Source organism: Kineobactrum sediminis, assembly GCF_002868715.1.
Classification (GTDB): domain Bacteria; phylum Pseudomonadota; class Gammaproteobacteria; order Pseudomonadales; family Halieaceae; genus Kineobactrum; species Kineobactrum sediminis.
Genome location: NZ_PKLZ01000009.1, coordinates 115,344 through 217,144 on the forward strand (window position 1 = coordinate 115,344; position 101,801 = coordinate 217,144).

92 protein-coding genes and 2 tRNA genes (1 of these 94 only partly in view) are annotated in these 101,801 nt (G+C 56.0%); 55 read left to right on the forward strand and 39 right to left on the reverse strand.

Features of this window, described 5'->3' with window-relative positions; genetic code table 11:
• The 15 genes from serC to CWI75_RS12905 form a co-directional block, all read left to right on the forward strand.
• Nucleotides 1–224 carry the final stretch of a 3-phosphoserine/phosphohydroxythreonine transaminase gene (gene serC / locus CWI75_RS12835; RefSeq protein WP_101521909.1) on the forward strand. Its footprint begins 856 nt before the window's first position, so only the last 224 of its 1,080 coding nucleotides appear in the window; the start codon falls outside the window, past its left edge; its stop codon occupies nucleotides 222–224.
• Nucleotides 225–238: 14 nt separating this feature from the next.
• The gene (gene pheA, locus CWI75_RS12840) at nucleotides 239–1,357 is read left to right on the forward strand and encodes a prephenate dehydratase (RefSeq protein ID WP_101521910.1); all 1,119 of its coding nucleotides are present in this window, start codon (nucleotides 239–241) and stop codon (nucleotides 1,355–1,357) included.
• A 2-nt stretch (nucleotides 1,358–1,359) separates the two neighbouring features.
• Complete coding sequence (locus CWI75_RS12845; protein WP_175580222.1) at nucleotides 1,360–2,277, forward strand: prephenate dehydrogenase/arogenate dehydrogenase family protein; 918 nt, start codon at nucleotides 1,360–1,362, stop codon at nucleotides 2,275–2,277.
• Between the two features lie 12 nt (nucleotides 2,278–2,289).
• Nucleotides 2,290–3,594: a 3-phosphoshikimate 1-carboxyvinyltransferase gene (aroA, locus tag CWI75_RS12850; RefSeq protein WP_101521911.1), complete on the forward strand. Its 1,305-nt coding sequence runs from the start codon at nucleotides 2,290–2,292 to the stop codon at nucleotides 3,592–3,594.
• Entirely contained in the window at nucleotides 3,594–4,280 is a 687-nt protein-coding gene (gene cmk / locus CWI75_RS12855) for a (d)CMP kinase (RefSeq protein ID WP_101521912.1), read from the forward strand. Before aroA ends, cmk begins: the two co-directional genes overlap by 1 nt.
• Nucleotides 4,281–4,445: 165 nt before the next feature.
• Complete coding sequence (gene rpsA / locus CWI75_RS12860; RefSeq protein WP_101521913.1) at nucleotides 4,446–6,119, forward strand: 30S ribosomal protein S1; 1,674 nt, start codon at nucleotides 4,446–4,448, stop codon at nucleotides 6,117–6,119.
• A 143-nt stretch (nucleotides 6,120–6,262) separates the two neighbouring features.
• Nucleotides 6,263–6,613 (forward strand): integration host factor subunit beta, encoded by a 351-nt coding sequence (gene ihfB, locus CWI75_RS12865; protein ID WP_162300074.1) that lies wholly within the window; start codon nucleotides 6,263–6,265, stop codon nucleotides 6,611–6,613.
• 95 nt (nucleotides 6,614–6,708) lie between these two features.
• Nucleotides 6,709–7,014, forward strand: coding sequence for a lipopolysaccharide assembly protein LapA domain-containing protein (locus CWI75_RS12870; RefSeq protein WP_101521915.1), 306 nt, complete (start codon nucleotides 6,709–6,711; stop codon nucleotides 7,012–7,014).
• A complete protein-coding gene (lapB, locus tag CWI75_RS12875) occupies nucleotides 7,007–8,209 on the forward strand; it encodes a lipopolysaccharide assembly protein LapB (protein ID WP_101521916.1) in 1,203 nt (400 codons plus the stop codon). The genes CWI75_RS12870 and lapB overlap by 8 nt, the downstream gene beginning before the upstream one ends.
• Nucleotides 8,210–8,245: 36 nt before the next feature.
• On the forward strand, nucleotides 8,246–8,947 hold the full coding sequence (pyrF, locus tag CWI75_RS12880; protein ID WP_101521917.1) for an orotidine-5'-phosphate decarboxylase: 702 nt from the start codon (nucleotides 8,246–8,248) through the stop codon (nucleotides 8,945–8,947).
• A 101-nt stretch (nucleotides 8,948–9,048) separates the two neighbouring features.
• Complete coding sequence (locus tag CWI75_RS18700) at nucleotides 9,049–9,438, forward strand: ComEA family DNA-binding protein (RefSeq protein WP_241521211.1); 390 nt, start codon at nucleotides 9,049–9,051, stop codon at nucleotides 9,436–9,438.
• Between the two features lie 119 nt (nucleotides 9,439–9,557).
• The gene (locus CWI75_RS12890) at nucleotides 9,558–10,499 is read left to right on the forward strand and encodes an NAD-dependent epimerase/dehydratase family protein (RefSeq protein ID WP_162300075.1); all 942 of its coding nucleotides are present in this window, start codon (nucleotides 9,558–9,560) and stop codon (nucleotides 10,497–10,499) included.
• Nucleotides 10,496–11,509: an MraY family glycosyltransferase gene (locus tag CWI75_RS12895; RefSeq protein WP_101521919.1), complete on the forward strand. Its 1,014-nt coding sequence runs from the start codon at nucleotides 10,496–10,498 to the stop codon at nucleotides 11,507–11,509. The genes CWI75_RS12890 and CWI75_RS12895 overlap by 4 nt, the downstream gene beginning before the upstream one ends.
• Before the next feature lie 175 nt (nucleotides 11,510–11,684).
• Nucleotides 11,685–13,739, forward strand: a complete 2,055-nt coding sequence (locus CWI75_RS12900) for a polysaccharide biosynthesis protein (protein ID WP_241521212.1) — start codon at nucleotides 11,685–11,687, stop codon at nucleotides 13,737–13,739.
• 26 nt (nucleotides 13,740–13,765) lie between these two features.
• Entirely contained in the window at nucleotides 13,766–14,722 is a 957-nt protein-coding gene (locus CWI75_RS12905) for an acetyltransferase (protein ID WP_101521920.1), read from the forward strand.
• Between the two features lie 48 nt (nucleotides 14,723–14,770).
• Here the strand turns inward: CWI75_RS12905 and CWI75_RS12910 are convergent, their stop codons facing one another.
• Nucleotides 14,771–15,373 (reverse strand): DUF502 domain-containing protein, encoded by a 603-nt coding sequence (locus tag CWI75_RS12910; protein ID WP_162300076.1) that lies wholly within the window; start codon nucleotides 15,371–15,373, stop codon nucleotides 14,771–14,773.
• A 462-nt stretch (nucleotides 15,374–15,835) separates the two neighbouring features.
• Here CWI75_RS12910 and CWI75_RS12915 point away from each other — a divergent pair, with 462 nt between their 5' ends.
• From CWI75_RS12915 to CWI75_RS18435, 7 genes are read left to right on the forward strand one after another with little or no spacing between them, the layout of a single operon-like run.
• On the forward strand, nucleotides 15,836–17,503 hold the full coding sequence (locus CWI75_RS12915; RefSeq protein ID WP_101521922.1) for a hypothetical protein: 1,668 nt from the start codon (nucleotides 15,836–15,838) through the stop codon (nucleotides 17,501–17,503).
• Between the two features lie 54 nt (nucleotides 17,504–17,557).
• Nucleotides 17,558–19,420 (forward strand): NAD-binding protein, encoded by a 1,863-nt coding sequence (locus CWI75_RS12920; protein ID WP_101521923.1) that lies wholly within the window; start codon nucleotides 17,558–17,560, stop codon nucleotides 19,418–19,420.
• 4 nt (nucleotides 19,421–19,424) lie between these two features.
• Nucleotides 19,425–21,647, forward strand: coding sequence for a toll/interleukin-1 receptor domain-containing protein (locus CWI75_RS12925; RefSeq protein ID WP_101521924.1), 2,223 nt, complete (start codon nucleotides 19,425–19,427; stop codon nucleotides 21,645–21,647).
• 42 nt (nucleotides 21,648–21,689) lie between these two features.
• Nucleotides 21,690–22,691, forward strand: coding sequence for a patatin-like phospholipase family protein (locus tag CWI75_RS12930; RefSeq protein WP_101521925.1), 1,002 nt, complete (start codon nucleotides 21,690–21,692; stop codon nucleotides 22,689–22,691).
• A gap of 54 nt (nucleotides 22,692–22,745) precedes the next feature.
• The gene (locus CWI75_RS12935) at nucleotides 22,746–23,531 is read left to right on the forward strand and encodes an efflux RND transporter periplasmic adaptor subunit (RefSeq protein WP_101521926.1); all 786 of its coding nucleotides are present in this window, start codon (nucleotides 22,746–22,748) and stop codon (nucleotides 23,529–23,531) included.
• The gene (gene devC, locus CWI75_RS12940) at nucleotides 23,531–24,688 is read left to right on the forward strand and encodes an ABC transporter permease DevC (protein WP_101521927.1); all 1,158 of its coding nucleotides are present in this window, start codon (nucleotides 23,531–23,533) and stop codon (nucleotides 24,686–24,688) included. Before CWI75_RS12935 ends, devC begins: the two co-directional genes overlap by 1 nt.
• Nucleotides 24,688–25,785, forward strand: coding sequence for an ATP-binding cassette domain-containing protein (locus tag CWI75_RS18435; RefSeq protein ID WP_162300077.1), 1,098 nt, complete (start codon nucleotides 24,688–24,690; stop codon nucleotides 25,783–25,785). The genes devC and CWI75_RS18435 overlap by 1 nt, the downstream gene beginning before the upstream one ends.
• A gap of 26 nt (nucleotides 25,786–25,811) precedes the next feature.
• Here the strand turns inward: CWI75_RS18435 and CWI75_RS12950 are convergent, their stop codons facing one another.
• The 9 genes from CWI75_RS12950 to CWI75_RS12990 all read right to left on the reverse strand — a co-directional run bounded on the left by CWI75_RS12950 (nucleotide 25,812) and on the right by CWI75_RS12990 (nucleotide 30,884).
• The gene (locus CWI75_RS12950; protein WP_101521928.1) at nucleotides 25,812–26,228 is read right to left on the reverse strand and encodes a DUF6524 family protein; all 417 of its coding nucleotides are present in this window, start codon (nucleotides 26,226–26,228) and stop codon (nucleotides 25,812–25,814) included.
• A 113-nt stretch (nucleotides 26,229–26,341) separates the two neighbouring features.
• Nucleotides 26,342–27,160 (reverse strand): class I SAM-dependent methyltransferase, encoded by an 819-nt coding sequence (locus CWI75_RS12955; protein WP_162300078.1) that lies wholly within the window; start codon nucleotides 27,158–27,160, stop codon nucleotides 26,342–26,344.
• A gap of 137 nt (nucleotides 27,161–27,297) precedes the next feature.
• Nucleotides 27,298–28,482, reverse strand: a complete 1,185-nt coding sequence (locus CWI75_RS12960; RefSeq protein ID WP_241521213.1) for an AI-2E family transporter — start codon at nucleotides 28,480–28,482, stop codon at nucleotides 27,298–27,300.
• On the reverse strand, nucleotides 28,479–28,766 hold the full coding sequence (locus CWI75_RS12965; RefSeq protein WP_101521930.1) for a hypothetical protein: 288 nt from the start codon (nucleotides 28,764–28,766) through the stop codon (nucleotides 28,479–28,481). The genes CWI75_RS12960 and CWI75_RS12965 overlap by 4 nt, the downstream gene beginning before the upstream one ends.
• Nucleotides 28,741–29,241, reverse strand: a complete 501-nt coding sequence (locus CWI75_RS12970; RefSeq protein WP_146003592.1) for a hypothetical protein — start codon at nucleotides 29,239–29,241, stop codon at nucleotides 28,741–28,743. The genes CWI75_RS12965 and CWI75_RS12970 overlap by 26 nt, the downstream gene beginning before the upstream one ends.
• Nucleotides 29,242–29,246: 5 nt before the next feature.
• Entirely contained in the window at nucleotides 29,247–29,516 is a 270-nt protein-coding gene (locus CWI75_RS12975; RefSeq protein WP_101521932.1) for a DUF883 C-terminal domain-containing protein, read from the reverse strand.
• A gap of 330 nt (nucleotides 29,517–29,846) precedes the next feature.
• Complete coding sequence (locus tag CWI75_RS12980; RefSeq protein ID WP_101521933.1) at nucleotides 29,847–30,068, reverse strand: hypothetical protein; 222 nt, start codon at nucleotides 30,066–30,068, stop codon at nucleotides 29,847–29,849.
• Between the two features lie 104 nt (nucleotides 30,069–30,172).
• Complete coding sequence (locus CWI75_RS12985; protein WP_101521934.1) at nucleotides 30,173–30,721, reverse strand: hypothetical protein; 549 nt, start codon at nucleotides 30,719–30,721, stop codon at nucleotides 30,173–30,175.
• Nucleotides 30,722–30,808: 87 nt separating this feature from the next.
• Nucleotides 30,809–30,884 (reverse strand) — tRNA-Asn (locus tag CWI75_RS12990).
• A 173-nt stretch (nucleotides 30,885–31,057) separates the two neighbouring features.
• On the opposite strand from CWI75_RS12990, the gene uvrB reads away from it, so the two are divergent.
• A complete protein-coding gene (uvrB, locus tag CWI75_RS12995; RefSeq protein ID WP_101521935.1) occupies nucleotides 31,058–33,076 on the forward strand; it encodes an excinuclease ABC subunit UvrB in 2,019 nt (672 codons plus the stop codon).
• Nucleotides 33,077–33,119: 43 nt separating this feature from the next.
• On the opposite strand, the gene CWI75_RS13000 is transcribed toward uvrB, so the two are convergent.
• Nucleotides 33,120–34,799: an EAL domain-containing protein gene (locus tag CWI75_RS13000; protein ID WP_101521936.1), complete on the reverse strand. Its 1,680-nt coding sequence runs from the start codon at nucleotides 34,797–34,799 to the stop codon at nucleotides 33,120–33,122.
• A 106-nt stretch (nucleotides 34,800–34,905) separates the two neighbouring features.
• Entirely contained in the window at nucleotides 34,906–35,355 is a 450-nt protein-coding gene (locus CWI75_RS13005; protein ID WP_162300079.1) for a host attachment protein, read from the reverse strand.
• A gap of 260 nt (nucleotides 35,356–35,615) precedes the next feature.
• Between CWI75_RS13005 and thrS the strand changes: the two genes are divergently transcribed.
• From thrS to CWI75_RS13050, 9 genes are all read left to right on the forward strand, one after another.
• Entirely contained in the window at nucleotides 35,616–37,547 is a 1,932-nt protein-coding gene (thrS, locus tag CWI75_RS13010; RefSeq protein ID WP_101521938.1) for a threonine--tRNA ligase, read from the forward strand.
• A 34-nt stretch (nucleotides 37,548–37,581) separates the two neighbouring features.
• Nucleotides 37,582–38,079 carry a translation initiation factor IF-3 gene (gene infC / locus CWI75_RS13015; protein ID WP_277621769.1) on the forward strand — a complete coding sequence of 166 codons (498 nt, stop codon included), beginning with the start codon at nucleotides 37,582–37,584 and terminating at the stop codon, nucleotides 38,077–38,079.
• 58 nt (nucleotides 38,080–38,137) lie between these two features.
• The gene (gene rpmI / locus CWI75_RS13020) at nucleotides 38,138–38,332 is read left to right on the forward strand and encodes a 50S ribosomal protein L35 (protein WP_101521939.1); all 195 of its coding nucleotides are present in this window, start codon (nucleotides 38,138–38,140) and stop codon (nucleotides 38,330–38,332) included.
• 31 nt (nucleotides 38,333–38,363) lie between these two features.
• Nucleotides 38,364–38,720 (forward strand): 50S ribosomal protein L20, encoded by a 357-nt coding sequence (gene rplT, locus CWI75_RS13025; protein WP_101521940.1) that lies wholly within the window; start codon nucleotides 38,364–38,366, stop codon nucleotides 38,718–38,720.
• A 509-nt stretch (nucleotides 38,721–39,229) separates the two neighbouring features.
• The gene (gene pheS, locus CWI75_RS13030; protein ID WP_101521941.1) at nucleotides 39,230–40,243 is read left to right on the forward strand and encodes a phenylalanine--tRNA ligase subunit alpha; all 1,014 of its coding nucleotides are present in this window, start codon (nucleotides 39,230–39,232) and stop codon (nucleotides 40,241–40,243) included.
• Nucleotides 40,244–40,264: 21 nt separating this feature from the next.
• On the forward strand, nucleotides 40,265–42,655 hold the full coding sequence (gene pheT, locus CWI75_RS13035; RefSeq protein WP_101521942.1) for a phenylalanine--tRNA ligase subunit beta: 2,391 nt from the start codon (nucleotides 40,265–40,267) through the stop codon (nucleotides 42,653–42,655).
• A 12-nt stretch (nucleotides 42,656–42,667) separates the two neighbouring features.
• Complete coding sequence (gene ihfA / locus CWI75_RS13040; protein WP_101521943.1) at nucleotides 42,668–42,973, forward strand: integration host factor subunit alpha; 306 nt, start codon at nucleotides 42,668–42,670, stop codon at nucleotides 42,971–42,973.
• Nucleotides 42,951–43,313, forward strand: coding sequence for a MerR family transcriptional regulator (locus tag CWI75_RS13045; protein WP_101521944.1), 363 nt, complete (start codon nucleotides 42,951–42,953; stop codon nucleotides 43,311–43,313). Before ihfA ends, CWI75_RS13045 begins: the two co-directional genes overlap by 23 nt.
• 55 nt (nucleotides 43,314–43,368) lie before the next feature.
• Nucleotides 43,369–43,445 (forward strand) — tRNA-Pro (locus CWI75_RS13050).
• Between the two features lie 146 nt (nucleotides 43,446–43,591).
• Here the strand turns inward: CWI75_RS13050 and CWI75_RS13055 are convergent.
• On the reverse strand, nucleotides 43,592–43,783 hold the full coding sequence (locus CWI75_RS13055; RefSeq protein WP_277621767.1) for a transposase: 192 nt from the start codon (nucleotides 43,781–43,783) through the stop codon (nucleotides 43,592–43,594).
• A gap of 92 nt (nucleotides 43,784–43,875) precedes the next feature.
• Here CWI75_RS13055 and CWI75_RS13060 point away from each other — a divergent pair, with 92 nt between their 5' ends.
• A complete protein-coding gene (locus CWI75_RS13060; RefSeq protein WP_101521945.1) occupies nucleotides 43,876–44,328 on the forward strand; it encodes a hypothetical protein in 453 nt (150 codons plus the stop codon).
• Complete coding sequence (locus tag CWI75_RS13065; RefSeq protein WP_101521946.1) at nucleotides 44,325–44,936, forward strand: ATPase; 612 nt, start codon at nucleotides 44,325–44,327, stop codon at nucleotides 44,934–44,936. The genes CWI75_RS13060 and CWI75_RS13065 overlap by 4 nt, the downstream gene beginning before the upstream one ends.
• A gap of 274 nt (nucleotides 44,937–45,210) precedes the next feature.
• Here the strand turns inward: CWI75_RS13065 and CWI75_RS13070 are convergent, their stop codons facing one another.
• Nucleotides 45,211–46,209 (reverse strand): DUF547 domain-containing protein, encoded by a 999-nt coding sequence (locus tag CWI75_RS13070; RefSeq protein ID WP_241521214.1) that lies wholly within the window; start codon nucleotides 46,207–46,209, stop codon nucleotides 45,211–45,213.
• A 30-nt stretch (nucleotides 46,210–46,239) separates the two neighbouring features.
• Nucleotides 46,240–47,457 (reverse strand): cation:proton antiporter, encoded by a 1,218-nt coding sequence (locus CWI75_RS13075; protein ID WP_101522014.1) that lies wholly within the window; start codon nucleotides 47,455–47,457, stop codon nucleotides 46,240–46,242.
• 388 nt (nucleotides 47,458–47,845) lie between these two features.
• Here CWI75_RS13075 and CWI75_RS13080 point away from each other — a divergent pair, with 388 nt between their 5' ends.
• Nucleotides 47,846–48,364 carry a peroxiredoxin-like family protein gene (locus tag CWI75_RS13080; RefSeq protein ID WP_101521947.1) on the forward strand — a complete coding sequence of 173 codons (519 nt, stop codon included), beginning with the start codon at nucleotides 47,846–47,848 and terminating at the stop codon, nucleotides 48,362–48,364.
• Nucleotides 48,365–48,385: 21 nt separating this feature from the next.
• Here CWI75_RS13080 and CWI75_RS13085 read toward each other — a convergent pair whose 3' ends face one another.
• From CWI75_RS13085 to CWI75_RS13120, 7 genes are all read right to left on the reverse strand, one after another.
• A complete protein-coding gene (locus CWI75_RS13085; protein ID WP_101521948.1) occupies nucleotides 48,386–49,132 on the reverse strand; it encodes a flavodoxin family protein in 747 nt (248 codons plus the stop codon).
• Between the two features lie 28 nt (nucleotides 49,133–49,160).
• On the reverse strand, nucleotides 49,161–49,583 hold the full coding sequence (locus CWI75_RS13090) for a hypothetical protein (RefSeq protein ID WP_101521949.1): 423 nt from the start codon (nucleotides 49,581–49,583) through the stop codon (nucleotides 49,161–49,163).
• 2 nt (nucleotides 49,584–49,585) lie between these two features.
• Nucleotides 49,586–49,834: a nitrate/nitrite transporter NrtS gene (nrtS, locus tag CWI75_RS13095; RefSeq protein WP_101521950.1), complete on the reverse strand. Its 249-nt coding sequence runs from the start codon at nucleotides 49,832–49,834 to the stop codon at nucleotides 49,586–49,588.
• Nucleotides 49,835–49,847: 13 nt separating this feature from the next.
• On the reverse strand, nucleotides 49,848–50,078 hold the full coding sequence (locus CWI75_RS13100; RefSeq protein ID WP_101521951.1) for a hypothetical protein: 231 nt from the start codon (nucleotides 50,076–50,078) through the stop codon (nucleotides 49,848–49,850).
• Nucleotides 50,079–50,424: 346 nt separating this feature from the next.
• Nucleotides 50,425–51,138 (reverse strand): MFS transporter, encoded by a 714-nt coding sequence (locus CWI75_RS13110; protein WP_206604725.1) that lies wholly within the window; start codon nucleotides 51,136–51,138, stop codon nucleotides 50,425–50,427.
• A gap of 170 nt (nucleotides 51,139–51,308) precedes the next feature.
• Entirely contained in the window at nucleotides 51,309–52,682 is a 1,374-nt protein-coding gene (gene trkA / locus CWI75_RS13115; RefSeq protein WP_101521953.1) for a Trk system potassium transporter TrkA, read from the reverse strand.
• 21 nt (nucleotides 52,683–52,703) lie between these two features.
• On the reverse strand, nucleotides 52,704–54,149 hold the full coding sequence (locus tag CWI75_RS13120) for a potassium transporter TrkG (protein WP_101521954.1): 1,446 nt from the start codon (nucleotides 54,147–54,149) through the stop codon (nucleotides 52,704–52,706).
• A gap of 231 nt (nucleotides 54,150–54,380) precedes the next feature.
• Between CWI75_RS13120 and CWI75_RS13125 the strand changes: the two genes are divergently transcribed.
• Both CWI75_RS13125 and CWI75_RS13130 read left to right on the forward strand, forming a co-directional pair.
• Complete coding sequence (locus CWI75_RS13125; RefSeq protein ID WP_146003594.1) at nucleotides 54,381–55,778, forward strand: sensor histidine kinase; 1,398 nt, start codon at nucleotides 54,381–54,383, stop codon at nucleotides 55,776–55,778.
• A 2-nt stretch (nucleotides 55,779–55,780) separates the two neighbouring features.
• Complete coding sequence (locus CWI75_RS13130; RefSeq protein ID WP_101521956.1) at nucleotides 55,781–56,476, forward strand: response regulator; 696 nt, start codon at nucleotides 55,781–55,783, stop codon at nucleotides 56,474–56,476.
• A gap of 364 nt (nucleotides 56,477–56,840) precedes the next feature.
• On the opposite strand, the gene CWI75_RS13135 is transcribed toward CWI75_RS13130, so the two are convergent.
• Complete coding sequence (locus CWI75_RS13135; RefSeq protein WP_101521957.1) at nucleotides 56,841–57,875, reverse strand: GGDEF domain-containing protein; 1,035 nt, start codon at nucleotides 57,873–57,875, stop codon at nucleotides 56,841–56,843.
• A gap of 423 nt (nucleotides 57,876–58,298) precedes the next feature.
• Between CWI75_RS13135 and CWI75_RS13140 the strand changes: the two genes are divergently transcribed.
• Both CWI75_RS13140 and CWI75_RS13150 read left to right on the forward strand, forming a co-directional pair.
• Nucleotides 58,299–60,479: a TonB-dependent receptor gene (locus tag CWI75_RS13140; protein WP_101521958.1), complete on the forward strand. Its 2,181-nt coding sequence runs from the start codon at nucleotides 58,299–58,301 to the stop codon at nucleotides 60,477–60,479.
• A gap of 264 nt (nucleotides 60,480–60,743) precedes the next feature.
• Complete coding sequence (locus tag CWI75_RS13150) at nucleotides 60,744–61,760, forward strand: hypothetical protein (RefSeq protein WP_146003595.1); 1,017 nt, start codon at nucleotides 60,744–60,746, stop codon at nucleotides 61,758–61,760.
• Between the two features lie 18 nt (nucleotides 61,761–61,778).
• On the opposite strand, the gene CWI75_RS13155 is transcribed toward CWI75_RS13150, so the two are convergent.
• From CWI75_RS13155 to ppsA, 6 genes are all read right to left on the reverse strand, one after another.
• Nucleotides 61,779–62,777 carry a ribose-phosphate diphosphokinase gene (locus CWI75_RS13155; protein WP_101521960.1) on the reverse strand — a complete coding sequence of 333 codons (999 nt, stop codon included), beginning with the start codon at nucleotides 62,775–62,777 and terminating at the stop codon, nucleotides 61,779–61,781.
• A gap of 142 nt (nucleotides 62,778–62,919) precedes the next feature.
• Entirely contained in the window at nucleotides 62,920–64,176 is a 1,257-nt protein-coding gene (locus CWI75_RS13160; protein WP_241521215.1) for a malonyl-CoA decarboxylase, read from the reverse strand.
• Between the two features lie 154 nt (nucleotides 64,177–64,330).
• Nucleotides 64,331–65,965: a class I adenylate-forming enzyme family protein gene (locus tag CWI75_RS13165; RefSeq protein ID WP_162300080.1), complete on the reverse strand. Its 1,635-nt coding sequence runs from the start codon at nucleotides 65,963–65,965 to the stop codon at nucleotides 64,331–64,333.
• A 10-nt stretch (nucleotides 65,966–65,975) separates the two neighbouring features.
• Complete coding sequence (locus CWI75_RS13170) at nucleotides 65,976–66,374, reverse strand: nuclear transport factor 2 family protein (protein ID WP_101521963.1); 399 nt, start codon at nucleotides 66,372–66,374, stop codon at nucleotides 65,976–65,978.
• A 26-nt stretch (nucleotides 66,375–66,400) separates the two neighbouring features.
• Complete coding sequence (locus CWI75_RS13175; protein WP_241521216.1) at nucleotides 66,401–67,558, reverse strand: acyl-CoA dehydrogenase family protein; 1,158 nt, start codon at nucleotides 67,556–67,558, stop codon at nucleotides 66,401–66,403.
• A 180-nt stretch (nucleotides 67,559–67,738) separates the two neighbouring features.
• Complete coding sequence (ppsA, locus tag CWI75_RS13180) at nucleotides 67,739–70,141, reverse strand: phosphoenolpyruvate synthase (protein ID WP_101521965.1); 2,403 nt, start codon at nucleotides 70,139–70,141, stop codon at nucleotides 67,739–67,741.
• A gap of 188 nt (nucleotides 70,142–70,329) precedes the next feature.
• On the opposite strand from ppsA, the gene purU reads away from it, so the two are divergent.
• The gene (gene purU, locus CWI75_RS13185; protein ID WP_101521966.1) at nucleotides 70,330–71,217 is read left to right on the forward strand and encodes a formyltetrahydrofolate deformylase; all 888 of its coding nucleotides are present in this window, start codon (nucleotides 70,330–70,332) and stop codon (nucleotides 71,215–71,217) included.
• Nucleotides 71,218–71,328: 111 nt separating this feature from the next.
• Entirely contained in the window at nucleotides 71,329–72,345 is a 1,017-nt protein-coding gene (locus CWI75_RS13190) for a CE1 family esterase (RefSeq protein ID WP_146003596.1), read from the forward strand.
• Between the two features lie 29 nt (nucleotides 72,346–72,374).
• On the opposite strand, the gene CWI75_RS13195 is transcribed toward CWI75_RS13190, so the two are convergent.
• Nucleotides 72,375–74,408, reverse strand: a complete 2,034-nt coding sequence (locus tag CWI75_RS13195) for a TonB-dependent receptor domain-containing protein (protein WP_162300081.1) — start codon at nucleotides 74,406–74,408, stop codon at nucleotides 72,375–72,377.
• Nucleotides 74,409–74,531: 123 nt separating this feature from the next.
• Between CWI75_RS13195 and CWI75_RS13200 the strand changes: the two genes are divergently transcribed.
• Nucleotides 74,532–75,395: an LLM class F420-dependent oxidoreductase gene (locus CWI75_RS13200; protein ID WP_101521969.1), complete on the forward strand. Its 864-nt coding sequence runs from the start codon at nucleotides 74,532–74,534 to the stop codon at nucleotides 75,393–75,395.
• Nucleotides 75,396–75,422: 27 nt separating this feature from the next.
• Here the strand turns inward: CWI75_RS13200 and CWI75_RS13205 are convergent, their stop codons facing one another.
• Nucleotides 75,423–76,727 carry an amidohydrolase gene (locus tag CWI75_RS13205; RefSeq protein WP_101521970.1) on the reverse strand — a complete coding sequence of 435 codons (1,305 nt, stop codon included), beginning with the start codon at nucleotides 76,725–76,727 and terminating at the stop codon, nucleotides 75,423–75,425.
• Nucleotides 76,728–76,802: 75 nt separating this feature from the next.
• Entirely contained in the window at nucleotides 76,803–77,222 is a 420-nt protein-coding gene (locus CWI75_RS13210; RefSeq protein WP_101521971.1) for a hypothetical protein, read from the reverse strand.
• 239 nt (nucleotides 77,223–77,461) lie between these two features.
• On the opposite strand from CWI75_RS13210, the gene CWI75_RS13215 reads away from it, so the two are divergent.
• From CWI75_RS13215 to CWI75_RS13240, 6 genes are read left to right on the forward strand one after another with little or no spacing between them, the layout of a single operon-like run.
• On the forward strand, nucleotides 77,462–77,725 hold the full coding sequence (locus CWI75_RS13215; protein WP_101521972.1) for a hypothetical protein: 264 nt from the start codon (nucleotides 77,462–77,464) through the stop codon (nucleotides 77,723–77,725).
• A 3-nt stretch (nucleotides 77,726–77,728) separates the two neighbouring features.
• Nucleotides 77,729–78,412: a response regulator transcription factor gene (locus CWI75_RS13220; protein WP_101521973.1), complete on the forward strand. Its 684-nt coding sequence runs from the start codon at nucleotides 77,729–77,731 to the stop codon at nucleotides 78,410–78,412.
• Nucleotides 78,409–79,743: an ATP-binding protein gene (locus CWI75_RS13225; RefSeq protein ID WP_101521974.1), complete on the forward strand. Its 1,335-nt coding sequence runs from the start codon at nucleotides 78,409–78,411 to the stop codon at nucleotides 79,741–79,743. The genes CWI75_RS13220 and CWI75_RS13225 overlap by 4 nt, the downstream gene beginning before the upstream one ends.
• A gap of 46 nt (nucleotides 79,744–79,789) precedes the next feature.
• Nucleotides 79,790–80,545, forward strand: a complete 756-nt coding sequence (locus CWI75_RS13230) for an SIMPL domain-containing protein (RefSeq protein WP_101521975.1) — start codon at nucleotides 79,790–79,792, stop codon at nucleotides 80,543–80,545.
• Between the two features lie 9 nt (nucleotides 80,546–80,554).
• On the forward strand, nucleotides 80,555–81,478 hold the full coding sequence (locus tag CWI75_RS13235; protein ID WP_101521976.1) for a heme-dependent oxidative N-demethylase family protein: 924 nt from the start codon (nucleotides 80,555–80,557) through the stop codon (nucleotides 81,476–81,478).
• Nucleotides 81,475–82,275: a sulfite exporter TauE/SafE family protein gene (locus tag CWI75_RS13240; protein WP_101521977.1), complete on the forward strand. Its 801-nt coding sequence runs from the start codon at nucleotides 81,475–81,477 to the stop codon at nucleotides 82,273–82,275. Before CWI75_RS13235 ends, CWI75_RS13240 begins: the two co-directional genes overlap by 4 nt.
• A gap of 24 nt (nucleotides 82,276–82,299) precedes the next feature.
• Here CWI75_RS13240 and CWI75_RS13245 read toward each other — a convergent pair whose 3' ends face one another.
• From CWI75_RS13245 to CWI75_RS13255, 3 genes are all read right to left on the reverse strand, one after another.
• The gene (locus CWI75_RS13245) at nucleotides 82,300–84,126 is read right to left on the reverse strand and encodes a DEAD/DEAH box helicase (RefSeq protein ID WP_101521978.1); all 1,827 of its coding nucleotides are present in this window, start codon (nucleotides 84,124–84,126) and stop codon (nucleotides 82,300–82,302) included.
• A gap of 103 nt (nucleotides 84,127–84,229) precedes the next feature.
• Nucleotides 84,230–86,578, reverse strand: coding sequence for a putative bifunctional diguanylate cyclase/phosphodiesterase (locus tag CWI75_RS13250; protein WP_162300082.1), 2,349 nt, complete (start codon nucleotides 86,576–86,578; stop codon nucleotides 84,230–84,232).
• 310 nt (nucleotides 86,579–86,888) lie between these two features.
• Nucleotides 86,889–88,142, reverse strand: a complete 1,254-nt coding sequence (locus tag CWI75_RS13255; protein ID WP_101521980.1) for a cyclic di-GMP phosphodiesterase — start codon at nucleotides 88,140–88,142, stop codon at nucleotides 86,889–86,891.
• Nucleotides 88,143–88,448: 306 nt separating this feature from the next.
• On the opposite strand from CWI75_RS13255, the gene CWI75_RS13260 reads away from it, so the two are divergent.
• Nucleotides 88,449–89,729: an HD-GYP domain-containing protein gene (locus CWI75_RS13260; RefSeq protein WP_101521981.1), complete on the forward strand. Its 1,281-nt coding sequence runs from the start codon at nucleotides 88,449–88,451 to the stop codon at nucleotides 89,727–89,729.
• A 41-nt stretch (nucleotides 89,730–89,770) separates the two neighbouring features.
• Here CWI75_RS13260 and CWI75_RS13265 read toward each other — a convergent pair whose 3' ends face one another.
• Nucleotides 89,771–91,369 carry a fatty acyl-CoA synthetase gene (locus CWI75_RS13265; RefSeq protein ID WP_101521982.1) on the reverse strand — a complete coding sequence of 533 codons (1,599 nt, stop codon included), beginning with the start codon at nucleotides 91,367–91,369 and terminating at the stop codon, nucleotides 89,771–89,773.
• A gap of 215 nt (nucleotides 91,370–91,584) precedes the next feature.
• Here CWI75_RS13265 and CWI75_RS13270 point away from each other — a divergent pair, with 215 nt between their 5' ends.
• From CWI75_RS13270 to tnpC, 4 genes are all read left to right on the forward strand, one after another.
• Nucleotides 91,585–91,944 carry a hypothetical protein gene (locus CWI75_RS13270; RefSeq protein ID WP_101521983.1) on the forward strand — a complete coding sequence of 120 codons (360 nt, stop codon included), beginning with the start codon at nucleotides 91,585–91,587 and terminating at the stop codon, nucleotides 91,942–91,944.
• A 156-nt stretch (nucleotides 91,945–92,100) separates the two neighbouring features.
• Nucleotides 92,101–92,466 (forward strand): transposase, encoded by a 366-nt coding sequence (locus tag CWI75_RS13275; RefSeq protein WP_101521984.1) that lies wholly within the window; start codon nucleotides 92,101–92,103, stop codon nucleotides 92,464–92,466.
• Nucleotides 92,442–92,822 carry an IS66 family insertion sequence element accessory protein TnpB gene (gene tnpB / locus CWI75_RS13280; RefSeq protein WP_101521985.1) on the forward strand — a complete coding sequence of 127 codons (381 nt, stop codon included), beginning with the start codon at nucleotides 92,442–92,444 and terminating at the stop codon, nucleotides 92,820–92,822. Before CWI75_RS13275 ends, tnpB begins: the two co-directional genes overlap by 25 nt.
• A gap of 89 nt (nucleotides 92,823–92,911) precedes the next feature.
• A complete protein-coding gene (gene tnpC, locus CWI75_RS13285) occupies nucleotides 92,912–94,492 on the forward strand; it encodes an IS66 family transposase (protein WP_101521986.1) in 1,581 nt (526 codons plus the stop codon).
• Nucleotides 94,493–94,853: 361 nt separating this feature from the next.
• On the opposite strand, the gene CWI75_RS18925 is transcribed toward tnpC, so the two are convergent.
• From CWI75_RS18925 to CWI75_RS13300, 3 genes are all read right to left on the reverse strand, one after another.
• A complete protein-coding gene (locus CWI75_RS18925; protein ID WP_101521987.1) occupies nucleotides 94,854–95,351 on the reverse strand; it encodes a TRAP transporter small permease in 498 nt (165 codons plus the stop codon).
• 5 nt (nucleotides 95,352–95,356) lie between these two features.
• Entirely contained in the window at nucleotides 95,357–96,661 is a 1,305-nt protein-coding gene (locus CWI75_RS13295; protein WP_101521988.1) for a TRAP transporter large permease, read from the reverse strand.
• Nucleotides 96,662–96,769: 108 nt separating this feature from the next.
• Nucleotides 96,770–97,909: a type 2 periplasmic-binding domain-containing protein gene (locus CWI75_RS13300; protein ID WP_101521989.1), complete on the reverse strand. Its 1,140-nt coding sequence runs from the start codon at nucleotides 97,907–97,909 to the stop codon at nucleotides 96,770–96,772.
• A 691-nt stretch (nucleotides 97,910–98,600) separates the two neighbouring features.
• On the opposite strand from CWI75_RS13300, the gene CWI75_RS13305 reads away from it, so the two are divergent.
• Nucleotides 98,601–99,548, forward strand: a complete 948-nt coding sequence (locus tag CWI75_RS13305) for a cyclase family protein (protein WP_101521990.1) — start codon at nucleotides 98,601–98,603, stop codon at nucleotides 99,546–99,548.
• Nucleotides 99,549–100,066: 518 nt separating this feature from the next.
• Entirely contained in the window at nucleotides 100,067–101,677 is a 1,611-nt protein-coding gene (locus tag CWI75_RS13310) for a class I adenylate-forming enzyme family protein (protein WP_101521991.1), read from the forward strand.
• The last annotated feature ends 124 nt before the right edge of the window (nucleotides 101,678–101,801 follow it).

Consider the following 101,801-nt stretch of genomic DNA (forward strand, 5'->3'; position numbering starts at 1 on the left):
CGGTGGAAGTACCCAGTCGCTCGTTGATGAACGTGCCCTTCACCCTGGCTGATTCGTCCCTGGACAAGCCGTTTCTGGAGGAAGCAGAGGCCCGCGGGTTACTTAACCTCAAAGGCCACCGTTCGGTAGGTGGCATGCGCGCGAGTATTTACAATGCCGTTCCCGAGGAGGCAGTGGACGCATTGATCGCGTTCATGCAGGATTTTGAGCAACGCAAGGGCTGAGGCGGCGGTTGGCGATGACAGATACCAGGGATCTCAATCAGGTCAGGGCGGATATAGACGCTATCGACCAGGATATCCAGGCGCTGATTAAACGCCGTGCCGAGTGCGCGCAGCGGGTGGCTGAAATCAAGCTGGCGGAAATCCTGGCCGCGGGTGAATCAGGGGAGCCCGCCGGCGAGGTTGTCTACTACCGGCCCGAGCGTGAAGCCCAGGTCCTGCAGCGCATTATTGATCGCAACCAGGGCCCGCTGGCGGGAGAGGCGGTTGCGCACATTTTTCGCGAAATCATGTCGGCTTGTCTGGCCCTGGAGCGGCCTTTGCAAGTCGCCTACCTGGGTCCTGAAGGTACGTTCACCCAGGCAGCGGCGCTCAAGCATTTTGGTCACGCCGCCATTTGTGTGGCCCAGAATACGATTGATACCGTGTTTGCGCAGGTGGCGTCCGGGGACTGCAATTACGGTGTGGTGCCGGTTGAAAATTCAACGGAAGGCATGGTCAGTCATACCCTTGATAATTTCATGGATTCGCCCCTGAAAATATCCGGCGAAGTGGAAATGCGAATCGTTCATCACCTGCTGGTGGCAAAGCATACCCCGGCGCAGGCCATTACCCGGATCTGTGCCCATCAGCAGGCCCTTGCCCAGTGTCGCAACTGGCTGGACCTGCACTGGCCGCTGGTGGAACGCGAAGCGGTCAGTAGCAACGGTGAGGCTGCGCGAATGGCCGCAACAATCCCGGGCGTGGCGGCAGTGGCGGGCGACATGGCCGCGGAGTTGTACCATCTGGATAAGCTCGCGGAGCATATAGAGGATTACCCTGACAATACCACCCGCTTTCTGGTGGTGGGCCGCGAAGAAGTGCCTCCCAGTGGCCGCGACAAGACCTCGCTGATTGTGTCCAGCCGCAACAAACCGGGTGCCCTGTTCACCTTGCTGGACCCGTTTCGACGAGCGGGGGTCAGCCTGACCCGTATCGATACCCGGCCCTCGCGTACGGAAAAATGGGCCTATGTGTTTTTTATCGAGTTTGAGGGCCACATGCAGGACGAGAACGTGCGCGGTATTGTTGGCGAGCTGGAGGAGCAGTCCATCCTGTTCAAGCCATTGGGTTCCTATCCGCGCGCGGTGTTGTAGCGTTGACTGACGCGACATCCCATTCCGGGCCGGTGCTGGTTATTCTTGGCCTCGGGCTCATTGGCGGCTCGCTGGCGCGGGCTCTGCGCGACAGCGGCTTCAGTAGCCGTTGTGTTGCCTGGGGTCACCGCGAAAGCTCGCTGCAACGCGGCGTTGAACTCGGTATTATCGACGACTACACGCTGGACCTGGACGCGGCGGTGGACGCCGCGGATATTCTGGTGATTGCGACCCCCACCCTGATTGCCGAACAGATGTTGGAGCGGATTTTGCCGCGGTTGAAGGAGCGACCTCAGCCCCCGGTAATTACTGATGTCGCCAGCGTCAAAGGCAATTTGCAGCGAGTGGCGGAGACCGTCTGGGGCGGTATGCCGCCACGATTGATCCTGGGTCATCCCATCGCCGGTTCCGAGCATAGCGGCGTCGAGGCATCTGACCCAAACCTGTTTGTTAATCACCGGGTTATACTGACTCCAGTCGAGGGTAACGACGCGGCGGCTCTGGCGCTGGTGCGCGCCATGTGGGCCAGTACCGGTGCCGAAGTGGTGGATATGGCCGTTGCGGAGCACGACCAGGTACTGGCGGCGACCAGCCATTTGCCGCACATGCTTGCCTACGCACTGGTTGATGCGTTGGCGGGCAGTGACGCCAGCGAGGATATATTCCGCTTTGCAGCCGGCGGCTTCCGTGATTTTACCCGTATTGCTTCAAGTGACCCCGTAATGTGGCGGGATATCGCCCTGGCCAACCGGGCTGCGCTGCTTGAGGCGATTGATCTTTTCAGTGGTCATCTCGCCGGCTTGCGGGAAGCGATCGCCGACCAGCAGGGTAATGAACTGCTGGCTACATTCACCCGCGCCAAGGGTGCCCGCGATGCCTTTGCGGCGTTGCTGGCTGCTCGTGGCCAGCCCCCAGCCTGAGAGAACCCGCTTATGGAATTCCAGTTATTACCCGGCGGTGTGATCAGTGGCGAGGTTCGCGTTCCCGGTGATAAGTCAATATCCCATCGCTCCATTATGCTGGGCGCCATTGCCGATGGTGTCACCCTGGTTAGCGGCTTCCTCGAAGGTGAGGATGCGTTGGCGACTGTTGCGGCCTTCCGTGCCATGGGTGTGACAATCGAAGGCCCCGACGCCGGTGAACTGGCCGTTCACGGGGTTGGCATGCATGGGTTGCAACCACCGTTATCACCCCTGGACATGGGTAATTCAGGTACCAGCATCCGCCTTCTCGCCGGTTTGCTGGCCGGCCAGTCTTTCTCCACCGAGCTCAGTGGTGATGCTTCCCTGTGCAAGCGCCCCATGGGCCGGGTGATAGACCCGCTGCGGCTGATGGGGGCGCGCATAGAAAGTGCCGGTGCCGGCACGCCCCCACTTCGAGTGCACGGCGGGCAACGCCTGCAGGGCATTCATTATGATTTGCCGATGGCGAGCGCCCAGGTCAAATCCTGTGTGCTGCTCGCGGGGCTTTACGCAGAAGGTAGAACCTCCGTAACCGAGCCGGCGCCTACCCGCGATCATACCGAACGTATGTTGCGCGGTTTTGGTTACCCGGTAGCATCGGAGAATGGCGTTATCAGTCTTGCAGGTGGCGGCCGCCTGAAGGCCACGGATATTGATGTGCCGGCTGATATTTCGTCGGCGGCCTTCTTCCTGGTGGCTGCCAGTATCGCACCGGACTCCGATTTGCTATTGACCCATGTCGGCATCAACCCCACCCGCACGGGCGTAATTACCATCCTCAAGTTGATGGGTGCTGATATCAGCCTGAAAAACCAGCGTGAGGTGGGCGGTGAGCCGGTGGCGGACATCCGTGTACGCTATGCTCCCCTGCGGGGTATCGAGATTCCTCTCGAACAGGTGCCACTGGCAATCGATGAGTTTCCGGCCCTTTTTATTGCTGCTGCCTGCGCCGACGGGCGCACGGTACTGCGCGGTGCCGAGGAACTGCGGGTCAAGGAGAGCGACCGTATTGCGGCGATGGCTGCGGGGCTCGCGACCCTGGGCGTAGAGTGCGAAGTGCTGGAGGATGGCATTATAATTGATGGAGGGCCTCTTGGGGGCGGTGTCATTGATACCTATCACGACCACCGTATTGCCATGTCATTTGCGATTGCGGCCCTGCGCGCAGAGAGTGTTATCAGGGTGCTCGACTGCGACCATGTCAGCACCTCCTTTCCGGGCTTTGATGCCCTGGCCCGTGGTTTGGGCCTGCAGATATCGACGCGGGTAGATTGATGGCTAGCGCAGATGTTCCGGTAATCACGGTAGATGGACCCAGTGGCGCCGGCAAGGGCACCCTGAGCCACCTGTTGGCAGACACCCTGCACTGGCATTTCCTCGACAGCGGGGCCTTGTATCGTGTTACCGGTCACGCGTGTCTGCTGGAGAAGGTCTCCTGGGATGACCATGCAGCGGTCGCGGAAGTGGCGCGGCACCTGCAGGTCGATTTTCGCACCGATGCGGCGGGTGAAGTGCGGGTTATCTATAAAGGTGTCGATGTCAGCCGTGATATTCGCACTGAGGAGGGGGGCCGCGGTGCCTCTACCGTAGCGGCTATTCCCGCGGTGCGCGATGCCCTGCTGCAGCGGCAGCGTGAATTCCGGCAAGCTCCGGGCCTGGTGGCCGACGGTCGCGATATGGGTACCGTGGTTTTCCCCGATGCCCCCCTCAAAATCTTCCTTACCGCCAGTGCCACAGAGCGCGCCGAGCGCCGTTATCGGCAGTTGCTCGCCAAAGGAGAAGATGTTAGTCTTCCGCGCCTTCTTGGGGACATCGAGGAGCGTGATGCGCGCGACAGCAGCCGGTCCGTTGCCCCGCTTGTTCCCGCTGAAGATGCCATTGTGATCGACAGTAGCAATCTGCCGATTACTGCGGTGTTCGCTGAAGTCATGCGAGCCGTGCGCCGGAAAGGGCTGGTCTGACATACCCTTTGCGCCGGTCAAACCGCACCACACAATGGTTTGGTAAGGTACCGTACCCAATGCCGGTTCCAGAGGTGGCATGGGTGGGGTTTAACTTGATAACCCGTATCAGCTGGAGATACGGCAAGGCGGATAACCGCCGTAATCACACACAGGTATTATGTAATGAGCGAATCCTTCGCCGAACTTTTTGAAGAAAGCTTGAAAACTGTCGATATGGAGCCCGGTAGCATTGTCACCGGTGTTGTTATCGACATAGATAACGAGTGGGTCACCGTCCACGCAGGCCTGAAGTCTGAAGGCGTGATCCCTCGTGCACAGTTCCTCGACGCTGCAGGTAATTGCTCCCTCAGCATCGGTGACGAAGTCCAGGTGGCCCTGGAAAGTGTGGAAGATGGCTCCGGTGAGACCAAGCTGTCCCGCGAGAAAGCCAAGCGCGCCGAGTCCTGGAAAGAACTCGAAGCTGCTCATGAAGCCGATGAAGTCGTCAAGGGCGTCATCAATGGCAAGGTCAAGGGTGGCTTTACCGTCGATATCAACACCATCCGCGCCTTCCTGCCCGGTTCGCTGGTCGATGTGCGCCCGGTTCGCGACACCGCGCACCTGGAGAACAAGGAACTCGAATTCAAGGTTATCAAGCTGGACCAGAAGCGCAACAACGTTGTCGTGTCCCGCCGTGCCGTGATGGAAGCCGCCAATAGCGTTGAACGCGAAGCCCTGCTGGAATCGTTGCAGGAAGGCATGTCTGTCAAGGGTATCGTGAAGAACCTGACCGACTACGGCGCGTTTGTCGACCTCGGTGGCGTCGACGGCTTGCTGCACATTACCGATATGGCCTGGAAGCGTATCAAGCATCCTTCCGAGATCGTGGAAGTCGGCCAGGAAATAGACGTCAAGATTCTCAAGTTTGATCGCGAGCGTAACCGCGTTTCCCTTGGTCTCAAGCAGCTGGGCGAAGATCCCTGGGTGGCAATTACCAACCGTTATCCCGAAGGCAGCCGCGTCAAGGCCCGTATTACCAACCTCACCGATTACGGCTGCTTTGCCGAACTCGAAGAGGGTGTGGAAGGCCTGGTACACGTTTCCGAAATGGATTGGACCAACAAGAATGTACACCCGTCCAAAATCGTCCAGCTGGGCGACGAAGTCGAGGTAATGGTCCTGGATATTGACGAGGAGCGTCGTCGTATCTCTCTCGGTATCAAGCAGTGCCAGCAGAATCCCTGGGATGCCTTTGCATCGCAGTACAGCAAGGGCGACAAGATTTCCGGCAGCATCAAGTCGATCACCGATTTCGGGATCTTCATTGGCCTGGAAGGCAATATCGACGGTCTGGTGCACCTGTCCGACATCAGCTGGAATGAAGCGGGTGAGGAAGCGGTACGCAACTACAAAAAAGGCGATGAAATCGAAACCGTCATCCTGTCCATTGATCCCGAGCGCGAGCGTATTTCCCTGGGTATCAAGCAGCTGGAAGACGATGCCTTCTCAAGTTATGTTGCCGAGAATGACCGTGGTTCCATCGTGACCGGTGAAGTGACCGAAGTGGACGCCAAGTCGGTGACAATCAAGCTGGCAGACGAAGTTGAAGGTGTGCTCAAGGCCTCCGACATCAGCCGTGAGAAGGTGGAAGATGCCCGCAGCCTGTACAAGGTTGGCGATCAGGTGGAAGCCAAGATCATCTCTGTGGATCGCAAGAACCGCACCCTGGCGCTGTCCATTAAAGCCAAGGACCACGACGATGAGCAGGATGCAGTCAAGTCCCATAAAGCCCAGGACGAAGTGGCGGCTCCCTCGACGATCGGTGACCTGATCAAGGCTCAGATGGCAGATAAATAACACGCCATGGCAACTGCCCGGCCTCCTGCGGGAACGGGTAGTGGCAGTGGTTTGTAAAGGATAAGGCCCACCTCGGTGGGCCTTTTTTCGTTAAAAAATAACAACTTGCGTAAATTGCCGAGCAGGGTCACAATAATGGCTGTATGGTGCGGGCGCCAGTAAAGGGCGTAAAAGCGCAGTTTGGCAGTGGAGGCACGATGACCAAGAGCGAACTGATTGATGCGATAGCAGCCAGCCAGGCCCAATTGTCGCTGAAAGATGTGGAGCTGGCAGTCAAGACTATCCTCGAGCACATGTCCGAGGCGCTCGCCAGTGGTGAACGTATCGAGATACGCGGTTTTGGCAGTTTCTCCCTGCACTATCGCGAGCCCCGGCGCGGCCGTAATCCCAAGACAGGCGATACGGTTGATCTCACCGGTAAATATGTACCGCATTTCAAACCGGGTAAGGAGCTGCGAGAGCGCGTTAACCTGGGCTTGCAAGCAGGTCGCTGAACGCGCCCGGGCAAATCCGGATAGGCGCTCGGTATACTCGCCACTCCCCCGGGACTGCAACACCGGTAATAGTGCAGCAAAAGGTAGAATGGGTTATGAAACTGTTGCGCAAGATTTTCTATGTCCTGGTCGGGCTGGCCATGTTGGTTGCCGGTATATTGTTCGCCTTGCAGAACCGGGACCCGATAGCACTTGACTTGCTGGTCTATCGTTTCGATCCCCGCAGCCTGGCCCTGTGGTTGCTCAGCGCACTCGGTATTGGCGGTTTACTGGGATTGTTGGCATCCGGCCTCATTATCCTGCGCCTGCGAGCCAGTCTGGCCACTACCAGGCGAAAGCTCGACAAATGTCGCCAGGAAGTGGACACGTTACGGATCGCCGGAACCCTAGAGCGTGAATGATCTGATCATTTTTGTCCTGTTGTTTGCAGCAACGGGTGCGGGCTGGTGGCTGGGTCGTCGTCGGGCGCAACCAGCCGCGCTGCCCATGCCCGGGCAATATTACAAGGGCCTCAACTATTTGCTCGACGACCGCCCCGACGGTGCCGTAGACGCTTTTATCAATGCCCTGGAAGTCAATACCGAGACGTTGGAGACCCACATTGCGTTGGGTAATCTTCTGCGCAGGCGTGGCGAGGTCGACCGCGCGATACGGATTCACCAAAACCTGTTGGCAAGACCAAGTTTGCCGCGACCGCATGTGCACCAGGCACACCTGGAACTGGCGCGCGACTATATCAGTGCGGGGCTTTTCGACCGTGCCGAGCGCTTATTGCTGGATCTGGTCAAGGATGCCCCCGAGCAGCGCCGTGCCGGCCAGCGACATTTGCTGGAGATTTTCCAGAGCCAGCGAGAGTGGTCAAGTGCTATCGAGGTTGCTACCGCGTTGTTGCCCCGCAGGTCACTACTGGGTTCCGTAAATACCGAAGTACTCAGTGAGAGTCGGCAGCCCATTGAAGTGGTGCTGGCTCATTATCACTGCGAACTGGCGGCGGAACTTTTGCAGGCGGGCGACATTGCTGAGGCTCGTGGCCAGTTGCAGTTGGCCCTGTCACGGGACCGCAACTGTGTGCGTGCCTCCATCATGCTGGGGCAGCTGGAATATCAGGCTGGAGATTATCGGCAGGCTCTCAAGGTGCTGCGCAAAGTGCGCCAGCAAGACGCTGATTATATTCCGGAAACACTGCCGACGTTGCGCGAGAGTTATCGCCAGCTCGATGATGGCCCGGCAATGCGCCGATATCTGGAAGACTGCCTGCAGGCTCATCCGTCCGCCCCCCTGGTGCTGGCTTTGGCCGACGATATTCGCGAACAGGCCGGCGACGATGCGGCCGCTGAGTTCCTGTCGGAACAGTTGAGCCATAACCCCTCCCTGAGTGGACTGGCGGGCCTGATAAGCCTGCAAATCGGGCATGTGGAGGGACGCGTAAAGGATAACCTTGCGGTGCTGGAAAGGCTGGTTCAGGGCTTGATCGCGGAGCGGCCAACCTATCGCTGCGGCCACTGTGGTTTTGCCGGTCGCCAGCTGCACTGGTTTTGCCCCGGGTGCAAACACTGGGGTACGGTAAAAGGCCTGTTCGGCAATCATGTTGGCTGAGTGCAACCGCGCCGCCGCTATCATTAAGGAGAAACCATGCAATCCCCTGTTCTGGTGGCACTGGACTACGCCGAAGAGGCTGCCGCACTGGCGCTCGCCGAAAAGTTATCCCCCGACCTCTGTCGTCTCAAGGTAGGTAAGGAATTATTTACCCGCTGTGGTCCGGGTCTGGTGCAGCGTCTGCAGGCAATGGGTTTTGAGATTTTTCTCGACCTCAAGTTTCACGATATTCCCACCACCGTTGCCGGTGCCGTGCGCGCAGCGGCGGACCTCGGGGTATGGATGGTCAATGTGCATGCCAGTGGTGGTCGGCGCATGATGGAAGCGGCTGTGGCAGCCCTGGAGGGCTATCCGGCTCCGCCGCTGCTGATTGCGGTAACGGTACTGACCAGTATGTCGGATGAGGACCTTGCGGAGCTGGGTTATCAGGAAAGTGCCTTGCAAAGAGTACAGCGCCTGGCGGCTCTCGCCGCGAACAGTGGTGTTGCCGGCGTTGTCTGCTCGGCGATGGAAGCGCCCGCACTCCGCCGGGAACGCGGTGAAGATTTTGTTCTGGTGACCCCCGGGATTCGCCTGGCCGGTGATGCCGCAGGAGACCAGCGAAGAGTAGTTACCCCGGCCGCCGCCCGCGAGCTTGGCGCCGACTACCTGGTAATCGGCCGTTCGATAACTGCTTCCAGTGACCCGCTCGCGGCACTGGAGCGAGTACATGAGGAATGGGCGAAAGGACGTCCATAACATCATATGTGGTCGCTGGGGGTGCCATTTTGCCCCGGCCTGCTAGAATCTCCCTTGGTACGGATGTGCACGGAAGCAGCATCGTAAATGGAGATTACATTATGAAACCAGCAGAGATTTTCACCTGTTCAATCTACGGGCTCGAATGTTCGGGCACACGATTGGCAAGACACGGAAGCAGGTCCCTGGCAGCGGCATTATTTTGCCTTTTTGTCGGGTTTGGCTCCGGTTTCGCAACCGCGAATACCGGGAATGAGGTAAATGAGGTTGGCGCAGTGGTTGCTGCGCAAAACCAGATGATTAATATCAATACTGCCGATGCCGCAACCCTGGCGGCGGGATTGCAGGGGGTGGGCGTGGCCCGTGCGGAGGAAATTATCCGTTATCGGGAGGCATACGGGGTATTCAGTTCGCCGGATGAACTGACTGATGTCAAGGGCATCGGGCAGGCAACACTGGACCGGAACAGGGCAGTTATAACACTGGAATAGGGCGGTGGCATCCGTATCATGGGGGCTGAGGCCCCTTTTTTTGTGGTGATTCCCGGTCTGGTGCCGGTGCGTGGAGAAACCTGTTTGGCAATGCGAACCCTGGTAGAGACGAGGCGATAGTGAGGACTCTGGTAACGGGCGCAACGGGCTTTATTGGTCGCGAGTTATGCCGGCAACTGGTCGCTCGCGGTGACGATCTGGTAGCCACGAGCCAAAATGGTGGTGTTCTCCCGGGTGGGCATTATGCGTCACCGCTCGATCTGCAGGGCAGCGTTCCCGAAGCGGCTGCTTTGCAAGGTGTAGACGTTGTCTACCATCTCGCCGGTGTCGCGCATCAATACGCTGAAGCAGTACGCTACGATGCTGTCAATTACCACGCTACCATGGCCATGGCGCGTGCCGCGCACCAGGCTGGTGTGGGTTATTTCGTGTATCTCAGCAGTGTCAAAGCCATGGGGCTCCAAGCGGATGGCAAGCCCCGCGCGGAAGGTGATACGGTCGAGCCAGGGGACGCCTATGGTGCCTCAAAATGGCGTGCTGAGTGTGACCTGCGTGCGGAATTTTCGGGGGGCGCAATGACAGTGATTATCCTTCGTCCCGCAGTGGTCTACGGTGCCGCTCTGAAAGGAAACCTGAAGCTGTTGTTACAGGCCGCGCGGCTCGGCCTGCCCGCACCCCCGGCGGGGGGCGCTCGTTCGATGGTCGGCGTCACCGATCTTGCAGCGCTCTTGTGTACGCTGCCATCCGGAGGGTTCAGTGGCCTGCATACATGGATTGTGACCGATGGGCAGGCTTATTCCACGCGGGAGATGTACGCCATTTTGCGAATGGCGCTACAACGCCCGGTACGTAACTGGCAGGCACCCCTGTGGCTTTGGCGTACTTTCGCGGCGCTGCTTGACCGCTGGCAGCGGCAGCCCAGCGGAACCAGCTTTGGTAAATTGTTCGACACTGAGGTCTACAGTAACTCAGCCCTTTTGGCCGCCACCAACTGGCGTCCACGGCAGAGCCTGGCGACCATGGCATCGGAGCTCGTGTCCGGGGAGAGGCTGGACAGATGATATTGCCATTGTTGCTGGCGCCGCTGTTGGCGGCCTTGCTTTGCGGACTGTACCTGAGGTTGGCGCAGCGCCGCCATTGGCTGGATCAACCCAATGCGCGCAGTTCCCATAGTAAGCCAACACCTCATGGAGGCGGCGTAGGGTTATTATCGGCATTTGTCCTGGCTTCAATCCTTGCCGCGTCCGAAGGTATGCTACGCGACCCATTCTGGTGGCAACTGTCGAGTCTTGCCCTGGTGTTGATGGTTATTGGCATCGTTGATGATCTGGTCAATCTTCCGGTGTGGCTGCGCCTCGTTGGTTACAGTATCTGTTGTAGCCTGTTGCTGGTGGTACTGGCGGGGGGAGACTGGTTGCCCCCGGGCATAAGTCCGTGGTTGCTTTGGCCGCTATTGTTATTCGGTTTGCTCTGGTTGCTCAATCTCTACAATTTCATGGATGGGATTGATGGCCTGGCTGCGATTCAGTGTTTTTTGGCCTGTAGTGGGGCGAGCTTACTCGGGTTCCTCGGCGGTGCTGCCGATTACGCTCTGTTCTGCCTGCTGTTGGCGCTGAGTCAGCTGGGTTTCCTGGTCTGGAACTGGCCGCCGGCACGACTGTTTATGGGCGATGCGGGTAGCATCCCCATCGGCTTTCTTCTGGGTGGGCTGGCACTTTATGGCGCCGGTAGTAGCGCCGTGCCTCTGGGTTGCTGGCTGGTATTGCTGGCCGCTTTCATTACCGATGCGACATGGACGTTGCTGGATCGATGGCGCCGGGGTGAATACCTGGCCGCGGCGCACAGGGACCATGCCTATCAGCGCCTGAGCCGGTACTGGCAGTCACACCTTGCGGTGGACCTGTTGTTGGTGGTTCTGAATGCCCTGTGGCTATTTCCCATAGCCCTGGCTGCATGGCGTTGGCCGCAGCATCAGGTTGCGCTGGTTATGCTGGCGTATGTGCCACTTTTAGTGGCTATGTACTCTATCCGTGCCGTTGAAGTGCCCTCCGTCAGTCGTGGCAATCGTTAGCGGGCTGTTGAAGCAGGTACCCGCGGCATACCTCGTATAACTATTTCAAGCTTGCAAAGGTATTTTTTGGTAATCCGACCTTTCCTGTTATCGCTGCTGGCATGGCGAGCCCCGAGGCTATAGCCTAGTATTGGCGGTGGATGGCTTGCACAAACAATTAACAGAGGGAAAGCGCTTGCACTATCGTTTTGACAGAATAGTACTGCGCGGGACGTTACAGGTTCTGGCGGTGTTTCGTAATGCGCTGGAAAAACTCATTGAATTACCACGTAATACCAAACAGACCCTGCTGCTCATCCTCGATATGGTCTTTATTCTGGCCGCGATGTGGTCTGCAGTGGCCGTGCGCTACGGTACTGCAGAGTTTCCGGTGGGTGCTACTGAAATATTCTGCGGTATTTTCACGGTTATCGTCAGTGCCGTTATCTTCCTGCGGCTGGGCCTCTACCGGGCGGTTATCCGGTTCATGGGACAGCAGGCCATCTGGGCGGTTATCACTGCAGTCACCTACTCCAGTCTGGTGCTCGCTGCGGCGTTGTTTTTTACCCAGGCTGATGTTCCGCGGGCCATGCCATTTATCTACTGGGGTATCGCGCTCCTGCTGATTGGCGGCAGCCGGCTCACGGTGCGGGCTTATTATCAAGCCAAGCTCCGCTCCCTGTCCTGCAATGTCATTATCTACGGGGCCGGTCAGTCCGGTCGCCAGTTGCTCACCGCCCTGCATCAGGGCGACCAGTATCGCGCCGTCGTCTTTGTAGATGACGACGCCCGCTTGCAGCGTTCCGTGATCAACGGGTTGCAGGTCGCGCGTCCTGAAGACCTCCGGCGCCTCATTGGCGAGCACAATATCACCCAGGTACTACTGGCCATACCTGCCGCTTCACCAGAGCGCCGTCGCGAGATCATTAACTCCCTGGTTGGCCTGCCGGTGCATGTACGCACAATCCCAAGGATTACCGAACTGGTGACGGGGCGCGCCAGTGTCAACCAGATTCAGGACATCGAGCTGGATGATTTGCTCGGTCGCGACCTGGTGCCTCCCCACCCCGAGCTGATTGATCGCTGTATCACCAGCAAGATAGTGATGGTTACCGGCGCGGGAGGCTCAATAGGTTCTGAATTGTGCCGCCAGATTCTTATGTCCGGTCCGAGAGAGTTACTTTTATTCGATAATTCGGAATATGCACTTTACAGGATCGAACGCGAATTACGGGAGCTTCGGCTAACGCTCGACGTTGATGTGGAAATTGTCGCCCTATTGGGCTCGGTGCAGGATCAGCGCCGGCTGGAGGCTGTGTTTCGTACATTTTCGGTGCAAACGGTCTACCACGCCGCTGCTTACAAGCATGTGCCAATGGTTGAGTACAATGTGGCTGAAGGTGTTGCCAATAACGTGTTCGGTACCTGGTATGCCGCGGAGGCCGCACGCAAGGTGGGCGTTGAAACCTTTGTCCTGGTATCTACGGACAAGGCAGTGCGACCCACCAACATTATGGGTGCCTCCAAGCGCTTTGCTGAGATGGTCTTGCAGGGGCTTGCCCAGCAGGCCCCTCGCACCCGTTTTTGCATGGTGCGTTTCGGTAACGTGCTGGGTTCCTCGGGTTCAGTGGTTCCGCTCTTCCGGGAGCAGATCAAGCGTGGTGGCCCGGTTACGGTCACCCATCCGGAAGTTTCCCGCTATTTCATGAGCATTCAGGAAGCGGCGCAACTGGTACTTCAGGCGGGGGCCATGGGAACCGGTGGCGATCTGTTTGTACTCAATATGGGTGAACCGGTGCGGATCATCGATCTCGCACGGCGCATGATTCGGCTCAGTGGCTATGAAACCCAGCTGGACAGTTACGTCCCGGATGCCGTGCAGATTGAGTTCACCGGCTTGCGGCCGGGAGAGAAACTGCATGAAGAGCTGCTGCTGGGAGGCAACGTGGCAGGAACCGGGCACCCGATGATTATGCGTGCCGAAGAAGAGTGTTTGTCCTACACCCGGATCCACGGTTTACTGACGGAATTGATTCGTTTCTGCGACACTATGGATTGCGACGGAATTACCTCAGTGTTGCATGCAGCCGTAAGCGGCTTTGGCAATCATGAGGTGCGATACGACCATGTCTGGCTCAGGCAGGGTAAGGGGCGCCTCGGGTTACTGTCCGGAACCAAGCCGAAGTCCAAGCCGGGTCCCGCCGTGGTGGCGCGCTCAAATGTACAGGAATTATTTCCGGACAAGTCCTGAAAATGACTGGTTAAGGTAGTTGATTAATGAATTATGATGTTTTCAACGGGGACGCAGACGGGCTCTGTGCCCTGGTGCAATTGCGTCAGGCTGAACCGCGGGATGCGGTACTTGTTACCGGCGTCAAGCGCGACATTGAGTTACTGGGGCAGGTTCGCGCAACTCCCGGAGACCAGGTAACGGTGCTTGATGTCTCCCTCGACAAGAATCGGAATGATCTCGAGCGAGTTCTCGCAGAAGGCGCCAGTGTATTTTATTGCGACCACCACTTTGCCGGTGAGATACCCCGGAACCCGCAGCTTCACACGCTTATTAATCCTGCGGCTGATGTCTGCACGAGTTTGTTGGTCAACAACTACTTGCAGGGCGCTTATAGGGCCTGGGCGGTAGTGGGTACCTTTGGCGACAATCTTCGCGATAGCGCCCACCGCATTGCCCGCCCCCTGGCGCTTGCCGAAGCAGATCTACAGCAGCTTGAAAACCTCGGTATTTACATCAACTACAACGGGTACGGGTCCAGACTGGAGGATCTTCACTTTACCCCCGAAGCACTCTATCGCCTGATCAGCCCGTTTTCGGATCCGTTTGCGTTCATGCAGGAGGGCGCCGAACATTTTGAGCGCCTTGAGACGGGTTATCACGAGGATATGACGGCTGCCGGTAAGCTGGCACCGGAATACCGCGACAGCGCTACGGCCGTTTACCTGTTGCCTGAAGCGGCATGGGCGCGGCGAGTGAGTGGCGTTTTCGGCAACGACCTTGCCAACGCCGAGCCGGAGCGAGCCCACGCCGTAGTCACCGGCAAGACCGATGGCAACTTTCTGGTCAGCGTGCGTGCTCCGCTGGCAAACAAGACCGGTGCCGACGTTTTATGCCGACAGTTTCCCAGCGGTGGTGGTCGTGCCGCCGCCGCCGGTATCAATGACCTGCCCGCAGATGAGTTGCCGGTATTCATTGACCGGTTTGCCGCCTTCTACGGCTGACAGTTTGGCATGAGTCATTGACCCGACTGCGGGCGGCAGGCAGTGCGGTTAACCGGCCTGCCTGCTGTTGCTCTGGATGCCGCCGGTAACGGCAATACGCATGGCTTCTTCCACGCTGATCTTTAAGGGCTGTACCTTGCTTGCAGGAAGGTAGACCGTGTAGCCACCCAACTGGTAGCTCATGGGTAGATAGACACCGATAATATCTTCACCGCTGTCGGTGTTCGGTATCAGCTTTTTTGCGGTATCGCGTGCGGTAACAAAGCCGATGAGACGCATATTGTCCTGTACCTCAACCAGGACTACGGAATCCGCGCCACTCTCTTTGGTAATACTGAAGGCGCGCAAAACATCCTGGATGGCACCGTGGACCGATTTCACCAGCGGAATCCGGCTTAGGAAAACATCCCCGAGTCGCAACAGGTGACGGATAACATAGGCGTCAACCAGGATGCCGGTAGCGATCAGTAACAGCACCGCGGAAACCAGCCCCATACCGGCAAAATACCACTCTTCCGGCAGTAGGGTGCGCAATACGGTGCCTGCCACTGATTCCATCGCGGCCAGCAGCCAGTAGACCAGGTAAATGGTTAGCGCAACCGGGAGTACGGCGACCAGGCCGCGCAAGGCAAGTGATGCCAGGCGTTTCATTGGAATTCCTTTTTGTCTTGGTAATGTACAGGTGAGCCATAAAATTGCGCTCATGTTGTGAGCGTTACAAGATATACCATAAATGGTCGAAGCGTGAGGTTACCGGGCCACCCAAACCAGGCAACCCCGGGAATGAAAAATGTCGGCTTTTTTTACAGTTATGATATGTTTGGGAGGCTATGTGTGGTTGTCCTCCGCTTGCTGAGTTCAACTGATTGAATTTGCTGGGGTTTTATTTTTCGCTCTTGGCTGGCTTGAAACTTGCTGCGTTTCGAACATTAAAAAAGGGGCATCAACAAAGCCCATTTTTTAAAGGACACGACTGAAACAGTACCAGGATATAACAGGAAAACACTCGGGTGATCGTGCAAAGCTGATTTCGGAACGTGTGAATGCCCGGAGAAAAATCAACAATAAAGATGCCGCTTCCCAAGAGATGCATCTTGTTACCGGAGGCACGTAATGAATAAGTTGACCAGTAAAGCCCTGTTAACCCTGGCGCTCGGATCCTGTCTGGCGTCGCTTGCGCAGGCGGGTCCGCCGTTGAGTCCGGCGCCTGATATTGACTATAAACCCATTCCGACGACGGGCACAGGGTTGCTGGATATTGATTTCCGCAACGAGGACTATCTCAAGCTCAATATCATCAAGGTCACCACCGAAGACGGTGAGCTGGTGACGGATATCGATTGCGACGATAATCCAAACGATGGTGATCCATCGCTCCTGGACGGCCTCGGGATCGGTTTTTCTGGCGACGGGAGTGACTGCGACGACGGTATTGACCGCGGCGAAAGTATCACCGTCACCGTCGACGCGGGGGACGCCGACGGCCAGGCCGCGTTCGACATCAACGGTATATGGCTGACCGACTTCACACCGGACAAGAAAGGTGACGCAGGTGAAATCGACCTGACGGGTGTCACCGCCTCTGACAACCGTGCCTACCGTTTTTCCGCGAAGGATATTGACAAGAGCCAGCTTGCGACTGTAAATCCCAACGGTGATCTTTTTGTCGGTTTCGGGGAAACCCTACGCATGACCGCCGCCGTGATATCCGGTAGCAGTGGCCGGTTTTCAGTTGCCGGTTTTGCGCAAACCCCTATTGACATAATCGACGGAGGGGCCTGCCCGAGCAACCCCGGTGGTAATACAGACGCGTGTAAGGCGGAACTCGCCAAGAATGTATTTCTTGACCTGGAAGCGTCAAAGGATAAGCCGGGCGATCGCGGCGTTGGCGGTACCATATTTAAGAATGGTGTCTATGTTATCCAAGATACACGCGGCCACTGTAAGCTTGAACCAAATGGCGAAGCTCCTAGGGAGCTTTCGATACACCTGAATGCGGACAACTACGCCGAACTCAAGATGCAGCCCCATCAATGTGGTTATCCCGAGAGCCCGGGTGGGATACCGGTTATTTACGTATTGGATATCGATGGCAGCCGGCTCGATGTGGCAGAGGACACCATTACCGCCCGGTTTGAAGATGACAGCAATGATGCCGGCACACCTGACATTTATTTCTGCGACGCCCCCGACCCGGCCTTTCGCCCAGCTTATGGGTGGCTACCCAAAAGCGCCATAAACCCAACAACCGGTCGCTTCGATGAAATCCCCGTGCTCGATGCCGCAGGCGAAGTGGTACGGGACCTTCAGGATGTTACTACCGGGCCCTGCGGCAGTGGTCGTGGCGATTTCTCGCGCTACTCGTATGTGGTCTATCACTGGGTGAACCGTGTAGAGGCTGCTGATACCACCTACGATGCAGTAATCAGCGACCGCATTCTGCAATTACAGGCCTATGTCGATGGCCTGTTTCCCTGTGTGCAGCAGGGTGTTAACCAGTCGACGCTGAGCAGTGATGTCGGTCGTATTCAAAAGAGCTTTGCCGGTGGGCGTTACGATCAGGCGCTGGGCTATGTCAGGGAGATGCGACAGGATGTTCTCGACCCCCGTCTTAATGACGAAATTGCGGCTGATGGCTGTTTCTTTGATTTGATGGGAGAGTCTTATTCTTATACGCCCGACTATGTTGTCAATCAGACTGTCCCCGCGAATGCTGTAGGCAACCTGCTGGTCCAGCTGAATCATCTGGAATGGATGATCCGGACCACGGTGCTCGAATAGGCACCGTGGTCCGGATCATCCATTCTTTGAAACGGCGTGTTTACCTAGTACTGTATGGGGGCTAAACCCGACGGCTTTGTACTACGACACGAGTGGACCCTGGTGGGTCTGCTCGCCGTTCTGGCCTATGTACTTGGTTTTACAGGCTTTGCCGAAGTAATGATGTTTGGCCCCGACGCCGACCAACACAGTTGGTGGGACGTCGGCTCCGCCACGCTGCAACTCTTTATTTTTGAAACCCCGGATGCTACGGCGCACTGGCCCCTGTACTTGCAGATTGCCCGTGCCCTGGCACCCATGGTGGTGTTGTATACCGCGGCGAGCGCTGTGTGGAAAGTCGTGAACCAGCAGGTGGCCCTGTATGGCCTGCTGTTTCGCAAGCGTCGTTTCGTTGTGGTTTGTGGTATAGGAGAGACCGGTTACCGGATTGCCAGGGATTACTGCCTGAACAGTGACAAGCGAGTGGTGGCTATTGATCTGGACCCACTGAATGCCCTGGCGGCCGAACTGGAAAGCTACGGTGCCATTGTCGTTCATGGTAATGCCATGGATCCGCTGGTGTTGATGAAGGCGGGCGTGATCTATGCCAAGGAACTGTTCCTGTGTACCAGCGATGACAAGGCCAATATTGCCATTGCCAAGAATGCCGAGCGATTGACCCGGCGTTTGGATACGCGGGATATAGAGCGGCTGGAGCAGGTTGCCAAACGCCACGAGCAGCCTGTCGCGGGCGAGCCCCCTCACCTCGGGCTGCGCTGTTTTCTCTGTGTGGATGCGCCCGATATCTATGAGGTCTTTGCCGCCCACAGCTTCTTTGAAACCAATACCGCCCGCTTTGCGATTCGTCTTTTCAATCGCCGCGAGACCATCGCCCGAAATATTTTCAATACCTGCGCACCAGACCTGTATTACCGCCCAAAATCGGTTAGTGATGAGCCGATGCATATATTGTTCATTGGTTTTGAGGCGCTGGTCCGGGAGATGATATTGCAAACGGCACTCACCGCCCACTACACGGATTTCAGGCTACCGCGTATTACGGTTCTGTGCCCGGCAGATCAGCAAACCCGGATCAACCGCTTTTTGCACCGCTATCCCCACCTCGATAAAACGGTCGAGATCAGCTTTGTCCACGATGACCCGATGACCATCACCGAGTCCACCTGGCGCAGGATACAGGAGGTGTCTCACTTCAGTGTCTGTTACGTCGGTCTCGAGAGTGATGTCGAAGGTATTTTATCGGCCCGCCGGCTTAATCGGCTGCGTCGCCTGAGTGCGATGCCGGCGTTGAATTTTGTGGTTTGCCTGAACCAGCAGAACTTTCTTGCGGAGATTATTGACGACGATTTCCTGCCCATCGGACTGGACAAGAGTCATCTTCCCGAGCACGAACCCATTGAGTATTTCGAAACTCTCGATCAGACGATTTCAATCGATATAGTGGTTAATGAGGCCCTGGATGTGTTGGCGAGAACCCTGCATAACGCCTATCTTCGCACCCAGACTTACCTGGGCACGAGCGCCGAGCAGAACGCCTCGGTTATAGTCTGGTCAGAATTGCCCGCTCACAAAAAAAAGGCCAACCAGCACGCGGCCGCACATATCGATATCAAACTGCGGCTTTGTAATTGTGTAGCGTATGGTGCCGACGCGGCTGCCCCCGAAGTCCCTTTTCCTCCGAGTGATGAGGCACTCGAACAACTGGCACAGCTGGAGCACCGCCGCTGGATGGCTGATAAATACCTGGCGGGTTACAGCTATGGTGAGCGACGCGACGAAGACCGTATGCTGCATCCGGACCTGATTCCCTGGGAGCAGCTTACAGAAGCAGACAAGGAGAAAGATCGCGACAATATCCGCCAGATCCCCAAGCTGTTAAAGCTGCAAAACCAGAAAGTCTGCCAGCTGGACCTGTAGGGATATGAGTACTCGTCAATTCAAGTATCGTGCCTTCATCAGCTACAGCCACGCTGACGAAAAATGGGCGCGATGGCTGCACCGATCCCTGGAAACCTATCGTATTCCCGCTCGCCTGGTTGGCCAGAGCACAGAGTTTGGCGCCGTACCTGCGAAGCTCGCACCTGTATTTCGTGATCGTGACGAACTTGCCAGTGCTACCGACCTCGGTGCGAAACTGACCGCGGCACTAGAAGGGGCGGCTACCCTTATCGTGATCTGTTCGCGCTCGTCGGCAAAATCCCACTGGGTTAATGAAGAGATCCTTGCTTACAAGCGTCTGGGCAGATCGAATCGGGTCTTCTCTTTAATAGTGGATGGAGAGCCCTATAGTTCCGGTATTCCCGGCCAGGAAGACGAGGAATGTTTTCCCCGGGCCTTGCGCTTTCAGCTTGGTAGTGACAACGAACTCACCAACATCCAGGCCGAACCCATCGCCGCGGATGCGCGGCCAGGCAAGGATGGTAAAGCCAGCGCCAGGGTCAAGCTTATAGCGGGTATTCTGGGGGTTGGCTTTGATGACCTGCGCCAGCGAGAACTGCAACGTCGCAACCGACGTCTTGCTGTCCTCACCTCATCCGCGGTCGCCGGCATGGTGTTTGCCATTGGTTTGGCAACCACCGCGATTATTGCCCGTAACGAGGCCGACGCACAACGTCTGCGCGCAGAAACCGAGGCTGAAACCGCTCGCCAGACTGCCTCTTTCATGATTGACCTGTTCTCGGTGACTGACCCGGGCGAAGCTCGCGGCAGGTCAATTACCGCCCGCGAGATCCTGGTCAAGGGTGCCGAGCGGATCTCCACTGAGCTCGATAATCAACCACATATCCAGACCTCACTGATGGATACAATTGGTAAAGTGTATACGGGTCTGGGGCTCTACGCCGATGCTAGCGAGATGCTTGAGGAAGCGGTGGTATTGCGCCGCGAATTATCCTCGATCTCGGGAGTTGAGCTGGGACGAAGCCTTTATAACCTCGCTAATGTCGTGTTGCTACTCGCTGACTATGACCGGGCTGCCATGCTGTATGCGGAGGCGCTGAGTGCTATTGGTAGTGATGGTGGTGAATTGCGGATCGATATCAATGCTGCGCTTGCCGAACTGTACTTCAGGACCGGGGATTATGTGCGTGCCGAGCCCGTATTGCAGCAGGTGTTGGCTGAGCGCCGCCAGTTGTTGGGCCGGGAAGATCCATCCGTAGCCAAGGCCATAGAGGAAATAGGCCTTAACCAGTTCGACCAGGGCAATCTGGCCAAGGCCGAAGCCCGCCTGCGAGAAGCACTGGAATTGCGCTGGCAAACACTGGGTCGGGAGCCGCACCCGCATATCGCAGAGAATCTCAATAATCTGGCCCTGGTGCTTATGACTGCCGGCAATTATGAACAGGCGGAAATCCTTTATCGGGAGGCGCTTGCCATGAACCGGCAGCTTTATGGTGATTCCCATCCTTCCGTCGCATTATCGCTCAGTACTTTGGGCAGCATGTACCGCAACCAGGGCAATCTCGAACTTGCGCGGTCAAATTATCTTGATGCACTTGATATGCAACGACAATTGCTCGGCACCGAACATCCTGAAGTTGCCAGGGTGATGAATAACCTGGCTTTTGTGTACCATGATGAAGGCAACCTCGATGATGCCATGGCGATGTCCTCTGCGGCCCTGGAAATTCAGCGTAAGGTACTGGGTGACGTCCATCCCAATGTGGGCAGCAGCCTTGCGGTACAGGGTCGCTGGCAGATGGAAGCGGGTGATGTTCCCGCAGCCAATGATTTGCTGCAAAAGGCCCTGGATATACAGTTGTCGTCATTAAAAAAGGATCACCCGGATCTCGCTATTACCCGGGTTGATCTTGCTGAGGCCTTACTGCTTTCGGGCCGCAATGAGGAGGCTCTGGAACAGGCCCGCCTGGGTGAAGCCTCGCTGATAAGAGCGTTATCACCTGACCACTGGATTACTGCGGTTGCGCGACATATTCATGGCGCCGCATTGCATGCACTCGGCGACACATCTGCGGCCGAACCGCTGGTCCGCAGCAGCTACGAACAACTGGCGCTGGACTCTGCAGCGCGTTGGGCGTATACAGATAAGTCTTTGCAGACGCTTATTATGATTTATACTGATCAGGAAAGAGTAGCGGACGTAAAAAAATATACCTCTCTACGAGCTGATACTGTAACGCAATAATAATAAACAGTGGTTTGCTATGAAAATACACGTGTACAACCAATGAGTACAAAAGGCCCCATCTTTATCCTGTCCATAGATGGTGGCGGTGTTCGCGGCACAATTCCCGTGAACATACTGTTCGCGATGGAGCAGGAGGCGGGAATCAATATTCGCGAGACTTTTGATTTTTTCGCGGGTGTCAGCACCGGCGCCCTGATCGCCGCCTACTGCGCGAGAGGCTTCGGTTCGATGGAGGTGCTGGCGAGAAACAGCTATTCCTCCGACAATATGGCGCGGATTTTCAACAAATCGATATGGGATCGATTACTGGGGCGGCTACAAAACCAGCCGAAGTACGATGGCATTAACAAGCGCGCGTATTTCGAGGAAATCATGTCCGATGCGCGTATCAATGACATCGTGGATAAGCACCTTCTCATCCTGGCATACGATTTTATCAACCGCGAACTGGTCACCTTCAAGAACCGGAGAGGTCACGACGCCAGTTATAACCCGACCCTGGTAGAGATTTGTGACGCCGCATCAGCAGCGCCGACAATGTATCCCCCTGTTCCGACCACCGATACTTACAGTCGTTGGCTGGTCGACGGTGCGCTGGCAATTAATGACCCCAGCTTGTGCGCTATCTCCGAATCCCTGGCGATGGGCTATGCTATTGAAGATGTCTGGGTGTTATCCATGGGTACGGGCCGGCCAGTGGATGATATGTCACAGAAGCAACAGGACCGCATTGGCAAGTCATCGCGCGACTGGGGAATTCTTGGCTGGGTAACGCACGGGCTGCTTGATCATATGTTAAGCGCCAGTTCCGCAGTCAGCGCCCACCAGTGTAAGCAGCTTCTCGGTGATCGTTACCTCCGTGTGGACGGTACGCTTCCACGCGCCCTGATGAAGCTCGATGAGACCAATCACGGTAATGTGAGGAATCTCAGGGCTCATGCCGAACAGTGGTATGCGAGGGAAATTTCAGAGATAAAGGCCCTGCTGGATAATTTTGAGAACCATAAAGCAACAGTAGATTATAGTCTCAGCAATATATGACGGCTTATTAAACGGGCACAAAAATTACGCTTTTGGACAAGGAAGGATTGACCCATGTTGCGATATTTCCTCACAGCAATTCTTACAACACTGCTATTCTCGTCGTCTGTCCCCGCAGCAGAGCGTGCAATTTCCAGTCTGGGAAGGCTTGAGCCGCTCAATGGTGTTATTCGTCTTTCCGGCCCTTCGGGCGTGGGCGGTTCCGGATCAGTAATCGAAAAACTGGTGGTGAACGAGGGCGATTGGGTCGAGCAGGACCAGATTGTCGCCTATCTCGATAGCTATAGCCTTAGAGGTGCCGAAGTCACTCGACTGGAGGCAATTCTCGATAACGCCCGGCGCGAAATGGCCCGCCAGCAGAATCTGGCCAAGACCTCCTCTACCAGCGCCATGAAGCTTGATGCAACCACCATGGAGCTGAATATAGCGAAGGCGGACCTCGCGGCGTCAAAGGCGCGGCTGGAGCTGTCCCTCGTACGTGCCCCCCTGCGCGCCCAGGTGCTGGAAGTTCACACCCGTCCCGGGGAAAGTGTGGGACTGGACGGTATCATGGAACTTGCGCAGACAGACCGGATGTATGCAGTGGCAGAAGTGTATGAAACCGATATTGCAGATATTGAAGTAGGTCAGAAGGCCATGGTGACAGGCCCTGCTTTGCAGTCCGGCACCTCTGGCACGGTGGAGCGTATCGCACTCAAGGTGGGACGGATGGACGTATTGGGAACCGATCCTATCGCCAAGACGGATGCCAGGGTGGTAGAGGTGTTCATACTGTTGGATAGCGGTGAAGCGGTTGCCGGTTATACGAATATGCAGGTTGAGGTGGAGATAGAAATCTGATGGCCGGTTTTCTCCCGCTCGGCTGGTTGCAACTCAAGCACCAGAAACTGCGCCTGTTTGCGGCGACTCTCGGTATTGCATTTGCAGTGATCCTGATGACAGTGCAGCTGGAGTTTCGCGAAGCGCTTTTTAAAAGTGCGGTTCGATACCATACGGCCATGGATTACGGCCTGGTCATGCTGAGTCCTAAAAGTACCTACCTGGTATCCACCAAACAGTTCCCTCGCACTCGTCTCTATCAGGTCAGGGGATTCGAAGGGGTGGAAGCGGTCACACCCGTTTATGCGCAGCAGGGTAGTTTGCGCAACCCGGTGAACCGTTCAAATGCACGAAATATATTTGTAGTAGGCTTTAATCCATCGGAGCGGGGCTTCGATAATCTGTTGACCCCTGAACAGCACGAGCAGATAAAGCTGACCGATCGGATTATTTTTGATCGCCGCGGCCGGCCTGAATATGGTCCCATTGCGGAACTCTTTGCTGCCAACGGGTCGTTTGAACTTGATCTTAATGATCGGGTTCCGACAGTGGCTTCACTATATGCTCTTGGTACGTCATTTGGCCTCGATGGCGGTGTTATCACCTCTGACCTGAATTTCAGGCGTGCATTTCCAAAGCGCGACAAGTCAGCGATCGATATCGGCTTAATACACCTGGAGCCCGGCGCCGACCCGGTGGAGGTGCAGCGGCATATCCTTGCTGCCATACCCGGTGATGTGCTGGTACTGACCCGAGGCGAGTTCCAGGCTATTGAAGTCAATCACTGGAACAAGACCACGCCTATCGGCTACATCTTCGCCTTTGGTGCAATTATGGGCCTGGTGGTAGGTTTTATTATTGTTTACCAGATTTTGTTTGCTGACGTTCAGGACCACCTGAAGGAGTACGCCACGCTAAAGGCAATGGGCTATACCCATGGCTACTTGCGCGGGGTGGTGCTACAGCAATCATTGGTACTTGCCATCCTGGGATTCCTTCCGGGTATCGGGATTTCGATATTTGTATTTTCCAAGGCAGCTGGCGTTACCGGTTTGCCATTGGCGATGGATCCGGAAGCGGCCCTGTTCCTGTTCGGGCTCACGGTTTTCATGTGTGCGGGCTCGGGAATGCTGGCGTTGCGCAAACTGCGCTCGGTTGATCCCGCAGAGGTATTCTGATGACGGATGAAATCCCCATTGTTCTGGACAATGTTTCCTATCTTTATGGTAAAGGTAACCTGAAGAAACAGATTCTTTTCGATATCAGTAATAACATTAAGGCGGGCGAGGTAGTGATCCTGACCGGGCCGTCCGGGTCCGGCAAGACGACACTGCTGACGCTGATCGGGGCACTCCGTTCGGCCCAGCAGGGGAGCGTCAAGGTACTTGGCCATGAATTGAACAATGCCAAAGAGCGTACACTGATTAAGGTGCGGCGCCAGATTGGCTATGTTTTCCAGTCGCATAATTTGATGGATAGCCTGACCATCAGCCAGAACGTGCAAATGGGACTGAAGCTCGGAAGCGCCGGGAAACGGGAGAGCCGTGAACGTATAGCATCCGTCCTCAAGCGTGTGGGGCTTGAGGATCACCTGAACAAATATCCCAGCGCCCTGTCCGGCGGACAAAAGCAGCGCGCCGGCATTGCCCGGGCACTGGTTAACAGGCCACGGGTAATACTGGCGGACGAGCCCACCGCCTCCCTGGACAAGCAATCCGGACGAGACGTTGTTGAACTCATCCAGGAGCTGGCCAGGGAAGACGGTGCAGCGGTGGTACTGGTTACGCACGACAATCGGATACTGGATATTGCAGACCGGATACTACATCTCGAAGACGGTCACATGAAGTCGATGACCGAAGCGGTATCGGAAGGCGCGAGCCGCATGCTGAACTTGCTGGGCAAACATGAGCCGGCCAACGCAAGTTATCTGGCGGCATTTTCATTCGCCCTGGCGCGGGTTGCCTATGCGGACAATGTGGTCACAGATGATGAGCGCACGGAAATGCGCCGTATTCTGCATGACGTGGCTCAGCTGCAACCCGCCGAAGTCGAGTTCATCATGGAGCTTTCAATGATGCAGAATCGCGCGCTGAGTACCACCGATACCCGTGCCGAACACGGCGCACTGATTGCCGATCGCACTGCTCATTTTATCGACTCGCTCTACGCGATTGCCCAGGCCGATGGCATTGTTGGAAGTGATGAAGTCAGTGAAATCAAGGCGATTGCAGCGGAATTCGGTATAGATTACGCGCCACCACCTGGCGCGTGATCAGGGTTACCTGTGCATTGGCGCTACTACTCTTCCACGTGATCCACATCCAGCTGCCCCGTAAGGCGGCGGCGGATATGCGACCACGAAATGCCCACTGCCAGCAGGATAGACAGTAGTACCAGCCCCAGCCAACTGATCGTTCCGCTGGCCTCCAGGGTGAGCCAGCCCAGATCCACAAATAACCAGATAATCGAGCCAAACAGGGCCGTTCCCAGGATAACCCCAAGCCAGCCCATGGACAGAAAGGTGGCGCGCAGATAGATGATCCAGCCAATCAGCAGCAGGATGCCCGCCATCAAAATGAGAGGCTGCAGGTTAAAGCCATTATTCGCAATCCAGTTGGCATACGAGTAGCCGGTCGGGTTCCAGGTGCCCGCCACCAGCAACACTGCAAATAACAGGCGCAGCATGAAGCTGCCAAAATCAAAGGATTGATACATGTACTTTCCCCAGGAATTATTTATCAGGTGAATCTAATGCATGAGCTGCGTGTGGGCAACTCCATTACGCTCTCATGGACTATCAGCCAGTATTGACACCATGATGGGATTACTTACGTGGTGACTTTTTGCGCAGTGACCACGAGCAGCCAGACCACACCTTCTGCTTTAGCCCTTGCCACTTCTGGTGCCGGATAACTGACAATCTCAACGGGCCAATCCCTGAACTCGGTCGGGGAGGGGGTATAGCGCTCCAGGGGGGTTGAATCTTCCCGCCAGCGCTCTATGTTAACGTTGGTCCAGACCGCCGGGTCAAACAGTGAGCGGAGTTTTTCGGTATCGCCCATGATGAACATTTCATTGCCGTGAAAATGCACCGGCGCATCAAAGTAGATGCTGCCGCCGGGTTTTAGAACCCGCGCGATCTCCTGAAAACAGTCCGAATAAGAAGATGGGGTTCTGACACCCCCGGCCCGCTGGCCCCAGTGTTCAATGGACTGAACGCCAAAGACCCGGTCGAAGGTGGCGTCGGCAAAAGGCAGTTCGCTGGCATGGCCATAGCCGCCCGAGCCGAGCTGTAGTTTCCGGGAAGTATCCTGCTGGGGGTCTACCCCTGTCCACCTGCCGCCGCTGCGCACAATAAGGTTGCGCGCCAGCTTGAATCGGCCGAAACCAATTTCCAGGACTTCCTCGCCTTTACAATTATGGAAGTGTGCCTCAATACTTGAGACGACGCATTTTCTCAGGGGAGTACCGAAGTTGATTGAGCATCGGGTGTTGGCGGGATCAAAGCTTCTGCAGCTGGCGCAGGAGACGACCCGATCCTCGTCCTGATCTTCCCAGTATTGTCCCTGCCATTTGCTGGCGCAGGTTTTGGGTGAGATCGTAGCGCTGTGCCATCGCTTCAGCAGGGAACCTTTTTTGGAGTGCATGATTTTTCCGTCCACGAGTGGCGCATTTTGCAAAACCGGCATTGCTCTTGCCGGACTCGCTGTTCATCACTATGGTATCAGGATTTCCAAAACGCGGGGCTGGTGCGAAAACCAGGCCAAAAAAAAGAGGAACCTGTTCAAACGAATTCCCGGGATTCAATAAACTTCACCCAGTGGTCCAGGAATTTGCTCTGTCCGATTGCGAGCTTCAGGCAAACCAGCAGGGGCATGGCCAGCAATACACCCATGGCGCCCCACAGCCAACCCCATACTACCAGCCATACGATTACGACCAGCGGGTTGAGCCGCATATTCCGGCCGACAATCAACGGCGTAATGAAGTTTGCTTCCACCAGGTTGATGCCAAAGTACACCAGCGCCGGTAGCGCAGCCGCGGCCACTGCGCCGTACTGGACCACACCCGCCAGCAGCAGCACGATCACTCCAAGCAGGGGGCCGACATAGGGCGCGAAATTGAGCATGCCCACCAACACCCCCCACAACAGGGCGTCCTGCACGCCGAGCAGCCAGAATGCGGCGGCGGTCGCGAGCCCGAGACAGGTGTTGATCGCGCTGACCGTGAGAATATACCGGGACAATTCCACCTCTATGGTTTTCATCAGCACAATACTGCGCCGTTTGTCCTGGATCCGGGGGAAAATATTGACGAAGCTGATGAACAGGCCTGGCCCGAAAACCAGCAGGAACAATATCAGTATTATGGTAGTCAGTAGCTGGGCGATTATTAATGGCGCGCCGCCCAGCATGGCGAGAATGAGTTCGAGACCACTCTGCTTGAGTTTTTCGCTGACCCGGTTTTCATCTTTTGCGTCAGGTTCTTCCGCTCTATCGGCACCTGTCCCGGATTCTTCTGGGCTGTTGTCACCGAACAGGCCAAAAAACGTGAAGCCCCTGGGTTCGGGCGCCTTGGGTTTGGGCTTAGCAGTAAGCGAGTCAGTCAGGGTGTCAACCCGCTGTGAGAATTGCTCCGTCAGTTCCGGAATTGCTTTGCCCCAGCGCTGGGCGGGCTCGGCCAGTTGAGTGGCAAGAAGGACGAGGGGGCCTCCAATCACACAGAGAATCAATACGGCCGAGATTGCCCGCGGAACGTAGAATCGCTTGAGCAGCTTTACCAGTGGCCCGAGCAGCAGCGCGAACAGAACCGCGACGACAATCGGTATCAATAACGACTTGGCGAAATAAATAGTGTACAGCAGCGCCAGCGCCAGGAGACAACGTATCGATGGCGATGCCGTCGTGGAGTTGGATATACGATCCGGCTCAGTGGGGTCGACTGGTTCCGGGGTTCCCCTTTTGGTCACGTTGTAGAATCAGTGGCGGCAAGACCGGTGCTGAAGCCAGCAGACAGCATGGGCCACAGGCGCAGCCCCATCGCCAGCGGTGATTCAATTGCGCTGCTGCCTATCAGGCCGCCGAAACGCTGGGTGACGAAACCCGCAACGAATCCGCCACCAATAAGCCAGTACGGGCCCAGTGCACGCAGGTAGTCAACCCGTTGCCGGGTGCTTTGCCGCAACAATTGCCGCCGCGAAGCCAGCTCAGCCTCCGCAGCCTGCAGCTCACGAATCTGTTGTCTTCGTCCCATCGCTGTTGTCAGCTCCTGTCATTGCTTTCAACTGTCGCCGGGTAGCCGGCAGTCCAAGGCTACGCTGAAAAACGCGAGCTGCTCGCCACAGCAGGAGCAGCGCCAGCAGCTGCACAACAAGAAATCCCGCCAGACCCAGGGCAACAGAGCCACTGCCCAGAAAAGCCAGCCAGGCGAGCAATACAGACAAGCCAAGCCATGCCAGTATGACGAGTGACACCATGGCCAGTAATACCCCCAGCAGGCGCAGGCCGTCGCCGACAGCGAGCTTGAGCTCCAGCTGCAGCAGCTCGGACAACTGGCGCCCGGTCGCCAGAGTCTGTTGCAACAACGCGGCCCATGCCTGTAATTGCGCCTCTGTAGCCGCCGGCTCCGATTGAGTCCCGGACCCCAACTGGTCTGGCTGTGAGCCTTGTTGCCCCGCTGTCTCTGCGTGCCCGGCCTCTGATGATTGAGGTTTGGTGGCCTCGGGCACCTGGTTTATTTCCGCGACAGCAGCTGTGCCGCCAGCAGGCCTGCGACGAAGGCGAGACCTAGCGTTGCCACCGGTTTCTCATGTACGAACCGCTCTACGTCCTGGCCCAGAGCGTCGGCCTTGCCCTTGCCCTTGACCAGCTGTGCCATGGCGTCCTCCTTCAGGTCCAGGCCGGCGGCTTCTGCGGCCTGGCGAAAGTGCCCTTGCGCCTCCAGCAGGTTGTTGTAGGCGGCGAGCGCCGCCTCTTTACCGGAATCCATCTCCTGCTTCTTCACGTTGCTCTCCTTTTCAGTTGCGCTTGCCACCAATTTTATCTCCCTTAGAGTTATGATATTGCCGAGCCGAGCATGCCTTTCGCAAGGGAAAGTATCGTTACACAGGCGTGGAAATTTGTCGATCAGTGTCTTTTCACCAGGCTCGTGATTGAATGCTGTCGCCGACGGCGTTGGTTGTGACGGGTTCTACCCCGCTTCCACGGACGGTTCTAAAACGGCTATTGGACTTCCCCTGATTCGGCGCCTTCGGTGAGTGAGCCAGAGTGGTAGCCTGGGATGAGGCGGTTGAATCGATCAGCTTATAGGAGTTGATTTGGCACCAGCTAACAACTAGCGCTTGTTTTTTTCATCACGACGAGCCTTTTTGGTCAGCGGCCTGCCGTCTGCACCAATAGTACTTTTGGGCTTCTCACCCTTGGCAGTCTTTGACGCTCGGCTAAGAGCAATGAGTCGCAGGGTTTCGTCATCACGCAATTTGATCGCGTTTTTTTCCAGAGTGTCCAGCTCTTCGAAGCTGTACACGTCGTTCTTAAGCTTCTCTATTCTGTTCATATTGCGCTCGCATGCGGGAGTGGGCAGAGTCGAGCTGTTAGCTGTAACAGTCGCGACCTGATCTTACAGCTATAGGCCCGATCAGGCTTGCTCCGGCTGACTGATCAAACCGCAGCCGATTCTTCCTTGGTATCGACACTCTCAGCATCTTGCGGCGCCAGCTCCGCCACCCTGGCTTCCAGCTCCGCCACCTTGCGCTGCAGTTCCGCGTTCTCTTTCCTGGTCTCGCTGAGCGTCTTCTGCAAGGTATCGGCCGCGCTGGTCTTTTCCGCCAGTTTCTTCTTGCTGGCATCGAGGTTCTTCTTCATGCGCACCGGGTCGAATTGCGTGAGGGTCTTGTTCTCTTCGCGCATCGCCGCCAGATCCTTCTGCAGGGTCTTTATCCGCTGCTTCAGTTCGGCGATCTCCGCCACCAGTCGTTCGCTGCGATTGTGCAGTTCGCGGGCGCGCTGCTCGGCCTTCTGGCTGTCGGTGGCCTTGCCGGTGAGTTCGGTGATGGTCTCCAGCTGCTTGTCGACGGCGGCCTGGAGTTCTGACTCCCGGGCGCTGAGGCGGTCGATCTCGGCGCTCTTGGTGTCGAGCTGTTGCTGATACTCGGCCCGGAGATCAGCCTCGAGTTCCATGATTTTTTCAAGTTTGTTGGCTGTGAGCATAGTGTCCTGGGGTAGTGTTGTGGGAACGGGGGGTGGGCACAAAAAAAAGGGCCGCATCACTGCAACCCCTTAATTTAATTACAAATATGGCTCCGCCTGCTGGGCTCGAACCAGCGACCCATTGATTAACAGTCAATTGCTCTACCAACTGAGCTAAGGCGGAATGGTCTCAACCGAGGTCGCGTATATTAATGACCCGCTCCAGACAGGTCAACATATCCCGGAGATTTTTTCTGGCTGTGCGCGGTTGTTTCGGGCGGTAAACGGCCCCCGGCTGCATTTCCCGCCACACTGCTCCATAATAGACGGTTAAGTGTGGAAGGCAGGTCAGGAGTCATGGCAAAGCGGTTCAGAGTACAGTCCGGTTACTCTCCGGCGGGGGATCAGCCCAGGGCGATCCACGATCTGGTGGAGGGTATCAATGCCGGCCTATCGTCGCAGGTGTTGCTCGGCGTCACTGGGTCGGGCAAGACCTATACCATGGCCAATGTCGTGGAACAGATACAGCGCCCAACCATTGTCATGGCTCACAACAAGACGCTGGCGGCCCAGTTATATGGCGAGTTCAAGGAGTTCTTTCCCGATAACGCCGTAGAGTATTTTGTGTCTTACTACGACTACTATCAGCCGGAGGCGTATGTGCCATCCTCGGATACCTTTATTGAAAAGGACTCTTCGGTTAACGAGCATATTGAGCAGATGCGGCTGTCTGCGACCAAGGCCCTGCTGGAACGGGAAGACTGCCTGGTAGTGGCTACGGTCTCCGCCATTTATGGCCTGGGGGATCCCAAGACCTATTTCACCATGGTAATGCACCTGTCCCGGGGCGAGATCATTGACCAGCGTCAGCTGCTGCGTCACCTCGCTGAATTACAATACACGCGAAACGATATCGATTTCCATCGCGGCAGCTATCGGGTTCGGGGCGACGTCATTGATATTTTCCCGGCCGATTCCGAGTTTGAAGCAGTGCGTATTGAGCTGTTTGATTCCGAAGTGGAGAATATCTGCTACTTTGATCCCCTTACCGGGGCGGTGGAGCGCAAGGTGCCCCGGGTGACCATATTCCCGAAGAGCCACTATGTCACCACCCGGGATGTAATGCTGAATGCCGTCGGGCAGATAGAAGCCGAACTCGAGCAGCGAGTGGCGCAACTCAAGGATAACAACAAGCTGGTAGAGGCGCAGCGCCTCCATCAACGTACCCGCTATGATCTTGAGATGATCCGCGAACTGGGCTATTGCAACGGCGTGGAAAACTATTCCCGCTACCTCTCCGGGCGCGGCGAAGGCCAGCCGCCGCCCACGCTGTTTGAATACCTGCCGGAAAACGCGCTGGTGATTATCGACGAGTCCCACGCCACGATTCCCCAGATTGGCGGCATGTACCGTGGTGACCGCTCGCGCAAGGAAACCCTGGTGGAATACGGGTTTCGCCTGCCCTCGGCGCTGGACAACCGACCGCTGCGATTTGAGGAATGGGAACAGCTCGTGCCGCAGGCCGTGTTTGTCTCGGCCACGCCGGGACACTACGAACTTGAACACGCCGGACGCGTGGTGGAGCAGGTGGTGCGTCCAACCGGCCTGCTGGATCCTCCGCTGGAAGTGCGCCCGGCTACTACCCAGGTGGATGACCTGCTTTCCGAGATCCACAAGGTTGTGGCGGTAGGGGAGAGGGTGCTGGTGACGACCCTGACCAAGCGGATGTCCGAAGACCTGACCGAGTACCTGGCGGAACATGGCGTCAAGGTGCGCTATCTGCACTCGGATATTGACACGGTGGAGCGGGTTGAGATTATTCGCGATCTGCGTTTGGGCGAATTCGATGTGCTGGTGGGCATCAATCTGCTGCGCGAGGGCCTGGATATGCCCGAGGTCTCACTGGTGACGATCCTGGACGCTGACAAGGAGGGTTTTCTGCGTTCGGAGCGTGCCCTGATCCAGACGATCGGTCGCGCCGCGCGTAACCTCAACGGTCGGGCTATTCTCTATGCCGACAAAATCACCGGTTCCATGGAGCGGGCAATGGCGGAGACCACGCGGCGCCGCGAGAAGCAGATGGCCCACAACCTGGAGCATGGGATCACGCCTGTCGGGGTGACCAAATCCATCCAGGATATTATGGAAGGTGCCAGGCGCATGCCCACCAAGGGCAAGACTCGAGCGGCGAAAGTGGCGGAATCTGCACTGGCCTACAGCACCGAAGTTGCCCAGCTGAGCCCGGCGGCACTGGCGCGCAAGCTGCAGCAAATGGAGGCGCAAATGCAACAGCATGCCAAAAACCTGGAGTTTGAGCAGGCGGCGGCGTTGCGCGACCAGGTGACGGAGATCCGCCAGCTCGCGTTTCTCAGCTAACAGTCTGGTTATTAATGTGCCTGCACACCTTTGTCCTGAAGCGCTAGTGTCTGCTTGTCATCCCGGGAATCTCTTCTGCCGGTAGCGGCTGGCTGAAGTAAAAACCCTGGCCGGCAACCCCGCCAAGCTGCTTGATGAAGTTGGCCTGGGATTCATTTTCAATGCCCTTGACAACAACCTTGAGTCCCAGGGCCCGGCCCATTGCAATAATGGTTCTGGCTATGATGGCCTGCTCTTTGTCGTGCGGTATGTTGTGCATGAACGATGCGGCGAGTTTCAGCGTGGTGATCGGCAGTGTGCGCAAGTAGTCGAGGGAGGTGTCCCCGACCCCGAAATCGTCGATGGCAATACCGATGCCCAGCTCACTGACTGCCCGCAGGTTGTCCCGGGCAACAGGGTGCTGTCCGAGCAGCGTCAGCTCCCTGATTTCGATTTCCAGCTGGTGGGCAGCAAGCTGGTATTCATCAAGTGCGCTGGCCAGTGCTTGTACGAAATCTGCCTGCTGGAGCGTCGCACAGCTGAGATTGATGCTGACTCTGTGGGATGTACCACCTGTGTCCTGCCAATTGCGCAATTGTGCGCAGGCAGTACGGACTGACCAGGTGTCCAGGCGCCGCATTAGTCCCGCCTGTCCGGCAAGCGAAATAAATTCCCTGGGCTGCACAGGCCCCCTGCCCGGCATGTGCCATCGCGCCAGGGCCTCGAAGCCAATGATCCTGCCGGTGCTGAAATCTATCTGAGGTTGATAAACCTGGGTCAGCGAGTTGTTGTCGAAGGATTGCTTGAAGGCCTCAAGCAGGACCCGGTGTTCGGTGGCGGCCGTGGTCATGTCGGCGGTGTAAAACCGCCAGTCACTGCGCCCGCTTTCCTTGGCCCGATACATGGCAATATCGGCGTAATCCAGTAATCGGGAGGTCTCCCGGGCGTCGTCGGGATAGAGACTGATGCCGATACTGCAGCTGAGTTTTACCTGAACACCCCCGAGTATGAACGGCTGGTTGATTGCATCCATTAACTTACAGGCAACTGCCGAGGCATCGTCGATGACTTCAATCTGGTCAAGCAACGCGACAAATTCATCCCCTCCCACCCGCGCCAGTACGTCGCTTTCCCGCAAGCAGTTTTGCAGGCGGGTTGCGGTTTGAGTGAGCAGATCGTCGCCTGCGGCATGTCCCAGGGTGTCGTTAATCTCCTTGAATCGATCCAGGTCGATGAACATGACGGCCAGCCGGCTGTGATTGCGTCGCGCCGTCTTGATGTTGCGTTCAAGCAGGCTGTCGAGCAGCGAGCGATTTGCCAGTCCCGTCAGGGGGTCGCAGTGCGCTATGGATTCCAGTCGCTCGCGTGCCTCGTGCAGCTCGGTAATATCCCGCACCAGGCAAACAAGCTGCCGATTTTCGGGAATCGGCGTGATCCGCGCTTCATAGTAAGTTTTTCCTTCTCCACAAGGCACGTTGTATTCGAAGGTAACGAGTGTGTTGTTGCGTATGGAGCGGTCCATAGCCCGCCTGAATTGACCTGTCACCGGATCAGGGAGGAGGGCATTAACCGATCTGTTAAGTAGTTGTGCCGGCGTCCGGCCGAGGTACATCGTTTCCGGGCCGTGACAATCGCGAATAGTCCCGTCCTGGTCGAGCAGCAGATACAGATCTGGCAAAGCGGCCCACAGCGAGTCCAGGAATTGGCTCTGATTGCTTTGTTGCGTGACAGAACTCAGCCGCACGGCGGCCGGCTTTTCAAGCTGAATGCATGAAAACGGACGGTTGTGCCGGCTCTATTGACTGGCTGCTCGCATATGACCTGTTCCACGGCTGCGCCCCTGCTGGATTTCAGACGAGAGTGTTCAGTTTATTCAGCAATTCCCTCTCATCCAGTTCAGTGTAGTCCTTGTTGATGTGATTGCTGATCATTTTGGCGACATGCTCGTTCAGATTCTGGTTGATAAGGCCATGAAAGTGGGGCGAAGCCACAACGATCAGGTTATCGAAGCGTTGTTTATTGCGAGCGTCGTTCAGGTTGTCGGCCAGCTCCCTGGCGAAGCGCTGATGTTCGTAGTCTTTTGGATTGGTGGGTTCAACGAATTCGCCATGTGCCGAGCCCGCCATGTTCGTAGTGGTCGCCTGGAAATGGCCGGGACGGTCTGAACTCAGCCTCTCACCCTTTTCCCTGCTTTCCGGGTGGGCATATTCTTCAACCAGCGTCAGCGAGCGTAGCCGCCTTGGTTGGGTCTCATAGATGCGTGCCTGACTGGCGTTCGCAACAAGTAGCCATGTGCTCATAGAATCCCCCGACATGAATGGATCTTCCTTGTTAGAAGATAGTCCAGATCCCATTATTTCGCCGGATAATAGACCCTTTTCGCTATTCTCCATGCGCGCGCTAGTGAAGCTCTCGCGCTACTCACGGCAAGTTCCTGTGCTATACTCTGTGCCGCCGTTTTCCCCGTTGCGGAAAAACGCCAAATTTCAGCCCACGATCCCCGATTGCAGCTGACCCACGTGGCCTTTAGTAGGGGCCACCACTGATACAAGGAAAGCGAGTGCCTGCTATTACCCTGCCTGACGGCAGCCAACGATTCTTTGATGCCCCGGTGTCAGTGCATGATGTGGCGTCAGATATCGGCCCCGGCCTGGCGAAAGCCGCGCTCGCGGGCGTTGTTGATGGTCGTGAGGTGGATACCTCTTTTGTAATCAGCGATGATGCCGAGCTGGCGATTATTACCGAGCGCGACGCAGCCGGCCTTGAGGTTATTCGCCATTCAGCTGCACACCTGCTGGCCATGGCGACCCAGGAGCTTTTCCCGGGTACCCAGGTGACAATCGGCCCGGTGATTGAAGACGGGTTCTATTATGATTTCGCGACCGGGCATCATTTCACCCCGGAAGACCTGGAGAAGATCGAACAGCGGATGGCACAGATCGTTGCCGACGATCTGACGGTTGAACGCGTGGTAATGAGCCGCGAGCGCGCCATAGAGCTGTTCCGTAACATGGGCGAGCACTACAAGGTCCAGATTATTGAAAGCCTGCCCGAAGGTGAAGAGCTGTCGGTCTATCAGCAGGGTCCCTGGATGGATCTGTGCCGTGGCCCCCACGTGCCCAGTACCGGCAAACTCAAGGCCTTCAAGCTGACAAAGGTTGCGGGTGCCTACTGGCGCGGTGACTCCAGCAATGAAATGCTGCAGCGCATCTACGGTACGGCCTGGGCCAATAAAAAGCAGCTGGCCGACTACCTGACTCGTATCGAGGAAGCCGAAAAGCGGGATCATCGCAAAATCGGCAAGAAACTGGGCCTGTTTCATACTCAGGAAGAAGCGCCCGGCATGGTTTTCTGGCATCCCGATGGCTGGACGTTATACCAGGGTATCGAGCAATACATGCGCCGGGCCCAGCATGCCCATGGCTACCAGGAAATTCGCACGCCACAGCTGGTTGATATGTCGCTGTGGGAGCGCTCCGGCCACGCCGATAAATTTGGCGATGACATGTTTACCCTGCAATCGGAAGACCGGCAGTTTGCGGTGAAACCGATGAATTGCCCTTGTCATGTGCAGGTCTTCAACCAGGGGCTGAAATCCTACCGTGACTTGCCGCTGCGCCTGGCGGAGTTTGGCAGCTGCCACCGCAATGAGCCCTCCGGTTCTTTGCACGGTATTATGCGGGTGCGCGGCTTCACCCAGGATGATGCTCACATTTTCTGCACCGAGGACCAGATCCAGGCTGAAGTTTCCTCTTTTATCGATTTTCTGCACGAGGTCTATGCCGATTTCGGCTTCAGCGAGGTGATTTATCGCCTTTCAACGCGACCCCCGAAGCGCGTAGGGTCCGATAGTGACTGGGACCGTGCGGAGCAGGCGTTGGCCGATGCCCTGGATGCCCATGACTTACCCTGGCAGGAATTGCCGGGCGAGGGGGCATTCTACGGCCCCAAAATCGAATTTTCGTTGAAGGATTGTATCGGCCGGGTGTGGCAGCTGGGCACGGTGCAGGTGGATTTCTCCATGCCCGGACGCCTCGGCGCCCAGTATGTGGCGGAAGACGGCTCGCGCCAGGTGCCGGTTATGTTACACCGCGCAATCCTCGGATCCTTCGAGCGTTTCATTGGAATATTGATTGAGCACTACGAAGGTGTTTTTCCCACCTGGCTGGCGCCCACCCAGGCTGTGGTGCTGAATATTACCGACAAACAGGGCGATTATGCCCGAAATGTGGAAGATTCCTTGAAAAACAAAGGGTTTCGGGTCATTTCGGACTTGAGAAATGAGAAAATCGGCTTTAAAATCCGCGAGCATACTATTCATAAGGTTCCCTACCTGTTGGTGGTGGGGGATAAAGAAGTAGACACCCAAACTGTGGCCGTGCGGGCCCGTCGTGGTGAGGACCTGGGATCCATGGATCTCAGCGCTCTGGAAGCGCTCCTCTCGAACGACGTGGCGCAACTCGGCCGTATTTCATTGGAGAACCAGCATTAAGAAAGATAGCGGCAAGGGCTCCTCAAAAAAAGCCCTGATTAACGACCAGATTACATCGGATCCGGTACGCCTTGTGGGCGCGGATGGCGAGCAGGTAGGTATTGTGCCTCTGAAAGAGGCGCTGGCGGCAGCAGAAGCTGCCACCATGGACCTCGTGCTGATCGCCGATTCAGAACCACCGGTCTGCAAGGTGATGGACTACGGGAAGCATATTTTCGAGGCCAAGAAACAGAAAGCGGCTTCGAAAAAGAAACAGAAGCGAACCCAGGTCAAAGAGATGAAGTTTCGTCCAGGGACGGAGGAAGGAGACTACCAGGTAAAACTACGCAACCTGGTGCGTTTTCTAGAGCAAGGCGATAAAGCCAAGGTCACGCTGCGTTTTCGCGGTCGTGAAATGGCTCACCAGGAAATCGGCATGGAGCTACTCAAACGAGTAGAAGCTGATCTGGCCGAATTGGGCGCTGTTGAGCAATTTCCTAAAATGGAAGGCCGACAGTTGACCATGGTGATCGCACCCAGGAAGAAGAGCTAGGGCCTGTGAATGCCTTTTTTCTTCATTTTATATTGATGCAAATGCGGAGTATCTAACGATGCCAAAAGCTAAAATTCACAGCGGGGCTGCCAAGCGTTTCAAGAAAACTGCTGGTGGCTACAAGCGCAAGAGCGCTCACAAGAGTCACATCCTGACCAAGATGACAACCAAGCGCAAGCGTCAGCTGCGCGGAACCTCTCTGGTTCATGCCAGTGATAAGGTGCACGTAGACCGGATGTTCCGGGCCTGCTAAACGGTTATTCATTTTAGATTAGGAGAAGACCATGCCTCGCGTAAAACGTGGTGTAACGGCTCATCGCCGTCACAAGAAAATCCTGAAGCAGGCCAAGGGCTATTATGGCGCCCGTAGCCGTGTGTTTCGTGTTGCCAAACAGGCTGTTACCAAAGCCGGTCAGTACGCATACCGTGACCGTCGCCAGCGCAAGCGTCAGTTCCGAGCGCTGTGGATCACGCGTATCAATGCCCAGTCCCGCGCCAATGGCCTGAGCTACAGCCGCCTGATCAATGGCCTGAAGAAAGCCAGCATTGGCCTGGATCGTCGCGTCCTTTCGGACCTGGCGGTGCGTGACAAGCCGGCTTTTGCAGCGATTGTGGAACAAGCAAAGGCCGCGCTGGCCTGAGTCCGTCCCTGCCGCTTGCGCGGTTCGCTGTTGGTTTAAGCAAGATCGAAAAGGGAAAGGGCGTTGCTCTTTCCCTTTTTTGTTTGGTGATTGGTTGGTTTGGCGGTATTTGGGTTCGGCAGTGAATTGTCGTACGGCACAGGCGGTGGGGGCCTGCCCGGACACGCCACAAGTACGTCCCTGTAGGCTCGGCGGCGGCCATCCATGGCCGCCGACGGTCCGGGCAGGCCCCCACCGCCTGTGCCGCACTACCTCGGCGAGCTGAATATTATCGCTGAAGAAGAAAACGTGGCCGTGGTTAGAAGCTGGCACACAGGCAGCCTTGAGCGGGCAGGAGAACGGTTCCGGGACTGTGTGAGACATGGATGTCGAGGACAAGCCCCCATGGACGGGTTCACGGCGTGTCCCGGAACCGTTCTCCTGCCCGCGCGAGGCGGCGGAAGTACTACACAAATCAAGGTCATACGACCCCGTGACCACAAAAGACAATGACAGCGGAAACACAACAGATGGAAAACCTGAACTCCCTCGCCGAGGAAGCCAAAGCCGCAATAAAGGCCGCCACCGACAGCGCCACCCTGGAGCAGTTGCGGGTGGACTTCCTGGGCAAGAAAGGCCGTCTCACGGAATTACTCAAGGGACTGGGCAAGTTGTCCGCCGAGGAGCGCCCCGCTGCCGGTGCCAAAATCAATGTGGTCAAGCAGGAATTGCAGGGCCTTATCGCCGAGCGCAAAACAGCACTGGAATCGTCGGCACTGGCAGAGAAGCTGGCCCGGGAGGCAATAGATGTCACCCTGCCGGGTCGCGGCCAGAGTACCGGTGGCATTCACCCCGTAACCCGAACCATTGAGCGCATGGAAGACTTCTTCGGCGCGGTGGGCTTTGACGTGGTGGAAGGCCCGGAGATTGAGGACGACTACCACAACTTCGAAGCCCTCAATATTCCCGCGCACCACCCCGCCCGTGCCATGCACGATACCTTTTATGTTGACCCGACCACCGTGCTGCGTACCCATACCTCACCGGTACAGGTGCGGGTCATGGAGAGTGAAGCGCCGCCGCTGCGGATAATATGCCCGGGCAGGGTGTATCGCTGCGACTCCGATCTCACCCATACGCCGATGTTCCACCAGGTGGAAGGCCTGTTGATTGACGAGCATTCAACCTTTGCGGATCTCAAGGGGCTGATAGAGGACTTCCTGCGCGTCTTTTTTGAGCGCGACCTTGAAGTGCGCTTCCGTCCCTCCTACTTTCCGTTTACCGAGCCGTCTGCGGAAGTGGATATGCAGTGTGTTAACTGCGGCGGCAAGGGTTGCAGAGTCTGCAGCCAGACCGGTTGGCTTGAGGTGATGGGGTGCGGCATGGTGCATCCACGGGTGCTGGAGCACTGTGGTATTGATGCCGAGCGTTTCACCGGTTTTGCTTTTGGCATGGGTGTCGAGCGCCTGGCCATGTTGCGCTACGGGGTTAATGACCTGCGCCTGTTCTTTGAAAATGACCTGCGCTTTCTTGAGCAGTTCTAGCAGACCACGGAGAAATGTAGAGTGAAGATTAGCGAACAATGGCTGCGTGAATGGGTTAACCCCGCACTGACTACCGAAGAACTGGCGCACCAAATCACCATGGCAGGCCTCGAAGTGGATGCCATTGAGCCTGTTGCCGGCGTTTTCAGCGGTGTTGTAGTGGCGGAGATCGTGACCGCGGAGCAGCACCCGGATGCCGACAAACTGCGGGTATGCACAGTCAATACAGGCGGTGGGACTGTACAGATCGTGTGTGGCGCTCCCAACGCCCGAGCGGGCCTGAAGACGCCGCTGGCGCAGGTTGGCGCAGTGCTACCGGGTGATTTCAGGATCAAAAAAGCGAAATTACGAGGTGTTGAGTCCCAGGGAATGCTGTGTGCGGAGCAGGAACTCGGCCTCTCGGACGCCAATGCCGGCCTGATGGAGCTGCCGGCAGATGCACCGGTCGGGACTGACTTGCGCTCTTACCTGGCGCTGGATGACCACCTGATTGAGATAGGCCTTACACCCAATCGTGCCGACTGCCTGAGTATCGCCGGCATCGCCCGCGAAGTGGGGCTGTTGAATGCACTCCCGGTCAGCGCGATTGGGTGTGACCCGGTGCCCGCCACCGTCGAAGATACTTTCTCCGTGCGCCTGGAGGCTCCGCAAGGCTGCCCGCGCTATGCGGGCAGGATCATTAAAGGTATTGATATCAGCAGGCCTTCGCCCCTGTGGCTGCAGGAGAAACTGCGTCGTTGTGGCTTACGCAGTATTGATGCGGTGGTGGATGTGACCAATTACATTCTGCTCGAGCTGGGCCAGCCGATGCATGCATTTGATCTCGGTAAACTGCAGGGCGGCATTGTAGTCCGCACAGCCCGTCAGGGTGAAACACTGGCTTTACTGGATGGCCAGAGCGTTAACCTGCGCGAAAATACATTGGTGATTGCTGACCACAGTGCACCGGTTGCCATGGCTGGAATCATGGGCGGCGACCCAACCGCTGTCGACGATAAAACCTGCGACCTGTTCCTCGAGTCAGCATTTTTCACCCCGGACCTGCTGGCGGGTAAGGCCCGTGGCTATGGCCTGCATACCGACTCGTCCCACCGGTTTGAGCGCGGCGTGGACTTCCGTCTGCAGCGCCGGGCACTGGAGCGCGCCACACGCTTGCTGCTTGACATTGTCGGTGGTGAGGCAGGGCCGGTAACCGAAGTGGTAGATGAACCCTGCCTGCCGCTGCTGCCTCCCGTCACCTTGCGTCGGGCGCGTATCCCGCGCCTGCTGGGCTTCGAGTTGCCGGATACCGAGGTTGAACGCATTCTGGCTGGTCTGGGGCTCATTGTTGTGGCAACGGAAGAGGGCTGGACCTGCGAAATTCCGAGCTGGCGTTTTGATATCAGTATTGAAGTGGACCTGCTGGAGGAGCTGGCGCGGGTGTATGGCTATAACCGGCTACCGGTAAGTCATATCCGGGCCGATCTGGTAATACCTGCCAGGGCTGAGGCGCGACTGTCTATCCGCGACCTGCGCCGCCATCTCGGCGCCCGGGGTTATCGGGAAGCCATAACCTACAGCTTTATCGATCCGCAGATGCAACGGCTGTTCGATCCGGACACCAAAGCGGTAGCACTGGAGAATCCGATTTCCGCTGATATGGCGGTGATGCGCAGCAGCCTGTTACCAGGGCTAGCCGCCGCCGTTCTTCGCAACAGTAATCGCCAGCAGGGAAGGGTACGCCTGTTTGAAACCGGACTGCGCTTTATACCCGGTGAGGCCGAGGGTAATGTTGCCGGCCTGCGCCAGGAACCGACACTGGCGATGATCATCAGTGGCCAGCGCTTTGCCGAATCGTGGGCGGTAGCCACGGCTCCGGCTGATTATTTTGACCTCAAGGGAGACCTTGAAAGCTTGTTGGGTATTGGGGGAGCTGCCGATAAATTCAGTTTTCGTGCGGCGCAACACCCCGCCTTACACCCGGGACAGACCGCCGAGCTGATCCGGAATGACAAGGTTGTCGGCATTCTCGGGGCCCTGCATCCCGGAGTGTTGGCGGAACTCGATCTGGTGGGACCCGTATTTGCCTGCGAAGTTGATCTCGCTGCAGTACTTGAGGGGGAGTTGCCCCGGTTCAGTGAATTGTCACGGTTTCCCGAAGTGCGTCGTGATATTGCGATTGTCGTTGATAAGACGGTTGCTGCCGCCACTTTGCTGGAAACTGTTCGAAACACAGCGGGGGCTTACCTGACGGAGTTAAGGTTGTTTGATGTCTATCAAGGCAAAGGTATTGATCCTGAACGAAAAAGCCTCGCCTTTGGTTTGACTTTCAGGGATCAAACGCGCACTCTTAGCGACGAAGTGGTGAACCATGCCATGGATCAAGTTATTGATTCCTTGGAAAAAAATTACAATGCTGAGCTCAGGAACTAGGCCCTAACCCCGATGACCGCCCTCACAAAATCCGAGATGGCCGAACGCCTGTTTGAAGAGCTGGGGCTCAACAAACGTGAGGCAAAGGAGATTGTTGAACTCTTCTTTGAGGAAATTCGCGCGAGCCTGGAAGGTAATGAACAGGTCAAGCTCTCCGGCTTTGGTAATTTTGACCTGCGCGACAAGAGCCAGCGTCCCGGGCGTAATCCCAAGACCGGGGAAGAAATCCCCATTTCCGCACGCCGGGTGGTGACTTTTCGCCCTGGCCAGAAGTTGAAGGCACGGGTAGAAGAATATGCTGGAACCGAGTCACAATAACGAACTGCCGGTGATTCCCGGCAAACGCTATTTCACCATTGGTGAAGTCAGCGAGCTGTGTGCGGTGAAGCCCCATGTACTGCGCTACTGGGAACAGGAGTTTCCGCAGCTCAAGCCGGTCAAGCGTCGCGGTAATCGCCGCTACTACCAGCGCGAGGACGTGCTCACAATTCGCCAGATTCGCACGTTGCTTTACGAAGAAGGTTACACTATCGGCGGTGCGCGTCAGCGTATGACCACGGAAGAGCCGGACGCAGTTCGCCTGAGTGGCCACGCTGTGATCAAAGAGACCATCGAAGAACTGGAAGATGTACTAAGAGTGCTCACGCCGGGCAAATAGAGTTTGTCTTCGAGCGCCCATTCAGTATAATGCGCGGCTCTCGCAAAGAGACTTTCGGGGCGTAGCGCAGCCTGGTAGCGCACCACACTGGGGGTGTGGTGGTCGCAGGTTCAAATCCTGCCGTCCCGACCATATTTATTATATTAATCAGTAGCTTAGGTTCTAGGCTCTACCCACTTAACGGGGGATGGACCGGTTTTCACTAAGCCCGATTGATAATGCCATCCGAACGCCGTACCGCGGCTCTACCCAATTAACGGGGGATGAGCCAGTTTTCACTAAACCCTGTTGATGATGCCATTCCATCCACAATGGGTTAAGACCCTCAGTCGGTAATTTTCAAAGTTTCTGAATCCATACGCTCTCCTCGACATCATTTCCATCTTGTTGTGCAAGCCCTCGGTCCCAAGGTGACTTTCTGTAAAGTCGCGCCTGAGAGCCGTCGACCAGGAAGGAAACCAGTTTCCCAAAGTGCCCTTTAATGCGTATAAGTACCTTTAGTGGCACTAGTGGTCTTTTGCGCTATAATTATCCCCCAGCGACATTAAAAGAGGGATCCGTTATGAAAAGCGATGCAGTAAAGGTGCCGGCGCCGCAAGGCCCGGAACGTGGTGTGGTCGCTCAGGCACGCCGGTTGCTGCAAAGTCTTTCCTGGCTGGCGCCAGCGGCGATGCTGAATAGTAAGGGCGGTCGTGATTTTGGCCGTCAGATAGAGGATTCGATCGCGGAAATCAACGAAGGAAAAGGTGTGCTGCGTTTGCAGATCCGTAGGCGCGATGCCGCGGTAGTGGTCAGTGTCGACCACTATGAAGAGATGGTACGGATGAAGGCCTTGTGTGCCGAGCTGGTGGACCGGGTGAAGGAAAAGGAGATCGCCGGAGCCGCTGGCAAGTATGAAGCGCTGTATCAGCGAATTACTTCGTCGACTTCCCGCCGTGCCGCAGATGCGTTGTTCTCGGTGACGGGCGAGGAGCTGCGGGAATCCTACAAGCCAGGTAAGACCGAGGGCTCGTGATTACGGTGATCGCCGGGGTGAATGGCGCCGGCAAGAGTTCGCTGGCCGGCGCTTATCTTCGACACAGCGGGGCTGATTATTTCAATCCGGATGAAATCGCCCGTCGCCTGCGGGCCGATGATCCCGGTCTGTCGGGGACCGATGCGAACGCACAAGCCTGGCAGATGGGCTACGAGCTGTTGTTACGTGCGATCGGGGAGGGACAGGACTATGTCTTTGAAACCACCCTGGGCGGTAACACCATCTGCCAGACACTGCACGACGCGATCGACCAGGGAGAGGCTGTCAGAATATTTTTCGTGGGCCTGGATTCGCCGGAACTGCATATTGTTCGCGTAAAGGCCCGGGTCAGCCGCGGCGGTCACCCGATTTCGGAAGCCAAGATCCGCGAGCGCTGGATCAGTGCGATTCACAATCTGATGGGACTGATCCCGCGCTGTGCAGCCGTGAGCGTCTTCGACAATTCGGCGGAAGATGTGGGGTTGGGACCCAGTCCGGTTTGCCTGTTCACCCTACAGGACGATTACTTCGTTAGCCCGCCCGTGGATCCGATGCCAGATTGGGCAAAACCTCTCGCTGCTGTAGCCATCACCAGAACACTTTCCTGATGCCCAGCAGTAATGCGATCGGGTCCTTGCAGGCGAGACCTTTGATCTCCTGGCTGAGTTAATGCCATTTTCATAATCCACGAAAGCGGCGTAGATTGGCCAAGCGTGATCTTGAGTATTTAGCCGTCTTAGAGCCGTCCGTGGAAGTGGGGTAGACCCTTGATACCCCAGTGGATGAAGCCTTTGCGGACTATTCATGGCCGTCAAAATAATTAGTGGCGGTTTAACTGCTCGGCCTCATTGAGCAGGGAGACGATGATGGACAGGCGGGGGGTTAGTGCTTGCCATTCAGCGCCCAGTCATAGTTGAGGAAGTTAATTTCGATCAAGTGTTGATTTTTTTTGATTCTGGATAACGACGGCCCCCCTAAAGTATTAGCGTAAGGTGCGATAAATTCGGCCAGAGAATCGATCCCCTGCCACCCGCGCTGAAAATCCTCCCGGTACCATTTGAAAATGGAGGACAGTTCAAACCGTCCGTTGCGATAGCGGTTGCGGTTGGCGTCTGACAGAAAGCGGCGGGTCTGGTCTTCCAGCTGATAAGTGAGCCGCTCACCCACATAGGCTTCGTTGCGCAGGGCCGGGCAACCGATAGCGGCGCAGTTGACAGCGAAGTGGATACGCGGCTCGTTGAAGCGGCCGGGCTCCCGGATCACCTCGTGTTCGATCCAGTCCAGGTGCCGTGGTTGCCCCAGAAAGGTGAAAAAATCCATCTTCCAGGGATTATTGAACCAGCCGCCAATGTCCCGAATGGAATCCACTGGCCAGTGGTTCAGGATCAGGCGAACGGTGAAGGCGTTGTAGGCATTGATCAGAAAGGCGAGTTGTTGTTCCTGGGGCCACTGCGCAAATTCGTCTTTTGAAACTCTACTGAGGTTGTCGAGATAGGCATCCAGAATTGCATGTTCACGGCGAAAGCTTTGGTAATCCACCTGGCTGGCCACGCCGTTATCGATCCAGTACACATGTTTTTGCAGTAATTGATGCCACAGTGTGTGCTCATGGTCGAAGGCATTGGAATTTTCAGCCTGTGTGGTCATGGTCAGAGCCAGCATAAAAGTCCCGAGTAGGATTTTGGCCAACATGAAATCTCCTTTTACAGTTGCCATTGATGATAACGTGCCAAGCCCCAGGTTGATGGCCAGATCGATAATGCTTTGGCAATCGCCTGGTGTCGTGGTGAATCGGCACGCGGTGTCGAAGTTTTCCAGGGCGGTGCTTTCCGTGATCCCAAGTTCAAGGCACTCAGTGTATAACCCTGTGGTGGCCAGCACCTGCCAGCCTTTCCTGGCCAGGGAGTGCATTCAGTCTACCTCGCTCAAACGCCTAACCAGAGGACGGCACGTGGTGCCCTGGACCAGCAGATTAAACAGCACCACGCCGAAGACCATGGACTGCACCGTGTACCAGTACGGAAGCTGCACAGGCAGGGTCAGCACCAACGCGATGGCAATGGCGCCGCGCAGACCACCCCATACCAGCAGGGGTTTCCAGTTGGAGGGTATGTTGTGATGACGCATCAACAGGGATGACAGCGGTGCGCAACTGTAGACGGTGGCGGCGCGGCCCACCAGCGCCGAGGCAATGGCAATCACTATGGCCAGCCACTGGTCGATAAACATGGCCGGTACGACCACCAGCCCCATCAGGGTGAAAACCAGGGCAATAAACGTGTCACCCAGCCAATCCCAGGTGACCTCGGTGTCCTGCAAAAGCCGTTGCTCAAAACTGCGTAGCCCGGACCGGGCCACCAGTGCGGTGACGACCACCGTGATGATGCCAGAAAGTCCCAATAATTCCTGGGCGACATAGAAACTGCCAAAGGCCGATACCACCAGGATCAGGTTGGCAATCACTGAAGACTTGAGGAACAGCACCAGGATGGCGGCAAGCAGGCCAAACGCGATACCCGTGATAATGCCGCCGATAATATGAATCGCCAGGGCGCCAACAACGGGTAGTGAGGGCATTTCATTGCTGTTGCTGACAGCCAAACTGAGTATCGCTGTAAACAATACGGCCGCTGCGGCATCGTTGAGCAAACTTTCCCCTTCCACCAAGGTGGCGATATCTTCTGGTGCTTTTTCAGTACGCAACAGGTTGACTACGGAAATGGGGTCGGTTGCGGCCAGTATGGCGCCTGTCAGCAAGGCCGCAATCCAGGGAAAGCCCGAGTGATTTACGCCGACATAGATCAACACAGCGGAGATTGCCACACTGATGGCGACGCCCAGGGTGGCAAAGATAAGGATTGGCACCACCCAGCGTCGTAACATGGCCGGTGAAATATGCCAGGCGGCCTGAAACAGCAGCGGTGGCAGTAACAGGTAAAACACCAGATCCTGAGCATTGCCGGCGCGGATGCCGGTATCGAGGCCCAGGGGCGCCACCAACAAGCCGCCCATAAAACCGGCGCCAAGGCAGCAAAGAGTCTTGTCAATGCGGGTCAATTTAGCAAGAATCAACCCGACCAATGCCAGGGAGAGCAGCGCCAGGGCCTGACCGGTTACCTGGGTAATCATCAGGTTGCCCACTCGTTGTTGGAGACCACGATATCGAAACTGTTGTCTTTCAGAGTCGAGCCGTAATACTGCTTGATCCCATCGTGCATACAATACTCCCGTGGGTGAGTGCAGTGGTTTTCAGGATCACTATAAGTCAGATGCGGGGTGAGGGCATTTATTACAGGCCTGTAACAAAAATGGATTGTTCGCATCCATCCAACATATTGCTGTTTTATAGGGCCGGTTGCTGACGCAAGGGAGGGGAAGCAGGAACCACCTGTGGCGCCGCGCCTGTGCTCATGTTGGCTGTATGCCGAGCAGGCCTATGCTTGCGCTTTGCAGCGATTCAATCCGTTGACTAACCTGATTCGGGTAGTCATTTGCAAACCCTTGAAGGAGGTAGCCCATGTCAAATCACGCCCAAGTTGATAAACCTTTTCCCCAAACCCAGCTGAAAACCCTGAGTGGCGACGAGGTGACGCTGGGCAAGCCCCAGAATGATCGCTGGCAGCTGGTTGTGGTCTATCGTGGCTTGCATTGTCCTATCTGCAAAAAGTACCTGGGGCAACTCAATGCCATGAAAAACGAGCTGGAGGAGATGAAGGTGGATATTGTCACCGTCTCCACGGACCCCAAGGAAAAGGCAAGAAAATTTGCTGAGGAACTGGGTCTCGATATAGAGGTCGCCTATGGCCTGACTATCGACCGGGCCCGGGAACTGGGACTCTATATTTCCACACCGCTGGATAGTGCCGAGACCGATCAGCCCTTTGCCGAGCCCGGCCTGTTTCTGATTCGCCCCGATGGTGGACTCCATGTCAGCGAGGTTTCCAGTGCGCCGTTTTGTCGCCCCGACCTGGAATTCATCAAGATGGGTGTGAATTATGTAGTGGAAAAAGACTATCCTCCCCGGGGCATTGGTTAGACCGTACCTCGAAACGTTCCGTTACCGATAATCCGGATTGGGATAGTCAAAACGACAGCCCGCTTGCCAGGCGCTCCGTTGGTTGCCGTGAGCGGGGATACCGCCCGCTTGCTTTAGTAGCAGTGCCAGGTGCATAAGGTTCCAGGTCATGAAGGTGGCGTTGCGCTGCGTGAAGTCATTTTCAGGACCACCGGAATCTTCATCGGCATAGGAAGGCCCCGGTCCGGCTTCGCCAATCCAACCCGCGTCGGCCTGGGGAGGGATGACGTAACCGAGGTGTTGTAAGGCATAAAAAACTGTCATTGCACAGTGCTTGATGCCGTCTTCATTGCCGGTGACGATACAGCCGCCAACCCGGCCATAGTAGATGGATTGATCCTTGTCGTTCAGTTTTCCCGATTCTCCATAGAGGCGTTCGATGACGCGCCGACAAACGGAGCTTTCCTCCCCCAGCCAAATGGGTGTGGCCAGAATGAGGATATCGGCGGCCATTACTTTTTCGCATAATTCCGGCCATTCGTCCGACGCGAAGCCGTGCTCTCGCATATCGGGATAGACACCGGGCGGTATATCAAGATCCACCGGCCTCACCATATCGACATGGATGCCGTTGGTTTTCATAATCTCGTAGGGCACTCTGAGTAGGTGTTCCGTGTGAGAGAGGGTGCCGGTGGGTTTCAGGGTACAGTTGAGGAACAGGGCGGATAGATCAGAAAAATCGAAATCGTGAGTGTCACACAGTGCCTGTTGCTTTTTGGTCAGTGTCATTGGGCCTCCTTCTCAGAGCGAGTCGTCGCTATCTCTCCGATGCTGCCGATTTGCCGGGATCATCGATAGTCCAGCGGGTATCCAGATCCCGCAGCATATAAAGCGCGATACAGGCCGCAAGCATTGGCCAGGCCGCGAAGAACAGCAGATTGTTGAAGGCATCCAGATACTGCTGCCAGGAAGACAGCGTCGATATGCCGTGGAGTATAAGGACAATTCCGTAGCTATAGCGCTTCATAAACCCGGACACAAAGGCCAGTACCACCACCAGCTGTAGAAGGCCGATAATCATAAAAGCCGTACTTGAAAGTCCTTCAAGGCCGTAGAAATTTTCAAACACGGCACCGCTATGCTGGGGATTGATTAACTTGTCCAGTGTCCACATGATCATCACGATAAACACGCCCAGGCGCAGTAGCAGCAGGGCATTGGCAATGCGTTGTTTTTCCATGGTCAGTTACCTCGTTGTTGTTTGCTGTGGTGGTCGAAAACGGATTCGAGATCCTTGGCGACACTGGTCCAGGTAGACACGCAGTAGGGCACGGCAAAGGTCAGCGCCACTTTCAGCCAGTCGGGCGAGTTGCCGGCAACAATCGTATCTCCCTGGTTGATAAGCACCAGAATGGGGCCTACCACCAGCGCCAGTCTGGTGGCGCGGATCATCGTCTTGCCATTGATCGCCAGGCGCAATGCAACTTGCATTTTGTTATCGCAACTACTGAGACGCTTCATAGACATCAGTGTAGGGATAAAAGCCATACCAGGCGAACCAATAGGCGCGTATCGCAGGCAGGGGTTGGCCGTCCGCGTCCAGTGCGACGGCGGTTTGCTGATCTGTCGGGCAGGCAAGACTGCCCTGTAAATCGAAGCCATTGAGGGTTTCCCCAAGCACCGCCGATGTCGGTACGGGAAGCAGGCAGCACAGTAGCCACAGTAGAATTTTCATTTTGAACACCTCGAATACCTATGGCTGGTGCCAATTACGGTCTGGCATCGCACAGAGTTTGTGCGTTTGCTCAGGTTAAGAATGCTTTGCATAACGGCGGCAGTGACGGCACATCAACAGGTGCATTTTCAGGGCGAGCTGCTGGTGGCGGCAAAGGTCGCCGTCTAGCAAATAATCGGCATTCTCAGCGACCTCTCGACACTTCAACACTCGCCGGTTTCCTCATAATGATCCACAACTTTAAACAGTTGGCTTTTCGCTCTATGCAGGATAACTCTGGCATTGGATGCCGAGAGGGAGAGTTCGTTACAAATATCCTCAAAAGAAAACCCGGCGAGGTTTCCCCTCATTCCCCTTGAGGGTTCAAACTCGGATGGGTCTCTTCGCCCCATAACATGACCAGGGAGCCAGAAAGAAACATCGCAATGGCGACAAACCAGAAACCGCTGGTTACCACTCCGGTAACGTTGGCGATAATGCCGAAGGCCAGCGCACCGATGCCATAGCCAAGGTCACGCCAGCTCATGAGTGTGAAAACATCCCGGGTAGTTGGATTATCCGATATGTTCCTTGGTAAACGGGCTTTAGGGCCAGTCGCCGCACCGCTGGCATGGCGGGCGCTTTCGACCTTCGCCCACCCATGGGTTTCGCGGATGGCAATGAGGGTTAGGACAATGGCCAAGCCGATGACAACCGTTCCAAACAGAAACAATCCCATGCGCGGTCCAAATCCAATCGCGAGATAACCGGTCACGATCCCGGCGCCGGCAACGCCCACATAGCCGGAGAACTCGTTCAGGCCCATTGTCAGCCCCCGTTCATCGGTCGGGGTGATGTCCATTTTCGCAGTCTGTGTCATTGACCAGCAGAGACCCTGGTTGACCCCCAGCAATACGGTAGCCGCGACAATCCATCCCCATGAAGGAGCCAGCAGTACCATCACGGGAATCGGGATGGCGGAGAGCCAACCGTACAAGAGAACCTTCTTACGTCCGATACGCTCGGCAAGCCGCCCGGCAACGAAGTTAAGGGTGCCCTCGACAAAGCCGAAGGCCACCACAAAGGAAGACAGTATGAGAGCGAGATACTAGTTGCGGCCTGGCAGCGGCCTGAAGCTTAGCCGGCCACGCGAGTCCCTGCTCCACTGATCCAGCCAGGAGAGGGACATCTATGCTATCTGAACCGCATTCAATCCAGTCGGCGCCTTGAATGAGATGCTGGAATTACTGCCTAGATAAAGGTAATGGCCACCTGAAACAAACGCTCCACCTGGGCAACAGAAGCTTTATCCGCAAGGAACAGGATGACGTGATCTTCTGCTTCAATGACCGTATCTTTCTCCGCAAAAATCACTTTATCCGCTCGCGCAATGGCGCCGACCATGGTGCCCGGCGGCAGGTTCAGGTCACTGATCCTGCGACCGACCACCCGCGATGTTTCCGCGTCGCCATGTGCTATGATTTCTATCGCCTCGGCGGCGCCCCTGCGCAGCGAGTGTACGGCCACCACATCGCCCCGGCGAATGTGCGCCAGTAGCGCGCCAATGGTGACCTGGGCGGGGGAAATCGCGATATCCAGGGCGGTGCCCTGGACAAGATCCACGTAGCTTGTGCGATTGATGATCGCCATGGTTTTGCGCGCGCCGAGGCGCTTGGCGAGCATCGCCGACAACACATTGGTTTCGTCATCATTGGTGAGGGCACAGAATACATCCGTGGCATCAATGTCCTCGCTCTCGAGCAATGTGGCCTCGCCTGCCTCACCATGCAGTACTATCGTGCGATGCAGGGACTCGGCCAGGAACCTGCACCGATCCGGGTTTGATTCAATCACTTTAACCCGGTAATCGGATTCCAGAAGCTCCGCCAGGCGCTTGCCGATATTACCGCCGCCCGCGATGACAATGCGCCGATAGGGCTTGTCAAACGGTCGGAAGGCACTGAGAATCGTCGAAATGTCATTCCGTTTGGCGATAAAGAATATTTCGTCATTCGCTTCAATGACCGTCTCGCCAGTCGGCGTAATCGCACGATCACGGCGATAGATAGCAACAATGCGCAGTTTGGCTCGGGTCAATTGCTTGAGCCGCTCACGTAGCTGCCGGCCCACCATAGGGCCACCAATATCCGCACGCACCGCCACCAGCTGGAGTTTGCCATCGGCAAAATCGAGAATCTGGAGTGCTCCCGGTTGCCTGATCAAGTGACGAATAAACGTGGTGACCAGCTTTTCCGGACTGATCAGGAAGTCTACCGGCACCGCACCGGGCGCAAACAGCCGTGGATGGCTCTGGTAATCGGCCGATCGCACCCTCGCCAGCCGGGTGGGCGTATTGAACAGGGTATAGGCAATCTGGCAGGCCATCATGTTGGTTTCATCGCTGCTGGTTACCGCCAACAGCAAATCAGCGTCTTCAATACCCGCTTTTCTCAGGACTTCCGGATGTGACGCATGCCCAACCACCGTCCTGAGATCCAGACGGTCTTGCAACGGCTTGAGCAGTTCCGACCGTTGGTCCACAAGCGTGATGTCATTGGCTTCGTTTACCAGATGCTCGGCGACGGTGGTGCCCACCTGGCCAGCCCCCAGAATAATGATATTCATAATGACTCCGTCCGAGCGCTGTCAGTGGCGCCAGTAGGCGGGAAGAAAAAGAATCAGCAGGGTGAATACTTCCAGGCGCCCCACCAGCATGCCCACGACACCCAGCCACTTCACCGTCGGACTCACCGTGGCAAAGTTGCCGGCAACCTCGCCCAGGCCCGGGCCGAGCAGGTTGATCGTTGCGACCACGGCACCAAAGGCGGATTCAAGATCCAGCCCGGCCGCCATCATCGCGACTGTCAACAAGAGCGCGGTGACGATGTACAGTACGTAGAAGCCCCAGATCGAAAATAACACGTCCTCGGAGACCGGGCGCCTGCCCAGCTTGACTACCGACACTGCGCGAGGATGCGCGAGCAGGAACAGCTGGCGCAGTCCGAGACGTGCCAGTAGCATGATGCGCAACACTTTAATGCCACCTGCTGTGGAACCGGCGCAGCCACCAATGAAAGAGACGATCACCAGCACCAGGGGAATGTGCAGCGGCCAGTCAGCAAATGTTGCAGTACCGAAGCCGGTACTGGTGAGAATGGATGCCACCTGAAACGCGGACTGCCTGAAAGATTCGCTAAAACCCTCATAGGCCCCCGCCAGGAACAAACTCAAGCCTACAATCACCGTGGCTCCCGCGAAAATCAGGCCATAGGCCTTTGCCTCGGGGTCAGTTGTATAGGGTCTTAGCGAAAGCCGGCGCCAGGCCAGGAAGTGAATGGCGAAATTGATCCCGCCGGCGAGCATGAACACAATGGCAATGCCCTCAATCAGTGGGCTGTTATAAAAGCCGATACTGGCATCATGGGTTGAGAATCCCCCGGTGGCGACGGTGGTATAGGCATGACAGATAGCGTCAAAGGGCGTCATCCCCGCCAGCCAGTAGCAGACGGCGCAGCCCGCGGTAAGCGCCAGGTAAATGAGCCACAACATCCGCGCAGTCTGGGCAATCCTGGGGGTCATTTTCTCATGTTTGGCGACCCCGGAGGCCTCGGCCCGGTAAAGCTGCATGCCACCCACGCCGAGCAGGGGCAGGATCGCGATGGCCAGCACGATGATCCCCATCCCCCCCAGCCACTGGATTTGCTGACGGTGATACAGTATCGAAACCGGGAGACTGTCGAGGCCGACAATCACCGTCGCCCCGGTTGTGGTAAAGCCTGAAATGGATTCGAAAACGGCGTCGCCGACGCTCAGGTGCAGGCCCAGGACGAACGGTAATGCACCGACAATCCCCAGAATTACCCAGAACAGAGTCACCACCAGGAAGCCGTCGCGGATTGACAGCTCCTGTTGTTGTCGAAAATTGGGCAGCCACAGCACCAGGCCGGCAGCTATTGAGGCCAGCATGGATATCAGGAAGATGCTCCACTGACCGTCGCCATAAAACAGCGCCACCGCAATGGACGGTGCAAAGCCGAGGCTGTAAAGCACCAGCAAGATACCGAACAGACGGGTTATCGCGCGCCAGTGCATTGCTCATACGCCGAACCTGCGACGCCTGTTGCCATTGTCAGCATGCTAAAATGCCCCGATCTTCAATGATCGGGATTATCAACACTGTTCCGGAACCGGTCACATAAAAAGAGTGTAAGATCTTTATGCGGTTTTTACTTTATGATCGGGGCCAACGAAGATTGCACCTTCGCCAGCGTACAGTAAAGCCACAAGCACAAAGCAGAAAGCACACGGGCAGTGACTTTTGATATGAACGGAATACACAATCTGCGGGGCTACATGGCAGCTGTTGCGATTATCGCAGCCTCTACCGTAATCGCCTTTCTTTTGCCGAGACTAATGCCCCATGCCAGCCTGTCACTGGTTTTTTTAACCGGTGTACTGGTTGCAGCCGCCAGCGGCAGGCTGGGACCGTCCCTGCTTGCCAGCATCCTCGCCTTCCTGACCCTGAATTTCTTTTTTACACCCCCTTTTTATACGTTTGAGGTCGCCGACGACGGCGATGTCATGACCCTGGCGTTTTTTCTGGTGATCGCGACCATCACCGGCAATCTCGCCGCGCGCATGCGCAAGGAAATGGCCAGGCGCGAGGAGGCCCTGAAGCAACTATCTGCGCTGTATGATTTCAGCAGAACATTATCCTCCACTTCCGGAGCCGATGAGGTGCGCTTCGGGCTCCAGGACCAGTTGCAACAAACCCTGGGCAGAACGGTGACAGTGTATACCCAGCGGGAGGAGGCCGTTCCCATTAGCTCAGCGCCCACTACCCGCCTGGCCCTTGAATCCGGAGAATCAGCGAATACCTTTATCGTAATTGTGGGAACGCTGGAGCCCGACGAGCACAATATCGCCCTGAACCTCACTACGCTCGCAGAGAATGCATTGCAGAGAATCAAGTTGGCGGAAGAGCTTGAAACAACAAAGATTGCAGCCGAAACCGAACAGCTGCGCGCGGCACTGCTGTCCTCGGTATCACATGACCTGCGCACGCCCCTGGCCTCCATCATCGGCTCCACCAGCAGCCTTCTGGAGTACGGTCACTCATTCAGCGAGGCAGCCAGGACGGACCTGCTGGCGACCGTGCTGGATGAATCCAGGCGCCTGGACCGGCACATCCAGAACCTTTTGGACATGACGCGACTGGGCCAGGGTAAATTGTCCCTGAAACGGGACTGGGTTGATGTCAGTGATATCATCGCCAGCGCCGTGTCCCGACTGGAAAATATACTGGATGGAATCAGTCTCGAAACCAGGGTACCCGAGGGTGCGCCGTTGCTTTATGTACACGGCGCACTGGTGGAGCAGGCCCTGGTGAACCTGCTGGATAATGCGGCCCGGTTTTCTCCCGAAGGCGGCTGTATCACTATCGTGGTGACCCCCGGTCCCGAGACACTGCAACTTGACATTTGCGATCAGGGGCCGGGGATTCCAGAAGAGGAACGTGAGAAAATATTCGACATGTTTTATACCGCAAAACAGGGTGATCGCAGCCAGTTGCAGGGAACCGGGCTTGGCCTGGCCATTTGTCGCGGCATGATTGCAGCACATGGTGGCAGCGTCACGGCCCGAAGTGGACATGATGGAATCGGTACTTGCTTCTCCGTTACGCTACCGGTCGCTCCCTCCCGCGAGACAACGACAGCATGATCATGAACACTCTGAAAGGCGACGTCCTCGTGGTCGAAGACGAAGCCCAGATCCGCAAGTTCGTACGTATCAGCCTGGAGGCCGAAGGCTACACCGTCCACGAGACACGTCTGGGTGGCGAGGGACTGGAGCTGATAGCGGCGTCCCCTCCCTGCCTGGTTATCCTTGACCTGGGGCTCCCTGACATGGATGGCCAGCAATTTTTGAGACGCGTGCGGGAGTGGTCCACAGTTCCCGTTATTGTCCTATCCGTGAGGGCCTCAGAGACCGAGAAGGTACAGGCACTGGATGCGGGCGCCAATGACTATGTGACCAAGCCCTTTGGCATCAGCGAACTCATGGCGCGCATCCGGGTGGTGCTGCGCAACAGCGAGGGCCGTGCTACTCCACCTGCGCTATTCCAGTCAGGGCCCCTGACGGTGGATCTCGCGCAGCGGAAGGTCAGCGTGGAAGGCGTTCCCGTACACCTCACCCGCAAAGAATATGACCTGCTGCATTTACTGATTAGCAACAGTGGCCAGGTGATGACACACCAGCAGATACTGCGCGCTGTCTGGGGGCCCGGACAACAGGAAGAGACGCACTATCTGCGAGTCCTGGTCAGGCAGCTTCGTAACAAACTGGGAGATGAGCCTACCCGGCCGCGCTTCGTCATTACCGTGCAGGGCGTAGGATACCGATTGGCGAGCAGTGCCTGAGATCAACCGCAAATAATACCCTGGTTTCACAAACGGCATTTTACTCATCACCATTGGCAGGCGCTTGTGGCTGGCTAACAGGTGTTCAGGTGGCAGGCTTCAGCGGTTTTGCATTCAGGTAGCATCATGCTACGCATATTGCACGTAGTCATTGAAGCCGAACGGCTAAGACAGAGAGGATAGCGGTCGCCAGGATGTCACCAGGACTGGACCAATCCTGGCCACTGAGCGCCAGTTCGATGGGTCGGCCGGGTTATAGGATGTTGATTTATAAGACCTATTTATTGGGGCTAAAAATTCAAAACCTTCCCGACCAAATCTCAGTAAAGCCCGCCTCTGTGTGGGCTGCATTTCCCCACTATATTTAGCCTACGACTTTATTGCGTCCTGAGTCCTTGGCTTTATATAGAGCCTCATCTGCGCGATTAACAAAATTTTCTGCGGTGTCGTTCTGTTGTAACTCCGCAATACCAATCGAGATTGTGATCTTTCCCAGCAGATGGTCATCTGACTTTCGCTTCAGGCGGCTTTTTTCCATGTCAGATCGAATATTTTCCGCAATTGCCAGGGCGGCATTCTTACTCGTCCCGGGCATAACGATTATCATTTCCTCACCACCGTAGCGCGCAACATGATGATATTCAGAGACGTGCTTCTTTATCAGGGCAGCAACATACCTGATGACATTATCGCCAATGGTATGCCCCCAGGTATCATTGACCTGCTTGAAATGGTCAATATCCAGCATTGCCAGGCAGACGGGCGGCTTCTCGTTACCCCGGACAATGTCACTCATGATTTCATCGAACGCATGACGGTTGAGCAAGCCGGTCAGGCCGTCGGTAGTAGCCACTTTTCTGACCGTGACCAGTTCAGCGCGAAGCTGCTCCATTTCAGTATTCGCTTTCGTCAACTCCGACTGCATTGCTTGCGTGGTCACTGCAAGTGCACGCGTCTCTCTGATGATGTCCTGAAATATCGCCTGGTGATTGGCGACTTCTGATGTGTTTTCCAGTAACGCAGATTTCTGCTCAAAACTCTCGCCGGTTTGTTCAGCTTTATTGAACGTCTCATCAATAGCATTGGAGGCGCGGGTTAGTACGCGGTGTATTTTCTGGTTGATGTCCTCAAACGATTCCAGAGAGGCGTTACAGATAAAAGAGGCGTAAAGTTCTTCGCTTTTTTTACTCTCCAGAGTTTTTGATTCAGCTAATAGTGAATCAATAGCCTTGTTCAATTCGGGATTTTGTTCGGCTACGTAGTCATACAGTAGTGCGTAGTTTATCGGGTTGGCAGCAATGCGATGTTCTGCGAAGAACGGAAAAATTTTCTTGCGATAGCTTTCATTCAGTGTGAGCGAAAAATCATACGAAGGAAGAATCGACTTGGTGTGAGTCATAGCTGCCATTAAACCGTTACGAATGTTTGATCAAACAGAGGAAGCCAATGGATGTATTAACATCTTGCCTGCCGATTTTTGACGTCAGAGAATACACTGATACGCACGATAAGTTCAAGCTGCTGGAACAACGCAATTTATCCTGAGGGAGTTGTCATGATTTTGTCTAGAAGCGGCGCCGCCCCCACAACGCCTGACCGGCAGACGCCGGGAGTTCGGTCTATTTCCAGAAAAACTTATTTACAATGTAACAATCTCAAGCCACAGGCATCTCTGATGCACAACAGTGGTTTCCGAATCGCTAGAAGTATCAGTTAAAGGAGAAGTTGGGTGACTGAACAAGGATTCGCGGGTGGACTGGTGTGCCATGATAAGAAAAATTGGAGAATTGGCATCAGGATCTGCGCTCTGGGTATCTTACCTATGGTGCTACAGCCGCATAGCGCCGTGGCGGAGTTACAGAGTTCATCCCTTGAAGAAATTATTGTTACCGCGCAAAAGCAGGAGCAATCGCTGCAGGAAGTGGCGTTATCCGTCGATGTTCTTAAAGGGGATGAGCTGGATATGATCAGGGCCTCTGCCCAGGATGTGCTGTTCCTTGCAGCGCGTTCACCCAGTGTCTATGCGGAGTCCTCGTCCGGGCGTACATTTCCCCGCTTTTATATTCGTGGACTGGGAAATACTGACTTCGACCTGAACGCCAGCCAGCCGGTTTCCCTGGTCTATGACGATGTGGTGCTGGAAAACTCCATACTGAAGGGATTTCCGGTATTTGATACCGATCGGGTAGAGGTTGTGAGAGGCCCGCAGGGAACCTTATACGGGCGTAACACCCCTGCCGGGGTGATCAGGTTTGAGTCGGTAAAACCATCCACAACCAGCGAAGGGTATCTGCGAGGCGCTTTTGGTCGTTTCAACACAGTCGATGTTGAAGGCGCGGTGAATGTCCCTTTAAGCAACGATGGCATCAGCATGAGGCTGTCGGGTCTCTACCAACAACGCGATGATTTCGTCGACAACACCTTCTCCGGCGGGGAAGACGGCTTTGAGGGTTTCGAGGAATTCGCGGCCCGTGTGCAGATCCTGTTTCAACCGGTCGATAATTTTTCCGCACTACTGAACATGCATGGCCGTCAACTGGACGGTGGCTCCAGATTATTCAGGGCCAATATCATTGAACCTGGAGATGATCGGCTGGTTAACGACTTCAGGCTCACTGAAACGGCACAGGACGCCACCCAGGTCCTTGAGGTAGACAACTTCGGTGCCAGCCTTAAGATTGACTGGCGGCTGCCCGTGGGCGCACTAACGTCCATCACTGCCTATGAAACGGTCAGCGCTGATGCCCGGGGCGATGTTGATGGTGGCTTCGGTGCGGACTTTGCGCCCCCGTCAGGGCCGGGTTCAATACCGTTTTCAGCGGAGACGGCGGACAATATTACCGGCCACGACCAGATCACCCAGGAACTCCGGTTGGCGGTTGCTGTGTCGGCAGCCGTAAGCGCCACTGTGGGCATGTTCCTGTTTTACGAAAATCTGGAGATCGAAAACCTGAGTTTCGATACCCTGGCGGGCGGCGAACTCAACGGGCTTGCGGTACAGGACCAGGAAACACGTGCCTGGGCAATCTTTGCCTCTACCCAGTGGGTGGTTACCCCGTCACTTGAGGTCAATGCAGGATTACGGCTTTCAGGTGAAGACAAAAAGCTGGTCGCATCTCGCCTGATTGGGCCCTTTGGCGCGCCTGCGTTGGGCCCTGTGCGCCGCGATCTCGACGATACTGTCGTCTCGGGCGATATCAGTACGCGCTACATCCTTACTGAGCAGCTCAGTATTTACGGTCGCTATGCGCGCAGCTTCCGGGCGCCCAACGTCCAGGGCCGTATTGTATTTGGCGACGTCGTAACTGTTGCAGATACCGAGACTATTGATTCGGTTGAGTTTGGCCTGCGTTCCGAGTTCATGGAGGGAAGGGCGCGATTGAATGCAACCACGTTTTATTTCCAGACCGAGGATCAACAGCTGACCGCTGTTGGCGGTGCCGGTAATTTCAACCAGTTGCTTAATGCGGAGTCAGTAGAAGGCTATGGTATTGAGCTTGATATGTCGTTGCAGCTGTTTGAGGGGCTCTCGGTACAGGCAGGATACAGTTTTAACCACACCCGGATCGACGATCCCGATCTGGAAGTTGCTGTCTGTGCGGTGGCCTGTACGGTTCTGGATCCCATTAACCCGGTTACCGGCAACGCCCGTATTGATGGTAACTCGCTTCCCCAGGCGCCTGAACATATCGCCAATATCAGTCTCCAATACGAATTCAAGCTGCCCGAAAACAGGGGTACCATGTCGTTATCCGGGGATGTCTCCCATCGCAGCCGGGTAAATTTCTTTCTCTATGACAGCGTTGAGTTTCGTGGTGATGATGAGACGCTTGTAGGCTTGCGAGCTGCGTTTTCGCCTGCGGATGCAGCCTATGAACTCGCCATATTCAGCCGTAACGTCTTTGATGACCGCTCGATAAAGGGCGGCATTGATTTTAATAATTTCTCCGCATTTGTCAGTGAACCCCGCACCTGGGGCATCGAAGCGAGTCTCAGGCTTTGATTTTGTAGAGTCACTTGTCAGCCCAAAGCCTCTACCGCCTGGCCAATGGATTCATCGATGTCTCCGTCTCGAATAGCTGAGAGCGACTATAGTTAGGATACAGTCGCAATAGCGGAGGGAGTGCATTCTTATGTTGCCGGAAGGCGTTATCAAAGTCAGTAAGGGCACGGCTTTCGACAGGGACGCTTACCCTGCTTTCGATAGCAGGGGCCTTGCCCTGGTCACCGGTGGCGAGCCGGGTTGATCCACGTGGCAAGCCGGCAAATGGCGAGCACCAGGAGCTTGCCAACACTTGATGACAAGGTGGCTTTTCTGGCCAGTGCCGCTGCCTATGTGGATTATGACGGCCCTGTAACGGCAATGGAAACCCATATGTCATGGGTGTTTCTAACCACTGAGCGCGTGTACAAGTTGAAGAAACCGTTGCAGAGAGACCTGGTTGATCTGCGTAGTCTGGACGCCCGGTATCATAACTGTGGTGAGGAGCTCCGGTTGAATCGCCGACTGGGCGGCGACACCTATATAGGGGTTGAACGGCTCGGGATAAAGGCGGGTCAGCAATTAAGCCTGGGCAGTGGCGTGGCCGTTGACTGGCTGGTGGTCATGCACCGTCTACCCGATGACGCGATGCTCGATTCCCAGCTGGCAGCGTGTGATGTTAATTACTCAGCCGTTGCCCGGGCAGCGATTCTACTGACTGATTTCTATCAGCAGTCTACCCCGATTGAGCTATCAGCTGAGCAGTATCGACAGCGGCTGGAAGACAATGTCCGCAATAACCATCGCGCCCTGGCGGCATATCCCGTTGCCCAACAGCAAGTAGAGCGTATCGTTGGCAGGCAGTTAACGGTGCTTGGGTCTGAAGCCCGCCTGTTCAGTGAACGGGCACGGCGGGGAATGATTGTTGAGGCCCATGGGGACCTGCGTCCCGAGCATGTTTGCCTGACCGAACCGCCGGTAATAATCGATTGCCTTGAATTCAGTCGCAACCTGCGTATACAGGACCGGGTGGATGAACTCGCCTTTCTCGCCATGGAGTGCCAACAGTTGGGCGACACTTGGGCAGGGGAAATCCTCTTTGAGACGTATGGGCAACATAGCGGTGATAAACCAGCGGCACTATTGCTGGCGTTTTATAAGGCGTACAGGGCTTGCGTCAGAGCCAGATTATGCGCTGCCCATCTTGATGACGGCCCCGAAGAAAACAATGCGCGGTGGCTGGAGAAAGCCGGCTGCTATCTGGATATGGCAGAAGCGTTTACTGCCTGTTATGACCTTTGAAAGAATGGCTGCTTATACTCAGTGTTCAAGTTTGCTTACCAGGCCGCCGTGATGAAGCCGATGAATGGCTTCGCCGATCAATGGCGATACATCCACCATCTCGACCGTATTACGGTACAGGGCCTCGGGCAACAAACGCGGTGGGATACTGTTGGTTACCAGGATCCTCGCCAAGGCCGATGATGCAAGGGATGGCTCGCTGACAACGCCATCTACCGCTGCGCTGAAATTCCCGTGGGTGGCAATGCCAATTATCTCTGTTGCGCCAGAGTCCTTAAACGCCTCTGCGGCGCGTTTCAGGGTGCGACCACTGGTAATCATGTCATCCACGATTAATACTGTACGATCCTGCACTTCCCCCACAACGTTCGAACCACTGACCGCCCCTTCGCTGCGAAACTTCTCCATGAATGCAGTGCCCATCGGCACGCCAATACGCCGTTCCAGGGCTTCCCGGAACTGTTCTGCGCGCTTTATACCGCCGACATCGGGCGAGGCAACGGTAATCATCTTGTCCTGCAAATCCGGCAAGATATGTTCAATAAAAGTACTGCGGGCACTCAGGTGCTCACTATTGCAGCGAAAGGCATTGTCAAAACCTGCCGTATTGTGGGCTTCCAGCGTAACTATGCGGTCAAGCTTCATGGCCTCAAAGAGCTGTGCGATGTAACGGCTCGTCACCGGGTCGCGGGCCTGGGTTTTGCGTTCCTTGCGTGAATAGCACAGATAGGGGATAACGGCGGTAATACGGTCCGCCCCGTTTTCCCGCAGTACACCAATCAGGCATAACAGCCTTACCAGTTTGTCGTTAAGGCTGTATTCGTGGTCGGTGAAAAGAGACTGTACAACATATACGTCCCGGTCGCGCACGCTCTGCAATGGGCGAATTTTGTGTTCTCCATCCGGGAAGTTCCGCTCTTCATGCAAGCCCACGTCAATTGCCAGATGAGCGGCAACCAGCGCCGCAAAATCCTTGCCGCTGTGCAGGCTGAATAACGCCATCTCATTTCTTGCCATAAATGGAACCTTTATCCGGGCCCCTTTTACCCGTAAATAATGGTGCTTGAGTCAACGGCGTCGGGGGCCTGCTTCCTTTCAAGTAAATGTAGTTGAAAATGACAATAAACGCCTGATGTTGTGATTGTCGGATATTTCCCCATCAGGGCTGGGCTGTCAGCAGCCTGCGTATTGCCGGCGTACACGCTATTTCACCAGGGTTGAAAAACTGCTCATGGTGTTGCTCTACTTCATCGAGATCATACTGGTAGTTGACGAGTATCCCCGCCGACTGCTCAAGACCTTTACTCGAGGTGTCACCCAGCCAGTTGAGCCCGGCAATGCTGGCGCCATTCCCCAAATGGAAGCTGGCAACCGGGTCCAGTGGGGCTTTTTCGCGTTTTTCGAGTAACAGGTAGTGTGCGCACAGGCGCATCAGGAGGACTTTCAATGCTTCGTCACTGCTGTGCAGGTGCCACCCGGGGGTATCCAGTGCAATCAGCTTACTGCGTTCGTCCTCTGATATAACTTTTTGAGATTCATCAAATCGTATGGTGTTCAACCATTTCATGAACCCCGGGACAGGCGACAGCGTAGCGAAGTGTTGTAATTGTGGTAGTTCCTGCTTCAGTTGCATTACCACCTGCTTGATCAGAAAATTCCCGAAGCTGATACCGCGAAGGCCATTCTGGCAATTGCTGATGGAATAGAAGATGGCTGTGTTGAGGCTCTGCTGGTCAACCTCGCCATCGTGAGGCGCGAGAATGGCCTGAACTGAGCGGGATACGGCAGGTACCAAGGCCACCTCAACGAAAATCAGTGGCTCCTCGGGCAAGGCGGGATGAAAAAAGCCGAAGCAGCGCCGGTCGGTTGCATCCAGGCGCCGGCGCAGGTCATCCCAGCCCTGCATTTCATGTACGGCTTCGTATTCGATAAGTTTCTCGAGAATGATCGCGGGGGAGTGCCAGTCCATGGTCTTGAGCTTGAGAAAACCGGGGTTGAACCAGGAGCTCAGCAGGTGTTGGAGGTCGTCATCCACTGCGCTCAGGGCGTCGTCGTCGGTCATGATCTGGAGCAGGTCCTCGCGCATGGAGACCACAGTGCGAGTGCCGGAAGGGGCCATGTTGATACGACGGAACAATGTCTGCCTGGGGGATTCTATGGCCCTGGCGAGTGAACGGTAGGCACTGAGGCTGTGGCTGTCCCGATAAGCTTCCGCACACTGATGGATAAGCTCCGGGTCAGGATTATAGTCATCTGCAAGGGTATGGAAAAATGCGGTTTTTTGCTCCGGGTCGAGAGTACTGTAGGCGCGTGCGACTTCATCTGCCAGCGCAATACCCAGGGCCTCGCCCTTGTTCGAATAGAGTTGTTTGCACAGCGCCGCGATACCCTCCTTTTCCTGCGGAGAACGTCGCATTAGGTGTTTGCCGGCGGCGGCGACTGAATTGAGCCAGCGGTTGATAACCATAGGGTACCTTGAGTAAAAGCGGGAGGTGCCTTATATGGTACGTGGTGGCCCTGTTACCGGCTATACCGCTTTCGGGGAATTCCCTGTGAGTCGGGCTGGTGTGTTACAGGTTCAGGCGGGTGATCAGCTTGTCTCGCAGGCTGAATTTCTGGACTTTGGTAGCGGACATAGGCCACTCAGTAACAAATTCCACGTAACGGGGAACCTTGAAAGAGGAAATCCGGCCCTTGCAGAAATCCATGATCTGCTGGTCATTGCAGGCGGCACCGGGGTTCAGCTCTACGAACACAGCGACCACTTCCTCCAGCCTGGGGTCCGGTACACCCACGGCCTGGACAAATTTCACAGCCGGGTGGGTTGACAGGAAGGATTCAATTTCGAGTGCCGACACATTCTCTCCACCTACCTTGAAAGTATCCTTCAGGCGCCCTCGATAGCTTATCCTACCATGCTCATCAAGTGAGCAGATGTCACCCGTACGAAACCAGCCATCGGCAGTGAATGCCTCTCTGGTAGCCTTTGGCGCCTTGTAATAGCCGCGAAAGACGCTGTACCCGCTGATCTGCAATTCACCGGCTGCCGCTGCAGGTAGTTCGCAACCTGTCGATGGATCGACGATTCTTACCAGGGTACCAGGGAGAGGCGTTCCTATTACCTGCGCCCGGGTGGCATCATCGTCTTCCGGGTTACTGTAGCAGGACAGCCCGGTGCCCTCAGTGAGGCCGTAGGCACTGACATGCAGGGTTTTGGGCAACAGTTTCATATTGGCCAGCAAACGTTCCGGTGGAGCAACATTGTTGATGAGCCTGATCTGTGCGGGATCGAGTTGGGCAAACAGAGGGTGGGTGACCAGATCGGACATGATGGTGGGAAAGGCCGGATACAGTACCGACGCTCGCTCACCCAGAATTTGCTCCCAGGCGGCGCCCGCTTCAAAGTGCGTATCAGTGAGGTAGCAGCTTCCCACTGAAAATGATGCCAGCATCGGCATGATCGAAGCCAGATGGAAAAGGGGCAGGGGATTCCATTGCCGGTCCTCTTCCTGGAACAGGAGGCGGTCGGCTATGGTGAAGGCCTTTCGGGTAACCATCTCATGGCTGAGGGGGCATCCCTTGGGGTTGGCGGTCGTGCCCGAGGTGTACATCATCAGGCAGGACTGATCCAGCGGCAGCGATGCCCTCCGCGCATTCGCCGCTGAGATGCTGACCCGGGTCCCGGATGCCATGAGTTCTGTCTCGGCGACGAACAGGCCATTATCGGGCGGCGTTTCGGTCCCCGTGGTTATGATGGCAGTCAACAGGGGCGCTTCCGGCAGTGACGGTGCTGCGCCGCCGGCCTGCAATTGCGGGTATATTTCGCAGAGCAGGCCAATATAGTCTGCGGGCTGGTTGTCGCCGGTTCCAGCTATAAGGGTAGTAATATCAGCGTTGCCCAACACGTAGGCCAGTTCATGGGCTTTATAACGGGCATTGATCATCACCGCCACGGCCCCCGAGAGTGCCGTGGCAAATAACCACTCGACAGCCTCCGGACAATTGGACATCAAAATGCCAACATGGTCATTCACGCCGACATCCAGCCCCTGCAGCAGGCGCGCCTTGTCAAATGCTGCCTGGTAGAGCTCGCCGTAGCTTAGCCGGGTATCGGCAAAGACCAGGGCGGTGTTATCCGGCCAATGCTGCGCGCTGCGCAACAAAAAATCTCCCAGGGTCGTCGCGTTGACAGGCGTTACGGCCATGAAATCTCCTTCAGGGGGCTTTGGCCATGGCATTGATTTTCTGGGTGTCGTGATAGAACGGCTGGATCTCCACGATTCGCCCTTCCCGCAGGCGCCAGATTTCGGCTATGGGCATGCGGAATGATTCTCCAGAAGCCTTGCTTTTGCCGGTCATGGTGGCCAGTACCACTACGCTGTCGCCATCGGCGAGATACTCCTGAACGGTTACCGCAGTTTCCGCAAAAGTGGTGAATACTTGCCGTACGAGACGACTGAAGCCATCAAAACCGGTCACAATGCCACCGAACGGTAGCGAATCCGCCTCAATCACCCGAACATCGGGATGCAATAGTTGTTTTGTGGTGGCCGTGTCGCCGGCCTGCGCGGCCTCGAGAAATTGCTTCACAACAGCTTTGTTAAATGTGCTCATTCAGTGCCCTGGTGCAGGTCCGGTTATTAGAAAGATCGCGGCATGCCATAGCTTTCAGCAATCATGTTCTTGGCCATTTCGTTACTGATCGGGCCTATGCGCAGAAGCCGCGAATCCCGCCAATAGCGCTGCATGTCGGTCTCTGCCGAATAACCCATGCCGCCGAGAATCTGGATGCCAAGATCCGCCGCCTTGCTGGCGTGTTCGGAGCAGAATACCTTGGCCATACTGGACTCTATAGCGCTGGGCTTGTCTTCAGCCTGTAGTTTCGCGGTATGTAATACCAGTAATTCGCCCTGTTTTTGCCACATTGCCATATCCGCCAGGTAATGCTGCAGGATCTGGAACTGGCCAATGGGCTGGCCAAAGGCGTGGCGGCTCTGCATGTAATCCACGGCATCTTCAAGTACGCCATCGAGCATGCCCAGGCAGGTGGCTGCATTCACCAGGCGCTCATTGTTCAGGGTTTTGGTTGACTGGTACCAGCCGCGGTTTGGCTCCCCCAGTAGTAACTCGTCACTGACAAAGACCTTGTCCATTACCACGGTGCAGGAGCTCATGGCGCGCATGCCCAGTTTGGCCATGGGTGTGATGCTGATACCCTCGCTGTGGCGGGGTACGAAGAAGATGGAAATACCATCACTGCGCTTGGTGACAGTGGTATCGGTGCGAGCCATGACCAGCAGGTAATCTGCAACGTCGGCCCCGGTACTCCAGATTTTCTCACCATTCAGCAGCCAGCCGCCGTCGACCTTTTCGGCTTTTGTTTTCATGCCGCCAAGGAGGTCAGTGCCACCGCCGGCTTCGGTAAAGCTCATTGCGGTTTTCAGTTCGCCACTGGCGATAGGGGGTAGGAACTTCTGCTTCTGGGCCTCTGAGCCGCAGCAGTTTATGGCCTTGGTTCCCGAGAACGAGGTTACTCCCCACACCCAGCTCAGGCCCGCGGCCGTGCGCGAAAACTCGCGTGCGAACAACGCCTGGTTGACGATGCTGCCGCCCTGGCCGCCGTACTCTTCCGGCACACCGATACCGTGTGCGCCGAAAGCGACCAGCTTGTCCCAGAGCTCATGGGGAAACTGGTGTTCCCGGGTCTCAAGTTCCCGACACCAGTCCTTGGGGCATTCCTTATCGGCCCATTTGCGGGTGACGTCAACGAATAACTGGTCTTCTTCGCTTAATTCCATGGTGATAGCTGCCTTTCTACTATTGGGATAATTCAGCCTGACATCCTATTTAAATAAAGTTCAAATATCCAGCTATTTAAATAAAGGCAAGCTTGCGGAGCTGGCCATACAGGAAGGTAGCCTGAGCGCAAAGCAGCTGATGTGTTACTCGGGGGACAAGGGATCTCGCAGAGCGTCTTTTCAGCCGGGACTTTTCTCCGCAGCGGCTACATAGTCCCACGCTTTTGCTACTGAATCCGGGTTCAGTGAGATGGAGTCAATACCACAGCCTACCAGGAACTCGCTGAATTCGGGATGATCCGAGGGTGCCTGGCCGCAGATGCCGACCTTGCGTTTGTACTTATGTGCAACCCGTATCACCTCTGCAATCGCGCGTTTCACCGCTTCATCGCGGGCATCGAACAGTTCTTTTAACAGGGACGAATCCCGGTCAATACCCAATATCAGTTGGGTCAGGTCGTTGCTGCCGATGGAGAACCCATCGAAACGCCGGGCGAACTCATCGGCGAGAATGATATTGGAGGGTATTTCACACATGACGTAGATCTGCAGCCCGCGTTCACCGCGGATCAGTCCGGCCTCGGCCATTGTTTCAAGTACTTTATCCGCTTCTCCGGGCGTACGGCAGAATGGGATCATCACAATGATATTGTCAAAACCCATTGCCTCTCGTGCCTGGCGGATGGCCTGGCATTCCAGCTGGAAACCCTCGCGATAGAGAGGATGGTAGTAGCGCGAGGCGCCGCGAAAACCCAGCATTGGGTTTTCTTCTTGATGCTCAAAATACTTTCCGCCAAGTAGCCCTCGATACTCGTTGGACTTGAAATCCGACATCCGCACGATAACCGGCCGCGGGTACTGTGAGGCGGCGATTTTTGCCACTGAGCGGGCCAGGGTCTGGACAAAATAATCGGTGGGCTGTTCAAACTCTGCGGTGAGCTCGCTTATCTTTTTGGCGACATCCTTGTCGGTGACCTTCTCCGGGTTGATTAGCGCCATGGGGTGCACCCGGATCTGGCTGGAAATAATAAATTCGATGCGGGTCAGGCCGATACCTGCAACCGGCAGTTGCCACCACTGTAGAGCGCCGTCGGGCAGTGCGGCATTGATCATCAGTTCGGTGCGTGTGTCAGGCAGGTCCGCCAGGCTTATGGTTTCCTTTTCAAAATCCAGCAGGCCCTCATAGATCCTGCCGGTAGCGCCCTCTGCGCCGGAGATGGTGATTTCCATGTCCTTGTGCAGGACATCCAGGGCATTGCCGCAGCCCACGACCGCGGGCTTTTTGAGTTCCCGGCTGACTATGGCGGCGTGGCTGGTGGTGCCGCCACTATTGGTGACGATGCCGGCAGCCCGGCGCATGATCGGTACCCAGTCCGGGTCCGTGCGCTCGGTAACCAGGATGGCATTTTCCGGAAAATGCTCCACGTCACCGGGTTCGTGGACTATGCATACGGGTCCGCTGGCAATGGCGCTGCCCACACTGGCCCCTTCCGCCAATATCTTGCCGCTCTCGTTCAGCTTGTAGCTGACCATTACGTCTCGATCCTTTTGGGATTCGATGGTTTCGGGGCGAGCCTGCAGGATAAAGAGCTGGCCGTCACCGTCCCGGGCCCATTCGATATCCATGGGCCGCTGGTAGTGGCGCTCTATGGCCAGTGCCCAGCGCGACAACTGTAATACTTCGGCGTCGCTTAGCACCCGCCGACGCTGTTCTTCGGCAGTAGTATCTACGGTGATTGTTGCGGCCCCGCGGGAGGATTTCTTTTTATGGTCGTCGGGCCCCGTGTAACGCATTTTATAGAGCTTGGTGCCAATGGTACTTTCTATGACAGGGGCGAGATCAGGGTTATCCAGGAATGGTTTATAGGCCATATAACGATCGGGGTTCACCGAGCCCTTGACCACTGTTTCACCCAGGCCCCAGGCCGCATTGATCAACACCACATCGGGAAAGCCGCTCTCGGTATCCAGGGTAAACATGACGCCCGCAGCACTGGCTTCGACCATTTGCTGGACGCCAACCGACAGCGCGACCTGCTCGTGGGGGAAGTGATTTTCCTCGCGATAGGCGATGGCGCGGTCGGTATAGAGCGAGGCATAGCATTCGCGGCAGGCTTCGAGCAGGGCATCCCCACCACGTATGTTCAGGAAGCTCTCCTGTTGGCCGGCAAAACTGGCCTGGGGCAGGTCTTCCGCCGTGGCGGAGCTGCGCACGGCAACCGGCATGTCCGGTATTTTGGCGTGGTCACACAGTTGCTGGTAGGAACGTACGATCTGGTCGCGTTGGCTCGGAGAAAATTCGCCCTCCCGGATGAGTGTGCGGATGTTATCGCCGGTCTTGGCCAGCGATTGCTTGCGAGCGTCCAGCTTCGCCAGCTGCTTTCGCATCGGCTCCAGAATCTCGTTGTCGGCCAGATAGTCGCGAAAGGCCTGGGCGGTGGTAGCGAAACCGTAGGGTACGGCGACACCCTGTTGCTCCAGTTGCTGGTACATTTCACCCAGGCTGGCATTCTTGCCGCCGACGGCTTCAATATTTTCCAGACCCAGCTCGTCGAACCACTTGATTGCGGTATCTGCTGTCATCAATGCTTTCCTTCTGCCATGCCCTTTGGCAAGCGTAGCGGAACGGGCTCAGGGCTGCTTGCTGGAGATCAATTTTTCCGGCGCGGTTTGCGCATTACGGTGTGGAGCATTCGAGCACTTTAAAATACCATGGCAGGTTAGAATCCAGGGGCTGCTTGCCTCTTTCGACGTTATTGACAGGTAATTGCATGACACCCACCGATACGAATCTCCCCGGCGCACGTCCGGTACGCGCATATGTGCTCTCTTTTCAGTGTCCGGACCAGCTCGGGGTGGTAGCGCAGTATTCGCAACTGTTTCTCGAAGTGGGTGCGTTTATCACCGAAATTTCCAACTACAGTGACCCTGTCAGTAATACATTTCACCTGCGTTGCGTGTTCGATGACCGCGCCATGACAGTGGACTTTATGGAGTTTCAGCGGCGTTTCACGGCTGTGGCCGAGGCGCTGGGCATGCATTACCAGTTACGCCCGACGGATGAGCTGCCGCGGGTGCTGGTCGCAGTATCCCGCTACGACCACTGTCTTAACGTGCTGTTAAATAAATGGAAGTCCGGCGCGCTGCCCGCCCGGATAGTGGGGGTGGTCAGTAACCACACTGATTGCCGCGGCCTGGTGGAGTGGTATGGCTTGCCCTTTCACTACTTGCCCGTAAACGCGGAAACCAAGCCGCAACAGGAAGCGGGGATTCTGGCGGTGATGCAGGCACACCAGGTTGAACTGTTGGTGCTGGCCCGCTATATGCAAATTCTCTCCGATGACCTGTGCCGGCAGCTGGCGGGACGGGCCATCAATATTCACCACTCATTTTTACCGGGCTTCAAGGGGGCCAGGCCTTACCACCAGGCCTACGACCGTGGGGTGAAAGTGATCGGTGCGACGGCTCACTACGTGACAGCGGATCTGGATGAGGGGCCCATTATCGCCCAGGAAGTGCGTGCTATCGATCACCAGGTATCAGTTGAGCAGATGGTGCACCTGGGGCATGACACCGAGGCCACGGCACTGTCCCAGGCGGTACGACTGCATTGTGAGCAACGTGTGCAGATTAATGGCCAGCGGACGGTAATCCTGTAACAGGCTACTGAATGCGAAAGTGCCCCGGGTTTGCCGTGGTCGCAAATCGGATTGACTGCGGTACACTTGATTCGCGGGAACAAATCATTTCATTTTTGAGAGGCTGAGTCTGTGCGACGTTTTCTTTTTAGGGCCATGCTGGGGTTTGCCATCTTGTTGTGGCTGATGTCCCTGGTGGGTTGGTGGTATCTCTCGTCTGACAGTGTAGAAAAGCCCGAACTGGCGGGGAGCCTTCAGCCCGGGCAGCTGGTGCACGACAAACTTCCCAGGCGCTGGCTGGCCTGGGTACCCGCCACGCTGTCTGCACCTGCACCAGTGGTCATTGTATTACACGGGTCGCTTGGATCTGCCGAGCAAATGATGGAGGCCACTCATTACGGGTTTAATGTCCTCGCCGAGCGCGATGGTTTTATCGCGGTCTACCCGAATGGCATCGACAGGCACTGGAACGATTGTCGCGCCAGCGCAGATTATGCCGCCAACAAATACAATGTCGATGATGTGGGATTTCTGGCAGCCATGCTGGATATGCTGGCAGCGGACCACACCATCGATCGCAATCGGGTTTATGTCACCGGTCTCTCCAACGGTGGCCATATGGCATATCGGCTTGCGCTGGAGGCGCCGGAGCTTATTGCCGGTATCGCGCCGATTGCAGCAAGCCTGCCGGTAACGGAGAACCTGGGTTGTGAAAGCACAGGCGTCGCCATGCCGACACTGATTATCAATGGCACAGCCGATTCCGTTAATCCCTACGAGGGCGGCCTGGTCACAGTGCTGGGCAACGCCAGCCGCGGTGCGGTGCGTTCCAGCGTGGACACCGCACGCTACTGGGCGTCATTGGCGGGCCATGGCGATGACGGCGAATTGCACGACTGGCTGCAGCGAGAAGCGGATGCCGTGACGTCTGTCACCAGCACTCACTGGCGGGCACCCGGGCGTGCGCCGGTAGTGCTGGTAACCGTGGAGAACGGTGGCCATACCATACCTCACCCTACCCATCGACAGCCGCGATTGCTGGGAACAACCAGCAACGAATTCGATGCTATCGAGCTGATCTGGTCTTTCTTCGCCAGTGGCGGGATGGAGATCCCCGGGGCTGCAGGCAGGCCAACAGCAGGCAACTGATGGCACACTGTTAAAGCAAACGGGAGCTTCTAAAACTGGTAGCGCAGCTTGACCCAGCTCTGGCGCCCGGGCTCGTTAACCCGGACGGCGTCGGGATAGAACGGATCCGCGTTGCCGGCGTTGACATGATAGGCATAATTGCGATCGAACAGGTTTTCGACCCCGGCTTCCACGATCAGGTCGGTATTGACGTTCCAGTGGCCGTAAAGGTGAAGGACACCGAAACCGGCAGTCGGTTCATCCACGTCAATTGCCGGGTTGAAGTGAGTCTGTCGCGCCGAACCCACCCATTCAGCCCCGATCCCCCAGGTGCCCTGTCGGTAATCCAGGTTCAGACGGGCTTCCAGCGGGGCAATTTGTGCAAGATCGCCGTTATCGCCTGTCCCGCGGGTCCAGGACAGGCCCAGGCGGGCTTCCAGGGCGTCGGTGATGTGCAGTGAGCCGTCCAGTTCAGTGCCATAGAGGGTCGCACCACTGTTGCGATACAAATCGGCATTGCCGTCCTGGTAACGTTCGATATAGTCGGCCACTTCGTCAACAAATACCGTTGCAGTCCAGTCCAGCGCTCCCTGGCTGCGCATCAAAGTGAGGTCCAGCTGGTGATGGATTTCCGCTGCCAGTTCGGGGTCTCCCACCCAGAATGCGCCACCGGCACGGCGCGCAATCCATTGCTCGCTGGCATCGGGAGTACGTACTGAACGGCTGAGGTTCACACTGAATAGCATGTTGTTGGCAAAAGTCCGGTCCCAGCCCACCACAGCGCTGACTCCCATGTCGTCCTGGTCGCCGGCGGCGCTGCCATAAAACTCCCGGTACAGGGTGGCGGGTGTCGCGCTACCCATCATACCTGTGCTGATGGTGGCATCGGCGGCGCGCGATTCAAAGGTATCCAGGCGCAGGCCAAGGCGCAGTGTGTCCCGCGCATTTATACGGCGGTCAAGTTCGGCAAATAAGCCCGTCTGGCGCTGGCGTACATCCGGCCATATCCGCGCAACCAGCATGTCGTAGCTACCATCCGTGCCCCGGTCCATATACAGGTTGGCGCCGCGGTCATTGGCGCGGTGGTCCAGCCCGAAGCGCCATTCATGGTCATCCCTGAGCAGGATCGCCAGGACACGGCCGCCCCAGGTATCGGATGTGGAAGGTGCGGCCATGCCATCGGCCACGGTATTGCGGTTGCGCACTGTGTAATTGTCCATCAGATGATCCACATCGCTGCGGTAGAGCGTGACCTCCAGTTCGTCGACCGGTCCAAGTTGTCGCTGCCGCCACTTGACGGTTGTGCTGGCGGAGTCCGCGTAAACGGCGTCCATGCCATTGCCGGCATACCAGATATCCTCTTCCGAGGCGCGTTCGTGATTGATTTCGAGCGTCGAGCGGGGATTGATATCAATAGCGGCAACCAGGCCGATAGTCTCGGAATCAAAAGCCGAGGCGACCGGGTTACCATTACCGTCCCGATAGTTCCCTGAGCGCTTACGAGCGCCAAACAGGCGCAGGTAACCACGGTCATTGCCGGCTGCCAGGTCTGCTCCCAGGTTCTTCAGATCCGAATTGCCGGTGTAACCGCTGGTTATGGAGCCGGTAAAACCCGCCGCGGACAGCTCCGGCCGGCGGTGCTCGAACAGCAGGGTGCCGCCACTGCCACCCGCGCCGTAGATAACTGACCGGTGACCCTTGATGACGGACACTGAATCAAAACTGTCGACACCGATATAAGTGCTGGGTGGATCCATCCGCCCGGGGCAGGCACCATAGCTAAAGGCGCCGTTGGCGATAATATTGAGGTTTGCCTGGCTTTGGCCGCGGATAATCGGGTCAAAACCGCGCCCGCCCCTGCGCAGGGCAGTCATGCCGGTCACCGAGCGCAGTAATTCTCCGGCGTCGTGAGTTGGGCGGGTAACGGGCGCTTCGCTGGACAGTTCATCGCGTGACAGTGATTTGGCGGTGACTTCCACCAGTTCAATAGCCAGGCTGTGGTCGATTTCCGGACCGGATGAGGCGGTCGCAAGCGAAGTTGCCGCGAGAGTGAGTGACGCCAGTATAACGATTCTGCAATCCATAATGCCCGCTCGGTGGTTGTGAATACCGGCCGCATTATAGAGATGCGAAGCCCGCCCGGGATGTGGCATATTGGCGCACCCCGGGTGTTCGGTTTCGATGAATAAAAATAGAGGTTAATTATCATGCATATCGGTTTCAGCTTCATGAACACGCCGTTTGATCCGGATCCCCGTGATCTGGCGCGATCACTGGAAGAACGCGGCTTCGAGTCACTCTGGACCGGGGAGCACAGCCACATTCCGGTGTCGCGCAAGACGCCCTATCCCGGGGGCGATGAATTGCCCGAAGCCTACAAGTTAATGGGCGATCCCTATATCACCCTGATGGCGGCTGCATCGGTTACTTCCACCCTGAAACTGGGCACCGGCATTGCCCTGTTGATGGAACGTGAGCTGTTTTCCCAGGCGAAAACCATCGCCAGCCTGGATAGACTGAGCGGCGGTCGGTTGATGATCGGTACCGGTGTTGGCTGGAATGAAGAGGAGTTTGCCAATACCACGCAGCAACCCTGGCACAAGCGTTACGGCGTGATGCGCGAGACGGTGGCCGCTACCCGCGCGCTATGGCGGGACGATGAAGCCGGTTTTCACGGTGACTATATTGATTTCGACCCGGTCTGGTGTAATCCCAAGCCCGCTCAGCTGGGCGGTCCGCCGGTTATCTTCGGGGCGATGGGACCGCTGGGTGTGAAACACGCGGCGCAATGGGCAGACGGCTGGATGCCGGTGGATGTGGCGATGGGGGATGTCGGCGAAGCCATTACCGCATTCCGGCAACAGGTTGCCGGCAATGGCCGCGACCCGCAGCAGGTGCCGATAACACTGCAGACCCTGGTCACGCCGGACCTGGATACCCTGCGCCACTACCGCGATATGGGCGTCGAGCGCGTGGTGATAGGGGTGGCGGTGGATATGTGGGATCAGCCGGAGAAAATCATGCCACTGATCGACCGGTTTGCCGCCCTGATCCCGCAAATAAACAGCTGACTGGTACGGGCATGAGCTCGCCCGGGCTTACCGGGCGCGAGCCGGGTAGTCCAGGGCGAAGCCCACCAGTGTGCGCACCCCCACGATCAATGCATCCTCGTCCGCATCAAACAGCGGTGAGTGATTGGAGGGGCGCTGCGCCCGGGGTACGTCCGGATCGCCGACACCCAGCATGAGGAACAGGCCGGGTATTTCCTGCTGATAGTAAGAGAAATCCTCAGCGCCGGTAATCAGGTTTCCCTCAACGACGCGTCCCTCGCCGGCAGCTCGCACCAGGGTGGGCATCATTTCCCGCAGCAGTTGCGGGTCATTACCGGTTACCGGTGTACCGCCACCCAGGGTAACCGAGGCGCTGGCGCCATTGGCTTCGGCAATGCCGGTTACGGTAGCGCGCAGGCGTTCGTGCAGACGGTCCCGTTCACCCATGTCAAAGGTGCGGATAGTACCCGCCATCTTGACTTCCTCAGGGATAATGTTGCCCCGTATACCGCCCTGGATGCTGCCGATGGTGATAACCGCAGGGCCGCGGGTAATGTCTACATGGCGCCCCGGAATACCCTGGAGCGCGCTCAGAATCTGGCCGGCGACATAAATCGGGTCCACTCCCAGCCAGGGTGAGGAACCGTGGGTCTGGCGACCGGTGACGGTAATATCCAGACTGTCCGAGGCCGCCATGAAGCTGCCGCTGCGGTACACCAGGGAACCGCTGTCATCGGGCCAGACATGCAGGCCGATGATGGCCTCGGGTGCATCCGGTCCGGCCAGGACGCCTTCCTTGATCATCATCGAGGCGCCGCCTTCCTCATCCCCGGGTGGGCCCTCTTCAGCGGGCTGAAAAATAAATTTTACCGTGCCCGCCAGGTGCTCCCGGTTTTGTGCCAGTACTTCTGCCGCTCCCATCAACATGGCAACGTGGGTGTCGTGTCCACAGGCATGCATTACCGGCACGTCCTTACCCAGGTATTCGCCACGGGCCTTCGAGGCAAAGGGAAGCCCGGTCTGCTCCAGTACCGGCAGCGCATCCATGTCGGCGCGCAGGGCAATAACCGGACCCGGTTTGCCGCCTTTGAGGGTGCCTACAACGCCGGTGTGGGCAACACCGGTAATCACTTCATCAAATTCGAGGCTGCGCAAGTGGGCAGCGACCTTGTCGGCTGTACGGAATTCGCGGTTGGATAATTCCGGGTTGGCGTGCAGGTCACGACGCCAGTCTATGACCTTGGGTTCTATGGCGTGCAATGCCGCTTCAAGGTCGGGCCTGTCGGCGGCATGGATGGGCGCTGTGCAGAAAACGGCGAGGGCTGGTACGAGCAGCCATTGGGTAGGGCGCATAGTGTCTCTCCTGTCAGTTTTCCGAGTGTAGCGCCCTTGCTCGCCCAGGACTAGCACGAGCACTGCCGGCCACCCCTAACGATTATACCGGTCATATCGGTCATATCGGTCATATCGGTCATGCCGGTCATGCCGGTCATATCGGTCATGCCGGTCATGTCTACCCCAGCGGTCTCGGCGGTCCCGCCGGTCGTGTCGATCATAGCAGGCGGCGCCGTTGTGCTCGTGGAAGAGGCTGTGGGAGATTGCCGACCCTATCAGTATTGCCCCCAGGTAGGCAGCGGGGTTGTCGCGCTGACGGTGACGGCGATTTTCCCTATGTAGCCTGTCACGATAGTGTGAACCCGACTGGAAGCCCTTGTGGCGTGACTGCTGGTAATGTTTGCCGGCGTGTTTGTCGTGCTTGACACGCCAGTGCTTATTATCGGCCAGGGCGGTGCCGGCGCCTGTAGCCAGTACCAGGGCAAAAAGTGCAGTTATCAGTGATTTAAACATTACAACGCTCCTGCATTTGAATGACGGTCGATCAATTACAGGTTACGGTGCATTGCCTGAACGCACGCTGAACAGAATCATGCTCTCTGTCTGCCCTGATTCAGCGCCCGTTCAGTAATAGCGCTGTATCCTGTGTTACCCAACTGTCGCGGAGCGACCAGTGATAGCGGTATCATCGCTAATATGCGCATCTGTTTTCTGCCCGATTAGTAGCAACGAACCAATAGCAAAGGAGCATCATGCGGACTCTGTCTCTGGCCACCCGGGTTGTTACGCTGTTATTGCTCGCCGGCAGTATCGCGGGCCCTGGAGCTATGGAGGTATGGGCACAGCGGGACTCTTCCACGCAACAACAGCCTCGTTTGTCCGCAGCAGAGGCCGCGGCCCGTGCCCAGGCTCGATACGGTGGTGAAGTGCTGAGTGTGACGCCGCAAGGAGCCGCCTGGCGGGTTCGCCTGTTGCTGGAATCGGGTCGGGTCATCACTGTGACGGTCAGGGATTAAGCCATGCGCATGCTGGTTGTTGAGGACGATATGCAGCTGCGCAAACAGCTGGTGCAGCACTTCCAGGATCAGGGTTGGGTCGTGGCGGAAGCGGGTACCGGTGCCGACGCCCGTTACCTTGTTGAGCAATATCCGTGTGACCTGGCAGTGGTCGATCTCGGTTTGCCGGATATCTCCGGAATTGCGCTCATAACGGCCTGGCGAGAAAGCGGCTGTGACTTTCCGGTGCTGATTCTCACGGCGCGAGCAGACTGGCAGGACAAGGTCCGGGGCCTGGAAGCCGGTGCCGATGACTATGTCACCAAGCCTTTCTATCTGGAGGAAGTCGCGGCCCGGGTAGATGCCCTGGTGCGGCGAGTATCCGGTCGCAGTACAGCGCAGATTGATTATGGTGTTATCGGTATCGACTTTAGTGCCCGAAGCGTGAGCCGCCACGGCGTCCCTGTGGAATTAACCAGTTATGAATACAATACATTGGCCTATCTCGCCCACCGGGCGGGCATGATTGTCTCCAAGAGCGAGCTTACCGAGCACCTTTATGATCAGGATCACGACCGCGACAGCAATGTACTTGAGGTCTTTGTCGGACGCCTGCGCCGCAAACTGGATCCGGAGGGGAACCTGCAGCCGATTGTGACAGTACGCGGTGCCGGCTATCGTTTTGTGTTGCAGCCGGTAGGCGGATGAGACCCCGGCTAAACTCCCTCGCCGCGCGGCTGCTGCTGGCCAGCGCCCTGTTATTGCCCTTATTCCTGGGGACAACCGGGGCCTATCTGGAGCGCAGCCATCGTCTGAGTATTGAAGCCGCGCAGGCAGAGCGCCTGCAATTACAGTTGCGTGCATTGTTGGCACAGGCCGAATTTGAAGATGCACTGGAGTTGCCACAGAGGCTCATTGAAGGCCGGCTCGCGCAGGTCAATTCGGGCATCTACGCGTTTGTGACCGATGCTACAGGTGCGCCGCAGTGGGTATCGCCCTCAGCCCTGCAGCTTGATCCCGCAGCAGTACTGGCGGGGATTCCACCACTGGCATCCGGCGGCCAGGATATATCCCGCTTTCAGGATCTGCAGCGGGCGTCTTTACAGGTACTATGGCAAACCGACCGCGGTGCCGAAGTGCCGCTGCGTTTTACTGTGCTTGAAACCACAGCGCCCATCGAGGCCGAGGTGTCGCAATATCGACGTCGCCTGTTGTTGTGGCTTGGGGGCTCCGGACTGTTGCTGTTGGGTTGCCAGGTGGCCATTCTGGTCTGGGGTTTGCGCCCGTTGCGCGAACTGGCTGCCGATATCGGTCGCATTGAATCCGGTGCGTCCACTTCTCTGGAGCGGGTTTATCCCCGCGAGGTCCGGGACCTTACCGGGAATCTCAATACCTTGCTCAAGGGTGAGGAGCAACGTCGGGAGCGGGTACGTAACACCATGGCCGACCTCGCCCATAGCCTTAAAACGCCCCTGGCGGTAATACGCAGCGCCAACCCCGATCAGGCCGATTACCCCGCGCTGGTTGGTGAACAGACCGATCGCATGGAACAGATTGTAGCCTGGCAATTACAGCGCACTGCCAGTGGCAGTCACCGTTTGCTGCAGCGGGTGCCAGTGGCTCCGGTAGCGCAACGTTTACGCGATAGCCTGGCCAAGGTCTACTCCCTGCAGGCCCCCGTTATTGAGCTACAGGTTGAATCGGGCTGCCACTTCCGCGGTGACGAGCGTGACCTGTTGGAGATTATGGGCAACCTGATGGACAATGCCTGCAAGTATGGTGGCAATCATGTTCGAATCAGAGCCGAAGGCGCCGGCGACCTTACTATCACCATTGAAGATAATGGCCCGGGGGTTGCGCCGGCATTGCGGGCCGCTATCCTGGAGCGCGGTTTCCGCGCCGACAGTCGCGGTGGGGGACATGGGTTGGGGCTGTCAGTGGCGGCAGATATTGCGGCCAGTTACCAAGGTCGTTTGAGCATAGACAGCAGTGAACTCGGTGGTGCGCTGATCCGTGTGCAGTTTGCACAACCAGGATGACAGCAACCACTACAATCGCTACAAGACCCATAAGGGAGCACACGTTATGAAGCTGATACACGTTCTGACAAAACTATGGCCACAGGCGGGCTTGCTGTTCTTACTGGCGCTGTGCACGGGTGCCGCGATGGCTCAGGCCACTGACGTAAATACACCGTATCCGCAGGTCCGGGTGATGGGGGAGGGTACCGCGAGCCTGGCGCCGGATCTGGCGTTACTCGAATTGACGGTGACTCGGGAGGCGGATACCGCGAGCGAGGCGCTGTCCGCCAACTCGACAGCCATGCAGGAAGTATTGCGGGCCATGCGCGAGGAGGGTATTGCCGAGCGGGATCTGCAAACCGCCCAATTCTCCATCCAGCCGCGTTATCACCACTCTCCCCGCAAACCTTCCGGGGAACAGGAACCGCCGCAAATCGTAGGTTACAGGGTGAGTAACACCCTGTCCGTGCGGGTACGGAATATCGACAGGGTGGGTGCCATTCTCGACCGGTCCGTGGCGCTGGGAGTGAATGAGGGCGGCAATATCCAGTTCGGTAATGACGACCCAACCGCAGCACTTGCGCAGGCGCGTACCGAGGCGGTGACCGATGCAATAAACCGGGCCGAAACCCTGACGGCAGCGGCCGGAGTGAAACTGGGGAAGATTCTGGAGATTTCCGAGCAGTCATTGCAGCCGCGTCCCATGCCCATGGCGCGGGCCGAGATGATGAGGTCGGTTGCCGATACGGCAGTGCCGGTGGCGGGCGGTGAAAACACCTATCGCGTGCAGGTGAACATGGTTCTGGCCATCGAACAATGAGCTGAACCGATGGCCACTGAAAACCCCCTGACACATCCTCATCTACGGTTGCCTTTGCGTTACCTGCCTCATATGCGCCATCCCGATGTGTTGACTATGGGGCTGGCGCCGCTCTCCGGCGCACGTTGGATAGAGCCGGATGTCGCCTCCGGTGAATATCATTTACATAAGCTTCGCCAGCGAGAACGTCTGGGCGACAACGTTTATCAGGCACTGCCCGACTCAATGGCCGCGCAGCGCGAACTTGCAGGTCTGCTGGCGGCGCATTTACTGAACGACCACAGTGAGCACTACCGCCAGTACCATGATCAACTGGAGTGCATTAGCGGTAACTTTATAGTGCCGCTGGACACCTCTGCCAATCTCTGGAGGAGCTCGCTGTGGATTGCAGATGACCTGGTGATCATGGAGCCGCAAGACGACAACTACGTGCTCACGGCGGCCAGCCTGTGTAGCCCCAGTCACTGGCGCCTGGAGGAAAAGTTCGGCCAGACGTTAACTGCTATTCATCAGGCTATTCCCGGTTTTAGCAGGGAACTGGAGCCAAAAGTGACGCGGTTTTTTGCTCACTTGCGTGTGGGTAGCCCGGTGACGCGATTTAACTGGAGCCTGCAACCCGATACCGCACTATGCCAGCGCCCGGGTGAACAGGATCCGGCAGTGACAGGAGAGCCCGGGCTTTGTTACCGCGTTGAGAGACAGTCCTTGCGACGCTTGCCTGTAACTGGTGCCATTGTTTTTACCATTCGTGTGTACCTGCATCCATTGGGCGACCTGCTTGCGGTGCCGGGTGCGCTGACGCAGCTGTTGGCGGCAATTGATAACTGCCCGCGGGCGATCTACGAGTACAAGGGTTTTGACGGCATGGAACGGCTACTGCAACCCTGGCGGGAGCGGGCCGGCAGAGTCGATAGCGAAGCTTTTCAACAGTGACGGACCTGAGCCTGTGGCAATATCTGGTTATTGCGCTGCTGTTCGTGTGGGGCGGTTTTGTGCGTTCCGGACTGGGGTTTGGCGGTGCGGTACTCACCTTGCCGTTCCTGTTGATGGTACACAACGCACCCCTGGTATACCTGCCGATTATTTCGGTACACCTGCTCGTGTTCTCGGGCCTCACCATTGCCCAGGCACATTTTCGTGCGCGCCGTAGCCAGAATCAGCCTGCTACGGTAGTGCAGACAACGGTAAACTGGCGATTCCTGCGCTATGCGCTGGCACTCATGCTGATCCCTAAATTGATCGGTGTGGCGGGGGTGATTACATTACCGGCAACAGTGATAAGCAGCTTTATTTTCGTGGTGGTGGCTGTGTATGCCATGACCTATATCCTGCAGCGACCGTTCAAAAGTAACAGTCGTAGCCTGGATGCCTTTTTCATGATGCTTGGCGGTTATGTCAGCGGCACCTCCCTGATCGCCGCGCCGCTAATTGTGCCGGTAGCGGCCAGTCGCGTGGCTCGCCACGAATTGCGTGACACACTGTTTGTGCTCTGGTTCGTCCTGGTCGCGATAAAACTGACCGCCTTTGCCTGGACGGGGATTGACCTGCAGTGGCAGCACCACATCTGGCTATTGCCCTGCGCCGCAATCGGTCACGTCATGGGGCTGCGCTTTCACGATTACACCCTGCGTGCGGATACCGGGTTCTTCTTCCGGATCCTGGGCGTCGGCTTGCTCGCGGTCAGTCTTGCGGGGCTGGGTCGCATGCTCTTTCAAGTGCTTACGACCTAGCCAGGGGCCCAGGCTGCTGGCTGTTTACTCCGGATTTTGTGGCTTCGGCTTTTTGGGTTTTGGCTTGCCGGGCTTCTTTTGTGCCCCGGCGGGCTTGGGGAACAGGGTTCCCGGCAGTTGCTTGCCGTCAAACCGCGCGATATTGAGGCGCTGGCCGCTCACCCAGACCGAGCGCAGGTGGCTGAAGATCTCGGCGGGCATGCCCTCCGGCAGATCCACGGTGCTGTAGTCATCATGAATGATGATGCGGCCAATGTGCTCGCTATCGATGTCAGCCTCATTGGCAATGGCACCGACGATATTGCCGGGCTTGACGCCATGCTGGTGTCCCACCTCAATCCGGTAACGCTCCATACCCTTGCCGGGTTCGGTATCACGCTGGGTGGATGGGCCAGGCCTGGCGCCGGAGGCTTCGCTTGCCGGGCGCTCGCGACGTGGTTTTTCTTCGCGCTCGCGTTTCGCGGGTGCTGACTGGGTTTTTGCAGTTTTTGTGGAGGCAGTCGGGCTGCGCTCAGTCGGGCTGCCGGCAACAGCTGGGCTGCGAGTGTCGCTCTGAGCCAGAATTACCAGGGCAGCGGCGATATCTACAATGGGAACGCCATATTCCTGCTGGTACTCGGTGACAAGGCGCCGACCATTGTCCAGGTCGCGGGTATCCAGAGTCGAGGTGATCTGTTGCTTGAAGCGGTCGCTGCGACGGTTGCTTACTTCCTGGGGAGTGGGCAGTTCCATCGGTTTTATGACATTACCGGTGGCCTTTTCGATAGCCCGCAACAACCTGCGTTCGCGATTGGCGGCAAACAGTATGGCCTGGCCAGTGCGCCCGGCACGACCGGTACGGCCAATACGGTGCACATACGACTCGATATCGTGCGGAATGTCGTAGTTGATTACATGGCTGATGCGCTCTACGTCGAGACCGCGCGCCGCGACATCGGTGGCGACCAGGATATCCAGTTGCCCCTTTTTGAGCCGGTCAACGGTTTTTTCGCGCTGTTGTTGGGGAATGTCACCGTTCAGCGGTGCGGCAGAGTAGCCTCGCGCCGCAAGCTTTTCCGCCAGTTCTGCGGTGGCGATGCGGGTGCGGACAAAAATGATGACGGCATCAAAGTCTTCCATTTCCAGAATACGGGTCAGGGCGTCCAGCTTGTGCAGGCCGGCCATCATCCACACGCGCTGGATAATGGACTCATTGGCCATGGATTTGACCTGGATCATCACTTCCTGGGGATCGGTCAGATGTTGCTGGGCGATGCGGCGTATTGCCTGTGGCATGGTCGCTGAAAAGAGGGCTGTCTGGCGTGTTTTGGGGGTTTTCTCCAGAATCCAGTCAACGTCGTCGATGAAGCCCATACGCAGCATTTCGTCGGCTTCATCCAGAACCAGTGTCTGCAGCTTTGACAGATCCAGTGATCCGCGTCGCATATGGTCCATCACGCGCCCGGGGGTTCCCACAATGACATGTACACCCCGTTCAATCTGGCGCAGCTGGCCCCGGTAGTCGGAGCCGCCGTAGATGGGAACCACGTGGAATCCGGGCAGGTGGCTGGCATATTTCTGGAATGCTTCCGCCACCTGGATGGCGAGCTCCCTGGTAGGTGTCAGCACCATGACCTGCGGTAGCCTGGTGGCCGGATTCAGTTTGGCGAGCAAAGGCAGGGCAAAGGCGGCAGTTTTACCGGTGCCGGTTTGCGCCTGTCCTACCAGGTCCCTGCCTGCCAGTAGGGGCGGTATTGTGCGTGCCTGGATGGCTGAAGGGGTTTCGTAACCGACTTCCGCAAGTGCGCGAAGAAGGAAATCAGGCAGGTTAAGATCCGCGAAACTGGTCGCGTCAGGAGACTCGGCGGTCATGGGGTACCTTGGGGGGTGATGCGGGAAATGGGGGCATAGTATACAGGCTTCCGCGCACTGTACAAATAGCGGTGTGGGTGAATATACCGCTTTGCTACCGTTTTCAGCTTGCCAGGGAGCCGGCCGATGTTGCGTAAGTGTCGGCGCGGATCGCGTGAATCTGCTCAAGGAAGTATCCCGGAACCAGCAGCGGACGTAACTCATCGGCAGTCACCGGCTTGCTGAACAGGTAGCCCTGTATTACCTCGGCTCCGTGTTCCGTCAGGAAGTGAAACTGCTCATGCGTTTCAACGCCTTCTGCCACCAGCTCCAGCTTCATGGAGCGCCCCATGGCAATAATCGCAACCACCAGGCTGGCATCGTTATCGCTCTTGTCGAAGTCGATCACAAAACTGCGGTCGATTTTGAGTTCATCCAGTGGAAAGCGGCTGAGATAGCTCAGCGACGAGTAACCGGTGCCAAAATCGTCGATCGACAGGCGCAGCCCCATTGCCTTGAGTTCCTGCAGTGCTCTTACCGTGGAGTGGCTGTCTTCCATCATTATGCTCTCGGTCAACTCGAGCTCAAGAGCCGAAGCGGGCAACCCGGTCTCTTCGAGAATGTTCTTTACCGTTGCACAAAACTGCGTAGTGAACTGCAGCGCGGATACGTTGACAGCCACTTTGTCCAGTGACAGTCCCTCCTTGCGAAATTCCACCATCTGTCGACAGGCTTCACGCAGGCCCCATGTGCCCAGTTCACTGATCAGGCCCAGTTCCTCCGCGACCGGAATAAATTTAAAGGGCGGGATCATGCCCTTTTCCGGATGCTGCCAGCGTAGCAACGCCTCTATACCTATTATGGTTCCGGTACGGGTATCCACCTGGGGTTGGTAGTGGAACAGTAATTCGTTCCGCTCAAGCGCCCTGCGCAGGTCGGTTTCCAGCTGCAGGCGATCCACCCCGGTACTGTCCATATCACTGTTGTAGAACAGGAAGGTATTTTTGCCGGCCGCCTTGGCGTGGTACATGGCCGTATCCGCGGCCTTTAGCAGGCCTTCCATATCAGTGGCATCGTTTGGCGCTACCGCAATGCCGATGCTGGGCGTAACGACCAGTTCATGGCCGTCAATTTCCATCGGCTTCAACAATGATGTCAGCAAACGTTGCGCGACTATGGTGACAGCATCAACATTCTCTATCTGGTTCAGCACCACGGTGAATTCATCGCCCCCTAGCCGGGACACGTCAATTCGCGATTCCGGGTCCGCGTAATGAGCGACCACATCGCTTTCTCGCACGCAGCTGGCCAGGCGATGTGCGACTTCCTTGAGCAGTGCGTCGCCCGCGCTGTGTCCAAGCGAATCATTGATTCGTTTAAAGTTATCAAGGTCCAGGAACATCAACGCCAGAATCTGTTTGTTGCGTTTGGCGAGACGCAACAGTAAATCGAGTTGTTCGGTGAACAGGCGCCGGTTGGGCAGCGACGTAAGGCTGTCAAAGTAAGCCATTTTTCGCAATCGGTCCTTGGTCTCGGTTACCTGTGTTACCGCAAGGTCAAGCTCTTGATTGCGTTGCGACAATTGGGCGGTGCGTTCCTCGACTTTCATGCTGAGCAACTGATGGTCTACGCCTATCCGTGTTTTATACGTGTTCAGCCCTCCAATGATTGCATTGAGTACGCCGGCTATCTCCTTCACTTCGCCAGAGCCGTCAATGGTGATGGATTTCTTCAGGTTACCGGCGGCGACCTCATCCGCCATTCGCGCAAGTGCCGACAGTGGGGCGGTGAGTCGCTGTGTGTACAGGTTGATGAAGAAAGTTGATATAACTATCAGTGCCAGCGCGATCCCGGCCATGGTGGCAAGTACAAGCAGCACTTGCAGCAGGAGTTGGCTATTGCTGATTCCCGCGTGGACATAGCCAACGATATAGCGACTGCTTGCAGGCCGTACCAGCGCACGCCCGAAATCCTCCCGGACCAGGTTCTTCCCGGTGGGGTTGATCATCGAGAACACAGGCACTGATAGGTTGAGGATTCGCTCGCCCCCTGTCAGGGTTGCCAGGAGTGCGCTGGTGGCGGGAGCGGTACCGGTGGAATGGGAACTGAAGTTGGTGTCGACGGCGGACGTATCCGCACCGCGCACGGTGGCAAAGGTCGGCGCTTCGTCTGCGGTGCCTGCATGGCGCTCACGCTGGGCGAGCAAGCCGCCGTCTGCGCTATGCACGCGGATAAAACTGAGGGCAGGTGATAGCCCGAGAAAGCGAGTGAGTGCGGCGTCTACCTGCGGGCGGTCGCGCAGATGAATGTCAGCCGCCAGCTGGGTATGGCCTTCAATGTCTGCTACCACGCTGTCCAGTAGTGATATCCGCTGGTCGCGGTATTCGCGAATCGCCAGACCACTGAGCGCTAGCGTGCTGCCAACCAGCGCGACCAGGAAAAATACCAGAACGATGCGACGAGCGACGCTCATGCTGCGAGGCTCCATTGATGGAATTCAGTCGCAGAGGGCTGTTCCGGAGGCAAGCGGCGCGCAGATCTGATGAAATTCCGGGGGCTTGAGTCTCTGGAGGCCCGGAAAATCAGCGGACAGGGCAGATACCCAACGCTAAAAGCCCTGAGAAACCCGAAACCTTCCTGTCTTGTTCTATCCATGCCATGACCTGATGCTCTCGGGTAGCAAAGGTACGTTATTTACCCTGCCTACGGCAATGGGCAACCGCGCAAAGGATTTGCTTCCTGTGGCTGTTAATGAGCCGGGTTGGCATATCGTATGGACGCCGTCATGCGCTAATACGGGCGTTTTCGAGTTCGAGGCAGGCCAAATCAATACCATAGGCGCCAGGCTCGAGGCTTCGTGCGATATTGATCGCCTCCTGTTTGCCGGCCAGGCACACGTCCTGGAGATCGAGCAGAGTCGCTTTTGGCAGTTGCTGCTTGTTCTTGTCCAGCAGCACCAGGACCTTGGGACGCAGTCGGCGGGTTCTGTATTCTGCGATTACCACAGCCACTTCACCGGACGACAGCTCTACCAGCGTTCCAGCGGGGTATACCCCGATGGCACGGATAAATGCCTCTACCAGTTCCGCCTGAAAATCAGTGTTACGCGCTTCATAAAGTACACGAATCGCATTGGATGGCGAGATTGCCGCGGCGTAGCCCCGGTTACTGGTGATCGCGCCATAGGTATCAACGATGGCTGCGATTCGCGCAACCGGCGGGATCTCATCGCCCTTCATGCCAAATGGATAGCCGCTACCGTCATACCTCTCGTGATGATAGGCCACCATGCTGGTGACGTCGTGGTTGATAATGCCGCTGTCCTGAAGAATGGTCAGGCCGTGGTTTACATGGTCCTGCATCTGGGCCGATTCGCTGTTGGTCAGCTGTCGCTCGGCTTTTAAAAGGCCTGAATCGATCTGTAATTTGCCCACGTCCATGAGCATGCCACCCATCGCCAGGGAGCGCAGATCCTGGCGGGAGAAGCCCAGTTCACGACCCAGGGACACAGCCCAGATTGCAGAGCTGAGCGCATGCTGATAGCTATATTCGTCGTGTTGTTTCAGGCGCGATATCCACAGGCAGGCATCGGGATTGCGACTGATGCTGCCGATCAGTGGCTCGACCGATTTCTTCAGCTGAATGACATCGATTTTACCGCCGTTTCCCACCTGCTCAAAGATATCGCAGACGTCGCCCACCAGTGCTTCCAGCGCAGCTTCCGCGCGGGGTTTTTCGTCGACAAAATTGCTTTTATCGCCATATTGCTCAAGGTTACGGTCGTAAAAAATATGCTCCAGGGGCATCCGCTTTTGCTTGCCGCCGGCGTTAACTTTGAAACTTTCGGCCGGTTGCCTGCTTTGCACCGTGTCCACGAACACGTAATTGCAGTATTCTCGCAGCTTGTCAATTTGGGTCCTGCTCTCGATACGGAAACCCTGGATGATGAAGGGCGTTTCCAGCCATGAGCGATCCAGTGCACTGACAAACATGCCCACACGCAGGTCATTGGTTGATATTTTAAGTGTCTCAAGCATCTCGACTCCACGCCTCGAGCGCTGGTTGCCTTCCAAACCACAGCTTAGCGCTGGAAGCACCGCCTGTGATGTGTTTTTTTGAGAAAAGTACAGAAATATGCGGGTTCATTCACAGTTCAGGGTGATCTTGTGCCATTTTTCGGTCGTACATTGGGGCTGGCGGTGCTGCAGTAGGATATTGTTGCCGGCTTCCGCCAGGGACATGGATAACGTAAGGTGCGCTGGCATAGTCGCCGGCCAACCCCGGTTTGGTAAACCATGGAACCACGTTTGTGAGATCACCTTCCAGAGAAAGAAGCGAAAATAATGAATCGGCCCGAGGCGTCTGTAGAGACGTATGTTGATAGTCCAGACTACCTGAAGCATGTAACAGCCCTTGGGGACTCCAGGGCTGTTACGGCAACAGAAGATATTTACTCCAGGTCAGCCGTAAAGGTGGTTGCCAGCGGCTATCGAGTCAACAGTCTGTTGCTTGATAAGTTGCTGCGCCACAAGCTGCTCAAACCTATTGAGCAGAGTTGCCTGATTGAGGCCGCCGTCGACAAAACGACGCTTATAGAGCGTGCGAATGAACTGTTGGAGGAAATGCCGGCGCTGAAAGAGCTACTGATACGGTATCGCGGTGAGGAGTTCGTGCTTGCATGTTTTGGGCGCATGATCCTGCCTACCGCCATTCGTAACAAGCTTACGGTCCTTGCCTCGCAGTCTCCCCAGCTTATGGACCACAGTCTGTGGTGTGTGATGGCATGTGTCTTCCTCGGCCAGGAAATAGAGCTTGGTGAGGGCGAGTTGCGTAATCTTGCTATTGCTGCGCTACTTCATGATATCGGCCAGCTACACACCGACCACCGTATTCTTGATCCCCGAGAGAAACTCGATCCCGCGCTGCGCCGGCAATTACAGTCTCACCCGCTTATCGGTTCCTCGATAATCAGTAACTTGCCCGACTATGATTCATCAGTTGCACAGGCCATTGGTGAGCATCACGAGCGTATGGACGGTAGTGGCTACCCCCATGGGCTGTTGGGAAGCGAGATCAGCCGCTGTGGCCGTATTCTATCGTTTGTTGAAATGAGCCTGGGTATCGTCCGCTCTGCGGGCCCCGCACACCTGGCCAATGTCATCAAGACTTATGCGCATCAGTTTGATCGCACGATAACCCGGGCTTTCTGGAAACATCTTGACCTGGATTACCTGGGTAATGATTATCCTTTTGATACCTCTGAAATCCCCGACATGCTGAAGTCGCTGAGCGAGGCACTGGACGGCTGGCATACGGTGTCTGATACGGTGTCCGCCCCTGTCTGGCGACTGATTGACCGAGATGTAAGTGCGATTAATCATGCGATGATCAAAGCCGGGGTCGATCAAACCCTGGTGGAAGAACTCGCTGCTTCCAGTGACCGGGATACACTGGCTCACCGTGAAGTCTGTAGTATATTGCGCGAGGGTTTGCGGCAAATCCGCGAGAGTGTGGACTGGCTCAAAAACGCTGCCCCGGTTGACACCGTGATGCAGCGCGACGAGGCGGCACTTGCCTGGCTGGAGCAGGTTGGGAAGGTACTTTTTCCTGGCTCACCGAACTGATAGTAATACAGTGACCGGCACCAGGAGTATGACGGTATCTTTCAGTAGTTGTTATCCCGTGATTCGTGATCCGGCCCTGTGATGAAGGTGTCGGCAAAAGCTTCGCGCAAATTGCGTTTCAGGATCTTGCCGGAAGGGTTGCGCGGTAACATGTCTGCCGCCAGTACGGCCTTGGGCACCTTAAAGCCGGCCAGGCACTGAGTGCAGTGATGAATAACAGTCTCCGGGTCTACGGTACAGCCGGTCCGTGGCACAATCACTGCGGCAACGGCTTCCATCCAGCGCGGGTGTGACAGGCCGATTACCGCCACCTCAGAGACCTCCGGCAACTGGTAGATCACCTCTTCGACTTCCCTGCTGGACACGTTTTCACCGCCGGTCTTGATCATGTCTTTCTTGCGATCGACTATCGCCAGATAGCCCTCGCTATCCATAACACCCAGGTCACCACTGTGAAACCAGCCGCCCTCGAATGCGGCTGCGGTACGTTCGGGGTCCCGGAAGTATTCGGTAAGCAATTGCGGCGAGCGGTGTACCACTTCACCAATCTCCCCGGTTGCCACTTCGGTGCCGGCGTCATCCACTATACGAGTTTCTACATACAGTGCGGGACGACCAGCGGAGCCCGCTTTGCGTAACTGGTCGGCGGGCTTGAGGATGGTTGCCATGGGCGCCATCTCGGTTTGTCCGTAAAGGTTCCACAGGCGGATGTCGGGCAGGCGGGCATGTATTTCCTTCATGACTTCCACGGGCATGATCGATGCGCCGTAGTAGCCCTTGCGCAAGTGGCTCAGATCCGATTGCTCAAAGAGTTCGCTGCGAAGCAGCGATATCCAGACCGTGGGTGGAGCGAAAAACGATGTGACCTGTTCTCCGGCCAGCAAGCTTAAAAGGTTCTCGGGGCTGGGATCGTCGGTGATGACGTTGCGGCTGCCAATCTTGAGAGCGGGGCCCAGAAAACAGTCCAGCTGGGCACAGTGGAACAGGGGCAGGGCGTGTAATATCGTGTCGTCTCCGGCAATTTCCGCATCGATAAGGCAGCTGCTGTATTGCCATAAAATGGCGGCATGGCTCAACACGGCGCCTTTGGGGGCAGACTCTGTACCGCTGGTGTAGATAATCTGCGCGGGCGCATTGGTCTCGATAACCGCGTTGTCAGTGTAGTGGTCGCTGCTACACAGCTGGTCGAAGGGGATAATGCCATCAGGCATATTCCCCGTGTCTTGCCCCGGCAGCCATACCAACTGCTGTACCTGCGGGCACTGTCTGGCTGCGGCGATGGCTTTGTCGCGTTCCGTCTCGCCGACGAACAACAGGCGGGCACCGGAATGTTCGAGAATATAGCGGGTCTCCCGGATGTTGAGCATGAAATTAACGGGCACCAGAATTGCACCGGTGGCGGCCACGGCATAGCGTACCGCAGCGAAGGCAATGGAGTTGCGGGAAAGCATGGCGACCCTGTCGCCCGACTGTATGCCAAGGTCTTTCAGACCGCCGGCAACCCGCAGGCACAGGTCGTTGAAGTCGCGGTAGCTGTATTCCTTTTCGCCCTGACGCAGGGCTATTTTGTCAGGATAGCGGCGGGCACTGCGGTGCAGGGTGTCAAAGAGGGTCTGGCGGGAAAGTGTGTGCATGTCCATGCTGTTCGATACCTTTTATGGCGGTCAGCTGCCTATGGTGTACTTTCTGGCTGAAGTTCTAAAGTCCCGGGAGGTATTTTTGGAGGAATTGGGTGAATGACGACATGGTCAGATCGCGGTGTAATAAACACTTCCCCTTACCCGGAAGTTGCGGGAAATGTGGTCTACACTGAATTTCACGATGATAGCCATTTGAAAACCCAGGAGATACAGTTATGAAGATGATCTCGACCGGAATAGTAATGACTCTGTGGATATTGGGGTCAAGTGTCGCGTTTGGTCAGAATGACAAGAATGATCCCGAGACCCGGCAGTGCCTGCCCATGTCCCATATTGACCGGATTGAAGTGGTGGACGACCAGACCCTCATTTTTCACATGCACGGAAAAACCGATTATATCAACCACTTGCCCTACAAATGTCACGGTCTGAAGCACAACGCCATCCTGCACGAAACGTCATTGAACTCTTATTGTAGCCTGGACATTATTTCGGTCGTGGATACCACAATCGGTATGCGTATGGGATCTTGCCCGCTGGGGAAATTTGAACCGTACACGGAGCCCGAGGAATAGGCACCGCATTATCTGAATACGGGTGTGGGTTTTGTGTTTTGGTACCGGAGGCCGGAGTCGACGGTCCGACGCTTCGTAAGCGTCCGGTAAACCCATCTTCCAATCACCGGGCCGGCAGGTAATGTAGGTGTCCACCTAGTTAAGTGGACACCTGTTATGGATCACGAAGCCCCACCACCAAGGATCATCCAGCCCCGCCGTCGCCATTCTCGTGCGTTCAAGGAGCAGGTTCTTGCCGAGTGCCTGCATTCCGGCGAGTCCATCGCCGGCGTTGCCCTGCGTCACGGCATTAACGCCAACCTGATTCACAAGTGGCGTCATGCGCGACAGCGGGACGCCAATAACGAGTTCCTGCGGCTACCAGTTCCAGGAAGCCAGGTGCCAGCAGTGTCGCCAGCTCCCTCGAATGCTGCGGATAGGATACGCCTGGAAGTCTCGGTAGGCCATAGCCACATCACAGTGTACTGGCAGATAGGCCGGTTGCCGCAGTCGGTTGAATGGCTGAAGGCACTCACACAGTGATGCCCGATATTGCGGGGCAGGCCCTTCGTATCGATGAGATCTGGCTATCCCGCGAGCCGCTGGACATGCGTGCCGGACCCGATACAGCGTTGGCGCGCGTCATCAATTGTTTTGGCAAAGCACGTCCGCATTGCGCCTATGTCTTTGCCAACAAGCGCGCCAATCGGATGAAGGTTTTAGTGTGTGACGGCTTCGGTATCTGGCTGGCATCGCGCCGGCTGCACCAGGGTCGGTTCGTCTGGAGCCAGCTGCGCACCGGCGAGGCATTGGCTATTGATCTGCCGCAGCTACAGGCACTGGTGGTCGGGTTACCCTGGCAGCATGCGGGTGCTGACCACGTCATGGACCGACACTAGATAAGACCGGAATCCCGCGCGCAGTTCCAGAGAAAGATTGCCGATGATTGCCGCTGGCACTGTATGGCCGGTGCTGGCACAGTATTCCCATGCAAGCGCCTATCAATCTCAATCAGCTCAACGAAGCCCAGCTCCGGCAGATGGCGGAGCGTATGTTGGCGCAACTGGGCGAACGCGAGGCACGCCTCGTAGCACAGGATGCCGAGCTTGCCGCACGCGACGAGATCATCCGCCGCTACTCTATCCGCGAGGAACAGCTGACCCACGAGATTGCCCTGCTCAAGCGCCACCGCTTTGGCAAAAGTAGCGAAGGCGTTAACCGGCAGCAATACAACCTCCTTGAAGAGCTCGTCGACGAAGACACAGCGGCCATTGAGCAGGAGCTGGAACGGTTGGCGGAGAGCCGCCCGCAGCCGGAACCCAAGACCCGCACACCGAAGCGCCGGCCCTTGCCGCCGCAGCTGCCGCGCACCGACTTCCACCATGAACCCGAGCACACCACCTGCAACTGTGGCTGCGCGCTGACTCGCATTGGTGAGGATATCAGCGAGAAGCTGGACTATGAATCAGGCAGCTTCTCAGTGGAGCGGCATATCCGCGGCAAGTGGACTCGCCGGCAGTGTGAGACCATCACCCAGGCACCAGTGGCAGCGCACGTGATCGACAAGGGCATTCCCACCACGAACCTGCTGGCTCAGGTGCTGATCAGCAAGTATGCGGATCACCTCCCGCTGTACCGACAGGAGCAGATTTACGCCCGGGCCGGGGTGGAGTTGCCGCGATCAACACTGGCCGACTGGGTCGGACGCTGCGGCGTGGAACTGACGCCGCTGGTGGAGCACCTGCGGAGCAAGCTGCTTGAGCACCCGGTCCTGCATGCTGACGAGACCCCGATGCCAATGCTGTCGCCGGGGAAGAAACGAACGCACCAGGCCTATATATGGGCCTACGCAACGACGCGCTATGCATCGGTGCAGGGTGTTGTTTACGACTTCCAGCCTTCACGCTCCGGCAAGGCCTCTCGGGACTTCCTGGCGGACTGGCGCGGACAGCTGGTCTGCGACGATTACACCGGCTACAAGGCAGGCTTCGCCACAGGCATGACCGAGGTGGGTTGCTGGGCACACGCCCGACGCAAATTCCACGAGATGATGGAGCAAAACCAGAGTCCTATCGCCGAGAAAGCGTTAACGTACATCGGCATGCTCTACGACGTTGAACGACAAGCCAATGATCTGCCGCCAGACGAGAGGCAGCGGCTGCGCGATACCGAGGCGCGCCCCGTCATAACCCATCTGCGCGAGTGGCTGACGGGCCAGCGATCCCAACTAACCAATGGCACGCGAACTGCAAAAGCCATTGATTACACACTGAAACGGTGGTCCGCGCTGGTCCGCTACCTGGATGACGGCAATCTGCCCATCGACAACAATTGGGTTGAGAACCAGATCCGACCCTGGGCCATTGGCAGGAACAACTGGCTGTTCGCGGGCTCTCTGCGCAGCGGCCAGCGCGGTGCCAATGTGATGACCCTGATCCAGTCGGCAAAGATCAATGGCCTCGACCCGCAGGCTTACCTGAAAGACGTACTCGCACGCTTGCCAAGTGCCCGACAGTCAGACCTTGATGATCTACTGCCGCATAACTGGGCGCCTGGGATCAAGGTATGATCACCGGACGCTTACTGTGATCTTCCCGACAAGTGCCACCGTAAACGCCTGAGAAGTAAAAAAATACGGTCGAAAATGTGGTGAAGCTGGCGAGAGTGTGGGATCTCAGGAAAAGTGCGTTCGGTGAATTGAGTAGGGCAGTAGCCTGATTTCCATCGACAGGAATCTCATCGTCTCAACTACTTAAGTTGTCAGTACCGACACAACGTCTAGCGGTGCACTCTCAGGCGGCAAACGTGCCACCGCTTTGGTCTTGAAGGCCGCTGAATATCTTGCCATTGGTCAACTCCTTGCCCTCCACATATACCTATTGGTGTGGCAAAAATGTTTATACAGAGGAATATACCTCAGTCCTCGATGGTTACTCATTTAACGTATCCTTGCGTATCTTAGATAGAACGTCACCTAGGATATTGACTAATACAATGATGAACGTGACAGGAAGCAGCCAAAGAATTGGCCATAAAATCCAGGTTTCGGATCCAATCTGCATGGTTCTCGATTCGACTAGTCCTTGCCATGCAAACCGAAATGTATAGCAAACAATCACAAGGTACAGTGAGGCTTCTACGAGGACGCATAGCCAATGCGCAGCGAGATCAAGTTTTGCAGGAAACTTGCTCCTGAAATAGGTGACTCTAGGAAACATTCCTTCACGGTAGGTTATGGGAATCGCGCAGAATACTAAAACGGGGAAAAGAATACGCTCAATAATATTGAACGTCCCTGGAATCAAATCGGTATGGAGTAGGTACCGCCCAAAGACGCTGGTGATGATAATTAGAACCATCAGTAAGAGGCAAGCGCCAGATCCTACTGCACAGAGTCGGAATTCGATTTTCGAGATAATGGAAAGCATAAGAATTAACTCAGGAAAACGGTTGCTAAGCCAGGCCACAAGATCAACGAACCGGCAACTATGAGAGCGGCTATACTGGCAAACAGGGTTGTAACCCTAAACACCTGGTCTGGCTCTATACCAGCCGACATAGCTGCCGAATACGTGGCTAAACCAACTGGAGGCGTGAGCAGCCCCATAGAAATGGTAAAACAAGCGACAATGCCAAACCAAAGCAGATCGACCTCGAGTTTAGTCAATATTGGCATGATGACAGGAAGTAAAAGGATCATTACCGCTGCTGACTCGAGAAATAGACCGAATATGAAAAAGAATCCTAGCAACACGACAATCAAAAGTTCAGGCATAGCCATGAGCGGTGTAAACAAGTCCATCAGCATATTAGGGATTTTCGCATAAGCCAGGAATCGACCAAAAATCTGCGCGCCGACTACAATCATCATGAGCATCGCCGTAACTTTAGAAGCCTCAACAAGAGACGCGCGAACGTCACCCCAGCTCAGTTTCCGAAGGATCCATAGTCCGAGTAGCGCAATGAAGGCGCCAAGTGCACCGGCCTCACTCGCTGTTACTAATCCACCATAGATTCCACCAAAAACTATGATCATCAAAACTACGACAAAGACACTGGCAACCAGAGCCCCGCTTGTTGAGGTTTGTATGCTTTCATGTTGTGTAAGGTTGTCGCTTATTACTTCTACCGCATGGGTTTCTGGAAAAAAGTACAAAACTATAGAGAAGGATAGTATACAAATTAAAGCCGGCACTAATGATCCTATGAACAATTCGCCAACAGGGACGGATGTAATCGAGCCATAGATGATCATAATGATGCTCGGTGGAACAATAGCTGAGAGCGATCCGGCTACAGCGCACAGAGCAACGGAATAACGTTTGGAATACCCTATCTGCTCAAGTTGCGGCGACGCTAATGTAGCCAGCGTGGCCGCCGCTGCAGAGCCCGATCCTGAAACAGCGCCTAACATTCCGCCGGAGGCTATTGTCGCGACCCCCAGCGGGAATCGTTTACCTCGACAGACACGTATCCCAACAGTAAATAGGTCAGCCACTACACCCCCTCGCATTAGGAGCTGTGCCATAAAAAGGTATAGCGGAATAATCGATAATGAATAAGTAGATACTGCGAAAAAAATATCTGGGCCTACAATAGCATCCAGGACCCGAGAGTCTCGCCATAGCACTACACCTATGAGCCCACTAGTCAGCAAAGTAGATGCAATACTTTGCCCGATTATGAGCAAGAGAACGAACACGACAAGAACCGCGATGATGATAAGCTCATAAGGCATTACAAAATGTCTCCAGCGCTACTGCGCTTTGTTACGATCTATTCGTTGAGGGTTACATGTCTGCGCTCGATAACTTTGTAATTCTCCACTAGGGTAATTTACCGTTGCCTACCTGTTGTTTTCGTTGACGCCTAGGTACTCCTTGACCCCTGGAGGAACCATACCCCCTTCCTGTTCTACAAAGTTCACCCAAAGAACGGCGGCTGCCCTCGCAGGCTTATCTTGCGCTTCCAGTTTTTCAATCCACTGAATCCATGTACTTAGGGCCGCTTTAGCAATAAATTCCTGAAGTTTAAGGGGCAAGCTTTTTATATGGACGAATCTTGCCGTTTTGGACGCTTTCTCTTTAACATCACGGTCTTGTGCAGAAATATGGCGGGCATTGGTAAGTGAGATATCACGTGCCACCTTGTCCCAGAGCTCCTGCAGATCAGGGGCAAGGTCATCCCAGGTTTCTTCTTTTAGTGCCAGGTAACTTTCCCAATGTCCTAATGAAATACCCGTAATCGAGTATTTCAAAAGCCCTTGAAGCGAATAGGATTCCCAGTCTCCAATTGAGAGGACAACGCTATCAATCACGCCCCGTGAAAGCGCCTCGTAAGCTTGGGAAGAAGGAAGGTACACTGGAGTGGCACCCAGGTTCTCGATGGTTAGCATCTGCAGGGCCGATCCCGCCCGCATGGGCATCCCGCGCAAGTCCTCTGGACGCGTAATTTCTTTGCCGCTAGTTGCGATCACATAGGCCTCTGTTGCCCCTAACGGCCATGCAACTAGCCCTTGAGATCGTATTTCCAGATCGTAAAAGGTTTTTCCCTCGGAAATTTCGATCTTCGAATCAAGTAATGCCTGAAAAGCTTTAGTAATTTGTAACGAATTGGTTTGGTAGGTGGGTAGTTGGGTAATGTCTGACAGTGGAAACTTACCTTCGTGGTATGGTGCGAGCAGAGGGGCTGCTACATCGATCAGATAGCCATTGAGGGCATCAAGCTCTCTTCCTGGTCCTACCAACTCTCCACCGTAGTATCTTATAAATTTAAGCTTATCGTTAGATTGGCTTTCGAGGCTATCGGCAAACTCGTCCATATGAGCCCCAACCCAGAAATGCACCTTGGGAATCCCCGCTGAGATAAGCAAGGTCTTGCTCTTAGGCTGATCGCTGGCCTGGGAAAGACAGCTGATGAAAGTAACGGCAGTCAGGACCAATAGTCTTAGCCGGAAAGCTTTGATGTTATTCAGTCCTCTAAGCATGAAAATCCATCCAGGTCTGTGGAGCCAGGTTTGAAGCAATAAACCTAGATGTGCCAATCTCCTCTGCAAACCTAATGGAGTCGAAGATTGGTTTTGTTGATGGCATTCTCAGACCGGTACCTCTTCTTTTTAATCTAGGCTAAAAAATTCAGAATTGCTCCATGCCGTCTTGAGATCGGTGTTCTCTGAGCATATTGCTCGCAGGTGAAAATCTCGTCGACAAGAGTAAAGCGGCCAGCGGACATTATTTAGATAATCTGCAAGATGCTCCTTCTAGACAAGGAGATTAATGTAAGGCGCTGCACAGTGGGTAGTCAATCAAGTACCGTGGAACGGCGATTGTCAGGCTAGGAATATGATATTGGTCAGCATAAAAATGATAGTCGCATAGCTTTGGTGGTTCTTGCGACTAAATTAAGGCGGCGCTCATTAAGCACACTGCGTTGCTGTCTCGATAGATTAGGGCAAGATACTTGTTGCAGCGCTAGGTGACAGGACCACGTTACGTGTTGTATAAGCTTAGCCGCTGGCAAAGTTTGCTAACGTGTTTTATATAAGAGCCGGCAAGGGCACATCACGTAATTCGAAGTGGTGCTTTAACCGGAAAAAATGTGCGACGCTATGCGATCACGCACTAGTTTACCTACAGATGAGCGGTCGCATGCCGACGCTGCCAATAAGGAGAAATATTATGAAATCGTGGATGTTAGGGTTCATGGCCTGTGTGGTATTTAGTTTTAGCGGAGTCTCATTGGCAAAAGAATGTAAGCCGTCAAAATGGGGCACCGAAGACGAGCTTGGTTCAGCAAACCTCGTCACACCCCAACGGACAATGGAGGCGGTTGGGCTTATTAAGCAGGGAAAATCAGTACCTCTTGGCATAGTCATTGGCAGCAATACCCCGGCCTTTCCTCCTCGTAGTTTGAACTTACAGGTGGTACAACCAGGCCAGCAGGGCGGCCAGAAGGTGACGGATTTTGGCTATCCGGCAAACTACAACGATGACTTACTACAAACATGGGTTGGTATCGGGAGCCAAATAGACGGCCTCGGACACTTTGGGGAACATGGGCTTTACTACAACTGCCTCGAGGAGGAAGAGATTTCCGTCATCACTGGGCTGACAAAACTTGGCGTGCACAATATCCCACCGTTAGTCGGGCGCGCTGTCATCATCGATATGGCGAAGCACTTCAAAAAGGACTTTCTCGCCGCGGGTGAACACTTTGGCCAGAATGACATCAAGGATGCCGCAAAGGCGCAGGACGTCGAGATTCGAGAGGGTGATATCGTACTCTTCCATACTGGTTGGACCGAAAATATGCTGGAGAGCGAACCAACTGTTTGGGCATCGGGTCAACCGGGAATCAACGTAGACGGATCCCGTTACCTTGCCAGTCTTAACGTCATGGCCGTGGGGTCGGACACCTGGGGGCTCGAGGCTGTTCCGGCCGCCCCTGGTGACGGAACGTTCTATGCGCATGTTGTGTTGCTAAAGGAAAATGGAATTTACATTCTAGAGACGATGAACTCGGGTCCAATCCTGCGTGACGGCGTAAATGAGTTCATGTTCGTACTCGGCCAGGCACGAATTCGCGGCACTGTTCAGATGATCGTTAATCCGGTCGCCCTCTATTGAGCTTGTGACCCAATGACTGCTACGTTGTCAGCCTATATTGGGCAACGTAGCTCTTTGATGAGGAACCGGAGTAGAATCAGTCAATCTTTTTTTTTATTTCGAAGTTGATACCGGTGTATTTAGCACCTCCGTAGACACGCTTCTCTCATCATTCAGCTGGTGGCCTGTTACAACAATGTCGCTGGAAATAGTTTCTATTAACTCAAATGTTTACGTCGGGGAAAGTGCATCGTCAATTTGATGAGGCGCGACCGGATAATTGAGCACACATGCAAGGCTCAATTTTCGACTTCATGGACATGATCTTGTCGAATTCGGCGGCATCTCCTTCGTACTGGGTTAGCCTTGCGGTGCGCAGCTTTGTCTCTGTTTACCAAAAAAGCCTCTCAAGTATCAATTTCCTGCCAAGAGATATCACATTCCTCGCGCGGTAACCAAAGAATGGGTTCCGCTTGATTGACGCGCCACTACGCACCGGATTAGCTTAAGATCTATGAGTAAAGCGTGGTGCCCCGTGTATGCTTGAAATAGATAATTGGATAAGTATTACCCCTTTCCCTCCGTTGCGACGTGAAGCCCACTTCGGTAACCGAGTAGTGAAATGTTACACAAATCGACCTAATGACTGCACAGTATTGCTATCCGAAAGTGTTCAACGTTGCCCGCATAAAGAGGCTGTAGTCTGCGACAATGTTCGAATCACCTACTCTCAACTAGATCAACTCACCAACACAGTCTGTGTCAGCCTTAGGAAAGCTGGAGTGGAGGCAGGGGACCGTGTCGCGTTACTCATGGAAAACTCAGCCGAATATGTCGTGTATATATTTGCGATTTTAAAGTTAGGTGCAATTTCAGTCCCACTGAACATCAAAGAATCGAAACGAGGCATCGAGTATATTCTGAGGGATGCGCAAGTAAAATGCTTGGTTTGTCACTCAAGCTTAGAAGATCTGATTCCAGAAGAAGGGTTTCTAGACGAGCTAATCTCGGTGATCTTACTAAAGGGTTTTGAAGATCTTCAGATGCACATTGATTCGCAGGACCAGACTATAATTTTTCCAAGAATCGATTCCGAGCACACCGCTTTTCTAATTTATACATCAGGTACAACCGGTACACCGAAAGGCGCAACGATTACGCATTTGAACGTATTGCATTCGGTCATAAACTACCAGGCTGCGATGACCCTCGGGGAGGACGATCGGTCTATTGTAGCAGTCCCAATCAGTCATATCACGGGGCTAGTCGCGCTTGTGCTGACAGCGATTGGCGCGTCGGCCAGCCTGATTGTAATGAAAAGCTTCAATGCCGATGCGTTTGTCGACTTAGCTCAAAACGAGCGAATAACGCATACGTTGCTAGTTCCTGCAATGTTTAACCTGATTTTGATGTCGAAAAAACTTCAATTTAACGATCTTTCCCTCTGGAGGGTGTCGGGATACGGTGGGTCAATAATGCCGGAAACAACCCTTACCCGGATTGCAAAGAATCTTCCTAATTTGAATATATATAACTGTTATGGGGCCACCGAAACCACGTCTCCTGCTGCGATTATGCCCCCAGCTTATGCAGAGACTCGACCAAGCCAGGTAGGCCTGCCAGTACCCTGCGCCGATATTTTTATAGCGGACAGACACGGGTGTCAGCTGCCATCGGGAGAGCTTGGAGAGATCTGGATTGCCGGACCGATGGTCATACCGGGATATTGGAATAACGCGGAAGCCAATGCAGCAGAATTTTTTGGGGGCTACTGGAAGTCAGGCGATGTGGGTTGGATCGACGAAAGCGGTTTCCTAGCTGTGGTAGACCGAATTAAGTATGTAATTAATCGCGGAGGTTACAAAATCTATGCATCAGAGGTCGAAGGCACTTTGTTGGAGCACAAAGATGTTCTCGATTGCGCAGTTGTCGCTTTCAATTGCTCCGTCCTAGGAGAGAGGGTTGCTGCTTTCATTTGTGGGACCGCGGATTTCAATGCCGAAGAGGTAAAGGATTTTTGTGCCGATAGACTCGCAGAATATAAAGTCCCAGAAGAAATCGTTGCTATCGATCATATGCCGAGAAATGCTAATGGAAAAATAGTAAAGAGAGAATTGAAAGAGCTAGCCAATGAACGATTTGAACGGTAAGTCGATGAACCTCGGGCTTTTTATTATCAATGACCCGCTTCACGACTTACGTAAAAGTGCGACAAGGGTAAAACATATATTGGGTTCTACCCCGCTTCCACGGACGGTTCTAAAACGGCTAAAT

What these genes read in the sequence shown, in the direction of transcription:
- pheA (WP_101521910.1), top strand. Translation starts at nt 239, where the DNA reads ATGACAGATACCAGGGATCTCAATCAGGTCAGGGCGGATATAGACGCT.
- aroA (WP_101521911.1), top strand. Translation starts at nt 2,290, where the DNA reads ATGGAATTCCAGTTATTACCCGGCGGTGTGATCAGTGGCGAGGTTCGC.
- cmk (WP_101521912.1), top strand. Translation starts at nt 3,594, where the DNA reads ATGGCTAGCGCAGATGTTCCGGTAATCACGGTAGATGGACCCAGTGGC.
- rpsA (WP_101521913.1), top strand. Translation starts at nt 4,446, where the DNA reads ATGAGCGAATCCTTCGCCGAACTTTTTGAAGAAAGCTTGAAAACTGTC.
- ihfB (WP_162300074.1), top strand. Translation starts at nt 6,263, where the DNA reads ATGGTGCGGGCGCCAGTAAAGGGCGTAAAAGCGCAGTTTGGCAGTGGA.
- CWI75_RS12870 (WP_101521915.1), top strand. Translation starts at nt 6,709, where the DNA reads ATGAAACTGTTGCGCAAGATTTTCTATGTCCTGGTCGGGCTGGCCATG.
- pyrF (WP_101521917.1), top strand. Translation starts at nt 8,246, where the DNA reads ATGCAATCCCCTGTTCTGGTGGCACTGGACTACGCCGAAGAGGCTGCC.
- CWI75_RS18700 (WP_241521211.1), top strand. Translation starts at nt 9,049, where the DNA reads ATGAAACCAGCAGAGATTTTCACCTGTTCAATCTACGGGCTCGAATGT.
- CWI75_RS12895 (WP_101521919.1), top strand. Translation starts at nt 10,496, where the DNA reads ATGATATTGCCATTGTTGCTGGCGCCGCTGTTGGCGGCCTTGCTTTGC.
- CWI75_RS12905 (WP_101521920.1), top strand. Translation starts at nt 13,766, where the DNA reads ATGAATTATGATGTTTTCAACGGGGACGCAGACGGGCTCTGTGCCCTG.
- CWI75_RS12910 (WP_162300076.1), bottom strand. Translation starts at nt 15,373, where the DNA reads ATGAAACGCCTGGCATCACTTGCCTTGCGCGGCCTGGTCGCCGTACTC.
- CWI75_RS12915 (WP_101521922.1), top strand. Translation starts at nt 15,836, where the DNA reads ATGAATAAGTTGACCAGTAAAGCCCTGTTAACCCTGGCGCTCGGATCC.
- CWI75_RS12920 (WP_101521923.1), top strand. Translation starts at nt 17,558, where the DNA reads ATGGGGGCTAAACCCGACGGCTTTGTACTACGACACGAGTGGACCCTG.
- CWI75_RS12925 (WP_101521924.1), top strand. Translation starts at nt 19,425, where the DNA reads ATGAGTACTCGTCAATTCAAGTATCGTGCCTTCATCAGCTACAGCCAC.
- CWI75_RS12930 (WP_101521925.1), top strand. Translation starts at nt 21,690, where the DNA reads ATGAGTACAAAAGGCCCCATCTTTATCCTGTCCATAGATGGTGGCGGT.
- CWI75_RS12935 (WP_101521926.1), top strand. Translation starts at nt 22,746, where the DNA reads ATGTTGCGATATTTCCTCACAGCAATTCTTACAACACTGCTATTCTCG.
- devC (WP_101521927.1), top strand. Translation starts at nt 23,531, where the DNA reads ATGGCCGGTTTTCTCCCGCTCGGCTGGTTGCAACTCAAGCACCAGAAA.
- CWI75_RS18435 (WP_162300077.1), top strand. Translation starts at nt 24,688, where the DNA reads ATGACGGATGAAATCCCCATTGTTCTGGACAATGTTTCCTATCTTTAT.
- CWI75_RS12950 (WP_101521928.1), bottom strand. Translation starts at nt 26,228, where the DNA reads ATGTATCAATCCTTTGATTTTGGCAGCTTCATGCTGCGCCTGTTATTT.
- CWI75_RS12955 (WP_162300078.1), bottom strand. Translation starts at nt 27,160, where the DNA reads ATGCACTCCAAAAAAGGTTCCCTGCTGAAGCGATGGCACAGCGCTACG.
- CWI75_RS12965 (WP_101521930.1), bottom strand. Translation starts at nt 28,766, where the DNA reads ATGGGACGAAGACAACAGATTCGTGAGCTGCAGGCTGCGGAGGCTGAG.
- CWI75_RS12980 (WP_101521933.1), bottom strand. Translation starts at nt 30,068, where the DNA reads ATGAACAGAATAGAGAAGCTTAAGAACGACGTGTACAGCTTCGAAGAG.
- CWI75_RS12985 (WP_101521934.1), bottom strand. Translation starts at nt 30,721, where the DNA reads ATGCTCACAGCCAACAAACTTGAAAAAATCATGGAACTCGAGGCTGAT.
- uvrB (WP_101521935.1), top strand. Translation starts at nt 31,058, where the DNA reads ATGGCAAAGCGGTTCAGAGTACAGTCCGGTTACTCTCCGGCGGGGGAT.
- CWI75_RS13005 (WP_162300079.1), bottom strand. Translation starts at nt 35,355, where the DNA reads ATGAGCACATGGCTACTTGTTGCGAACGCCAGTCAGGCACGCATCTAT.
- rpmI (WP_101521939.1), top strand. Translation starts at nt 38,138, where the DNA reads ATGCCAAAAGCTAAAATTCACAGCGGGGCTGCCAAGCGTTTCAAGAAA.
- rplT (WP_101521940.1), top strand. Translation starts at nt 38,364, where the DNA reads ATGCCTCGCGTAAAACGTGGTGTAACGGCTCATCGCCGTCACAAGAAA.
- pheS (WP_101521941.1), top strand. Translation starts at nt 39,230, where the DNA reads ATGGAAAACCTGAACTCCCTCGCCGAGGAAGCCAAAGCCGCAATAAAG.
- ihfA (WP_101521943.1), top strand. Translation starts at nt 42,668, where the DNA reads ATGACCGCCCTCACAAAATCCGAGATGGCCGAACGCCTGTTTGAAGAG.
- CWI75_RS13045 (WP_101521944.1), top strand. Translation starts at nt 42,951, where the DNA reads ATGCTGGAACCGAGTCACAATAACGAACTGCCGGTGATTCCCGGCAAA.
- CWI75_RS13060 (WP_101521945.1), top strand. Translation starts at nt 43,876, where the DNA reads ATGAAAAGCGATGCAGTAAAGGTGCCGGCGCCGCAAGGCCCGGAACGT.
- CWI75_RS13075 (WP_101522014.1), bottom strand. Translation starts at nt 47,457, where the DNA reads ATGATTACCCAGGTAACCGGTCAGGCCCTGGCGCTGCTCTCCCTGGCA.
- CWI75_RS13080 (WP_101521947.1), top strand. Translation starts at nt 47,846, where the DNA reads ATGTCAAATCACGCCCAAGTTGATAAACCTTTTCCCCAAACCCAGCTG.
- CWI75_RS13085 (WP_101521948.1), bottom strand. Translation starts at nt 49,132, where the DNA reads ATGACACTGACCAAAAAGCAACAGGCACTGTGTGACACTCACGATTTC.
- CWI75_RS13090 (WP_101521949.1), bottom strand. Translation starts at nt 49,583, where the DNA reads ATGGAAAAACAACGCATTGCCAATGCCCTGCTGCTACTGCGCCTGGGC.
- nrtS (WP_101521950.1), bottom strand. Translation starts at nt 49,834, where the DNA reads ATGCAAGTTGCATTGCGCCTGGCGATCAATGGCAAGACGATGATCCGC.
- CWI75_RS13100 (WP_101521951.1), bottom strand. Translation starts at nt 50,078, where the DNA reads ATGAAAATTCTACTGTGGCTACTGTGCTGCCTGCTTCCCGTACCGACA.
- trkA (WP_101521953.1), bottom strand. Translation starts at nt 52,682, where the DNA reads ATGAATATCATTATTCTGGGGGCTGGCCAGGTGGGCACCACCGTCGCC.
- CWI75_RS13120 (WP_101521954.1), bottom strand. Translation starts at nt 54,149, where the DNA reads ATGCACTGGCGCGCGATAACCCGTCTGTTCGGTATCTTGCTGGTGCTT.
- CWI75_RS13125 (WP_146003594.1), top strand. Translation starts at nt 54,381, where the DNA reads ATGAACGGAATACACAATCTGCGGGGCTACATGGCAGCTGTTGCGATT.
- CWI75_RS13130 (WP_101521956.1), top strand. Translation starts at nt 55,781, where the DNA reads ATGAACACTCTGAAAGGCGACGTCCTCGTGGTCGAAGACGAAGCCCAG.
- CWI75_RS13135 (WP_101521957.1), bottom strand. Translation starts at nt 57,875, where the DNA reads ATGACTCACACCAAGTCGATTCTTCCTTCGTATGATTTTTCGCTCACA.
- CWI75_RS13140 (WP_101521958.1), top strand. Translation starts at nt 58,299, where the DNA reads ATGGTGCTACAGCCGCATAGCGCCGTGGCGGAGTTACAGAGTTCATCC.
- CWI75_RS13150 (WP_146003595.1), top strand. Translation starts at nt 60,744, where the DNA reads ATGGCGAGCACCAGGAGCTTGCCAACACTTGATGACAAGGTGGCTTTT.
- CWI75_RS13155 (WP_101521960.1), bottom strand. Translation starts at nt 62,777, where the DNA reads ATGGCAAGAAATGAGATGGCGTTATTCAGCCTGCACAGCGGCAAGGAT.
- CWI75_RS13160 (WP_241521215.1), bottom strand. Translation starts at nt 64,176, where the DNA reads ATGCGACGTTCTCCGCAGGAAAAGGAGGGTATCGCGGCGCTGTGCAAA.
- CWI75_RS13165 (WP_162300080.1), bottom strand. Translation starts at nt 65,965, where the DNA reads ATGGCCGTAACGCCTGTCAACGCGACGACCCTGGGAGATTTTTTGTTG.
- CWI75_RS13170 (WP_101521963.1), bottom strand. Translation starts at nt 66,374, where the DNA reads ATGAGCACATTTAACAAAGCTGTTGTGAAGCAATTTCTCGAGGCCGCG.
- CWI75_RS13175 (WP_241521216.1), bottom strand. Translation starts at nt 67,558, where the DNA reads ATGGAATTAAGCGAAGAAGACCAGTTATTCGTTGACGTCACCCGCAAA.
- ppsA (WP_101521965.1), bottom strand. Translation starts at nt 70,141, where the DNA reads ATGACAGCAGATACCGCAATCAAGTGGTTCGACGAGCTGGGTCTGGAA.
- purU (WP_101521966.1), top strand. Translation starts at nt 70,330, where the DNA reads ATGACACCCACCGATACGAATCTCCCCGGCGCACGTCCGGTACGCGCA.
- CWI75_RS13195 (WP_162300081.1), bottom strand. Translation starts at nt 74,408, where the DNA reads ATGGATTGCAGAATCGTTATACTGGCGTCACTCACTCTCGCGGCAACT.
- CWI75_RS13200 (WP_101521969.1), top strand. Translation starts at nt 74,532, where the DNA reads ATGCATATCGGTTTCAGCTTCATGAACACGCCGTTTGATCCGGATCCC.
- CWI75_RS13205 (WP_101521970.1), bottom strand. Translation starts at nt 76,727, where the DNA reads ATGCGCCCTACCCAATGGCTGCTCGTACCAGCCCTCGCCGTTTTCTGC.
- CWI75_RS13210 (WP_101521971.1), bottom strand. Translation starts at nt 77,222, where the DNA reads ATGTTTAAATCACTGATAACTGCACTTTTTGCCCTGGTACTGGCTACA.
- CWI75_RS13215 (WP_101521972.1), top strand. Translation starts at nt 77,462, where the DNA reads ATGCGGACTCTGTCTCTGGCCACCCGGGTTGTTACGCTGTTATTGCTC.
- CWI75_RS13220 (WP_101521973.1), top strand. Translation starts at nt 77,729, where the DNA reads ATGCGCATGCTGGTTGTTGAGGACGATATGCAGCTGCGCAAACAGCTG.
- CWI75_RS13225 (WP_101521974.1), top strand. Translation starts at nt 78,409, where the DNA reads ATGAGACCCCGGCTAAACTCCCTCGCCGCGCGGCTGCTGCTGGCCAGC.
- CWI75_RS13230 (WP_101521975.1), top strand. Translation starts at nt 79,790, where the DNA reads ATGAAGCTGATACACGTTCTGACAAAACTATGGCCACAGGCGGGCTTG.
- CWI75_RS13235 (WP_101521976.1), top strand. Translation starts at nt 80,555, where the DNA reads ATGGCCACTGAAAACCCCCTGACACATCCTCATCTACGGTTGCCTTTG.
- CWI75_RS13245 (WP_101521978.1), bottom strand. Translation starts at nt 84,126, where the DNA reads ATGACCGCCGAGTCTCCTGACGCGACCAGTTTCGCGGATCTTAACCTG.
- CWI75_RS13250 (WP_162300082.1), bottom strand. Translation starts at nt 86,578, where the DNA reads ATGAGCGTCGCTCGTCGCATCGTTCTGGTATTTTTCCTGGTCGCGCTG.
- CWI75_RS13255 (WP_101521980.1), bottom strand. Translation starts at nt 88,142, where the DNA reads ATGCTTGAGACACTTAAAATATCAACCAATGACCTGCGTGTGGGCATG.
- CWI75_RS13260 (WP_101521981.1), top strand. Translation starts at nt 88,449, where the DNA reads ATGAATCGGCCCGAGGCGTCTGTAGAGACGTATGTTGATAGTCCAGAC.
- CWI75_RS13265 (WP_101521982.1), bottom strand. Translation starts at nt 91,369, where the DNA reads ATGGACATGCACACACTTTCCCGCCAGACCCTCTTTGACACCCTGCAC.
- CWI75_RS13270 (WP_101521983.1), top strand. Translation starts at nt 91,585, where the DNA reads ATGAAGATGATCTCGACCGGAATAGTAATGACTCTGTGGATATTGGGG.
- CWI75_RS13275 (WP_101521984.1), top strand. Translation starts at nt 92,101, where the DNA reads ATGGATCACGAAGCCCCACCACCAAGGATCATCCAGCCCCGCCGTCGC.
- tnpB (WP_101521985.1), top strand. Translation starts at nt 92,442, where the DNA reads ATGGCTGAAGGCACTCACACAGTGATGCCCGATATTGCGGGGCAGGCC.
- tnpC (WP_101521986.1), top strand. Translation starts at nt 92,912, where the DNA reads ATGCAAGCGCCTATCAATCTCAATCAGCTCAACGAAGCCCAGCTCCGG.
- CWI75_RS18925 (WP_101521987.1), bottom strand. Translation starts at nt 95,351, where the DNA reads ATGCTTTCCATTATCTCGAAAATCGAATTCCGACTCTGTGCAGTAGGA.
- CWI75_RS13295 (WP_101521988.1), bottom strand. Translation starts at nt 96,661, where the DNA reads ATGCCTTATGAGCTTATCATCATCGCGGTTCTTGTCGTGTTCGTTCTC.
- CWI75_RS13300 (WP_101521989.1), bottom strand. Translation starts at nt 97,909, where the DNA reads ATGCTTAGAGGACTGAATAACATCAAAGCTTTCCGGCTAAGACTATTG.
- CWI75_RS13305 (WP_101521990.1), top strand. Translation starts at nt 98,601, where the DNA reads ATGAAATCGTGGATGTTAGGGTTCATGGCCTGTGTGGTATTTAGTTTT.
- CWI75_RS13310 (WP_101521991.1), top strand. Translation starts at nt 100,067, where the DNA reads ATGCTTGAAATAGATAATTGGATAAGTATTACCCCTTTCCCTCCGTTG.